The following is an 88,338-nucleotide window of genomic DNA, read 5'->3' as shown; positions in this document are numbered from 1 at the left end:
CGCCCGGCCCGCCCGTCCATCACGCGCGCCGAGGCCTCGCCGATGCGGGCCAGACCGGCCGCGAACATCGGATTGCCGCAGAGCGCGCCGCCGGAGGGGTTGATCGCGACCGAGTCATCGAGCCCGATCGCCCGGCGCAGCAGGATTTCCTGGTGGGTGAACGGCGCGTGCAGTTCCGCGACCTCGACGCCGTCGGCCCCGGCGGCTCGCGCCGCGGCGGTGGTCGAAGTCGATCGGCGCAGATCGCGGGAGCCGAGGCTGCCCGACTCGACGCGGTGCTCCAAACCGGTTATCCAGGCGGGCCTTTCGCGGATCTCCCGGGCCCGGTCCCCGCTCGCCAGGACGACGACGGCTGCGCCGTCGGAGATCGGCGCGCAGTCGTGCGCGCGGAGCGGATCGGCGATGTAGGGCGCGCCGAGCAGATTCTCGGCGTCGACCGATCCGGACACCTGTGCTCTGGGATTTTCCGTTGCCGCGGCGCGACTTCGAGCGGCCACGGCCGCCATGTCGCGCTCGGTCCAGTCGCCGGCGTCCAGGCCGAGCCGGGCCTGCAGCCCGGCGATGCTCACCGAGTCCGGCCACAGCGGCGCGACCGAGTAGGGATCGAGCTGCAGCGCGAGGGTCCGGCGCAGGTCGCCAGCCGAGGACTTGCCGAAGCCGTAGACCAGCGCCGTGTCGACCTCGCCGGTGCGGATCTTCACCCACGCCTCGTAGAGAGCCCACGCCGCGTCCATCTCCACGTGCGACTCGTTGATCGGCGGGAACGCGCCGATGGCGTCGACCGCCGCGATGAACGAGAACGCCCGGCCCGCGAGGTAGTCCGACGACCCCGAGCACCAGAACCCGATGTCCTCCTTGGCGAGCCCGGTTTCGGCCAGCACTTCGCGGAAGATCGGCACCAGCATCTCGACGCCGTTGGTGGTGCCCCGGGTGGCGCGCACGTTCGGTGCCTGCGCGAACCCGACGACGGCTACGTCTGTCACGGCGGACTCCCGGAGGGTTCAGAGGTGTTGGGCGTAGGACTCGAACGGCGCATCGGGCTCGCCGGTCGGTTCGAAGTGGTCGATGTTCTGCAGCGTGTGGTCCCACTCCTCGCGGGGTTTCCACACCGCGCGCACCCGCATCCCCATCCGGACCTCGTCGGCCGCGCAGCCGAGCACGAGGTGCAGGAACGCGATGTCGGCGCCGTCGAGCAGCACGTACGCGGACACGTACGGCGGCTTGATGCGCTGGCCCAGGAAGGGAACGTTGACGATGCAGAACGTGGTCACGATCCCGGTGTCGGGGAGCTCGGCCTCTTCCTCGGTGGGAACCCCGTCGGTCGGGCACGCGCCGCGCGGCGGGATGTAGACCTTCGCGCACGCCGGGCAGCGCTGGCCGAGCAGCCGCCCTTCGGCGAGGCCGCGCAGGTACCGGCTCTCCTCGGGGGACGCCGAGTGCCGGTAGTGCAGGTGCACCGGGGAGGTCAGCGTGGTGACGGGTTCGGGTCGTGAGTGGTTTGGCTCGTCATGGCGCTCCGAACCACTCACGACGTCTTGCGCCGGCTCGAAGCAGGCGATGTCGCGGATGCCGTTGCCGAGTTCCTCGGCCCAGCGGACCTGCACGCGCATCCCGGTGCTGATCTGCTCCGGTGTTGGCACGTCGACGGCGTGCAGCATCGGCGTGTCCGCCCCGTCCAGCAGCACGAACGCCCAGGCGAACGGGCGCTGGAGCGGCTGGCCCTCCATCGGCTCCGGCATCCACGTCCAGCTGACTACGGTGCCCTGCGTGCCGACCGGCACGAATTCGTCGAGGACGGCGGCGGTTTCCGGGTCGTGCTCGACCGGCGGCACGTGCACCCGGCCGTCGCTGCCGCGAACTCCGACGATCCGGCGATCGCGCAGGGCGGTGGCGAACCGGCCGTGCACCGGCCCCAGGGATCGGGTGTAGTCGAAGCCGATTTCGAGAGGGGCGCTGAGTGGTTCCGGGAGCCCAGTCACGCACTGAAGTGAAACATGTTCTCGATTTTGGGGCAATATCCGGGCAGGATGACCCGGGAGGATTCGCCAGCAGTGCCGCCGGACGAGGAGGTTCGCGGATGAAGATAGGGCTGCAGCTCGGCTACTGGGGTGCACAACCGCCGTCGAATGCGGAAGAACTCGTTCTCGAAGCCGAGCGCGCGGGATTCGACGGGATCTTCGCGGCGGAGTCCTGGGGATCGGACGCGTTCACCCCGCTCGCCTGGTGGGGCTCCCGGACGAGCCGGGTCCGGCTGGGCACCTCGGTCGCGCAGCTCTCCGCGCGCTCGCCGACCTCGTGCGCGATGCACGCGCTGACCCTGGACCACCTCTCCGGCGGGCGCTGCGTGCTGGGGCTCGGCGTGTCCGGCCCGCAGGTCGTCGAAGGCTGGTACGGCACGCCGTTCGCGAAACCCCTTGCCAGGACGCGGGAATACGTCTCGATCGTGCGGCAGGTGCTGGCCCGCGAGGCGCCGGTGCGCAACGCCGGCCCGCACCACCCGCTGCCCTACGACGGGCCCGGCTCGCTCGGCCTCGGCAAGCCGCTGCGCCCGATCACCCACCCGCTGCGCGCCGACCTGCCGATCTGGCTGGGTGCCGAGGGGCCGCGAAACGTCGCGCAGACCGCCGAGATCGCCGACGGGTGGCTGGCGGTGTACTACTCGCCGCGCATCGCCGCGACGTACGAGGACTGGCTGGCCGAGGGATTCGCCAGGCCGGGCGCGCGCCGCAGCCGCGAGGAGTTCGAGATCGCGGCCAGCTGCCAGGTGGTCGTCACCGACGACCCGGCGGCGGAGCGGGCGCGGCTGAAGCCCTCGCTGGCCCTCTACATCGGCGGGATGGGCGCGCCGGGCATGAACTTCCACGCCGAGCTGTTCCGGCGGATGGACTACGGATCCGCCGTCGACGACGTGGAGCGGCTGTTCGCGGCCGGGCGGCGCGAGGAGGCGGTCGCGGCGGTGCCGGACGAGATGGTCGACGACATCGCGATCATCGGCGACGCCGAATCGGTGCGCAGCCGGGTGCGGGAGTGGGAGCGGGCCGGGGTGGACACGTTGCTGGTCGGCTGCCGCGAGACCGGGCATCTGCGCGGCGTCGCGGACGCGCTGGGGCTTGCCGAAAATCTGTAACGGGTTCTAGTTTGTAGGTCGCGCGGGTCGGCGTGCGGTGTCGTGAGCGCCGAGTCCGGTAAGAACCGGCTTCAGCGCTCACGACTCCTCGCCCACCGTCGCGCCCTGCTCAGTACTCCGATTCCCGCGTCATCGTCGACAGGAGTCCGCCGTGTCCGACATCGGGCTGTGGAAGATCGCCGAGCAACAACCGAACCGGACGGCCGTGATCGCACCGGACGGAAGGGCGGTCGGCTACGCCGAACTCGCCGCCGCCGCGGACCGCTACGGACGCGGCCTGCAGAGCATGGGTCTCGAGGCCGGTGACAGCATCGTGCTGATGCTGCCCAACGGCGAAGACCTGCTCGCCGCGTACTTCGCGGCGCTGCAATGCGGGCTGTACGCGGTGACGGTGAACTGGCACCTCGTCGGCGCCGAAGTCGCCTACCTGATCGAGGACAGCGGGGCGAAGGCCTTCGTGGCGCACGAGCGGTTCGCCGAGACGGCTGCGGATGCCGCCGCGCGCAGCGGGCTTCCCGCGTCGGCCCGCTTCGCGGTCGGCGAGATCCCCGGATTCCAGGCCCTTTCCGAGCTCGGCGCGCAGGAGCCACCGAAGCGCCCGGAGGCGCGGACGATGGGCTCGCCCATGCTGTACACGTCGGGCACCACCGGTCGCCCCAAGGGCGTTCGGCGCCCGCTGACCGGGGCCGACCCGGACGAGGTTCCGGCCGCGGCGAAGTGGTTCTTCGGCATCTTCGGCCTGCAGCCGTTCGACGACCACGTGCACCTGTGCGGCTCGCCGCTGTACCACACCGCGGTGCTCAACTTCGTCAGCCACTCCGTCCAATTCGGACATACGGCGGTGCTGATGGACCGCTGGGATCCGGCGGAGATGTTGCGGCTGATCGAACTGCACCGCGTCACCCACACGCACATGGTGCCGACCCAGTTCCACCGGCTGCTGGCGCTGCCACCGGAAGTCCGCGCGCGCCACGACGTCTCGTCGCTGCGCGCGGCGATCCACGGGGCCGCACCGTGCCCGCCCGAGGTCAAAAGGGCGATGCTGGAGTGGTGGGGCCCGGTGGTGGTGGAGTACTACGCGGCGACCGAGGGCGGCGGCACCTCGATCACCGCGACGGAGTGGCTGGACAAGCCGGGTTCGGTCGGCAAGGCGTGGCCGGGCTCGACGGTCAAGGTGCTCGGCGACGACGGCGCGGAACTGCCGGCCGGCGAGATCGGCACCGTCTACATGCGGATGGGCGGCTCCAGCTTCGAGTACCACCGGGACGAGCAGAAGACGAAGCAGGCGCGGGTGGGCGACCTGTTCACCATGGGCGACGTCGGCTACCTCGACGAGGACGGCTACCTGTACCTGTGCGACCGCAAGAGCGACATGATCATCTCGGGTGGGGTGAACATCTACCCGGCGGAGATCGAGAACGCCCTGTCGGTGCACCCGGAGGTCGCGGACGTGGCGGTGTTCGGCGTGCCGCACGCGGACTGGGGCGAAGAGGTCAAGGCCGTCGTGCAGCCGGCCGACGGCGTCGAGCCGGGGGAGGAGCTGGCGGCGGACCTCATCGCCTTCGCCCGGGACCGGCTGGCTAAGTTCAAGATCCCGCGCAGCATCGACTTCGTCGCGGAACTTCCCCGGGACCCCAACGGAAAGCTCTACAAGCGAAAGCTCCGGGATCCCTACTGGACCGACCGCGACCGGGCGATCTGACGCCCCAGTTTCATTTGAAGCCGTTCGACCGGCGGTCTCCAGGCGGGAGGTTTCAATTGAAACTGGGCATGGTGGTGTCCCGGGACAGAGGTTTCAATTGAAACTGGGGTTCCTTCGAAGGGGTCCAGTTTCAATTGAGCCTTTTTCATCCTGGCCGGCCCGCAGCCGCGGCCCGCAGCCGCGGCCCGCAAAGCTGCACGTCGATGGGGTGCCGCATGCGCCGCAGGCGCATAGCCCACCTACGGCACCTGCACCGCCGCGGGTTCTCAGCGTTCGCCTGGCGAGGACGGCCCTGACGCCGTGTATTGGCATACATAAGTCAGGGCACCCACAGCCAGGCGGGCGCTGAGGTTCCGCTACCCGCACCGCCACGCAGAACGACGTTGGAAAAACCTCATTGAAACTTGACGCGGGTTCGGTGCTACCGGCCGCGGAAGTTCGGCTTGCGCTTCTCCGCGAAGGCCCTCGGGCCTTCCTTGGCGTCCTCGCTGCCGAAGACCGCCATGCCCAGGCGGGCGTCCACCTGGAACGCCTCGTTCTCCGGCATGCCTTCGGTTTCCCGCATCGTGCGGAGGATGGCCTGCACCGCGAGCGGGCCGTTGGCGGTGATGAGGTCGGCCAGTTCCAGGGCCTTGTCGAGGGCCTGGCCGTCCGGGACGACGTGGCCGATCAGGCCCAGTTCCTTGGCTTCGGGCGCGAAGACGTGCCTGCCGGTCAGGAGTATGTCCGCCGCGACCGTGTACGGGATCTGGCGCGGCAGGCGGACCGCCGAGCCACCCAGCGGGAACAGGCCCCAGCGCGCCTCCGACACCCCGAACCGCGCGCTCTCGCCCGCCACCCGGATGTCGGTGGCCTGCAGGATTTCCGTGCCGCCCGCCACCGCGGGCCCTTCCACCGCCGCGATCAGCGGCTTGGTCAGCCGCCGGCCCTTGAGCAGCGGTTCGATCACGGACATGTCCATGCCGCGGGCGGTGTCGCCGGGATGCGACTGCGTCATCGCCTTCAGGTCGGCGCCGGCGCAGAACGCGCCGCCCGCGCCGGTCAGCACGCACGCCCGGATGTCGTCGTCGCCGTCCACCTCGTCCCAGGCCTGCCGCATGATCTCCAGCATCGGCCCGGACAGGGCGTTGCGGACCTCGGGCCGGTTCATCGTCACCACGAGCACCGCGCCGCGCCGCTCGACCAGGCAGTGGGGTTGCTCGACGACCTCGGTTGTCGACGTCATGGGAACCTTTCCGGTCGGTGTTGGGAATCGGCTCGCCGGATCACCCGTTCGGCCGCAGGAGGAACCTGCCGGACGGCAAGCCGGATCACGCTCCGCGAACGGGTGTCCCGGCTGCAGAACGTGACATCGATTCGGCTTTTCGGGTTCTTGTCCAGAACGATAACACGTTCTACTTTCTCTGGGGTGGCATACAACATCGCAGATCTTTTCGAGCACGCCGTCGATCTGGTGCCAGATCGCGTCGCCGTGGTCTGCGGCGAGCGGCGGCTGACCTTCGCGCAGCTGGACCGGCGGGCCAACCGGCTCGCGCACTACTTCACGGCCCGCGGCCTCGGGCCGGGCTCCCACATCGGGGTCTACTCCCGGAATTCCATCGAGGCACTGGAAACCATGCTCGCGGCCTACAAGATCCGCGCGGTGCCCATCAACATCAACTTCCGCTACGTGCCGAACGAACTGCGCTACATCTTCGGCAACGCCGACCTCGCTGCCCTGGTGCATGAGCGCCGCTACAGCGACAACGTGGCCAAGGTCCGGCCGGATTTCCCGGAGCTGCACGAGGTTCTCGTCATCGAGGACGGCAGCGACGCCGACTACGCGGTGTACGGCGGCATCGAGTACGAGTCGGTGCTGGCCGGCCGGTCCGACGAGCGGGACTTCCCGGCACGCAGCGCCGACGACCTCTACCTGCTCTACACCGGCGGCACCACGGGCATGCCGAAGGGCGTGATGTGGCGCCACGAGGACGTCTGGCGGGTGCTCGGCGGCGGCATCGACTTCATGACCGGCGAGGCGATGCGCGACGAGTGGCAGCAGGCCCGCGCCGGCGCCGAGAGCGGCGGCCTGATCCGGCTGCCCGCCGCGCCGTTCATCCACGGCGCCGCCCAGTGGGCCAGCTTCGGTAACCTCTTCGCCTGCAGCGCGGTGGTTTTCGTGCCGCAGTTCGACGCGCACGAGGTGTGGCGGGCGGTCGAGCGGGAGCGCGTCAACGTGCTGGCGATCGTGGGCGATGCGATGGCCCGGCCGCTCATCGAGGCGTTCCACGAGGGCAGCTACGACGCCTCGTCGCTGGTGGCGATCTCCAGCAGCGCCGCGCTGTTCTCGCCATCGGTGCAGCGCCAGTACCTCGACGCGCTGCCCAACGTGGTGATCACCGACTCGATCGGCTCCTCGGAGACCGGGTTCAGCGGCATCGGCGTCATCGGGCGCGACAGCGCGCAGACCGGCGGCCCGCGGGTCAACGCCGATGCCGACACAACGGTGATCAGGGACGACGGGACCTTCGCGGATCCCGGCGAGATCGGGTGGCTGGCGCGCAGCGGGCACGTGCCGCTGGGCTACTACAAGGACGAGGAGAAGTCGCGGTCGGTGTTCGTCGAGATCGACGGCACCCGCTACGTCGTCCCGGGCGACTACGCGCGGATCGAGGACGACGGCACCGTGACGATGCTGGGACGCGGCTCGGTGTCGATCAACACCGGCGGCGAGAAGGTCTTCCCGGAGGAGGTCGAGGCCGCGCTCAAGTCGCATCCCGACGTGTTCGACGCGCTGGTCGTCGGGGTGCCCGACGAGCGGCTCGGTCAGCGGGTCGCGGCCGTGGTCCAGCCGAGGGCGGGCGCGACGCCGGGGCTCGCGGATCTCGACGCGCACGTCCGGGAGTGGATCGCGGGTTACAAGGTGCCGCGCAGCCTGTGGCTGGTGGACCAGGTCACCCGCTCGCCCAGCGGAAAGCCCGACTACACCTGGGCGAAGCGGCACACCGAGACGCACGAGCCGACCGACGTGCGCAAGCCGTCGCGCCGCGAGACAGCCACCGAACCGAGCTGAGGATTAATGCGTACGAGAATTTGCGACACCCTGGGCATTGAGCATCCGATCGTCGGCTTCACGCCTTCCGAGCACGTCGCCGCCGCGATCAGCCGGGCTGGTGGGTTGGGCGTGCTCGGCTGCGTCCGGTTCAACGACGCCGACGAGCTGGACGCCGTGCTGGACTGGATGGACGACAACACCGACGGCAGGCCCTACGGGGTGGACGTCGTGATGCCCGCGAAGATCCCCACCGAGGGCGCGGCCGTCGACCTGCAGGCCCTGATCCCGCCGGAGCACCTGGAGTTCGTGCAGCGGACGCTGGCGGACCTCGGCGTGCCGGAGCTCGCCGATGGCGAGCAGCAGGCGGACGGCGTGCTCGGCTGGCTGCATTCGGTCGCGCGGTCCCATGTGGACGTTGCGCTGCGGCATCCCATCCGGCTGATCGCCAACGCCCTCGGCTCGCCGCCGGTGGACGTCATCCGGCAGGCCCACGAGCACGACGTGCTGGTCGCCGCGCTGGCCGGGAAGGCCGAGCACGCCCGTCGCCACGTCGACAACGGCGTGGACATCGTCGTGGCACAAGGGCACGAGGCGGGCGGGCACACCGGCGAGATCGCCACGATGGTGCTGGTGCCGGAGATCGTCGACGCGGTCGGCGACCGGGCGCCGGTGCTGGCGGCCGGGGGCATCGGGTCCGGCCGGCAGATCGCGGCGGCGCTCGCGCTCGGCGCCGGCGGCGCGTGGCTGGGCTCGTACTGGCTGACGACCAGCGAATACCAGCAGATGCCGGGCAACACGGCGACGCAGCAGGCGCTGCTGGCGGCGGGCTCCAGCGACACCGTGCGCTCCCGGATCTACACCGGGAAACCGGCCCGGCTGCTCAAGACCCGCTGGACGGACTCGTGGGCGGCCGACGACGCCCCCGAGCCGTTGCCGATGCCGCTGCAGAACATCCTGGTCAGCGAGGCCCACCAGCGCATCATGCGCTCCGGCGATCCGGGCGTGGTCTCGATGCCGGTGGGCCAGATCGTCGGCCGGATGAACAAGATCCGCCCGGTCGCCGACGTGGTGGCGGACCTCCTCGCCGAGCTAGACGAAACGATCGCCACCCTCAACAAGCTCCGCTGACAGCCTGTTTCCGGGCTCGTTTTTCGTGGCGGTGCGGGTGGCGGAACCTCAGACGCCGTCTGGACTGTGGGATCCCCGACTTACGTATGTCCAATACGCGGCATCGGGGCTGTCCTCGCCAGACGACGTCTGAGAACCCGCGGCGGTGCCGGTTGCGAGGGTGGGCTAAGCGGCTGGCGCCGCTTCAAAGGCAAAAGCCCGTGCTACAAGGAATCGCGGCGTAGCGCCCAGAATCCTTCGTACTCCGACAGGACGTGGAAGCTGGCCCCGCCGTATTCCTTGGCGTAGTCGCGCATCTCCTCGGCCGTCTTGTCCGGCTCGTAGACGGCGACGTAGTCCGGGACGAAACCCTCGGTGTTGCCGGGGAAGAAGACCCGGCAGCGGTCGGTGAGGTGCGCGATCGTGGGGCTGTTGGCCAGGACCGTGGCGCCGTCCGGGATCTGGCCCAGCACGCTCTCCGCGGCGACCGGGTCCTGCTCGAAGCGCTCGTCGTTGCTCTTGGTCAGCTGCCCGACCGGCAGCATGACGCTGAGCGCGACCGCCGCCGCCAGGACCAGCCCCGGCAGGTGCGAGGCGTAGCCCCGCAACCAGGACGGATGCTTCTCGCGCAGCCGGGCGATCGCGTCGACCATCGCGAGCGTGACGATCGGCATCAGCACGGCGTTGTAGTGCCAGTCCGTGCTCCAGTAGTGCTCCTCGACGGACGCGAACCGCCAGCCGAGCGTCGGGAGGATGACCAGCAGCACCGGCGAGCGGAGCGCGATCAGGCCCGTCGTCGGGATCAGGAGCCACAGCGTGGTGCTGAACTTCTCGTCCACGCCCTCCAGCAGCGAGGCGGGGAAGGGGGTGTCGCCGGAGATCTTGTCCCAGTACCGGTACGCGCCCGTCGGGCTGAACGACGGGATGACCAGCAGCGTGACGCAGGCCCAGATCACGCCGAACAGCACGGCGCTCGCCACGGCGACCCGGGCGAACCGCTTGTCGTGCCTGGCGCACCAGGCCAGCACCAGCGCCATCGCCGCCGCGGTGAGGGCCAGATCGTCCTTGACCAGTACGAGCGGCGCGGTGAGCGCGAGGGCGCGCCACCACCGCTGCGCCAGCATCGCCTCCAGGGCGAAGGCGATGAGCGGGACGGCGAAGCAGATCTCGTGGAAGTCGAAGTCGACGGCCCGCTGCACGCCCCAGGACAGGCCGTAGGCGACGCCCACGGTCCACCCCCGGGTGCCACCGAGCAGGCGGGTGGCTGCCCGGGTGACCGGCACGACCGAGAGCGCGAACAGGGCCGCCTGCGCGACGAGTAACGTCTGGGCGGAGGGGAACAGGTAGTACAGCGGCGCGAGCAGGACCAGCACGGGGCTGAAGTGGTCGCCGAAGATCACGAACCCGGGGCCCAGCAGGTCCGCGACCGGCACCCGGCCCTCCGCGTAGGAGCGCACGACCTGTTCGAAGATGCCGAGGTCGAACGACATCGAGCCGTAGCTGTTGTAGCGGGACAACGACAGCCAGGCGTAGCAGCCGAAGAACGCCGCCCACAGCAGGAACAGGACCGCCTGGTTCGACACCGCGCGGTGGCTGCGGGCCGCGGCGGTGGGGGGAACGGCGGTGGTGGTGCTCATCGGGACTCCATCGTGGTCGGGATGCTGGACGTGATGGGCGGGTTCGAGACGGACGAGGACGGGACGACCACCGTCGCGGCGGACGTGGTGAGCGTCGGCGCCGGGCCGGCGGGAACCACGGGCTGCTGCTCGTGGCCGTCGGTCGTCACCGTGACGGCGACGGCTATCGCCACCATGGCGGCCGCGCCGGTGACCCCGGCGGCGATCTGCTGGCGCAGCAGCCGTCGCCCGCCGCGCTTGGTGATCTCGCCGGCCGCCAGCGGAGAGGCGTGCCGCTCGGCTTCGGCGGCGGCGCGGCGGAATGCCGCGCGCACCTGGTCTTCCGTCGCTTCGGCGGGTTCGAAGTGGTGGTCAGGCACCGTGGTCCTCCGCGCGCAACATCTCGCCCATCCGCGCCGCCACCGCGGCCCTGCCCCGTGCCAGGTGGGTCTTCACGGTTCCGGTGGACATCCCGGCCTCCTCGGCGATCTGCGCGACGGACAGGTCGCAGACGTAGTGCAGCGCCATCACGAGCCGCTGCCTCGGCGGTAGCTGCCGCAGGATCGCGGACAGCGTGAGGAGCCCTCCCGGGTCCGGCTCGTCCGCGACGGCCGGGCGCTGGCCGGCGAGCCGGGCCCACGCCTGCGTCGCGCGCTTGGCGCGGTGCCACCGGCTGATGGCCACCCGGGTGGCGGTGACGCGCACCCAGGCCTCCGGCGCGCCGTCGTGGAGCAGCGCGCTCCGGTGCGCCCACGCCCGCGCGAATGCCTCGTGCACCACGTCCTGGGCTTCGTGGACATCACCGGTGACCAGGCACAGCTGACCGATCAGCCGTCTGGCCGACAGCGCGTAGAACTCCTCGAACTCTTCGACGTCAAGACTCGCGTAACCGTTCATGACACGTGTGAAAGCGTGTCGTGAGCCGGCGCCTTGCGGTGCCGGCGTTGGCCCGCGCTGTTGGGCGCGGGTCTTCCCGTGGCGATACCCGCTGCCCGCGTGCTGCGGGGCTTGTGTGGGTTTCCATCGGGCTCGTTTACCGTCGCCCCGCAACTCGGGGAGGACGTCGTGGTCTCAGCAAGCTTGGCGAGGTTGTGGGCCGCGTTGAGGTCACGATCCAAGCTCATCCCGCAGGAGGAGCAGGTGAAAACACGGTCGGACAGGCGCAGCTTGGCTTTCACCACGCCACAGTCCGAACACGTTTTAGAGCTGGGATACCACCGGTCCGCGACGTGCACGCACACCCCGGCCCAGGAGGCTTTGTACTCGACTTGACGTCGGAGTTCGGCCATGCCGACACCCGCGACCTGCCGCGCCAACCGGCGATTCTTGACCATGCCCGCGACGTTGAGGTCTTCCAACACGATCGCGCCGAAAGTTCGCACCAGTCGGGTGGTGAGCTTGTGCAGCCCATCGTGACGCGCGTTGGCCACCGTGGTGTGAAGCTTGGCGATGCGGGCTTGAGTCTTGCGCCACCGGTTCGACGGCTTCTGTCCGGGACGCCGGTCCGGGCCTTGACGTCGAGAAGCCTGACGTTGCAACCGTCGCAACTCGCGTTGTGCGACTTCGAGATGCTTCGGATTGGCGATCACCTCGCCGGTGGACAGCACGGCGAGGGACTTGATCCCGAGATCCACCCCCACCGTTACATCGGGCTGGGCAGGGGCGGGATCGTCGCGGGTGATCTCCACCGAGAACGACACACACCAGCGCCCCGCTCGATACGACACCGTCGCCGACCGGATCCGCGCCCTGCCTCGCTCCACATGACGAGCGAGCTTGCGAGTGGACTCGTGCGTGCGCACCACCCCGATGCGAGGCAGCTTCACATGCCGACGATCACCGTCGACCAGACCGAAGCTGCCGGTGGTGAACCGGCATGACAACCCAGCCCGCCTGCCTTTGAACTTCGGGAACGCGAGCTTGCGGCCTTTGCGCTTGCCCGTGTTCGAGTCGCCCCAGTTCTTCAGCGCGGCCGCCAGATTGGCCAAGCCAGACGAGTACGCCTCCTTCGAATTTTCCTGCCACCACGGCGCAACCATGTCCTTGGCCTGGTTCCAGTCCTTGCGCAAGCTGTAGGCCGACCGGCTCACAGACGGCGTCAACTCATCCCAGTCCAGGCCGTACGATGCTTCGGCTTTCCGCTGATCACGGTTGGCTTTGATGCGCGCCAGCCCCCAGTTGAACGCGAACCGCTGCGCACCACAATGCGACCGCAACGCCGACTCCTGGTCAGGATTCGGGTCCAGCGCGAACCGGTAAGCCTGCAACACCGTGCTCATCATCGGGAACAGTACCCGCGGGCACCGACAATCCCCGCGATCTGCCAAACCATCATACTTCCCCGCACCTTGACACCCTCCATCGAACAGGCCACAACTCCGGCTAGGACGTTCCGGGTTGACATTGCATGTTAATTTCCCGCCCGATGTGATCACTCTCACTTCGCCGACGCCCTACCTGGCGCGCGGAATTCCACTTCGGACACCGATTCGCCGGGCTTAGCGCGGCGTGGCCAGTGCCTGCAGTAGATCGCGTAGCGTTTCCTGCTGGGCTTCGGTTAGCGGGATCAGTGGAGACCGGTGCTCAGGTGCCTGAGCGCGGTGGTGCGGCTGCGTTGGCTGGCGGGGTGAGCACGATCTGCTTGGCGCGGGTATCCTGCCGGACGTCGCCGCCGACCTGTCGGTGTCGCTCCTCGCGGCGGGCCTGCTGGTGACGGCCTACGCGCTGGGCATGATCGTCGGGGGACCGGTGGTCACCGTCGTGACCGCGCGGCTGGCCCGCAAACCGCTCATCGTCGGCCTCATCGCCGTGTCCCTCGCCGGGAACCTCGGTTCGGCGGTGGCGCCGAACTACCCGGTGCTCCTGGTGGCGCGGTTCGTCGCCGGCCTGGTCGTGGCCACGTTCTTCGCTGTCGCGATCGCCACCGCCGTCTCGACGGCGGCTACCCGGCCTGATCGGGCACCGGGGAGTAGCGGGTGGTCGAGCGGTGCCAGATCGGGTCCGCGGTTTCGCGGCCCTCCGCGGCCAGTTGGCGCTTGACGACCTTGAAGGTCGCGGTGCGGGGGAGTTGCGCCGCGAGCCGGACGTAGCGGGGCCACTGCTTGGGGCCGAGATCGGATTGGGCGGCGAGGAAGTCGTGGAGGGTCGCGGGGTCGAACCCCGGCGTCGCGACCAGCGCGGCCATCACCTGGTCGCCCACCTGCGGGTCCGGGATGCCGTACACGGCGGCCTCGGTGATCTCGGGGTGGCGCAACAGGATTCGCTCGATCGGCGCGGTGCCGAGGTTCTCGCCGTCCACCCGCAGCCAGTCGGCCGAACGGCCCGCGAAGTGGCAGAAGCCGTCCGCGTCCAGGTAGGCGAGGTCGCCGCTCCAGTACATGCCGTCGCGCATCCGCTCCGCGTCGGCCTCCGGGGCGTTGTAGTAGCCCGCGAACCAGCCCGAACCGGCGGTGTTGACCAGCTCGCCGATCGCCGCACCGGGATTGAGCAGGCGGCCGTCGGCGGAGAACTCCGCCCGGGCACAGGGTTTCCCGGTGTCCGGGTGGAGCACCGCGACGCCGTCGGGGAGCCTGCCCAGCGCGCCGGGCGGCGTGTCGGGCGTGCGGGCCACCGCGACGCCGCCCTCCGTGGAGCCGAAACCGTCGACGACGCGGCAGCCGAACCGCTCGCCGAACCGCGCCAGGTCCCGTTCGTTGCCCTCGTTGCCGTACACCAGGCGCAGCGGATTCTCGGCGTCGTCCGGCCGTTCCGGGGTGGCCAGGATGTGCGAGAGCGGTTTGCCGACGTAGTTGGCGTAGGTCGCGCCGAAACGCCGGACGTCGGGCAGGAAGCCGGAGGCTGAGAAGCGGCTGCGCAGCGCGATGCCCGCCCCGGCGGCCAGGCCGACCGCCCAGCCCGCCATCAGGGCGTTGGAGTGGAACAGCGGCATCGACACGTAGGTCACGTCGTCGCCGGTCAGGCCGAACCGGTCGGCCAGCATCCGGCCGGGCGCGGCGATCTTGCCGTGCGTGCAGCGGACCGCCTTCGGCTCGCCGCCGGTGCCGGAGGTGAACACCAGCACGAGCAGGTCATCGGGCGTCGCAGGCACGGGATCGACCGCGCTGCCGGCGTGCTCGACGAGCAGCGCCTGCCACCGCGGCTCGTCGATGACCAGCAGCTCCGCCGTCCCGAGGTCGAGGCCGGCCAGCAGTTCCGCGTGCGCCCTGTCGGTGACGACCAGCTGGCAGTCCGCCAGCCGGACATCGCGCGCCAGTGCCGCCCCGCGCCGCGTCGGGTTCAGGCCCACGACCACCGCGCCGGACAGGGCCGCGCCGCCGAGCAGGAACGAGAACTCCGGGACGTTGCCGAGCAGGACACCGACGTGGAAGGGGCCGGGGCGGCGCAGGGATTCCAGCAGCGAGGCGTACTGGGCGCACGTGCGCACCTTCGCCGACCACGTCCAGGCGCGGTCCTCGAACCGCAGCCCGCAGCTGTCGTCGTCGGCGCGGGCGAGCAGGAGATCGGTCACCGTCGGCGTCATGTCAGACCGCCAAGGCGTCGCCGAGCCGGCCCAGCTGGTCGGCCGCGCCGCCGAAGGAGAACTCGTTGCGCTTGGCAGCGACGAAGTAGCGGTGCAGCGGGTGGTCGACGTCGATTCCGACGCCGCCGTGCACGTGGACCGCGGTGTGGGCCACCCGGTGCCCGGCGTCGGCCGCCCAGAACTTCGCGGTGGCCACCTCGGTCGCGCACGGCAACCCCTCGTCGACCCGCCACGCCGCCTGCCACAGCGTCAGCCGCGCGGCCTCCACGTCGATGAACGCGTCGGCCAGCCGCTGCGCGACGGCCTGGAAGCTGCCGATCGGCCGCCCGAACTGCACACGCCCGCGGGCGTACTCGGCGGTCAGCTCCAGCGCGCGCTCGAGGACGCCGACCTGGTGCGCGCAGGTGCCGATGGTGGCCCGGGTGATCAGCCAGTCCAGCGCCGCCGGATCGTCGCCCAGCACCCGGTCGTCGCCGACCCGCACGCCGTCGAGCTCCAGCCACGCTTCGCTGTCGGCGTCCACGATGCGCTGCCGTTCCACCGACAGTTGCGCCGGTTCGACGAGGAAGATCCTCGGTCCGTCCGAGGTGGACGCCGGGACCAGGAGGAGATCGGCGACCGCGCCGGCCGGGACCGTGGTCTTGGTGCCGGTGAGCACCCAGTCGTCGCCGGAGCGCTCGGCGTGGCAGGCGGGACGGCGCGGGTCGGGGTTGTGCTCCTCGGTGAGCGCGGCGGTCAGCACCAGCTCGCCCTTCGCCGCCGGAACGCCCCAGCGCTGCTGCTGATCGGGGTCGCCGAAGCGGGCCAACGCCGCCGTGACCGTGGTGATCGAGGCGAGGTAGGGCACCGGGGCGACCGCGCGGCCCAGCTCTATCAGCACGGAGCACTGCTCCAGCAGTCCGAAACCGCCGCCGCCGACGGAACCCGGCAAGGCCGCCGACAGCACCTCCGCCCGCGCCAGTTCCGTCCACAGTGCACGGTCGAACCGGTCCGGCTCGCGCTCGACCTCGCGCAGCCGCTCGTTCGTCACGCGATCGTCGAGGATCTCCCTGGCCAGCCCGCCCAGATCGAGCTGCGCCTCGGTGCACGAGAAGTCCATGAACCCTCCCTAGGGGCCTTCACTGCGGCGAACGGTGTCGTGGGTGAAGATTCCGGTTCTTACCGGAGTGGTTGTGGTGAGTGGGTCGTGAGTGTCGGTGCCGGTTCTTACCGGAGCGATCGCTCACGACTAGCGCTTCGCCGGGGGCAGGCCGAGGCCCACCGCGGCGACGATGTCCCGCTGCACCTCGTTGGTCCCGCCGCCGAAGGTCAGGATCAGCGACGAGCGGTGCATTCGTTCGATCCGGCCGCGCAGCGCCGCGCCCCGGGAGCCCTGCCGCACGTACGCGGCGCTGCCCAGCACCTCCATCAACAGGCGGTAGGCCTCGGTGGCGAACTCCGTGCCGTACACCTTGGTCGCCGATGCCGTGGCCGGCGCGGGCTGCTGCTCCGCGGTCGTCGCGATCTTCCAGTTGACCAGCTTGAGGAACTCCGCCCCGGCGTGCACGCGCGCCAGGTGCAGCCGCACCCACTCCTGGTCCAGCACCCGGCGCCCGTCGGTGAGCCGCGTTTCCCGCGCCCACTCCAGCACCTCGTCCAGCGCCAGCCGCAGCGGGGCGGCGGAGGTGAGCGCGACGCGCTCGTGGTTGAGCTGGTTGGTGATCAGCGGCCAGCCCTCGTTCTCGGCGCCCACCAGCGCGGAGGTGGGCACGCGGAGGTCCTGGTAGTAGGTGGCGCTGGTGGACGGCCCGGCGACGGTGTGCACCGGCGTCCAGGAGAAGCCGGGCGCGGCCGTGGGCACGATCAGGATGCTCAGGCCGCGGTGCTTCTTCGCGTCGCGGTCGGTCCGGCAGGCCAGCCACACGTAGTCCGCGTACTGGATCAGGCTGGTCCACATCTTCTGGCCGTTGATCACGTACTCGGCACCATCGCGGTCGGCCGTGGTGCGCAGCGAGGCGAGGTCGGTGCCCGCCTCCGGCTCGGAGTAGCCGATCGCGAAGTGGATCTCGCCGCCCGCGATCTTCGGCAGGTAGTGCGCCTTCTGCTCCGGGGTGCCGAAGCGCATGATGGTCGGCGCGATGCTGTTGAGCGTCAGGAACGGGACCGGGGCGCCGGCGATCGCTGCCTCGTCGGTGAAGATCAGCTGGTCCAGCATGCTCCGGTTCTGCCCGCCGTACTCCTCCGGCCAGCCCAGCGCGAGCCAGCCGTCCGCGCCCATCTGCCGGACCAGCTGCTTGTAGGCCGCGCCGTCGCCGTAGTCGCCGTGTGCGGTCAGTTCGTCGCGGAGCTCCGGTGTCATGAGCTTGCCGAAGTAGCGGCGCAGCTCCTTGCGCAGCTGCTCCTGCTCGGGCGTGTAGGCGATGCGCATGCATCCCTCCTGCGTCGACGGGAGAGCGTGTGGAACATGTTTCACCAACCATAGTCCGGATGTGGCGAGGTGGTCGATACATCGCGCTGCCACGAGTGATTTTTCGCGGTCGCCGCGCCGCATGTGGTCGTGAAAACCGGTTCTATGGAGGCGCGGCGCTCGGATCGATCCCCGAATGGAGCAGTCACCGGGGGTCGGGTGGCTCGTTGTGCGGGCTGGATGGCTGATCGATGTGGCCCGGATGGCCGGTCCTCGCGACTCGGTAGAACTGGTTGCAACGTCATATATCAGCGCATTCGGCGAATATTTCCCGATCTGCTCCCCGACTCTTGATTGCAAGTGAGAACACGTTCTACTGTGGCTTGGGTAACAATGCGGCGATCACGGTGAGGTGGCCAACCGGTGAAGGCAGCGGTGCTCAAGGGGCGACGAAATGGTCCGCCGGATCGTGACCTCCGACTGAACCGGGAGGCGCGGTGAGTTTGGACGGGAAAGTCGCGATCGTCACCGGAGCAGGTGCGGGGCTCGGTCGCGCGGAGGCGCTGGCCCTGGCCCGGGCCGGTGCGAACATCGTGGTCAACGACGTTTCCGACGGCGCGGCGGCGGTGGTGGCCGAGATCGAGGAGCTCGGTGTCAAGGCCGTGGCGGTCGCCGGGGACATCTCCGACAGCGCCGTCGCGCGCGAGCTGGTCGACACCGCTGTGCAGCGCTTCGGCGGCTTGCACGTGGTGGTGAACAACGCCGGCGTGTTGCGGGACCGGATGTTGTTCAAGATGACCGAGCAGGAGTGGGACGACGTGATCCGCGTCCACCTGCGCGGCCACTTCCTGTTGTCCCGCAACGCCGCCGCGCACTGGCGGGACGAGTACAAGCAGACCGGATCGACCTACGGCAGCGTGATCAACACCGCCTCCGAGGCCTTCCTGCTCGGCTCTGCGGGGCAGCCGAACTACGCGGCGGCCAAGGCGGGCATCGCGGCGCTGACCGTGTCCACGGCGCGGGCGTTGGGGCGGATGGGCGTGCGGGCGAACGCCATCTGCCCGCGGGCGCGCACGGCGATGACGGAGGAAGTCTTCGGCCCGGCACCGGAAACCGGCGTCGACCCGCTGTCCACCGATCACGTCGCGCCGCTGGTCGCCTATCTGGCCGGTCCGGCCGCGCAGGCGATCAACGGCCAGGTCTTCGTGGTGCACAGCGGGATGATCGCGCTGATGGCGGCGCCCGTCGTCGAGCAGCGCTTCGACACCGGCGGTCCGCTGTGGACGGAGCACGAGCTGGCCGGCACCCTCGGCGCCTACTTCGCGCAGCGCGACCCGGAACGCAACTTCGCCAGCGCAGAGCTGCTTTCCCTGCCCTAGCCATCGGGAGTGCGGCGATTTCACGCGAAACCGCCGCACCCCCCCGCAGGAGGACCGCCGATTTCGCGCGAAATCAGCGGCGCCGCTACCCACAGCCAAGAGAGTCCCAGGCGAGGAGGAGCCAGATGGCCCTGACCGTGCGGCAGCATCTCGACGCCGCGGCGCTCAAAGACGGATTGCTGCTGGTCGACGGCCAGTGGCGGCAGGCCCGCGCGGGCCGGACCTGGACGCACCACCACCCGGCGACCGGCGAGGCGATCGGCGACTTCGCCGTCGCCGATGCCGACGACGTCGACGACGCGGTCCGCGCCGCGCGCCGGGCGTTCGACGAAGGCCCGTGGCCGACCATCCGCGCCGGCGAGCGGGTGCGGCTGCTGCGCCGCTGCGCCGGCCTGCTGCGCGAGAACGCCGACGACCTGCGGGCCCGCCAGGCGCTGGACAACAGCGTGCCGCTGTCGTTCGGCACCGTCTACGCCGGATCGGTCGACGTGGCGGCCGACGTCTTCGACCACCACGCCGGGTGGATCGACAAGGCCGGCGGCGACACGCTGCCGCCGTACCAGGGCGGCGACCACCTGGCGATGACCTTCCGCGAGCCGGTCGGCGTGGTGGCCGCGGTGCTGCCGTGGAACGCGCCGTTCCTGCTGTTCGCGCAGAAGCTCGCGCCCGCGCTGGCCGCCGGGTGCACCGTGGTGCTCAAGCCTTCGGAGTACGCGACGTTCAGCGTGCTGCGGATGGTGGAACTGCTGCTGGAGGCCGGCATCCCGGACGGCGTGGTCAACGTCGTCACCGGCCCCGGCGACCCGACCGGCGAAGCGCTGATCACGCATCCGCAGGTGGACAAGGTGAGCTTCACCGGCAGCCGCGAGGTCGGCCGCCGCATCGTCGAGGCCTCCGCGGGCACCATGAAGCGCGTGTCGCTGGAACTCGGCGGCAAGAGCCCGGCCATTGTGTTCCCGGACGCCGACGTGGGTCTGGCGGGCATGACCGCGATGGGCATGGTCACCCTCGGGCTCTCCGGGCAGGCCTGCGTCGCGCACACCCGCGCGCTCGTGCACCGGGACGCCTACGACGAGTTCGTCGGCGCCGCCGAGCTGATCGCCGGCTCGGTCACCTACGGCGACCCGTTCGACCCGGGCGTGCTGTCCAGCCCGCTGATCAACCAGCGGCAGCTGGACCGGGTGCTGGGCTTCATCGACAAGGGCCGGGAGGAGGGCGCGCGGCTGGTCACCGGCGGTGGACGGCCGGACGGCGACCTCAGCGCCGGGCACTTCGTGCAGCCGACGGTCTTCGCCGACGTCGACAACGCGATGACCGTCGCGCAGCAGGAGATCTTCGGCCCGGTGCTGACGGTCGTGCCGTTCACCGACGAGGACGAGGCGGTGCGGATGGCCAACGACTCCGAGTACGGCCTCGGCGCCGGGGTGTACACATCGGACGTCCGGCGGGCGTTCCGGGTGGCCAAGCGGATCCGCACCGGCACGGTCGGGATCAACGGGTTCCAGGTGGAGCCGCACCTGCCCTTCGGCGGCTACAAGCAGTCCGGGCTCGGCCGGGAGGGCGGCCGCTCCGCGTTCGAGGCGTACACCGAGCTCAAGACCGTGCTGCTGCCGCTGACCGACGAGTTGATGTGACATGCGACTAGCGGACAAGGTCGCGATCGTCACGGGTGCCGCGCGCGGGCAAGGCGCGGCGACGGCGCGCCGCTTCGTCGCCGAGGGCGCGAAGGTGCTGCTGGCGGACGTGGCCGACGAGGCGGGCAAGGAGCTCGCCGACGAGCTCGGCCCGGCTGCGGTGTACCAGCACCTCGACGTCGGCTCGGAGGACGACTGGGTCGACGCGGTGCGGGCGGCGCGCGAGCTGGGGCCGGTCGGCGTGCTGGTCAACAACGCCGGGGTGCTGCACTTCTCGGAGCTCGCGGACACCAGCCTGGCCGACTACGAGCGGGTCGTCCGCGTCAACCAGATCGGCACGTTCCTGGGCATGCGGGAGGTGATCCCGGCGATGCGCGAGACGGGCGGCTCGATCATCAACGTGTCCTCTGTGGAGGGTCTGGGCGGCATGCCGCTGCTGGTGGCGTACTCGGCCAGCAAGTTCGCCATCCGCGGGATGACGAAGGTGGCCGCGATGGAGCTCGGCAAGCTGGGCATCCGGGTCAACTCGGTGCATCCCGGGGCGATCGACACCCAGATGATCCACGAGGCGGCGGGCGGCCAGGTCCCGATGGACCACGTCGGCAAGCGCGTCGCGCTGGGCCGGGTCGGGCAGCCGGAGGAGATCGCGTCCCTAGCGGTCTTCCTGGCCAGCGACGAGAGCTCGTACTGCACCGGCGCGGAGTTCACGGCCGACGGCGGCGCAACGGCAACGCACGCACTCGCCTGACCAGGTGAGAGGCAAGGGCATCCCTGACGGTTCCACACCCGATGGGGTGGGTTTTTCCGCAATTTCAATGGAAATCGGACCTTCGATTTCCATTGAAATTGCGTGACCCCGGATCAGCGTGGATCGGGAGGTGAGCTGGTGGCAGTGCGGAGTGCTGGGGCGTTCGTGCAGGTCGGGCGGATGGCCACGCTCGGGTGGGAGGTGTTGCGGGCCGTGCCGCGGCGACCCTTCCAGGTCCGGGAGTGCATCCAGCAGGCCTGGTTCTTCGCCAGCGTCACGATCCTGCCGACCGCGCTGGTGGCGATCCCGTTCGGCGCCGTCATCGCGATGCAGCTCGGGTCGCTGACGCAGCAGATCGGGGCCCAGTCGTTCACCGGCGCCGCCAGCGCCCTGGCCATCCTCCAGCAGGCCAGCCCGCTGATCACCGCGCTGCTGGTGGCCGGGGCCGGCGGGTCGGCGATGTGCGCCGACATCGGTGCGCGCACCATCCGCGAGGAGATCGACGCGCTGGAGGTGCTCGGGATCTCGCCGATCCAGCGGCTGATCGTGCCCCGCGTCATCGGCGCCGTGCTGGTCGCCCTGCTGCTCAACGGCATGGTCAGCGTCGTCGGCGTGCTCGGCGGCTACTTCTTCAACGTGATCCTGCAGGGCGGCACGCCCGGCGCGTACCTGGCCAGCTTCAACGCCCTCGCGCAGCTGCCCGACCTGTGGATCAGCGAGTTCAAGGCGCTGCTCTACGGGTTCGTCGCCGGCGTCGTCGCCGCCTACCGCGGCCTCAACCCGGCCGGCGGGCCGAAGGGCGTGGGCGACGCGGTCAACCAGGCCGTGGTGATCACGTTCCTGCTGCTGTTCCTGATCAACCTGGTGCTCACCGGGATCTACCTGCAACTCGTGCCCCCGAAGGGATTGTGAGCCGATGGCCGTCGTCGACCCGGTCGCCGCCCCGTTGCGGCGGCGGATCACCCGCGGGCCCGGCGACGCGCTCGCCGAACTGGGCTGGCAGCTGTCGTTCTACCTGCGCGCCCTCGCCCTGGCGCCCGTCGCGCTGCGCCGCTACTACCGCGAAACCGCCCGGCTGCTCACCGAGGTCGTGTTCGGCAGCGGCGCGCTGGCCGTCATCGGCGGGACGCTCGGCGTGATGATCGGCATGACCGTCGCGACCGGCGCGATCGTCGGCCTGCAGGGCTATTCCTCGCTGAACCAGCTCGGCACCTCGGCGCTGACCGGGTTCGTCGCCGCCTACTTCGACACCCGCGAGGTCGCGCCGCTGTCGGCGGGCCTGGCGCTGTCGGCGACCGTCGGCTGCGGGTTCACCGCGCAGCTGGGCGCGATGCGGATCTCCGACGAGATCGACGCCCTGGAGGTGATGGGCGTGCGGACGCTGCCGTACCTGGTGACCAGCCGGGTGCTGGCCGGGGTCGCGGCCGTCATCCCGCTGTACGTGGTGGGGCTGCTCGGCTCGTACTTCGCGTCCCGGCAGATCACCGTGTGGTTCTACGGCCAGTCCGCGGGCACCTACGACCACTACTTCCACCTGTTCCTGCCGCCGGAGGACGTCCTGTGGTCCTTCGGCAAGGTGATCGTGTTCAGCGTCGCGGTGATCCTGACGCACTGCTACTACGGCTACACCGCGCGCGGCGGCCCGGCGGGTGTCGGCGTCGCGGTGGGACGCGCGGTGCGCACCTCGATCGTGCTGGTCGCGGTGCTGGACTTCTTCCTCAGCCTGGCCATCTGGGGCTCCACCACGACGGTTCGGATCTCGGGATGAGGGGCCGGCGGAGCAGGCGCCGCTACCAGGCGCTCGGAGTGGTGTTCCTGGTCGCGGCCGGGATGTTCGTCGCGGGCACGATCGCCATGTACCGTAAGGCGTTCACGCCGGTCGTGGCGGTCAGCCTCGAAACCGACCGGATCGGCAACCAGATGCGGGTGGGCGCGGACGTCAAGGCGCGCGGCGTGGTGGTCGGCGAGGTGCGCGGCGTTCGCGCCGAGGGCGACCACGCGGTGCTCGACCTGGCGCTGCGGCCGGACCAGGCGGAGCTGATCCCGGCGAGCGCGTCGGCGCGGCTGCTGCCCAAGACGCTGTTCGGGGAGCGCTACGTCTCCCTGCACATCCCGGAGAACGCGGGCTCGCGGGCGCTGGCCTCCGGCGACGTCATCCCGCAGGACCGCAGCGGATCGGCGATCGAGATCGAGAAGGTGCTCGGCGACCTGCTGCCGGTTCTGCAAGCGGTGCAGCCGGAAAAGCTCTCGACGACGCTGACCGCTGTGTCGCAGGCGCTGGACGGCCGCGGCGAGCAGCTCGGCGACACGCTCGTGCAACTGGACGGCTACCTGGAGCGGCTGAACCCGTCGCTGCCGAAGCTGGAGTCGGTCATCGCGCGCATCGACGACGTGGCCGACACCTACGCCGAGGCCGCGCCCGACCTCACGCAGGCGCTGGCCGACCTGACCACCACCAGCAAGACCATCGCCGAGCAGCGGCAGGCGCTGAACACCATGCTGGGCACCGTCACCGGCAGCGCGAACGACCTGAACCGGTTCCTGGCGCTGAACAAGGACAACCTGATCAACCTCACCGGCACATCGAGGTCCACATTGGAACTCCTCGCCGAATACGCCCCGGAGTACCCCTGCATGCTCAAGCAGTTCGCGGACTCGATCCCGAACGCCGAGCGGTCCTTCGGCAAGGGCACCGAGAACCCCGAGATCGCCAAGTTCACCATCGAGATCACCGGCAGCCGCGGCAAGTACCTGCCGGGCGTGGACACGCCGAAGTACCTGGACCAGCGCGGGCCGCGCTGCTACCCGTGGGTCGAGGCGCCGGACACCTTCCCGCAGTACCCGCCGGGCGGGCCGGTGCAGGACGGTTCCGTATTCCCGGAGCCCCCGCGCGACCGCGACGAAGTGTTCCCGTGGAAGCAGAAACCGGCGTCCACCACGTCGCAGTCGGTGGCGAACACGCCCGCCGAGCGGGACCTGCTGTCGACGCTGCTGGCGCCGCAGATGGGCGTGCCGCGCTCGGATGTGCCGGACTGGAGCGGGCTGCTGGTCGGCCCGGTGTACCGCGGCGCGGAGGTGACGGTGCGATGAGGTCGATAGCCGCGCCGCTGGTCAAGCTGCTGATCTTCGCGGCGGTCACGATCACGCTCACCGGGGTGCTCGCGATGACCATCGCGGCCTCCACCTCCGGCTCCGCCGACTCCTACCACGCGCGGTTCGCCGACGCCTCCGGCCTGGACGTCGGCGACGACGTGCGGATGGCGGGCGTGAAGGTGGGCCGGGTGACCGGGCTGGAGGTCGTCGACGGCAAGCACGCCCTGATCCGCTTCGACCTCGACGCCGGCCGGCGCCTCCCGCGCGACGCCGCCGCGACCGTGAAGTTCCGCAACCTCGCCGGCCAGCGCTACCTGGCGCTGGACGCGGCGCTGCGCGATCCGGCGGACGTGCTGCCGCCGGGCGGCGAGATCCCGCTGGAGCGGACCCACCCGGCGCTGAACCTCACCGCGCTGTTCAACGGATTCAAGCCGCTGTTCCAGGCGCTTTCGCCGCAGGACGTCAACCAGCTCTCGGGCGAGATCGTCCAGGTGCTGCAGGGCGAGGCGGGCACGGTGGACAGCCTGCTCGCCCACACCGCGTCGCTGACGTCCACCATCGCCCGCAAGGACGAGGTGATCGGCCAGGTCATCGACAACCTCAACGCCGTGCTGACCACCGTCAACGCGCGCGGCCCGCAGCTGGGCGAGCTGATCACCTCGATGCAGCAGCTGACCAGCGGATTCGCCGAGCAGCGGAAGCCGGTGGGGGAGGCCGTCGCCGCGCTCGGCGAGCTCTCCAACACCACCGCCGGAATGCTGGAGGAGGCGCGGCCGCCGCTGCAGAGCAGCATCGGCGAGCTGAACCGGGTCGCCGGCATCCTCAACGCCGAGCAGCCGAAGCTGGAGGCCGACCTGCAGAACATCCCGGAGCGGCTCAACGCGCTGACCAGGACCGTCAGCTACGGCAGCTGGTTCAACTTCTACCTGTGCCGGATCTCGGGCACGGTCGGGATCTCCAAGCTCAACATCTCGATCCCGATCCTGCCGCTGCCGGCCTCGGAGATGCCGGAGAGGTGCAAGCCGTCATGAAGCCGTTGCGGGAGCGGAACCAGGCCGTCGTCGGCCTGGTCGCCGTCGTGCTCATCACCTGCGCCACGCTGGGCGCGTTCTTCGCCAAGGACCTGCCGGTGATCGGCGGCGGCACCACCTACGAGGCCTACTTCTCCGAGTCGGCCGGGCTCGCGGCGGGCAACGACGTGCAGATCGCCGGGGTCAAGTCCGGCGAGGTCACCGACGTCTCGCTGGCGGGCAACCGGGTCCTGGTGGCGTTCCGCGTCGACGGCGCGCAGATCGGCGACCGCAGCCGGGCCAGCATCGAGATCAAGACGCTGCTCGGCGAGAAGTACCTGGCGCTGCAACCGGAAGGCGCCGAGGAGCTCGCGGAGCCGATCCCGGTCGAGCGGACCGCCGCGCCGTTCGACATCCCGGACGCGCTCGACCAGCTCACCCGCACCGCCGACCAGGTCGACACCCAGCAGCTCGCGCAGAGCTTCCGCGTCCTGGCGGACACCTTCCGCGGCGCGCCGCAGCACATGGGCCAGGCCATCGACGGACTCTCACAGCTGTCGCAGACCATCGCCTCGCGCGACCAGCAGCTCACCGATCTGCTGCGCAACACCAGCGGCGTGAGCAAGATCGTCGCGGACCGCGACGATCAGGTGCAGCGGCTCATCTCGGACGGGAACGTGCTGCTGACCGAGTTGCAGCACCGCCGGGAAGCGATTTCGGCGCTGCTGATCGGAACCCAGCGGCTCTCCGACGAACTGCGCGGCCTGGTCGCCGACAACCAGCAGCAGCTGCGGCCGACGCTGGAGGAGCTCAACCAGCTGACCGAGATGCTGCAGCGCAACCAGGACGACCTGGGCCGCGTCGTGGCGGCGATGGCGCCCTACGTGCGCGGCTTCAACAACACGGTGGGCAACGGCCGGTGGTTCGACGGCTACCTGTGCGGTCTGTTCCCGCCCGCGATCAACGCCGGGCCGCTGCAGACGAACACGACGTCCTGCGAGATCCCGGTGCCGACCCGGCCCGTCGGAGGTGGCTGATGTCCAAAGTGGTCGGAATCGGATGCGCGCTGGCGCTGCTCGTCAGCGCGGGATTGTGGTGGCTGTTCACCGATCCCGGCAAGCAGATCACCGCGTACTTCGACCGCACCGTCGGGGTCTACGCCGGATCCACCGTGCGGGTGCTGGGCGTCGAGGTGGGCAGGATCGACGGCGTCGTGCCGCAGGGCGACGTGGTGCGGGTGGACATGCACGTCGACGACGACGTGCAGATCCCGGCCGACGTGAAGGCCGTGGTGGTCGCGCCGAGCCTGGTCAGCGACCGGTACGTGCAGCTCACCCCGGCCTATTCCGGCGGCGCGGAACTGGTTTCGGGCGCGGTGCTGGCCAAGGACCGCACCGCGACGCCCGCCGAGCTCGACGACCTCTACCGCAGCGCCAACGCGCTCGCGCAGGCCCTCGGCCCGGACGGCGCGAACAGCACCGGAGCGCTGTCCGAGGTGCTGTCCACCTCGGCCGCCGCGCTGGAGGGCAACGGCAAGGACCTCAACGCCACGGTGAAGCAGCTCGGCGACCTCGCCGGCACCCTGCAGGAGAACCAGGGCGACCTGTTCGCCACGGTCGACAACCTGAACACCTTCACCGCGACGCTCGCCGCCAGCGACCGGCAGATCCAGGAGTTCTACGGGCGGGTCGACGACGTCACCGGATTCCTGGCCGGCGAGCAGCAGCAGATGGGCGCCGCGCTGAGCTCGCTGGCCGTCGCGCTCGACGACGTCTCCCGGTTCATCCGCGACAACCGGGAACTCATGGCGTCCAACGTGGACAACCTGACCGGCGTGACGCAGCAGCTGGTGGACCAGCGCCAGGCGCTGTCGGAGGTGCTCGACGTCGCACCGCTGGGCGCGACGAACTTCATCAACTCCTACGACGCGGCCTCCGGCAGCGTCACGGTCCGCGGCCACCTCAACGAGCTCACCCACCCGCCGGTGCTGATGGTATGCAAGCTGCTCCAGCACAGCATGCCCGAGCCGGTGCCGCAGGGCCTCAAGGACGCCTGCGACAAGCTCGCGCCGTACCTGGACGGCAAGCTGCAGCTGCCGTCGATCGGCGAAACCATGCACCACCTGCAGCAGGGCGAACTCCCGCCGCTGCCGCTGGTGGACGCCGCCCAGCAAGGAGGCCCCCGATGAAGCGGTTCGCGCCGGTGCTGCTGGCGGCTCTGCTGGTTTCCGGCTGCGGCACAGCGGGATTCACCGGGCTCTACAACGCCCCGCTGCCCGGCGGCGCGGAGCTGGGCTCGAACCCGTACCGGGTGACCGCGCACTTCGCCGACGTCCTCGACCTGGTGCCGCAGTCCAGCGTGAAGGTCAACGACGTCGCGGTCGGGCGGGTGGAGCGGATCGAGCTGAGCTCCGACAACACAACCGCGCTGGTGCACATGTCGGTCAACGGCGACGTCCGGCTGCCGGCCAACGCCGACGCCCAGCTGCGGCAATCGAGCCTGCTGGGGGAGAAGTTCGTCGAGCTCGCGGCACCCGCCGGCGCGGCCGAGGGTGCGCTGGCCGACGGCGCGGTGATCCCGCTGGAACGCACCAACCGCAACCCGCAGGTCGAAGAGGTGCTGGGCGCGCTGTCGATGCTGCTCAACGGCGGCGGCGTGGCGCAGCTGCAGGACATCGTGCGCGAGCTCAACGGCGCGTTCACCGGCAACGAGGCGGAAATCCGTTCGCTGCTGGGAAATCTCAACGAAACGGTCACCCGGCTGGACGGGCAGAAGGAGAACATCACCCGCGCCATCGACGGCCTCAACCGGCTCTCGTCGACTCTGCGCGGGCAGACCGACCAGATCGCGGGCTCGATCGACGGCTTGGGCCCCGGCCTGCGGACCCTGGAGGAGCAGCGCGGCCAGCTCGTCACCATGCTGCAGTCGCTGGACCAGCTCTCCGGCGTGGCGGTGCAGACCGTCAACCGCAGCAAGGACGACATGGTCGCCGACCTGCACGCGTTGGCGCCCACGCTGCAGAAGCTCGCCGAGACCGGCGACGCGCTGCCGGACGCCATCGCCTACCTGGCGACCTACCCGTTCCCGGAGTACGTGATGAAGCCGCTCAAGGGCGACTTCGTCAACGCGGACGTGCGGTTCGACTTGGACCTGAGCACGATCATGGAGAACCTCACCCGCTCCTCCGGCCCGCTGATCCCGATCCCCGGCCTCAGCGACGCGGGCCAGCCGGGACTGCGGCCGCCACCGCCGGCACCGGCCCTGCCGCCGCTGCCGATCCCGGCGCCGCAGTCGGGCCCGGCCCCGATCCAGTTGGGAGGACGCTGATGTTCGCGCGGAAGACCAAGATCCGGCTGGGGCTGTTCCTGGTGCTGGCGGTCGTGGGCATCGGCTACGCGGGCGGGCAGTACGCCGGGCTGGACCGCTACTTCGGCGGCAGCGGCTACACCGTGACGGTGCGGATGGCGGACTCGGGCGGGCTGTTTACCAACTCCGAGGTGACCTACCGCGGCGTCGCGGTCGGCCGGGTCACCGAGATGCGGCTCACCGACGCGGGCATCGACGTCGACATGCACATCGACGACGCCGCGCCGCCGATTCCGGCGGGCGCCCGGGTGGCGGTGGCCAACCGGTCGGCGGTGGGGGAGCAGTACCTCGACCTGCGCCCGGAGCGCGACGGCGGCCCGTACCTGGCGTCGGGATCGGTGATCGAGCAGGAGCGCACCGAGTTGCCGCCGGCGCCGGAGTCGCTGCTGGTCGACCTGGACCGGCTGGTCGGCAGCGTCCCGGTCGACGACCTGCGCACGGTCGTCGACGAGGTCGGCACGGCGTTCGACGGCACCGGCGGTCACCTGCAGCGCATGCTGGACGCGACGAGTTCGGTGACGGCCGCCGCCGACCAGCACCTCCCGCAGACCACCGGGCTGCTGGCCAACAGCGACGTGGTGCTGCGCACCCAGCAGCAGCAGTCGGAGCAGATCGTGTCGTTCAGCAGCGGGCTGCGGGAGATCTCCGGGCGGCTGAAGGAGTCCGACCCGGACCTGCGGCGGATCATCAACGGCGCGCCGGCGGCGAGCCAGGAGGTCGACGCGCTGCTGCGCAGCGCGGCCACGGATTTCGGCGTGGTGGTGGCGAACATGCTGACCACGATGCGGATCACCGACGTGCGCGGCCCGGCGATGGAGCAGATGCTGGTGGCGCTGCCGGTGATCTCGGCGTTCTCCCACACGCTGTCGCCGGACGGCACGGGACACCTCGGCCTGGTGCTGAACTTCTTCAACCCGATCGCCTGCACCAGGGGCTACGAGGGCACGCCCCGACGCCCGGGAAGCGAAACGGCGCCGGGCCCGACGAACGAAGACCTGCACTGCGCGGAACCCCCGGGCAGCGTGATCAGCGTCCGAGGCTCCCAGAACGCCCCCCGAGCCCCGGTCCCGGACCCGGTAGCACCACCACCCCCGTTCGACCAATGACGACCACCCGTGAGCACTTTGTGTCGCCACAGCAACAGAAAGTACTCACGGTCCGAGTATGGTCTCCCGGTATGCGGATCCTCGTGGTTTCGGCCCCGTTGCTAGGGCATCTGTTGCCGCTGCTCCCGTTGGCGCAGGCCCTGCGCGACGCCGGGCACGACGTGCTGGCCGCGACCGCCGAAGACGGCCTCAACGCCAGGAACGGCGGGATCGAGATCGAGGATGTCGCGCCGGGCTTCGAGTTCGGCCGGATCGCCCGGCGGATCATGCTGCGGCACCCGCTGCTGGCCCGCGCCGAACTCGCCGGGGACGGCGGGCTCCGCACCGTGTCCCGGCTTTTCGGCGCGGTGAACGACCGGATCGCGGACGGGGTGGTGGCGCTCGCCGACCGGTGGAAGCCGGATCTCGTCATCCACGAACCCCTCGCCGCCGCCGGGGCGTTGGCCGCGGCGCGCCGGGGAATTCCGGCGGTGCTGCACGAGAATGCGCTGTTCGACGGCCCGGAAGTGTTCGGCGCCACCAGGATGGCCGCGCCATTGGCCCGCCATGGTGTGGCGGCGCTACCGCCTGCCGCGGCGACGTTGACCATCGCGCCGCCGAGCGTCGTCGGCGCCCGCGACGGCCTGCCGATGCGGTGCGAGCCGTTCAGCGGCGAGGGCGAGGTGCCGGACTGGCTGGCCGAAACCCCCGAGCGGCCCCGAATCCTGGTCAGTCGCAGCACGGTGAACGGACCGGGAGCTAGCCCGATGCCAGCAGTCGTCGCCGCAGCCTCCGAAGTTGACGCGGAGATCGTGCTGGTCCGCCCAGACGCCAAAACCGCGAGCAGCGCCATGCCGGAGAACGTCCGCACGGTCGACTGGGTTCCGATCAACGCGATCCTGCCGACGTGTACGGCGGTGGTGCACCACGGCGGCGCGGGCAGCATCTTCGGGGCCTTCGCAACGGGCCTTCCACAACTGGTCACGCCCGGCCCCGGCGACCGGAAGTTCAACGCGGAACGGGTGGCGGAGCGAGGAGCGGGTCTCGCGCTACCGGCAAAGCGGATCACGGCGGCGGACCTGACCCGCTTGATCACCGACGGAGCGATGAAGGAAGCGGCAACCGAGGTCCGCGAGGAGATCCAGGCCATGCCCGCCCCAGCAGACCTGGTGCCCCGCCTGGAAAACCTGCCGTAGTGGCTCGTGAGTAGTTTGGACCGCTATAGCGATCCAAACTACTCACGAGCCCAGGCACCTTCGGCACCTCCTCGTAGGGCCTTGCCACCCCTCTCTGCGAAGCACGGTCATGACCTCGTGTGCCACCGAACACGGGGTGCGGTCGACGTCCTGCCAGCCGTACACCAGCCGAGGCGTTCCGCTGAGCTCGGCGGCGTTGTCTCGCCTGCGGTCCCGGAACGCCGTTTCGGCATCGCCGTGGTACGCGCGCCCGTCCAACCGGACGATCAGCGGCACCCCGATGTCCTCGTAGCTGCAGTCCTCCAGGAGTTTCCGGCCGAATGCGTTGACCGGTACCTGGCGGCGCGCGCGAGGAATCCCGTGTGCGCGCTCGACGTCGAGAAAGTAACGGGTTTCCAGCATCGAGGTGAGACCTTCGGCAAGCAGGCGAACTGCTCGATCAAGCGCAGCGCGGTAGCGGAATGGCGGTCTGGCGATCAACTGGGCACGGATCTCGTCGGCGCCGACCCGGTTCGCGGAGGCGGTGGTCAGCAGGGTTCGCTCGGCCGCCGCCTCATCGGATTCGGCAGCGGCCAGGTCGATCACGGTGTCCGCCCGAGAAGTTCGAGGCGGCGCGTGGGACACGACGATGTGCCGAAAGGCTCGACTGCGGTGCACCACAACACCTTCCTGCGGCACAGCCGAAGTCCCATACGGAACCGTGACGTGGACGGGCTCCTCATCTGCCGGTAGCCAGCCCCATTCCTGCGCGGCGGTTCGGTGGCTGAGCGCAGCCGGGAGGTCGGCGTAGAGCAGCGCGGCGCTGATTCGAGCGTCTCGTGAGAGCGGGCCGGTGAACAGTGCGATCACCCCGCGGTGGACGCGCTGCCACCGCCGAGCATCGAGGTTCGCTTGGATCGTCGAGTAGCTGACGCCGAATTTCCGTAGCTGCTTGCGCGTGAACACGGCGTGCTGCTGACGCCTCAGCAACTCCCAATCCGCCTGATCGGATTCTCGGATTCGAACGGACACACCGTTACAGAGGCGCGGACCTACCGAACAGATACATCCGTGAGCACATCAGGCGTTCATGACAACCCAAAGTGCGCACGATCAGGTGCAACCGGCCAGATCGCATCGGCTGGCCTGTACAGCCGCCGGCTGCTGGGCCGTAACAGGCTCGTGCGCACTTTGGATCGCTATAGCAGTCCAAAGTGCGCACGAGTCACGGGCCGGTCGGAGCCATCGTGGTCAGGCGTTGGTCTGTATGCCTGCGTTGGTGAGGACCTCGCGGGCCGAGAGGGCCGTGCTCTCGGCCGCCGTAAGGCCGGAGGCCGTCAGGTGCGCGTCGACGATGCGCAGGCCCGCCGCGTAGCCCGCGAAGTCCGGTAGCCCCACCGGTTGCAGTCCCATGCGCTGGGCCGTCGCGTCGCCGAAGACGTACGGGGGCAGGTTCTGCATCCCCGCCACGTCGATCCCGGACGCGATCTTCCGGTACGCCGAGTCCAGTTCCGCTCCGGTCAGTCCTTGGGACCACGGGCCCATGGCCTGCTCGCCGGACAGCTCGCGTACGAACGCCTCGGCCAGGCCCTCCGCGACGACCTGTTCCCCGACCGTGACGGCAGCGGGGTTCCAGACGACGTTCGCGTAGCGCACGTTGTGGTGCAGCTCGTGCGCGGCGGCGTGGTCGATCTTCGCCAGGCTCGTCTCGGTGGGCCACATGAACAGCTGGATCGCACCCGGGAACCCGCCCAGGCCGAAGTACCCGGCACTGCGCGCCATCAGCTGCTCGTCATCGGGATTGCCGAGCACCACGACGACGTGCACGGTGTCGGCGTGCCCGATGCCGGGCACCGCGCCGCTGATCCGCTCCCACGCGGCGATGAGAGATTCCTCGATCCGGCGCCACACCTCGGCTTCCTGCATACGGCGCAGCGCGGGCACGTATCGCGGGTCCTCGCAGTCGAGCCGGAAGCCGCTGCCGCCCATTTCGTACATCTGGACCAGGTCCACATCCCCCATCACGGACATCGCCGGCTCCAGCGGCCTGAGTATCTCCCGCAGGGCGTCGCGCCGCTCCGCCTGCGGTCGCCGGAGGAGGTCGAGCATGGCGGACGCCGTGTCATGAACAACGATCTTCATGGTCCGGGACCGTAGGGTCTCCAGTCGCTGGAGGATCAAATCTCCCGGTTTCAGCCGGGCTGGAGACCGGCGTCGTGGGCCAGGATGGCGGCCTGTACCCGGTTCGCGCAGTCGAGCTTGGTGAGGATCCGGCTGATGTGCGCCTTCGCCGTGCCCGTGCCCATGTGCAGGCGTTGGGCGATCTCCGCGTTCGACAGTCCCGCCGAGACCAGCCGGAGCACGTCCCGTTCGGTGTCGGTGAGCTGGTCGATGCGGCGCTTGGCCGCCTCCGCGCCGTCGTCGCCGGACAGCAGGTGGCGTTCGATGAGCCGACGGGTGATCTGCGGCGCCAGGATCGACTCGCCGGTCGCGGCCACCCGCACGGCCCGGATGAGCTCGGTCGGCCCGGTGTCCTTGAGCAGGAATCCGACGGCTCCCGCCCGGAGGGCCTGGGCGACGCTGTGGTCGTCGCCGAACGCGGTGAGCATGGCCACGTTGGTGCGCGGCGATTCGCGGGCGATGTCGGCGACCGCGGTGATCCCGTCGCCGTCGGGCATTTGCACGTCCAGCATGGCGACGTCGACCTCGTGCTCGCGGCACGCGCGGACGGCGGCGCGCCCGTCCGCCACCTCGGCCACCACCTCGACGTCTTCGGCGTTCGCCAGGATGAGGCGGATACCCGCTCGCATGAGCGTTTCGTCGTCGGCGATGAGGGTCCGGATCACCTGGTCATTCTATGGCGAGCAGGATGATCAGCATGATCAAGCCGGTGGCGACGGGCACGACCGCCAGCAACCCCAGGCACCCGGCGCCCACCGCGCGGGGCAGCGTGAGCACCTCGGCGTCGAGCGGTTCCCGCACCTCCGGGAGCGGGCGGTTGGCGGCCGGAGCGGGCACGGCCGGGTGTGCGGCGAGTTCGGCCGAGATCTGGAAGCCGCCCTCGGGCGTGGGGCCGGCGGAGAACGCGCCGCGGAGCAGCTCGATCCGCTCTTCCAGGCCGACCAGCCCGCGCCGGGTGCCCGAGGGGCGGTGTGCGCCGTGCGCTGCGCCGTTGATCACGCGCACCCGGATGCGGTCGGCCTCGTGGGCGACCTCGACCCTGGCGGGCGCGGTGGGGGCGTGCTCGTGCACGTTGGTCAGCCCCTCCCGCACCACGCGGTGCACGCCGTGGCGGGCTCGAACATCGGCGTCGTCGACGTCCGCCCCCGACCACACCAGCTCCACGGCGATGCCGGCGCGGCGGGATTCGGCCACGAGATCGGTGATGTCGGCGCGGGTTCCACTGTGCTCGCCGACGGTTTCGGGCGGCGAGCCCTGGGTGTCGTTGAGGACTCCCAGGATCTCGCGCAGTTCGGCCATGGCCGTCGCGGCCGTGGTGCGCAGGAGCTCGGCCTGACCGCTGAAGCGTGGCGCGTCCTTGGCCGCGGTGATCTCCAGCGCCCCGGCGTGCATCGAGATCAGGCTGAGCCGGTGCCCGAGCATGTCGTGCATCTCGGTGGCGATGTGCGCGCGTTCCTTCAGGCGAGCCTTCTCGGCGGTGAGCTCCTGTGCCCGCTCCAGGTACTGGTTGCGTTCCCGGAGAAGCCGGACGAGCGGCTGGCGCCGGCCGAGGACGCCGCCGGACAGCGCCGGGAGCAGCAGCAGGAACGCGACCGTCAGCGCGAAACCGGCGAGGGTCTCGCCGAGGCCGCCCGGGGCGTTCCACTCGCGGACGACCGAGAGCAGGAGGTCCACGACGGCGGTCGCCAGCACCGCCAGTCACAGGCGCCGGGCGGGCGTGATGCGCCGCGCCACCGAGAACGTGACGAAGGGCAGCGTCGCCGCCGCCCAGATGTTGTCGCTGGCGAACACCGGAGCCGTGGCCAGCAGCGTCACTACCGGCCATCTCCTGCGGGCCGGAACCAGCAGCGCCGACCAGCACGCCGTCGCGGCGGTGACGGCGAAGTGGCTCGACGGCAGCAGCGAAGCCGGGCTCGGCACGAACCCGATGCCCAGCACCACGAGGAAGGCCGCCAGCTCGCCGGCCACCACCTGACGTGGCGCCGCGCGCACGGCTCGCGCTTCTTGGGCGGCGGCTGCCCGCGCCTTTTCAACCAGCGGAGACACCCGCGAATACCTCACCTCGGACGATCGGCCGTCGACCGATCCATTGTCGGTCAACACCCGGCCCGCCGGGCAGTGCCGACCGGCCCGCAGATCATGGCCGATCGGCCACGAGGTCTGGGCGGGTGGCACGCGCTACGGCGGCGGGCGGCTCCCTAGGCTCCAACGCGACGAATCACCTGGAAGGGACGAACATGAGTCTTCAGCGGGAATCGGCCGTCGATGCCCACGGCACGCCGTACCACCTGCTCGCGCGCACGCCGGCGCACCGCTGGTGGCGGCCGTTGGTCGGGATCCTGCTGCTGATCGCGCTCGCGGTGGTGTTCCTGCTGGTGATCAGCGCCGTCGGCATGGGACTGGCGGTGCTGGTGGGCATCGGGCTGGACGCCGAGTTGGGCTTCTCCGCCCCGCTGTGGGAATTCGCGTTCGCCTTCGCCAGCATCGCCGTCCTCCTGCCCGCCGTCCTGCTGACGGCGCGGTGGGCGCAGCGCCGCCCGGTCGGCACGGTGTCCAGTGTGGAGGGACGACTGCGCTGGCGGTGGCTGCTCGACTGCGGGGGATGGGCGGTGCTGGGCTTCGTCCTCATCGCCGTCGTCGACCTCGCCCGGGGGCAGGGCGTGGACGTGGCGGCGTGGCCGGGCTGGCCGACGTTCCTGGCGGTGCTCGCGATCGCCGTGACCCTCGTGCCGTTGCAGGCCGCCGCCGAGGAGTACCTATGCCGCGGCTGGCTGGTGCAGACGTTCGCCTCCTGGACCCGCACCCCGTGGCCGGGGGCGGTGGTCACCTCGGTGCTGTTCGTGGCGTTGCACGACTACACCGAGCCGCTGGTGGTCGCCGACCTCTTCGTCTTCGCAATGGCCATGTGCTGGCTGACCATCCGCACCGGCGGCCTGGAGGCGGCGATCGCGCTGCACGTGGTGAACAACGCCGCCTTCGCCGTGTTCGCCGGCACCCAGGGCGTGCCCAGCCTCGACCAGAGCGGCAGCTACTCGGTGTGGGACGTCCTGCCGACCATGGCCCTGACCGTGGTCTACACGTGGTGGATCGACCGCCGAGCCCGCCGCCGCGGGATCGTCACCCGCAGCCGACCGGCCGCGGCCGGCGGTACGATCGGGGCATGTTGAAGATCGGATTCACCTCGGCGCGGTGAGCGCCGCCGAAGCGCGGCACCGGCTGACCGTGCCCGTCCTGCTGGACGGCTGGCAGATCGAGTGCTGCGGAACGCCTCCCGCGGTCGGCGATGAAGTGTCCTGGCGGCTGGAGTGGAGTCAGTGGTCCGCATCGGCGATCCCGACCGACATGGCGCTCCGGGCAGGGCTGGAACGCCGCCCGGTGCCGGAAGGCCCAAGAGCGAGAACGACCGGGAGCACCGTGCCCTCCGTGGCGAGAGCCGGTGGCGTCAGCGTGTTCGTATCGGTGCCGGAGCCGCTGCCTGCGGAGATCACGCTCACCGGAGTGCTGCACGAAGACCACCATTCCGCCCGGCCACCCGACGACCTGCTCACCGGCGGACGGGTCATGGCGGTGTGGCTGGTGTCGTGGGAGTACGAGCTGCGGGAGCGCTGCTGGCGACCCGTCGACGGCAGCGCTGAACTCGAGAGCGTTCAGCGCGCGCCGAAGTTCATGCCCCGCTCAACGCCGCCGGAACACGGCGGGTTCTGGCGGGATACCAACGCGGTGCTGGTCGACCTGGAGACATCCGGCTGAGCGACGGGGCCGCGCGCCAGTCCGGCGGTGGTGATCAGGGCGACAACGTTGTCCTCGCCCCACCGGTCACCACGAGCCGGCGTGCGCGGCACGGCCGCGCACGCCGGGCGGCCCCGCTCGTCGGTGGCCGGCACGCTGGTGCTGGTCACCGAGCGCAGTCACCCGGGCCTGTGCGGCTCGGGCGGTCTTTGCCCAGGTGGACGCGGTCGTGGGGGGTTCCCATACTGAGGGTGTCGGCCTCGCAGGACCCGCCTGCCGGCGGGTGGGAGGGGAGGGCGTGATGGGGCGCGCGGTTGGAATCGACCTGGGGACGACGAACTCGGTGGTGGCCGTGCTGGAGGGCGGCGAACCGACGGTCGTCGCCAACTCCGAGGGCTCGCGGACCACGCCGTCGGTGGTGGCCTTCGCGAAGAACGGCGAACTGCTGGTGGGGCAGCCCGCGAAGAACCAGGCGGTCACCAACGTGGACCGCACCATCCGGTCGGTCAAGCGGCACATGGGCACCGACTGGTCGGTGCGGATCGACGACAAGGCCTACACGCCGCAGGAGATCAGCGCCCGCGTGCTGATGAAGCTCAAGCGGGACGCGGAGTCCTACCTCGGCGAGGACGTCCTCGACGCGGTGGTGACGGTGCCCGCGTACTTCGACGACTCGCAGCGGCAGACGACCAAGGAAGCGGGCCAGATCGCGGGGCTGAACGTGCTGCGGATCATCAACGAGCCGACCGCGGCGGCGCTGGCCTACGGCCTGGAGAAGGGCGAGAAGGAGCAGACCATCCTGGTGTTCGACCTCGGTGGCGGCACCTTCGACGTCTCGCTGCTGGAAGTGGGCGAGGGGCTGGTCGAGGTCAAGGCCACCTCCGGCGACACCCACCTCGGCGGTGACGACTGGGACGAGCGGGTCGTCGAGTGGCTGGTGGACCGGTTCCGGGCCTCCTCGGGCATCGACCTGAACAAGGACCGGATGGCCATGCAGCGGATCAAGGAAGCCGCCGAGAAGGCCAAGATCGAGCTCTCCAGCTCGTCGCAGACCAGCATCAACCTGCCGTACATCACGGTCGACGCGGACAAGAACCCGCTGTTCCTGGACGAGACGCTCTCCCGCGCCGAGTTCGAGCGCATCACCTCCGACCTGCTGGAGCGCTGCCGAAAGCCGTTCAACAACGCGATCCGCGACGCCGGGATCAAGGTCGGCGACATCAACCACGTGGTGCTGGTGGGCGGGGCGACGCGGATGCCCGCCGTGACCGACCTGGTCCGCGAGCTCACCGACGGCAAGGAGCCGAACAAGGGCGTCAACCCGGACGAGGTCGTCGCCGTCGGCGCCGCCCTGCAGGCCGGCGTGCTGCGCGGTGAGGTCAAGGACGTCCTGCTGCTCGACGTGACGCCGTTGTCCCTGGGCATCGAGACCAAGGGCGGCATCATGACCAAGCTGATCGAGCGCAACACCACGATCCCGACCAAGCGCTCGGAGACCTTCACCACCGCCGAGGACAACCAGCCGTCGGTGATGATCCAGGTCTTCCAGGGCGAGCGGGAGATGGCCGCGCACAACAAGAAGCTCGGCATGTTCGAGCTGACCGGCCTGCCACCGGCGCCGCGCGGCATGCCGCAGATCGAGGTCACCTTCGACATCGACGCCAACGGCATCGTGCACGTCAACGCCAAGGACCTCGGCACCGGCCGGCAGCAGTCCATCAAGATCAGCGGCGGCTCGGCGCTGCCGAAGGACGACATCGACCGGATGGTCAAGGATGCCGAGGCGCACGCCGAGGAGGACCGCAAGCGCCGCGACGAGGCCGAGACCCGCAACCAGGCGGAAACGCTGGTCTACCAGACGGAGAAGGTCCTCACCGACAACGCCGACAAGATCCCGGCCGACACCCGGACGCAGGTGCAGGACGCGATCAAGGAAGTCAACGAGGCCCTCAAGGGCGACGACGTCGACAAGATCCGCACGGCGGTCGACCACCTCGCGGCGACGTCGCAGGCCATCGGCCAGGCCATCTACGGACACCAGCAGGCGGCGGCCGGAGACGGCGAGGCGAAGCAGGCGGAAGAGGACGTGGTCGACGCCGAGATCATCGACGAGGACGACAAGAAGAAGGAGTGATCCGGAGCTCCGAAGTGGATCGCACCGGCAGTCCCCCGTGCGTACTTTTGCTGCTATGGCGACACAAAGTGCACACGGGCCCGGCTCGCACAGTCGCAGGACGATGTTCGCTTCAGAAGAATACAATTCCAGAATGAAGAACAAACCGTCCTACGCGCTGACGTCCGTCGACAACGCGCTGCTGCTCCTGCAGATGCTGCGCGACCAGGGCGGCCTGCGGGTCAGCGAGGCGGCCGAGGAGCTCGGCATCGCCCGCTCCACCGCGCACCGCCTGCTGTCGATGCTGGTGTACCGGGACTTCGCGATCCAGGACGACCGGCGCACCTACGTGCCGGGCCCGGCGCTGGCCGCGAACCAGGTGGCCGGCCACCCGAACCAGCAGCTGCGCAAGGCGCTCCACCCGCACATGGACGCGCTGTGCGAGCGGGTGCAGGAGACGGTGAACCTGATGGTCCGGGTGGGAACTCAGACCCGGTTCCTTGCCAGTGTCGAGTCGACTCAGGTTCTGCACGTCGGCGACCGGCGCGGCACCATCCTGCCCGCGCACCTGTCCTCGGGCGGGAAAGCGCTGCTGGCGGAGCTGGAGCGGGCCCAGCTGGAGCAGCTCTACCGGCCGGGCGAGCCGGACCGGCAACTCCCGGAGCGGGAGTGGAAGACGTTGCTGCGCGAGCTCAAGGCGGCCCGCGAGACCGGCTACGCCCTCAACCGCGAGCGGACCGAAGACGGCGTGGCGGCGGTCGGCATGTGCGTCCACGACGGCTCCGGCGAACCCGTCGGGGCACTGTCGATCGCTGCCCCCGCGGCGCGCTTCGCCCCCAAGCGGATCCCGGTGCTGGTGCGGGAGATGCGCGCCGCTGTCGCCCGCGCCGAGATCGACCTCGAATCCCTCCCCGACCTGTGACCCGCCGGGATCGCGGTTTCAATTGAAACCGTCGTTCTGGCGAGGCGCGGGGAGTCGGCCGTGGATTCCTCTGGCTCTGCCCCCCGCCCAGCACCCCGTTAGGCCGAGGCCTTGCAGCTTTCTGCTAAGAGGAATTCGGTTCCGCACCGCCGGACTTCCTCGACGCCCTGGTGACCGACATAACCGCCCTGTGGCAGCGCAAGGCCCAGGGCCCGGCTCTGCTGCTCCGCCCGGACGACCGGGACGCCGAGTACCGGGTGGACATCGACGGCGAGACCCCGCACGTGGTGCGCGGATCCACTGTGGACCTCGCCCGCTGGCTGTCCGGCCGAGGCTCGGGCGATCTCAAGGCCGAAGGCGGAGAACTTCCGAAACTCGGCGGCTGGCTCTAAAACGCTCGTGAGTACTTTGGACCGCTGTAGCAGGCCGAAGTGCTCGCGATGCCGGGTCTGCGGAAATGTGCGGCCGCGGTCCAAACCACCATCGGTTACGCTTCCGCCGTGCACGACGACTACCAGGTCCCCACCGCGCTCTTCTTCGTGCCGGCGGGTGTCTTCTTCGCAATATTCTTGGTGAGCTTCGCCTTCGACCGCCGGAAGGTGCGCAACGGCCTCTACCTGTTCTTCGCGCTCGTGTTCCTGGTGGGCGCGTCGCTGATGGCGCTCGCTTCGAAGTCGCTGGCCGTCGCCGAGTTCGTGCTCATCTCGCTGTTGTTCCTCTTCCTGCTGATGATCCTGGTGCTCGCGGTCTTCCTGGTCGCCAACGGCGTGACGATGATCCGCCGGGAGGGCCGGCGCCTGGCCAACCTGCTGTCGCTGGCCGCCGGCCTCGGGATCTTCGCCTACATCGGGTTGCGGGCGCTGGCCAACAGCGTCCAGTGGACGCCGCTGCAGGCGACCATGGACGCGATCGGTGCCGTGATCTCGTACGTTTCCCTGCTGTTCATGTGCTTCCTGCTCTACTCCTTCGTCTACGGCCGGATCTGGCACCGCCGCGCCGTCGACTTCGTCGTGGTGCTCGGTTCCGGCCTGATCGGCTCGCGCGTGCCGCCGCTGCTGGCCAGCCGTCTCGACCGCGGTCGCGCCGTGTTCGACGCCCAGCGGGCGAAGGGGCGCGACCCTGTGCTGGTGACCTCCGGCGGTCAGGGGCCGGGCGAGGACCTGCCCGAGGCGCGCGCGATGGCCGACTACCTCATCGACAAGGGCGTGCCGGAGGACCGGATCCTGGTCGAGGACCAGTCGCGCAGCACCGAGGAGAACCTGCGGTTCAGCAAGGCGATCATGCAGCAGCACCGGCCGAAGTACCGGTGCGTGGTGGTGACGAACAACTACCACGTCATGCGCGCCGCCACCATCGCGCGCAAGGGGAAGGTCAACGGCCAGGTGCTCGGTTCGCCGACGGCGCGCTACTTCTGGCCGAGCGCGACGATCCGCGAGTTCGTGGCGGTGTTCCTGTCGCACAAGATCGTGAACTTCTGCATCTGCGCGTTCCTGATCATCACGAACGTGCTGCCTGCTCTCCAGGACGGCTGAGGGGAAGTCGATCGGTTTGAGCGCGAGGTTGACGACGACCTGATGGCCGACGGCGTGGGGGCGCTCACCCGTTCCAGGCGGGTCCTGGCGGCCGTGTGCGACTTGTTGATCTTCAAGCTCTCCGGCGTGCTGGTCGCCACGGCCGGAACCGTGCTGGTGGTGGCGGTCAACGGCGGCCGCGGATGGTCGACGCCCGAACACCGAGCGCGGAGCCCATCGAACAGGCGCGGTGAGCGCCTGTTTGGATCGGGGCGTGGATCTGTTGCGTCACCTCCGATTCTTCGTCGCCGTGGCCGAGGAAGGCCATTTCGGACACGCTGCGGACCGGCTCGGGATGACGCAGCCGCCGCTGTCCCAGGGCGTCCAACGGCTCGAGACCAGGCTCGGCGTCACCCTGCTGACCAGGGGCTCTCGCGGCGTGGGGCTGACCACCGCCGGGGCCGAGCTGCTGCCCAGGGCGCGGGCCCTGCTCGACGGCGCGGAGCAGTTCGAGGAGGAAGCGCGCCGCCAGCGGGAGAACCGCGGCGCGGTGCGGGTCGGCGTCGTCGCGGCGCTCAGCGACCGGCAGGTCGCGGCCCTGACGGCCGCCGTGCGGGCCGCCGCGCCCGATCCGGCGGCCCGCACCGTGATCATCACGACGGCCTCGACGGTGGACCTCGTCGACGCGGTCACCGCCGGCCGGCTCGACTGCGCGGTGGTGCACCACCCGGCGCTGATCGGTGCCCTACAGGCCGGTCCGGTCCGGAAGATCCCGCGTTCGCTGCTGGTGCCCGCCGATCACCCGGCGGCGCGCCGCAAGCAGTCGCTGCGCTCGCTGGCGGGCCTGGCCTGCGCGACCGCGCCGCGCAGCCACGGGACGGCCGCGTTCGACCTGCTCGTCGACACGTTGCGGATCAAGGGGCTCGACCCGGACTTTCTGCCCGCGGCGGGCGATCGCGACGCGCTGACCGCGGTCGCCGCCGGTCGTGCCTTCGCCCTCACCACCGACCCGTCGCTGGAGGCCTCCGGCGTGACCCGGCTTCCGGCGCCGGGGGAGGACCTCGCACTGCGGGTGCGGCTGGTCTGGCAGGAGCCCGCGCCGCCGGACGACGTGCTCGCGGCGGTCGAGGCCGCGCTGCGTCCGGAGGCGCCGCGATGAGCCCGGTCGAGCGCCGCATCCGCGAGGTGCTGGCCGACGCCGGCGCCGAGGGCTGGGTGCACGCGAAGCCGCTGAACCCCGCGTCGGAGCGGGAGATCGACGTGGGCGGCGACGAGCTCGTCGTCACGGCGTCGGTCTACAAGCTGCCGCTGCTCGTGGCGTTGTGCCGCGCATTCGACGCCGGCGCCCTCGATCCGCGGGCCAGGGTGCGGATCGATCCCGCGTCCTGCACGCCAGGGCCCACCGGGATGTCGGCCTTCCAGGACCCGGTCACGGTGTCCTGGCGCGACCTGGCCGCGTCGATGATCGGCGTCTCCGACAACGCGGCGGCGGACCTGATCCTCGGAGAGGTGGGGCTCGACGCGCTCGCCGACACCCTCGCCGACCTGGGACTGTCGCGCACCCGCGTGGTCGGCGGCACTGCCGATTCGCACGCCGCGCTGATCCGCGACACCGGCACGACCACCGCGGCCGAGGCGTTCGCGCTGCTCAGCGACAACGACGCCGCCCGCACGGTGAGCGCCTACGACCCGTCTTACGCCAGCGCCACCACGCCGCGCGAGATGACCCGGCTGCTCGAACTCGTCTGGGCCGACGCGGTCGCGTCGCCGGAGCAGTGCGAGTTCATCCGGCGGCTGCTGGCGAACCAGGCGTGGCAGCACCGGATCCGGGCCGGGTTCCCGTACCGCGGGGTCCGGGTCGCGGGCAAGACCGGCACGATCGGCGCGGTGCGCAACGAGGTGTCGGTGGTGGAGTTCGACGGCGAAACGCCGGTCGCGGTGGCGGTGTTCACGCTCGCGGCCCGCGCCGACGCCGCGCTGCCCGGAGTGGATGCGGCCATCGCGGAATGCGCCCGGATCGCGGTCACGGACCTGCGTTCCGGCCGGTTGTGAGCGAACTTTTTTCGCGGGCCGGGAGCGGCTGGGCGCCGCCCGGCAGCTGCGGCCATATCGAATCGCTATCGGACGCGGGCCGGGCGTGGATTGGCGCTATCGGTCGAGGGCTGCTTGATTGGCGGCAGACCCGATCGATTGGAGAATTCCCTTGCAGCACCACGAAACCCGCGTTGGACGTCGAGCGATCCTGGGTGCGCTGCTGGCCGCCCCGGCGGTGGCCGCGTGCGGTTCGGGCGGCGTAGCGGCGGCGCCGAGCAACGCGGAGCCGGATCTCACCGGAAAGCACGCCCCGGTCTTCGCCGACCTGGAACGCCGCTACGACGCCCGGCTCGGGCTGTTCGCGGTCAACGTCCACACCGGACGTTCCATGGGGTACCGCGCCGACGAGCGCTTCGCGATGTGCTCGACGTTCAAGACCTACGCGGCCGGCGCTCTGCTGCACCGGCACGGCCTGGCCGGCGGCTACTTCGACAAGCTGATCCACTACACCGAGGCCGACCTGGTGGCGGGCTCGCCGGTCACCGCGCCCAACGCGGGCATCGGCTTGATGGTCAACGAGCTGTGCGCCGCGGCGATCACCCGCAGCGACAACACGGCGGGCAACCTGCTGCTCGCCGAACTCGGCGGCCCGTCCGCGATCACCGCGTTCGCGCGCTCGATCGGCGACGGCAGCACCCGCCTGGACCGCTGGGAAACGGAGCTCAACACGGCGATCCCCGGCGACGAGCGCGACACCACCACGCCGGCCGGGATCGCCGCGGGCTACCGGGCGCTGGTGGTGGGCGACGCCCTCGGCGCGCCCGAGCGCGACCGGCTGGCCGGGTGGCTGTTCGCCAACACCACCGGCGCCGCGCGGATCCGCGCGGGGCTGCCGCCGGCCTGGCGCACCGGCGACAAGACCGGCACCGGGGACTACGCCTCGGGCAACGACGTGGCCGTCACCTGGACCGACCGCGGCCAGGCCATCGTCATCGCCGTACTGACCACTCGCCCGCGCAAGGACGACGAGGTCGACAACGGGCTGCACGCCGACACCGCGCGCGTCGTCGCCGCGGCGCTGGGCTGATGCTGGCCACTGTGGACGATCGTCAGCTGGCGGGAAGCGTTGCGGTCACGCGGAAACCGCCGTCGGGCAGCGGCCCAGAGTCGATGTCGCCGCCCGCCAGCTGCACGCGTTCGGCGAGCCCGATCAGGCCCTGCCCGCCGCTGGGCAGGCTGCGCTGGAAGCCCTCGGCGGGACGGCTGTTGCGCACCGAGATTTCCAGGTTCTCGGGCCGGTAGGAGAGCGCGACCGAGGCGTGCGAACCGCCCGCGTGCTTGTGCACGTTGGTCAGCGCCTCCTGGATGACCCGGTACGCGGCACGCTCGACGTGGTCGGGCAGCCGCCGGCGGTCGCCGTCGATGCGCAGCTCGGCGGCCAGACCGGCGTCGCTGGAGGCGGAAACGAGCGCCTCGACGTCCTGCAGGGTCGGCTGGGGAGGCTCGGGCCGCTGGTCGGACGGGTCCGAGCGCAGCACGCCGATCATCTGCCGGAGCTCGTTCAGCGCGCCGCGGCCAACGTCCTGGATGGTCGCGGCCGCCTGGGCCGCCTTCGCGGGATCGCGCTCGGCCAGCAGCTCCAGCGCGCCCGCGTGCACCACGACCAGGCTCACCTGGTGCGCGATGGAATCGTGCATCTCGCGGGCGATGCGGGCGCGCTCCTCGGCGCGGGTCCGCTCAGCGATGAGGGCCTGCTCCCGCTCGGCCCGCTCGGCGCGCTCGACCCAGTGGGCCAGCCGCGCCCGACGACCGGCCATGTAGAGCCCGACGACCAGCGGGAACAGGTTGAGCAGCGACATCATGACCACCAGCGTGGCGAAGTTGCCGATGTTGCTGAACGTGGCGACCTCGCGCAGGAAGGACCGCGACGCGACGATGCTCACCGCCGCGGTGCCCCAGATCTGCCAGCGCTTCCGGCCGTAGGCGCCCAGCGCGTACTGCGCGACGAAACCGCCCATGTAGAACGGCGTCGCCAGGTGCGTGACCGTCGCGGCCAGGGCGACGGTGACCGGGAACCGCCGCATCCCCAGCAGGGCGAGCGAGCCCACGAGCCCGGCCCCCAGCTGCCACCACATCTCGAGGTCGTGGGCCGGGTTGTTCAGGACGGTGCTCCACACCGAGAGGAGGAAGACGAACCCGCTGATGACGGCGAGGATCACCCACCGGGGCACCCGTGCCAGCCAGGCCGGCCGCGTGCCGACGAAGTTCGGCTGCTCATCAGGGGCGAGCTTGCCCGGGAAGTTGGCGATCAGACTCCGCATTGCCACGGCACAAGCGTATGGGAACGACGCGCCGACCGAATTGGCCTGCGGTCGTACTACTCAGGTATGACTCCCGCGTTGCGACGCATGGGTTTCTGCGATCCGGGAATGATCGCGGAATGGGACTCGCGGTCGATGTCCGCGCAGGGTGGCCCGCCATAGCTTTGGTCCATGGTCCACACGAACGAAAGCCCAACAGCGCCCGGCGCCGTCGAGATACCCGACTCGCGAGCGGTGCGCCCACGCGCACGCCTGAGCGGTGTCGACATGGCCCGCGCGCTGGCGGTGCTGGGCATGTTCGTCGCGCACATCGGGCCGGCGATGCTGGATCCGCAGGCGGGTGCGGCGGCGGAGGTGCTGGCGAAGCTCGGCAACGGGCACGCCTCGATCCTGTTCGCCACGCTGGCCGGAGTGTCGCTCGCGCTGCTCACCGGTGGCAGCGATCCGCACGACGGCGCGCTGCTGCGGCGGGACCGCGTCCGGATCGCCGTCCGGGCGGCGATCCTGTTCGTGCTCGGCATGGCGCTGACGCAGATCGGCGCCCCGATCATGGTGATCCTGTCGTTCTACGCGATCTACTTCGTGCTCGCCCTGCCGGTGCTGCGGATGCCTCCCGTGGCGCTCGCGGCGCTCGCCGGGGTGTGGGCGCTCATCGCCCCCCAGGTCTCGTTCCTCATCCGTGGCTCGGTCGACAGCGCGGAAACGGCAGGCGGCGCGTTGTCCTTCAGCGACCTGGCTTCGTCGCAGCAAGCCGGGGCCGGGCTGCTGCGGCTGCTGCTCGACGGCGCGTACCCGGTGCTGACCTGGATGCCGTTCGTGTTCGTCGGCATCGCGGTCGGGCGGCTCGATCTGCGCTCGACGGCCGTTCGGCTGAGGCTGCTGGTGGCGGGCGCCGTTGTGGCGGTCGTCGGGTACGGCGGTTCGTGGCTCGCGCTGAACGTCTTCGGTGGCGTGAAAGCGCTTTCGCCGCTGATGGACGCACTGAGCCCGATGGCGGCCGAGCTCGGGAAGAGCCCGATGGAGCTCCTGCAGATGTCGAACTTCGGGACGGTGCCCGCAGGCACTCCGGCGATGCTGCTGCTGGCGGCGCCGCATTCCGGCACGACGTTCGAGATCGTGGGCTCCACCGGCGTCGCGCTGGCCGTCCTCGCGCTCTGCCTGTTCGCCGGCGACCGGCTGGGCCGGGTGCTCGCGCCGCTGACGGCGGTCGGCGCCCTGGCGCTGACCGTCTACACGGCGCAGGCGGTGGCGCTGAAGGTCCTGGTGGACACCGCGGCACCGGCGATGGCGGCGCACCCGTGGCTCCCGCTGATCGGCTTCGCGCTGGTCTCGATGCTGTTCTGCGGATTGTGGCGACCATTCCTCGGCCGCGGCCCGCTGGAGCGAGTCCTGCACTGGACGTCGGTCCGAGTCGCCGCCGCGGTCGTCCGCTGACCGGCCCGGCACGACGCCTGCCCGCCGGGAACGCACCCGGCGGGCAGGCGAGGTTCAGCGCGCCGCTTCGACGACGGGCTCCGGCTTCGGCGCCGGGCGCAGGGCGACGAAGGCGATGACCAGGCCGGCGAACACGAAACCGGCGGAGAGGAGGAAGCTCATGCTGTAGCCGTCGCGCAGCGCCGACAGCGCGTCCGCGCCGGCCTGGAGCCGGGTGTCGGTGTGACCGGCGGCGAGCGTTGCGAGGGTCGCGAGCCCGACGGCCGCTCCGGCCTGCTGGGCGGTGTTGTTGAGCCCGGAGGCCAGCCCGGCGTCGCGCGGGTCGGCGCCCGACATGGCCATCGTGATGACGGCGGGTATCGCCAGCCCCATCCCGGCGCCCATCAGGAAGAGCGTCGGCAGCACGTCCGCGAAGTAGTCGCCGTCCACCGGGGCGCGGCTGAGCAGCGCGAGCCCGGAGCCCAGCGCGAACAGGCCGGTGAGCAGCACCTTCTGGGCGCCGAACCGGTCGGTCAGCCGGGCGGCGAAGAACAGCGAGACGGTGCCGAGCGTCACCGGTGCCGGGACGAAGGCCAGGCCGGTCTGCAGCGAGTCGAAGCCCAGCACCCGCTGCGCCGCCGACGCCCTGCGCGAACCGCCCGGCGACCAGCATCGCCGGATCGACCGCCACCCCGCACAGCACCGACGCGGCGGTGAAGGTGATCAACCCGGCCAGGAACACCTTCTTGCCCCCGATCAGGTCGCCCAGCCGCCCGGACAGCAGAAGTAGCCCGGCGAAGGCGATCAGGTAGGAGTTCACCACCCAGGCCAGCCCGGACGGCGAGAATCCCAGCTCGTCCTGGATGGACGGCAGCGCGACGGTGACGACGGTGCCGTCCAGGACGACCATCAACTGCATGGTCAGCAGCACGCCCAGCGACAGGCCGCGCCTGCGGGGTTGCTGCGAAACGCTCTGAGTCATCGACGAGTCTTCCCGGTGAGATCTGCGGACCGCGGGTCCGATCGGCCCGCGCCGAAGCAAAGCTAGCCCGCGATCATGAGACGAACGATGGCTGAGAATCTCGATTTGATGTCCGGTCGTATCACGTGAGGGCACGATAGGATTCCGGCGTGGATGTGCTGAGTGACACTGTCGCCGCGCTGCGCACCGGGCGGCCCGCCTCGGGGACGTTCGTCCGGCACGCGCCGTGGGGGCGCCGGTACTCGAAGGCGTCGGGCGCGGGATTCCACGTGGTGCTGCAGGGTTCCTGCTGGCTGATCCCGCGCACCTCCGAACCGGTCCCGCTGGGCGTCGGCGACGTCGCCTTCCTGTACCTGGACGAGGGCCACGGGCTCGCCGACAGCCCGGACACGCCGCTCGACGAGATCCCCGGCCCGGGCGAGCCGCGCGTGGTCGACGGGGCGGGCGCGCGTTCGACGCTGCTCTGCGGCGTGTACGAGTTCGCTTCCGGCTGGTCGCATCCGCTGCTCGACGAGCTGCCCGAGGTCGTGCACGTTCCGGCGCGCCTCGGCCGCCATCCCGAACTGCGCGCGGCGGTCGATCTGCTGACCGCCGAGCTCGCCGGCGACCGGCCCGGCCGGGACGCGATGCTGCCCGCCCTGCTGGACGTGCTGCTCATCTGCACGCTGCGAGCCTGGTTCGACGAGCGGGCCGAGGGCGATCGCATCACAGGCTGGGCTTCGGTGTTCCATGACCGGGCGATCACCGCCGCCCTCGCCGCGATGCACGACGATCCCGCGCACCAGTGGACGGTCGAGGGGCTCGGCGCGCGGGTCGGGATGTCGCGCGCCACCTTCTCGCGCCGCTTCACCGCGCTGGTCGGCGAACCGCCGCTGACCTACCTGACCAGGTGGCGGATGATCATCGCGGCCCGCCGCCTGCGCGAAACCGACGCGGCGCTGTCGGTGATCGCCGAAGAGGTCGGCTACGCCTCGGAATACGCGTTCGCCAAGGCGTTCAAGCGGGCGCACGGCGCCGCCCCGGGCCAGTACCGCCGCGAGCAGCTCGCGCATCGATCGAACGGTTGATTTCGCCGTGCGCCCTTCGGATCCGCGCGGCCATCCCGCGGTGCGATGTGCCGGGCGGCCGGCCCGACCACAGTGGATGCCGGTGGAACGCCTCGGTTGGAAGGAAGCGCATCGGCGATGAAGAAGCTGTACTGGTCGGCACTGGTCTACATGATCCTCGGGCTGGCCGCGGGGCTGTACTACCGCGAGTTCACCAAGGCGCTGGACTTCACCGGCGACACCCAGCTCTCCGTGCTGCACACCCATCTGCTCGCGCTGGGCATGCTGTTCTTCCTGCTGGTGCTGGCGCTGGACAAGGCCTTCGCGCTGTCCGGGAACAAGCTGTTCACGCTGTTCTTCTGGTTCTACAACTCCGGTCTCGCCCTCACCGCGGCGATGATGGTCGTGCACGGCACGCTGACCGTGCTGGGCAATGAGAGCTCGGCCGCGATCTCCGGGATCGCCGGGCTCGGCCACATCCTGATCACGCTCGGCCTGATCCACCTTTTCCTGGCGCTGCGAAAGGCGTTGCCCGGTAAGGAGAACGCCGAGCAGCGCGCCGAAGCGATCCGGTGACCGAGCCGGGCAGCGCGGGCCCGCCGCGCAAGTGGGCGGCGCTGGCGGTGCTCGCCACCGGGCTGTCCATGATCGTCGTCGACGGCACGATCGTCGGGGTCGCGCTCCCGGTCATCATCGGCGACCTGTCGCTGGACATCAGCGACGCGCAGTGGATCAACAGCCTGTACTCGGTGGTGTTCGCGGCCCTGCTGCTGACCGCGGGCAGCCTCGGCGACCGCCTCGGGCGGCGGCGCCTGTTCGTCGTCGGCGTCGTGGTGTTCGCGGCGGGCAGCCTGCTCGCCGGGCTCGGGGGCGGCGCCGGTGGGCTGATCGCCGCCCGGGTGGTGCAGGGCGTCGGCGGGGCCGCGGTGCTGCCGGCGACCCTCTCCACGGTCAACGCGGTGTTCCGCGGGCGGGACCGGGTGATCGCCTTCGCCATCTGGGGTTCGGTCATCTCCGGGATGGCGGCCGTCGGCCCGCTGCTGGGCGGCTGGCTGACGAGTTCGGCGAGCTGGCAGTGGATCTTCCTGGTCAACCTGCCGATCGCGGCGGTCGTGCTGACCGGTGCCTGGCTCGTCGTGCCCGAGACCCGCGCTGAGGCGGCCGAGCCGGGCCGCGACGTCGTGGGGCTGCTGCTGAGCGTGCTGGGCTTCGGCGCGGTCGTGTTCGCGGTGATCGAAGGCGCCGCGCTGGGCTGGTGGCGACCGGCGGCGGACTTCGCCGTTCTCGGCTTCACCTGGCCGAGAACGGCGCCGGTGTCGATCGTCGTCCCCAGTGCCGCGATCGGCCTGCTCGCGCTGGTGCTGTTCGTCGTGTGGGAGCGCCACCGCGCCCGCACCGGCCGCTCGGTGATCCTGGACCTGGGCCTGTTCGGCATCCCGGCCTTCCGGTGGGGGAACCTGACGGCGCTGGCGGTCGCGGTCGGCGAGTTCGGGCTGCTGTTCGTGCTTCCGCTGTTCCTGGTGAACGTCCTGGCCATGAGCACGATGTCGGCCGGGCTGGTGCTGGCGGCGATGGCGGCCGGCGCGTTCGCGTCCGGGGCCACCGCACGGCACCTCGCCGCCCGGCTCGGACCGCCGAAGGTCGTCGTGACCGGCCTGCTGCTGGAGGTCGTCGCCGTCCTCGCGATCGCGCTCGTCGTCGGCCCCGAGATCTCGCCGTGGCTGCTCGCGCTGCTGCTAGCCGGCTACGGCGCGGGCCTGGGCCTGGCCGCCGCGCAGCTGACCGGCACGACGCTGGCCGACATCCCGGCCGCGAAGTCCGGGCAGGGGTCGGCGACGCAGAGCACGGTGCGCCAGCTCGGGGCGGCGCTGGGCACGGCCATCGCCGGAGCGGTGCTCGCCTTCGGCCTGTCGGACGCCACCGAAGCCGAGCTGCTCGCCGCGCACGTCCCGCCGCATGCCGCGCACGAGCTGGCCGAAGGCACCCGCGAATCGGCCGGGGCGCTGATCGGCGAGCTCCGCGCGACCGATCCCGCGGTCGTCCCGGCGCTGTCCCGGGGATTCAGCGACGCGACCCGCGATGCGGTGCTGTTCAACACGGCTTTCCTGGTGCTGGGTCTTGTCGGCGCCACCCGGGTCTCCGCTGTGGCCACTCGGTAGGAGATCATTGCGACGAGCCGGGAATGAGCCGGGTCAGGACTTCTTGGCGCGGCTCGGCGCGACGCGGGGCGGCTCGTTGGGCTGCTTCGGGTAGACCGGCGGCCACGGCGCGTCCAGCAACCCGGCGGCCATGTCCCGCCGGGACCGTTCGAGCAGCGGCTCGATCGACTGCGGCCGCCGGCCGGCCCACGGATCACCGAGCTCCGCGACCCGGCCCGGCACGGTCGCGATGGTGAGCTCGTCGGGGTCGACCGATTCGAGCTCGTCCCAGCCGACCGGGGTCGAGACCTGCGCCCCCACCCGGGGCCGCACGCACCACGCGCCGAAAACCGTCTTGTGCGGGGCGTTCTGGTTGAAGTCGACGAAAACCCGCGCGCCCCGCTCCTCCTTCCACCACTTCGCGGTGATGAGCTCAGGGTGGCGGCGCTCCAGCTCGCGGGCCAGCGCGACCGCGGCGGCCCGCACCTCGTAGCTGTCCCAGCGCGGTTCCAGCGAAGCGTAGATGTGCAGGCCCCGGGATCCCGACGTCTTCACCTGCGCGTCGATGCCGTCCTCGGCGAGCAGCTCCCTGGTCGCCACGGCGGCCTCCAGCACCTGCGGATACCGCACGCCGGGGGAGGGGTCGAGGTCGATGCGCAGCTCGTCGGCGATCTCCGGCGTGTCGGCGTGGTACGGCCAGACGTGGAACCCGAGGCACCCCAGGTTCACGGCCCAGACGATGTGCGCCAGGTCGGCGGCGACGAGCGCGTCGCTGGTGGTGCCGTTGGGCGTGGCGACGACGGTGGTCTGCAGCCAGGGCGGCGCGGACTTCGGCACCCGCTTCTGGAAGAAGGACTTGCCACCGGCGCCGTCCGGGTACCGCTCCAGCAGCAGCGGCCGCCCCTGCAACGTGCCCAGCAGCGGGCCGGCGACGGCCTGGTAGTACCGGACGAGGTCGAGCTTCGTCTCGCCGCGCCGGCTGAAGAAGACCTTGTCGGGATGCGAAACCGAAACCTCGGTACCCCCGACGTCCACCGTGACGCCCTCACCCATCGCAACCCCTCCGCTCGGTCACCCGCAGCAAGCCTAGGTCGTCGCAGGCCCGGCCACCGGGATGTTCGACGCGCGGTTCCGGTGCAGGCGCGGCCCGACTTGTCGGTGCCGGGCCCCGGTCCTACCCCGACCGGGACGCGGTCGGTCTCGCCCTCCGGAAGATCCGGCGCGGCGAGGTGGAAACGAGGTGGTCGGACGCGTCACCGGCGGGCGCCCCGTGGGAGCCGCTGCCGTCGGACCCGCCGTGGTCCGGGGCCAGCGCGTACCGGGACGTGCGCGAGCACCGGACCACCGCGTCGGCGCCGGACGTCTGGCGGGTCGTGGAGGGGATCGGCGGCGGCAACGGTTGGTACTCGTTCCCGCTCGCGTGGGCCGTGCGGGGCTGGGCCCACCGCTTGATCGGCGGCGTCGGCCTGCGGCGAGGCCGCCGGGACCCGCGCCGCCTGCGCACCGGTGACGCGCTCGACTGGTGGCGCGTGGAGGAACTCGTGGACGGCCGCTACCTCCGCCTGCGGGCCGAGATGAAGGTGCCGGGGCGGGCCTGGCTGGAGATGTCGGTGGAGTCCGGCGGGGCGGCCGGGGCCTGCTACCACCAGCGCGCGGTGTTCATCCCGAGGGGCCTGCTCGGCCACGCCTACTGGTGGGCGGTGGCGCCGTTCCACGGCCTGGTCTTCGGCGGAATGGCCCGCAACATCACGAGCGCCGCCGAGCGCGCCGCCACGGGATTGTCCTAAGTGGATACCGACTGTCGTCGTGGGCGGCGCGGTCATCGCTGAAACGTTCGGACGCTCCGCTCGCGATGCGGGCACCCCGGCGAGCGGTTGTACTGGATCCGCTGTTGCAGCGCGCGATTCGGCACCGGCACGAAGGCTCCAGGATCGAGGCGCGCGAGGTGTTCGCGGACGTTCAGGAGTGTCTCGTGAGTGAGCTGCCCTTTTCCGATCGCGCAGATTTCGACGATGCCGACCGCGGGTTCATCGCCGCGCTGAAACCCGGCGCGGTGCAGGACGACGAGGGGCGCGTCGTGTGGGACGCCGACGCCTACGGCTTCCTGGACGGCGACTGCCCGGCGACGGTCGATCCCAGCCTGTGGCGGCAGTCCCAGCTGTGCGCCAGGCAGGGGCTCTACGAGGTCGTCCCGGGCATCTACCAGGTCCGCGGCCTCGACCTGTCGAACATGACGCTGGTCGAGGGCGAGCGCGGCGTGATCGTGATCGACCCGCTGGTGTCCGTCGAGACCGCCGCGGCGGCGCTGGCCCTCTACCGGCGGCACCGCGGCGACCGCCCGGTCACGGCGGTGATCTACACGCACTCCCACGTCGACCACTTCGGCGGCGTCGAAGGCGTCACGTCCGGCGACGTGCCGGTCCTGGCCCCGGCCGGGTTCATGGCGCACGCCGTGTCGGAGAACGTCTACGCCGGGACCGCGATGGCCCGGCGCGGCGCCTACCAGTACGGCATGGTGCTGCCGAACGGCCCGGACGGACAGGTCGGCACCGGGCTGGGGCAGGCCGTGTCGAAGGGCCGCGTGTCGCTGATCCCGCCCACGACGGACATCACCCGCACCGGTCAGGAGGAAACGCTCGACGGGGTGCGCATCGAGTTCCAGCTCACGCCGGGCACCGAGGCACCCGCGGAGATGAACTTCCACTTCCCGCAGCACCGCGCGCTGTGCCTGGCGGAGAACGCGACCCACAACATGCACAACGTCCTCACCTTGCGCGGTGCCGAGGTGCGCGACACCCGCATGTGGTCGCGCTACCTCACGGAGACCATCACGCGCTACGCCGGGCAGACCGACGTCGCGTTCGCCTCCCACCACTGGCCGACCTGGGGCGGCGATCGCGTCCGGAAGTTCCTGACCGAGCAACGCGACCTGTACGCCTACCTGCACGACCAGACGCTGCGGCTGATCAACCTCGGCTACACGGGCGTGGAGATCGCCGAGCTGGTCCAGCTCCCGCCGGCGCTGGAGGGCGCCTGGCACGTGCGCGGCTACTACGGCTCGGTGAGCCACAACGTCAAGGCGGTGTACCAGCGCTACATGGGCTGGTTCGACGGCAATCCGGCTTCGCTCTGGGAACATCCGCCGGTGGAGTCGGCGAAGCGGTACGTCGACTGCATCGGCGGCGTGGACCGCGTGGTGGAGAAGGCCCGCGAGTACGCGTCCGAGGGGGACCTGCGGTTCGCGGCGCAGCTGCTGAAGCACGCCGTGTTCGCCGAGCCGGGCAATGCCGCCGCCGAGGAGCTGCTCGCGGACACCTACCAGCGGCTCGGGTTCGGCTCGGAGAACGCGACGTGGCGGAACTACTACCTCACCGGAGCCCACGAACTCCGCCACGGGATCGTCCCGACACCGACGGCCATCTCCGGCGGGATGGCCGCGGCGCTGACGGTCGGGCAGATCCTGGACTCGGCGGCGATCCGCATCGACGGGCCGCGCGCCGCGGACACCGGCCTGGCCATCGACTGGCACGTCACGGACGCCGGCGAGCACGTGCGGACCACGCTGTCCAACGGCGTGCTGGTCCAGGAACCCGTCCGGGAAGCCGAGCCCGCCGACCTCGCCCTCACGCTGACGAAGGCCCAGCTGCTCGGGCTGGTCGCCGGCCGGCAGCTTGAAGGGATCGACTACCGGGGCGACCGCGGCACCCTCGAGCGCCTGACCGACCTGCTGGGCGAACCCGACCCGAACTTTCCGATCGTGACGCCCTGACGACCCCGCTCAGCCCGCAGGCTTCGTCTCGGTGTCCTCGAACGCGTGGCACAGCGCCCCGACAAAACCCAAAAGAGTGAAAAAGGCGCCGGGGTTTCCGGCAGGGTCGCAGCAAGTCCGAAGACCCGCTCCGTCGTGTTTTGCGCGCCGTGCCCGGCGGACGGACAGTGGCGGTACTGCGGGACGGCGCCCCGCCGCTCGGCTGGAGAGGCGGTGCGGAATGAGCGATGCGGAAGTTGGCGGTGTCCCGGCGGGCGAGCGGCCGGGGCTCTCGCTGTTCGACCACGCGAAGATCGCCTGCGTGTACCTGCTGGTCGGGGTCGTCGCGGTGCTGGCGTACTCGGCCCGCAACATGCTGATCCTGATCTTCCTCGGGTTCTTCCTGGCGCTCGGCGTGGAACCGATCATCGCCTGGCTGCACCGGCACGGCTGGCGTCGCGGGCTGGCCCTGCTGGTGCTGCTCCTGGGAGCCGTGCTGCTCATCGGCGCGCTCGTGCTGCTGGCGCTGGTGCCCGCCGTGGGGCAGGTCGGGCAGCTCGTTTCGGAGATCCCGGAGCTCATCAGCGGCATCGCGGCGAAGCTCAGCGCCGATCCCGAGCTGCAGGCGAAGCTGAACGATCCGAGCGTGCACGAGCAGCTGCAGCAGGCGATGGGTGCGGTCACGGGCGTCGTGACGAGCACCCTGGCGGCGGGGTTCGCCGTGATCGGGACGTTCTTCGGCGGCATCTTCGCCGCCTGCACCGCGGGAGCCCTGACGGTCTACTTCTCGCTGGCGATGCCCCGGATCAACGCCGCGGTGGAACGCGGCGCGTCGGCCCACGAGGGCCGGGCCGAGGCCCTGCGCCAGGCGATGGGCCGCGTCGGCGGCTACGTCACCGGGCAGGCCGTGGTCTGCCTGTGCGCCGGGATCGTCTCCTACCTGTTCTTCTTCTTCGCCGGAGTGCCCTACCCGGCGCTGCTGGCGCTGGTCGTCGCGCTGTTCGACGCGGTTCCGCAGGTCGGCGCGACGCTGGCGTCGGTGACGGGGATTCTCGTTGCCCTGAGCCAAAGCCTGACCCTGGCGGTGGTGACGCTGATCTTCTTCTGCCTGTACCAGATGGTGGAGAACTACCTGATCGCGCCGCGAATCTTCGCCAAGACGGTGGAGCTGAGCCCGCTCGGCGCGTTCGTCGCGATCCTGCTCGGCGCGGCCCTCGCGGGAGTCCTCGGCGCGCTGACCGCGCTCCCCATCGCGGCGGCCTTGAAGGTCCTCATCCGCCAGTTCCGCGCCGAACACACCACCGGCGTCGGCTGATCACGTTCCGGTCGAGCTCTCACCAGCCGCAGCGGGCAACGAGCCGGCCGCGCGAGTCACCGCTCGGTGAAGGCGAGTTTGGCGCCGAGGGTGACGAACGCCGCGGCGAAGGTGCGGCGCATCCAGGCCAGCACCCGGGGGCGGCTGATCACGTGGTTGCGGATCGCGGCGGCGAACGCGCCGCAGGCGGCGAAGACCACGAACGTCAGCAGCATGAACACACCGCTGAGCTCGACCATGCGGAGGAACGCGTTCGGCTCCGCGCTGCTCACGAACTGCGGCAGGAACGCGAAGAAGAAGATGGTGAGCTTCGGGTTGAGGATGTTCACCAGGACGCCGGAGACGATCACCTTCGCCGCCGAGCGCGGCGCCGTGTCCTGCTCCACTGTGAGCGCGCCCTTGTCCCGCAACGTGCTCCACGCCATGTAGAGCAGGTAAGCCACGCCCAGGTACTTGATGACCTGGAACGCGACGGCGCTGGTGTGCAGCAGCGCGGCGAGCCCGGTGATGGCCGCGAGCATGTGCGGGACGATCCCGAGGGTGCAGCCCACGGCGGCGATGATGCTGGCCCGGGCGCCGCGGGAAAGCCCAGCGGCCAGCGTGTAGAGCATGCCGGTACCCGGCGTCGCGACGATCACCAACGAAGTCAGCAGGAATTCAACGCTCACTCGAGCATTGCTACCACCGCGCGGCCGCCGGCGGCGACGCATTTTGCGGAGCCGGCGGCCCGTGGGTCTCCCGGCTCCCGGCAGACCCACGGCACCTGCTTCAGTCCGCTACCGCCGTCTCGTGGAGGTGCTGCCAGCGGAGGCCTTCGCCGGTTCGCCGCAGGACCGACGTCGTCCTGCGGCGGGTCGTCGTGCCCTCGTGGTGGTGGGTTTCGCGGAAGTGCACCACCGCGAAGTCCGCCGCGTCCGCCGCCGCGGTGATCTCGTCGACCTCGATGGTCAGGCCCGGCGCCGCGTTCCGGGCACCGGCGAGGGCGCCGAAGAGGTCCTCGACCGCCATCGGCCTGCCATCGGTGGTGATCATGGTGAAGTCGTCGGCGTGCGCGGACCGCAGCGCTTCCAGCACCGCGGGCCCGCAGTCCGTGCCCAGCCACTCCGCGAGCAGCCGGTGCACCCGCTCGACCTCGGCCGCGAGGTCGGCGCTCACCAGCCGCGCTCGCGCCACTCGGCGAGCTTGGGGCGCTCCGCCCCGAGGGTCGAGTCGTCGCCGTGGCCCGGGTAGAACCAGGTGTCGTCCGGCAGCTCGGCGAAGATCCGGTTCTCCACGTCGTCGATCAGCGACCGGAAGTTCTCCGGGGAGCTGGTCTTGCCCACGCCGCCGGGGAACAGGGAGTCGCCCGTGAACAGGTGCGGGTGCCCGTTCGGGTCGCGGTAGAGCAGGGCGATCGATCCCGGCGTGTGGCCGCGCAGGTGGATCACCGACAGCTGGGACTCGCCGACCTCGATGGTGTCGCCGTGCTCGACCAGGCGGTCCGGCGGCACCGGCAGCGCATCGGCGTCCGCCGGGTGCGCCAGCGTGAAGCACCCGGTCTGGCCGGCGACGGCGCCCAGCGCCTGCCAGTGGTCGGCGTGCTGGTGGGTGGTCACGATGGTGCGCAGCCGCGGGCGCTGGGCGTCGTGGCCGAGCAGGTCGGCCAGCCGCTCCGAGTCGTTGGCGGCGTCGACCAGCAGCGCGTCGCCGGTGCTGCGGCACACCAGCAGGTACGCGTTGTTGTCCATCGGGCCGACCGAGATCTTGGTGATGGTCAGCGCGTCCAGCTCACGGCGCGCCGGGGCACCACCTGGTTCGACGTGTCCGTCGTACTGTCCTTGAAGCTCCACGGCCCGAGCCTAACGCCCCGCGCTCGCGGCTTCGGCGGATGATCGCCGGTCAGGCGACCGCCCCCCGCGGAGGCACCATCAGGCCGTAGATCACCAGCACGGACATCGCGATGACCACCAGCGACCACAGCGGGAACGCCGCGAGGAACGCCAGGTGCGCGATCGCGCTCAGCGCGGCCAGGCCGATGCCCGTCATCCGCGCCCACATCTGCCCGTACATGCAGCCGACGCCGGCCACGACCTGCACGACGCCCAGCGCCAGCCAGAACCAGCCCCAGGCGGCGAAGTCGAAGACCAGCAGCTGAGCGGTTCCGACGAGGTAGTAGGTGGGCCGGAACAGCGCGGTGATCCCGCCGATGATGTTGAAAATGCCGATCATCGCGATCAGCGACCCGGCGAACGCCAGCCACCCGGACATCGCGCCGGTGGGCTGCGCGGGCGCCATCGCCCACTGCTTCTGCTGCTCGGGCGCAGCTGCCTGCTCGGGCATCGTCCCCTCGGCCTTCGCCTGGGACTCGGGCCCGGTCTGCGGACTGGACATCGTGCACGCCCCCTCAAGTTGCTCGATGACGTGTCCACCGACAGAGTCGCGCTTTCGGGGCATTCGTGCAGCTCGACCGAGTGCTCAGGCGTCCGACTTCGCCAGGGCTGCCGACCGGCTGACGCGCAGTCCCAGCATCGGGAAGACGAGGACGCTGATCATCGCCGCGCCGACCAGGGCGGAGGCGGTGCTCGGCGGCATCGCACCGACCTCCTGCCGATCGTGGTGATCACCACGACCATCGGCAGCGCCGCGGACCCGAGCAGCGCGAGCGTCCACTTCGGACGCTTCGGCAGGTCGCGGCGGTGCAGGGCGAGGATCGGCAGCCCGCGGATCACGAAGAACAGCGCCAGGAAGACCGGCAGCAGCGCGGGTGCGTTCGGCGTCGCCAGCCGCGTCGGCTTGCCGCGCACGTCGCCGAGCTTGAGCTCGACCAGGATGGGCGTTTTGCCTGGTCAAGAGCCATGTGCACGTTGTGCTGCTATGGCGACACAAAGTGCGCACGGGTGGTGAGCTGCGGAAACGGGCGGGTTCAGAGCCAGTCCGGGAGGTTCGGGGGGTCGCCGTCCAGCAGCTCCGAGCCGGTCCGGCCCAGCAGCCAGCCGAGCATCGGGCCCGGCTCGCCGCGCACCCGGCTCGGCGCGGCGGTGGTGCCGCGCAGGTCCCAGGTCCGCCGGTGGTCGCCGAAGTCGACCTCCACCGACAGCGCGGGCACGTCCGGCCGCCCGCCGTACTGCTGGACCACGTCCTCCAGCAGCTGCTCCGCGGCCGGCCGCGGGATGTCGTCGAAGTCCACGTCGTGATCGAGGTCGACCAGGTGCACCCAGATCTCCAGCAGGCGCAGCCGCAGCATGTGGTGCGCGGGCATCGGGTCGCCCACCGCGTCGGCGATCTCCGCGGTCCACGCCGCCTCCGGCAGCGCGCGGGCGGCGTGCGCGAAGCGGTCGCAGGACGCCGCCAGGTCCTCCAGCAGCAGCCGGTGGCTGCGCACCGCGCCTTCGGCGATGGCCTGGTCCCGGTCGTCGCCGCTGGCGTACATCGCGTGCTCGATCCCGGTCCGCGCCCAGATCAGCAGGTTGACGAACCCGTCGGCGTTGCGGGCCAGGTGCGTGATCACGTGCGCCCTGCTCCACCCGGGCAGCAGGCTGGGCTGGCGCACGGCCAGCTCGTCGAGGCCGGCGACCGTGTCCAGCAGCCGGTTGCTCGCTTCGTCGATGGCGGTCAGCTGGGTCGTGACCTGGTGGGCGAGTTGTGCGGCGGCCGCCGGCTGCGCAGCGCTGCGGCCACCGGTCCCGAGGGCGATATCAGCCATGAGGTCAACCTCTGCGTGCAGGAGGGAATTTCGCGACCGGTGAACATCGAGCTTAATTGCGCAGGCCACAGGCGCGACAGTGCCCATTCCGGGGGAATTTGCGTATCGTCGGAGGAGTCGCGGTCGACCTCCCCGTGTGTCACTCGTTCGGGTGCGGGGTGGTTGTTGCGCAGGCTGCGCGCCGCACGCGATCCGGGACTGTCAGAGGCCCCGAATAGCATGGGCGGGCGACGCCGCGTACCTGCCGATGCACTGCCTGCAGCCGGCGCGCGTCCACGTCAACACCAGAACTTTTCGAAGGGATCACCGTGGCTGACCGCCTTGTCGTTCGCGGCGCCCGTGAGCACAACCTGCGCGGGATCGACCTGGACCTGCCCCGAGACAGCCTGATCGTGTTCACCGGGCTGTCCGGCTCCGGGAAGTCGAGCCTGGCCTTCGACACCATCTTCGCGGAGGGGCAGCGCCGCTACGTCGAGTCGCTGTCCGCCTACGCCCGCCAGTTCCTCGGTCAGATGGACAAGCCCGATGTGGACTTCATCGAGGGACTGTCCCCGGCGGTGTCGATCGACCAGAAGTCCACCAGCCGCAACCCGCGGTCGACGGTGGGCACCATCACCGAGGTCTACGACTACCTGCGGCTGCTGTACGCCCGAGCAGGCAAGCCGCACTGCCCGACCTGCGGCGAAGCGATCAGCAAGCAGACCCCGCAGCAGATCGTGGACCAGGTGCTGGAGATGCCCGACCGGGCCAAGTTCCAGGTGCTGGCCCCGGTGGTGCGCGGCCGCAAGGGCGAGTACGTCGACCTGTTCGAGCAGCTGCAGTCGCAGGGCTACGCGCGCGCCCGCATCGACGGCGTGGTGCACCAGCTGGACGCCCCGCCGAAGCTGAAGAAGCAGGAGAAGCACGACATCGCGGTGGTCATCGACCGGCTCACCGTGAAGACCGGCGCGAAGCAGCGGCTGACCGACTCGGTGGAGACCGCGCTGCGGCTGGCCGACGGGCTGGTGCTGATCGAGTTCATCGACCTCGACGAGGACGACCCGAACCGGGAGCGGAAGTTCTCCGAGAACCTGGCCTGCCCCAACGGCCACCCGCTGGGCGTGGACGAGCTCGAACCGCGGTCGTTCTCCTTCAACTCGCCCTACGGGGCGTGTCCGGAGTGCGCGGGCCTGGGCATCCGCAAGGAGGTCGACCCGGAGCTCGTCGTGCCGGACGAGGAGTTGTCGCTGGCCGACGGCGCCATCGCGCCGTGGGCGGGCGGGCACACCGCGGAGTACTTCACCCGGCTGCTGACCTCGCTGTCGGAGGCCATCGGCTTCCGGATGGACGCGCCGTGGCGGCAGCTGTCAACCAAGGTCAAGAAGGCGGTGCTGCACGGCACCAACGACCAGGTGCACGTCCGGTACAAGAACCGCTACGGCCGGACCCGCTCCTACTACGCCAACTACGAGGGCGTCATCCCGTTCCTGGAGCGGCGCCTGGAGCAGACCGAGTCCGACTACGCCCGCGAGAAGTACGAGGGCTACATGCGGGACGTGCCGTGCCCGGCCTGCGACGGCACCCGGCTCAAGCCGGAGATCCTGGCCGTCACGATGGAGAACGACGAGCGCGGCGAGCTGTCCATCGCCGAGGTCAGCGCACTGAGCGTGCGCGAGTGCGCGACGTTCCTGGATGGGCTGGTGCTGGGCACGCGCGAGCAGATGATCGCCGGGCGGGTGCTCAAGGAGGTGCAGGCGCGGCTGGGCTTCCTGCTCGACGTCGGCCTGGACTACCTGTCGCTGGACCGCGCTGCCGGGACGCTCTCCGGTGGCGAGGCGCAGCGCATCCGGCTGGCGACCCAGATCGGCTCCGGCCTGGTCGGCGTGCTCTACGTGCTGGACGAGCCGTCGATCGGGCTGCACCAGCGGGACAACCACCGGCTGCTGGAGACCCTCAGCCGGCTGCGGGACCTGGGCAACACGCTGATCGTCGTCGAGCACGACGAGGACACCGTGCGCAGCGCGGACTGGGTGGTCGACATCGGGCCCGGCGCGGGCGAGCACGGCGGCCAGGTCGTCCACAGCGGACCGTACAAGAAGCTGCTGGAGAACAAGCAGTCGCTCACCGGCGCGTACCTGGCGGGGCGCAAGCAGATCCCGGTGCCCGAGGTGCGGCGCCCGCGCGACCGCAAGCGGCAGCTGACCGTGGTCGGGGCGCGCGAGCACAACCTGCGCAAGATCGACGTGTCGTTCCCGCTGGGCTGCCTGGTGTCGGTCACCGGCGTCTCCGGGTCGGGCAAGTCGACGCTGGTCAACGACATCCTCGCGTCGGTGCTGGCGAACAAGCTCAACGGTGCCCGGCAGGTGCCCGGCAGGCACACGCGGATCAAGGGCCTGGAGCACGTCGACAAGCTGGTGCAGGTCGACCAGTCGCCGATCGGCCGCACCCCGCGGTCGAACCCGGCCACCTACACCGGCGTGTTCGACCACATCCGCAAGCTGTTCGCGGCGACGACTGAGGCGAAGGTGCGCGGCTACCAGCCGGGCCGGTTCTCGTTCAACGTCAAGGGCGGCCGGTGCGAGTCGTGCGCCGGTGACGGCACGCTGAAGATCGAGATGAACTTCCTGCCGGACGTGTACGTGCCGTGCGAGGTGTGCAAGGGCGCCCGGTACAACCGGGAGACCCTGGAGGTGCACTACAAGGGCAAGACGATCGCCGAGGTCCTCGACATGCCGATCGAGGAGGCCGCGTCGTTCTTCGAGCCGATCAACGCCATCCACCGGCACCTGAAGACGCTGGTGGACGTGGGCCTGGGCTACGTGCGGCTGGGGCAGCCGGCGCCGACGCTCTCCGGTGGTGAGGCGCAGCGCGTCAAGCTGGCCAGCGAGCTGCAGAAGCGGTCCACCGGCAAGACGGTCTACATCCTCGACGAGCCGACGACAGGCCTGCACTTCGAGGACATCCGCAAGCTGCTCGGCGTGATCAACGGCCTGGTGGACAAGGGCAACACGGTGATCGTGATCGAGCACAACCTGGACGTCATCAAGACGGCGGACTGGGTGCTGGACATGGGCCCGGAGGGCGGCTCCGGCGGCGGCATCCTGGTGGCCGAGGGCACCCCGGAGGAGCTCGCGGAGATCGACGAGAGCCACACCGGCCGCTTCCTGGCCCCGGTGCTCTCCGAGCGCTGACCAACCGGTGAGGAAGGCGCCTGCTGGCCGATGAATCGGACAGCAGGTGTTCTGCCAGGCCAGGCCCGGTGAGCGCAAGATCATCACCGGGCCTGGTTCGGGACCGGACTCGCCCGTCCGGAATCGTCCGGTCAGGCTCGGGTGTAGTGCACGCCGATCGCGCCATCGGGCAGGACAGTGGTTTGGGCCAGGGACCAGTTCGAAGCAGGAATTCCCGCCTCGAACAGGCGTAGGCCGCCTCCCAGTAGCGCGGGGACCACCACGAAGCGCAGTTCGTCGATCAGGTCGGCGCGCAGCAGCGCCTGGATGATGCTCGCGCTGTTGACCGCGAGGATGTCCTTGCCCGGCGTGTCCCGGAGCGCTTTGACCTCTGCCTCCAGGTCGCGGGCGACGCGGGAGTTCTCCCAGTCGGCCGTCTCCAGCGTCCTGGAGAAGACGACCTTCTCCACGGTGTTCAGGAACTCGCCCAGGTCCCGGTTGCGCGGATCGGTTGCGGGGTCGCGGGTTATGCCCGGCCAGACGGAGTAGAACCCTTCGTAGTTCGTGCGCCCCAGCAGTACCGTGCTTGCGCCGCGCCAGATGCCCTCGAAGTGGGCGGCGGACGCTTCGTGCTTCACGTGCTCGTAGAGCCAGTTGTCGTGCGCGGGTCCTTCGAGACCGCTGGTGTAGCCGTCCATGGACATGGTCACCCACGCAACGACACGTCGACTTGTCTCTGACATCCGTCATTCCTCTCGATTTCGGCTTCATGGACCTAGACCTGTCGACAGGTTGGAACTCATCGCCGCGGAGAAAAGTTCTGCCGGCGCCCAGCGTGATCGCGGTCGGCGTGCACACGGCCTGACCTGGCGGAAGACTTGCTAGCCCGATTCATCGGCCAGAAGGCGCCTTTCGCGTTGGGTTCGCGTGTCGGGTTCGTTATCCCGGCTGACTAGGTTCGGCGGCATGGCGCAGAACGAGTTCTCGGTTTCCAGCAGCGTTGTCGTGCAGGCCCCGCCGGAGGCGGTTTTCGCCGTGCTTGCAGATCCGCGCAAGCATTCGGTCATCGACGGCTCCGGCACGGTGCAGGGGGAGATGAGCGGCCCGGAGCGGCTGGTGCTCGGCTCCAAGTTCGGGATGCGGATGCGCAGGGGCGTCGGCTACCGGATCACCAACACCGTGGTGGAGTACGAGGAGAACCGGCTGATCGCGTGGCGGCACATGCTGCCCGGCCGGTGGCGGTACGAACTGGAGCCGGTCGGCGACGCGGCGACGAAGGTGACCGAGACCTACGACTTCACCGCGATGCTGCCGAAGCTGGTCGCGCGCACCGGCCTGCCGAAGCAGAACCAGCGGTCGATCGAAGCCACCCTGCAGCGCCTCAAGGACCACCTGGAGAACGGCGAGCAGGCCTGAAGCGGGCGACGGACCGGGCGCCTCCGCACTGTTCGGTGCGGCGGCGCCCGCTTTTTTCGGAGCCGCCGTCCCGTCCGTCCATGGCAAGTAGGTGTCCAATCGGCATTTACTTGACAGGTTGGAAAGTAGTTGCGAGTCTAGCCGACATGAACGAGGTGCAGATGGATGCCGCCGCGCAGCTGGCGCGGGCGGAACGGTTGGGGGCCGAGGCTCGTCGCGGCGGCCGCTGGTACGTGCGGTACATGCTGGTGTTCGGGGTCGCTTCCTTCGCCATGGCAGCGGTTTTCGCGTTCGTGGACGGCAAGACCGCGGTATTCGTGACGATGCCGCTGTGGATCGCCTTCGTCGTCGCCATCTCCGTGTGGTCGGCCACCCGCAAGGTGGGGATGCGCGGGTTCGGGACGCTCCACGGCATGGTCATGCTGGGGTGGACGCTGGCCTGGGTCGCCACGGTCGTCGTCGGCAGCAACTGGATGCCCGGCGTCTGGCAGTGGTGGATCGGCGGCGGGGTCGCGATGGCCGCGATCGCGTTCGCGGGTGCCGGTGTCGCGCACCGCCGGAGCCGAGGATGAGCGGCGGCGCGCACCCCCGGCACCAGCTGGACGATCTCATCCACTCGCCGGTGCGGTTCTCCATCACCGCGACGCTCGCGGCGGTCGACCAGGCCGAGTTCAAGTACGTGCGCGACATCATCGAGGTCAGCGACTCGGTGCTCTCCAAGCAGGTGTCGACGTTGGAGGACGCGGGCTACGTCAAGGTGAAGAAGGGCTACGTCGGCAAGCGCCCCCGCACCTGGCTCAGCCTCACGGCGAAGGGCCGCCGGGCGTACGAAGCGCACCTGGCGGCGCTGAAGGCGATCACCACCCAGCTGCCCGCACGTCGAGGCCCCTGAAGTGCCGCAATCCGCTCACTGAGCACCTGCTGCGATGGGACTACCCGGCTGAGGGACGGTGGGTCCGGCATCCACCGCTACATCTCGGTGAGGTTGCCCGGGGCGATCCGGGCCTCGGCCACCCGCACCGATCGTCGCGAACTGGAACGCTGGCCAACGCGCACGCCCCCTGCATTCGTCTCGGATGCAGGGCGTGTTCGTGCACGTGTATCAGCCGTCATGGAAGATGCACGCCGCGTTCCGGTAGCGTTCCGCTCCGTGGCGAACGAGACGAACGCGCCCGAGCTGGCGACCTGGACCATCCACGGCGAACGACTCATCGACGACACCCGACGGCTCAAGCTGAGTATCGCGTCCGTCGAGCTGCCGGATGGTGTCACGTTCGAGCAGTACGTCTTGCGCATGCCCAAAGCCGCGATGACCGTGGTCGTCAACGACGACCGGGTGCTGATGATCTGGCGGCACCGGTTCATCCTCGATCAATGGGTGTGGGAGCTCCCCGGCGGCTACGTCGACCCGAATGAAGACCCGGCGCTGACGGCGGCCCGGGAAGTCGAGGAAGAGACCGGGTGGCGCCCGCTGTCGATCCGGCCGTTCGGCACGTTCCAACCGATCACCGGTACCGCCGACTTCGAGAACCTGCTGTTCCTCGCCGAGGGTGCGGAGGACACCGGCAAACCGGCCGACATCAACGAGACGGCCCGTGTCGAGTGGGTGCCGCTCGCCGAGATCTCCGACCGCATCGAGCAAGGGCTGATCCCGGGCGCTGCGGCGCAGGTCGCCTTGTTCAAGCTGTTGGCGCAGCGTCGAAGCTGATCCCCATCGCGGCCAGTTCCCCGCCGAGCTCGGCCACGGCCGGTACGGCCTGGTGGCGGTGGAGGCGCTTGGCGAAGTCCTGCAGGTAGAGCCGGGTCCGCGCTGACTGCAACTTGCGGCCAAAGCGTAGGGCATCGCGGCCGACGGCACATGCCTCTTCGATCTCCCGCAGGTCGGCGAGGATTGAGGCGAGTAGGGCCGTGTTGAACAGCTTGCCGCGGTCGTATCCGGCGCTCATTTCGAGAGACTGGCGGGCGAAGCGTTCCGCGGCGCGGAGATCGCCGAGTTCGCGCATGCAGTGGGCCATCTTGGCGGAGAGGTAGGCGGCGTCGTAGTAGCTGAGCCACGGCGGGTGCTCTACCTGATCCGCCCTGCTGAACGCATCCTCGGCGTCCCGGAGCGCCGCCATGCTGCCGCGTTTGTCGCGCACCAAGGCCAGGCCGTGTGCTTCCATCACGGCGGTCTCGGATTCCAGGGCGGCCAACCCGGTGCCGGCCGCTGTGTCGCGGGCCGCGCGCGCCAGGCCCAACGACCCCGCTCCGTCCCGGGCGTGCGCGGCTTGATGGCTCATGCCCGCGAGCATTTCGGCTGACAGAGGGTGGTCGCCGACCCGTTGGCACAGCTGCAATGCCTGTTGCAGGTGGCGGCGGCCCGAGAGCATGTCGCCGACGTCGTAGGCCATCCACCCGGCCAGCTGGTTCAGTTCCGCGACGGCCGAGATGAACACTGCCTGGTCGCTGCTGGGGCGGTGGTCGTGCATGGCCGGAGCGACCTCATCGGCGAGGTAGGCGCCGAGCATGCTCCGGGCGTGGCCGCCGCCGAACCGGTTGTCGAGCCCGCGGAACATCACCGTGGTATCTCTGACCGAGTCCACCAAGAGCGGCGCGCGCACGCCGGTGTTCAGGGTTGGTGCTCGTCTGCGCTCACCGAACCACCCGAAGTCGACGCGGGAAGGCGTGGCCGGCGCAGAGGTTTCCAGTGCCGGGAGTTTGAACCACAACGCCAACTCGGGGATGTGGAGCGCCGACGCCCACGAAGCGAGCTTTTCGAGGTCGCTCGGTGGCTTCGTGCTGCGCTCCAATCGGCTGATCTGGGCCTGCGTCATGTTGAGCCACCGACCCAATTTGGCCTGGGTGATCACCGGACGGTGTTCGTACCGGTAGGCGTACATGACCTGGCCGAAGTTGCGCGACTTGAGCGCCGCGGCCATCGCCGGGTGCTGCCAGAACTCCTCGGTCTTCGGCCCCGGCTGTGATTCGCCAGCCGCAGCGTTACGTAGGCACGGACTGCATTGCACGCCGTCGTTGTCCACGCGAAGGCGAGCGCCACACGTGCTGCACGAACGGTTGTTCCTGGCGCTCATGGTCACCCCATCAGTGCAATCTCACGATCAGTATACGAATGACGACCATCCGTCACGTGCGGATATGCGCGGGAGGTATATCGCACACCGCTCCTTCGTTTCCTCGCAGGCCCGTCAGGGCGAAAGTCGTTGTGTCAACCGGAAGTTCGCAGCAACCGGGAGACGCGACCGATGGGAGCACTTGGGTTCGTCCCCGCGGTGTTGGCCGTGCTCAACGCGCTAGTCATCTTCACCTCCTGGTGGAGAACGCGCCAGGGGCTATGCGACGGCAAGCGGGGAACGGCGAGGACGACTGGCAGGAGGCGGCCCACCGTGCACTCTTCAGAAATTGACCACCTGTTGGCCGAGCTGCGCCGCCAAGGGTGGGCGGTATGGGTTTTCGGCCCGAGGACGGGTCCCGACATCGTCGCTGCGGTCCGCAGGTGGCAGACCTGCGCGGACGTAGTGATCCTCCGCGGTGAGGATGGCGAACACGATGCGACCGCCTACCGGACGCCGATCATGCCCGGTACCGATCCGTTCGCGCCCGAGCTGGTGTCCTGGCAGTACCACTCGTCGGCGGTGTGGACCCTTCGCGCCGCGCTCGCGCTTCCCGCCCCGGGGCTCGCACAAGCGCCGATCGCGGTGCTGCGGCCCGACGCGCTGTGCTTCCTGCCCGCAGATTTCGGTCGACCGGTGACGATCCGGCCGCCACAAGAAAGCCGCCTCGGTGCCGAGCCATCGAACGGCACCGGGGCATGCGGACCATCTGGTGCGTCGCCCCTCTGCGCGCCAGGAGGCCCGGTCTCGACATCCAAGAGGAGGTGAACCAGTGGAAGGCGAACCGGAGCCCGAAGAGGCCAACGAACAGCAGGACGGCGAAGCAGCGACCAAATGCCCCGACCACCTGTGGTGGCAGTGGTGATCCCGCCGTAGCCCTGTCTGTCCACCTCGACACGACCAATCACGGAGTTCTCAATGGAAGGAAGGCACATGACCGACGTCATTACCGACTGCGTGCACGCACGATCGTTGATCTCTGAAGACCTGTTCGCCCGGCTCAGCCGCCGGATCACCATCGACGAGAACGTCGAGCCCGAGTCCGCCGACCGGATCATGGACCAGGCGCTCGCGTTCCTCGGCGCCTGCGCCCGTTTCCCCGGCCACAACCTCGCCCCGTCCAAGCCGGTCGACATCGGATGGCACACGTTCATCCTCTACACCCGCGAGTACGCGGAGTTCTGCGAGCGGGTCGCGAATCGGTTCATCCACCACGTGCCGCAGGACGCGCCCGGCGCGCCTGAGCACTCGAAGGCTCCGGCCAGCGTTCGGGTTGGCACCGTAGGGTCGATCCGGTGCGCTGGGTACCTCGTCGATGAGGAATTGTGGATCGCCTCCTGCGGAGCAAGGTCACCCCATAGGCCCGTGGGACGCCACAACTTTGAAGAGGTCCGCGTAAGTCGGCACCTTCTCCGTGCCCAATGCTGTGGCGATGGCGTTGAACAGCTTTATCGCTTCCCCAGAGAGTCTTGGCTTTTGCCTCCTGCAGGCCACGGTGAAGGCATGCTCGCCGCGATGCGTGAAGCTCTTCTTCTGCCATGGCATGGGAATTCGACTTCAGTCGGTGAGCCCGGGGAGGTAACGATGCGGGATTGGGCGCAACCCGGTTGAGGTCTACCGCGTCCTAGGCGTCGATTTCCAATGCCTGGAACGGAGCCCAGCAACGTGACTTCCCTCTACCGGATCTCCATCGACGACAAGACCGACGCCACTGTGCGCGGTCGCTTCCACATGATCAACCCCGATGCGGGGATCCTCCCGGAAGAAGACGACGACCTCCTCCCGCTGGAGATCATGGTCGACGCGTGGCGCCGGATGAAGCACGGGAGCTTCTTCGTCGGCGACGGGCTCGGGGACGACCGGCTGCCCATGTCCTTCGAGCAGGCGGCCACGATCGCCGACGAGCACGAGCTGAGGGACGCCTTCGAGAAGGAGCTCGACGACGAGGCGGAACCGGACGAAGACTTGTTCGATCGGTTCGACGAGATCATCGAGTCCTTCGAAGTGAGCGAAACGAGGAACACGCCTGCCTTCTGGGAAGCCGACGGCTTCTGGGACGCCGCCACCGACGACGATTTCCCGGAAGACATCGACGCCTACCCGTACATCGAGTTCACCTTCACCGCTCGCGACGCCGGATACGTCGCGCACCTGGCGGGCGGCACGCACTGGGCGACGGCGCAATACTGCGACTAACGCTGTCCCCGAACAGCAACAGCCGCCGATGAGGGTGGCGCCGCGCTGGGAGAACCGCAGATCAGCACCGCGTATTCGAAGCAGATCGAATACGCGGTGCTGCTGCCGTCCGCCCCACGGTGTGGCGACCCGGTCGTCAGCCGCTGCGGCTGGTTGCTCGTGACGGCCCGAGGTTGCCTGGATCGGTGGAGAACCTTCAAGGCGTGCTTGCTGGGAGCCGCGTGCCACCCCGTGGCGAGCTGGGTGAGGTGATTTCGCGTGACGCACTTTCGTGCTGTTGAGCGGGCGGTCTGGCCAATCTTCCGAAATGGTGATCCACGGCCCGCAAACCCCGATCGAATGGAGGCATCGATGCGTCGAAAGCTCACTTGGCTCGCAACCCTCGCCGCGGTGGCGACCCTGGTCCTGCTCGGAGAAGCCGGGATCGCCAGTGCGGCCGGCGACCCCATCACCGGCCTCCTCGGCGGGATCAAGCTCCCGCTGCTGGGTGGCTAGTCTTTCCGCTGCCGCGAGTGCCGGGCATCCCGCCGGGGTGCCCGGCACTCGCATCATCTGGGGCAGGTGGGGGACGGCTCCGGCGTTCTGCCGCAGTGCATCACGACCTCGGGCGCCCGCCCGCTCTTGCCCTCCACTCGCATCACCGAGATCGCCTTCCGCACCGGGACCTGCCCGGTCGGCGAGCCGAAGTCGATGGGGCCGCTGATCGCGCGGATGCCTTCGGGGTTCTCGCTGAGCCGCGCGATCCCGTACCAGACGGCCAGGCCGTTCAACGGCGTCGTCCCGACAACGGTCTGTCCTTCGGTGACCTTCTGCACCGCCTGCCGGACCAGGTGGACGGCGTCGAAGGCCAGCATCGACCGGCCCACCAACCCGTCGTCGCCCGGTAGCACGCGCTTCCCGGTGAAGTCGATGTAGTCGAGCTGGATCCCCTCCCGCAGCTCCCGGTCGAGGAGGAACTTCGTCGCGTCGTCACCGGCCATCAGCTTCGGCATGTTGGCGTCGCCGACGCACCGGTCCTGCACGGCGCTCAGGTAGTTGCTGAAGTCGTCCGCCCGCGCCGTGTACAGGGCCAGCGATTCGGGTCCGCACTGCACGGCGTCCGACGGGATGCCGTTCTGGGTGTTCTGGAGTTCGGCCGAACCTCCCAGTTGCGCGTCGACGTCGAGCGCGAGGTTCCTGCTGTAGGTGTCGGCTTCGTCGTAGAAGACGGTGACGTTCTTGCTGCCCAGGTCCCGCACGTGCTGCGCGATGACCTCGGATTCCCAGTGGTTCGTCGGCCCACCTGGTGGTAGAGCCTGCTGAGGCCGGGGAAGCTGTCGGCGGAGGTCACCGTGCCCACCATGGCGAGCCCGCTGCTGCCCAGCACGGTGATCGCGTCGCCGGTCTCCCGCCAGCTGCCGCCCAGCCCGACGACCGCCACCACCGGTGCTTCCTGCCGGGGCTCGGTGAAGTCGACGATGTGCTCGGCGACGGCCTCGGCGTGCTTCATCTTCGCGCCGCCGTTGGCGAGCACGATCCGGATCGCCACGCGGTCGTTGATCCGCGCGCTCCGCTGGGCCTCGGCCAGCCCTTCCAACTCCGCCGCGACCCCGTCCAGCGTCGACGAGTCGGGATCCCGGCCGGTGAGGGTGCTGAAGTAGACGATCGAGAAGTACGCGACCTGCTTGCCGTCCGCCACCGACCGCTGGTGCAGGTCCGCGGACTCGGCGTTCTGCTGGTTGATCCGGTCCTGCGCGGCGATGAGCCGATCGCGCAGCAGCGGCTCCGAGATGTCGGCGGAGAAGCGGTGCTCCGAGTCGGCGATCCCGACGCATTCGCCGCCGGTCGACCACAGCGCGGTGTTGGTCCACGGCCACCAGCTCCGGCCGCAGTGGCCGTAGTACTGCTGCAGGTAGACGCCGCCGCCCCCGAGCACCAGCAGGACCACCAGCAGGATCGGGATGCGGCGCAGCAGCTTGGAGCGCTTCAGCGGCAGGGTCGTCTGGCCCAGCGAAACGCCCGGCTCGTCCTCCGTCGACGGCGGTTCGTCGGCCACCCGCAGCGTCACGTACCAGGCGGTGTTCGAGCGCTTGCGCCGCGCTTCCTGCAGCGTCTCCGGCCAGCTTTCGAGGGTGACCGGCGCGCTCGGCGTCTCGCTGTCCTGCAACGGTTCCGGGCCGCTGCCGATCACCAGCAGCGGATCCGGCAGGCCGGTCTCGTTGCGCACGTCGTTGATGAGCCGGACCAGCACCTTGCCGACGGTGTCCTCGCCGAGGTTGCGCAGCAGCAGGACCGGGTAGCAGTCCTTGGGCACCCACTGCCAGCGCCACAGCCGCCGCGCGTAGGAATCGGTGAGGTCCGCCAGGAACGCGTGCACCAGGAGTTTCCGCACCTGTTCGGCGTTCTCCCAGCGCGACGGCGTGGTGATCAGGCGCTGCGCGAAGCTCGGGAAGTCCGCGGATTCGCCCGGCGACAGGTAGCGCTGCCGCATGAACCAGCGGGCGGCGCGGCTCCGGCGCACCCACCACGCGTAGTAGAGCGGGAAGAACGTCAGCGACAGCACGAAGAGGTACCACGGCAGGCTCTGCGCGGCCGACTCCCACAGCGCGGCCTCCTGCTGCTGGGCCTGGCCGCGCCGGGGCCGGCGGCTGCGGAGGTATTCGCGCAGCAGCTGGCGGGTGTGCGAATGCGGGGCCTGGGCCAGGTTCGTCGGCGGCAGGTTCTTCTTCAGCAGCCAGCTCAGCAGCGCGTACCGGCGGAAGCGCAGCCGGCCGATCCGCGGCCAGGAGTCGGCGTCGCGCAGCCCCTGGGCCGCGTTGTCCAGCAGCTTCCGGATCTGCACCGACTTCTGCCGCGGCGTCTCGGCGGGCGTCCCGCCGACGTCGAGCACCACGTGCGGCACGATGGTGCCGAGGTGGTCGGAGAGCTGGTCGATGAGCCGGCCGGAGGAGTTCTCGCGCAGCAGGTGGATGATCGGCTGGTCCGGGAGCTTCTCCACGCGGCGTCGCCGGACCCATCGCCGCCCGAGGCGGGACGGCAGCCGGGAGACCGGGACTCCCTGGCTCACGGGCGCTTCCGTCATCCTCACCTCCGGTGACCGGTAGATCATTCAACGTGACGTTACCGGTGGCCGAGGAGAATCCGACGGATTTCAGGGTTTTCTCCGCCGGCTCACCGCGGCCGGCCGGGCACGCCGGGGCGGGTCTGCCAGGGGAGCGGGCCGCCGAGCGGGCGGTATTCGACGCCGTAGGCGTCCAGGCGGGGCAGGTGGTGGTCGACGAGGCGGCGCCGGAAGTCGGCGAAGTCCCGGTCGCTGCTCCAGGCGACCTCGGCGAACGCGGTCAGCCGCGGGAAGGTGGCGTAGTCGACGCGGCGCGGGGTGTCCAGGTGCTCGGTCCAGACCTGCGCCTGCACGCCGAGCGCGCGTTCGGTCAGCGGTTCGTATGCGTAGACGTCCTCGAGGGTGGTGTTGAAGCCGACCGGGATGGGCTCGTCGGGGTGGTCGGACTGCCGGTGGTCGAAGTAGAGGTGGTGTTCCGGGCACAGCACCACGTCGTGGCCGCGCTCGGCGGCGAGCAGCGCGGTCCGTTCGTCGCGCCAGGTCGCGATGATGGTCTGCGGCGGCAGCGGGTCGACCGACTCCAGGATCTCGTCCCAGGCCGATGCCCGACGGCCCTGGGCGTGGATGTGCTCGACGAGCGAGCGCAGGAAGGGGCCGTGCGCCGGCGTCGCGCCCGGGACCTCGTCGCCGCCGATGCAGATCACCGGCGACGGGAAGACCTCCATCAGGTGGTCCAGGACGGCGCGGTAGAAGTCCAGCGTGGCCGGGTCGGTGTTGAGGATTTCGTCGCTGACGCCCCAGGATTCCCAGACGCGGGGCCGCTGCGCGGTGCCCAGTTCCGGGTAGGCGGCGATCGCGGCCTGGCTGTGGCCGGGCACGTCGACCTCCGGGACGACGGTGATGTGGTGCCGGGCGGCGTGGGCGACGATCTCCCGCAGGTCGTCGCTGGTGTAGAAGCCGCCGTGCGGGCGTTCGTCGAACTCGGGCTGCTCGCCGCGGCCGACCATCGAGCGCCGCCGCCAGGCGCCGACGCGGGTCAGGTTCGGGAACCGCGGCACCTCGACGCGCCAGCCCTGGTCGTCGGTCAGGTGCAGGTGCAGGACGTTGAGCTTGTGCATGGCCAGCAGCTCGACGAACCGGAGGACTTCGCGCTTGGGCAGGAAGTGCCGGGCCACGTCCAGGTGGCAGCCTCGCCAGGCGAACCGCGGCCGGTCCTCGACCCGGCCGCACGGCAACAAGCACCGTCCATAGTGGATAAGCGCGCTCCGGTACGCGGCCGGGCCGAGCAGCTGCCGCAGGGTCTGTGCGGCGTGGTGCGCGCCGGCCGCGTCGTGCGCGACGACTTCCACGCCGTCCGGCCGGATTTCCGCGCGGTAGCCGCCGGGCGCGGATTCGGCCAGGTCGACGCGGAACTCGATCGTCGGCCGCGCCGCGTCCGGCAGCGGCAGCCCGGTGGCGGCGCCGACGTGCCGCCGGAACCAGTCGGCCGTGGTGGGTTCGCCGCCCACCGTGGTGTCCCGGTCCAGCTCGAACATCCCCGCGGCCGGTGCCACCAGCGCGGGCTTCGGTACCAGCGAGTCCCAGCTCATCCCTTCACCGCCCCGGCCAGCCCGGACACCAGGCGCCGCTGCACCACCACGAAGAAGATGAGCACCGGAATCGTCATCAGCGTTGAACCGGCCATGATCGCGCCCCAATCGTTTCCCTCAGGGGTGAAGAACACCAGGATCGCCATCGGCAGCGTCTGGTTCTCCGACGCCGAGATGATGAACGTCTTGGCGAACAGGAAGTCGTTCCATGCGTGGATGAACGAGAGCACGCTGGTGGCCACCAAACCCGGTGCCACCAGCGGGAAGAGCACCTGCCAGACGAACCGGGTGCGGCTCGCGCCGTCCAGCGTCGCGGCCTCCTCCAGCTCGTCCGGGACGGCCGCGACGAACCCGCGCAGCATCCAGATCGCCAGCGGCAGGCTGAACGCCAGGTGCACCAGCACCAGCGAACCGAGGTGGTTGAGCCCGAACGCCGGGGCGACCGAACCGACCTCGCGCATCAGGAAGAACAGCGGGATCGTCAGCGCCTCCACCGGAACCATCTGCGCCACCAGCAGCATCAGCAGCAGCACGGTGCGGCCGCGGAAGCGGAACCTGGTGAGCGCGACGGCGGCGAGGAACGACATCAGCAGCGAGACCAGCACGACCGCGCCGGCCACCAGCAGGCTGTTCACGAAGTACCCGCCGAGTCCGTCCACTGTGAACACGCGGCGGAAGCTGTCCAGGGTGGGGGTGAAGGTCCACGGCCGGGGATCGGTCGAGAGCAGCTCGCCCTCCGGCTTGAAGGCCGAGAGCACCATCCAGTACAGGGGGAACGCCACCACGACAGCGATCAGCACCGCGACCGAGTTGGCGGCGAGCAGCCGGGGTTTGCGCAATGCACTCATGCGTTGGCCTCGTCCTTCCGCTGGGCCCGCAGGTAGGCCAGCGTGATCAAGATGAGCAGCACGGTCATCACCACGCCGATGGCCGAGCCGAGCCCGTAGTTCGAGCCCGCGAAGGCCGACTGGTACGCGTAGACGTTGAGGACCATGTTCTGCCCGGCCACGCCGCCGCCGTTGGTCATCACGTAGATCTGGGTGAAGATCTTGAAGTCCCAGATGATCGACTGGATGGTGGCGATGACCAGCACCGGGCGCAGCATCGGCAGCAGCACGCTGCGCGCGGTGCGCCAGGCCGACGCCCCGTCCAGCGCCGCGGCCTCCACCATCTCGCTCGGGATCCCGGTGAGCCCGGCGTAGGTGGTGACGAGCACGAACGGGAACGAGCACCAGATCACCTCGGCGGCGACCAGGCCGAAGGCCACGAACTTGTCGTAGGTCCAGGAGAAGCCCGCCGCGCCGTCGATGCCGACGCCGGTGAGCACCTCGTTGACCAGGCCGAAGTCCTGGTCGAACAAGAACAGCCAGACCGTCGACCCGGCCATCGCAGGGGTGGCCCAGGCGCCGATGGCGGCGAGGAACAGCAGCAGCCGCGGCAGCGGGCTGATCCTGGTGGCCAGCACCGCTAGCGCGATGCCCACCGCCAGGCTGCCCACCACGCAGACCGCGGCGAAGACGCAGGTCTGCACCAGGATCGTCCAGAACTGGCCGTCCCCGAGCAGCGTCAGGTAGTTGTCCGCGCCGAGGAACACCACCGGCACGCCACCGGACGCCTGCGCCTGTCCGTACTCGTACAGGGAGATCTGCACCAGCTGGTAGAGCGGGTAGCCCATCATGCCGATGAGTAGCAGCGCCGCCGGTGCGAGGTAGAACAGCGCGGCCATCACACCTGACCTCGAACTCGTGTTGCGCAGCGGCGCGGGTAGCGGAGCCGCTCCGGGATGGCCGCAATTTCCATTGAAATTGGACCTTCGATTTCAATGGAAATTGCGGATCCACCGGTCCGCCGCGTCGAAACCCCCATCTCAGCGACCTTCGAAGACGGTGTCCATCTGCTTGGCCGCGTTGCCGGTCGCCTCGTCGACGCTGGTGCCGGTGATGATCTGCTGCACCATCGTCGGCAGGACGCCCTGCGCGTCGACCTTCGACCAGGTCGCCGAGGTGGGCACGAACCGGGTGCCCGCCTGCAGCGTCTGCACGAACGGCGCGACCTTCGGGTCACCGGCCGCGAGTTCCTGCTGCACGTCGGTGAAGGTCGGCAGGTTGCCCATCGCCGCGTACATCTTGCGCTGGTACTCCTTGCCCGCGAGCAGCTGCACGAACTCGCGCGCCAGCGTCGCGCGCTTGGACGACTTCATGACGCCGAGCATGTTGCCGCCGGCGAAGGCCGGGGCGACCGAACCGGCGGTGTTGCCGGGCAGCGGCACGACGGCGTACTTCCCGCCGGCGGCACCGGCGTCGACCGCGGCGCGGTTGAAGTCGCCGCCGATCGTCATCGCCGCCTTGCCGGAGGCGAACGCCTGCACGGCCTGGCTGCCGGTCAGGTCCGCGCACTGCTCGCGCGGGCACGCCCCGCCGGTGATCAGCGACGCGTAGGCGTCGACGCCCTGGCGGGCGGCGGGCTGATCCACAGTGGACACCCACTTCTCGCCGTCCCGGCGGGCCAGGTCGCCGCCGTTGGCCCAGATGAACGGCATCAGCGCGTAGTGGTACTTGCCGCCGATGGAGATGCCGTACATGTCGGGGCGGGCGGTGCGGATCCGCTGCGCGGTGTCGGCCAGTTCCGCCAGCGTGCGCGGCGGCTGCAGGCCCAGCTCGGCGAAGACGTCGGTGCGGTAGTACAACGCGCGGATGCCGGTGTACCAGGGCACGCCGTAGACCTTGCCGTCGACCTTCGCGGTCTCCAGCACGGACGGGTTCAGGTCGCGGGATTCGGGCCACTGGCCGAGGTTCCCGGTGAGGTCGGCCAGGCCGCCGGCGGCGACGTACCCGGCCACGTCGGTGTTGCCGTACTCGGCGACGTCCGGCGCGCTGGCCGGGTCGTTGAAGGCGCCGGTGAAGCGCTGTGACCGGGTGTCCACGGGGATGTACTGGACATCCACCTGCACGCCTTGGTGTTCGGCTTCGAAGCGGGCGACCGCCTCGTCCACAGTGGCCTGCTTCGGACCGCGGTTGGTTTCGTCGAACAGCCAGACCCGCAGGGTTCCGGTGCGTTCGTCCTCGGTGGGCGCGGACTGCTGGACCTGCGGCGGGCCGCAGGCCGCGAGCAGCGCGCCGACGGCGGCGACGGTGATGACTTTCCAGGCGCGCATGGGGATTCTCCGTTGCATCATGTGCAATTCCCGTTTTGCATTGAGCAATCGGATCGTAAGGACCGGTTTCCCCGAAGGCAAGGTCTGAACCAATCATGGCTCGTTCGGGACCGTGTCGTTGCGCCGCCGCGACTGTCTCGCGATCTAGTTTTTCCCGGTGAGAACGGGAAAAGCGTTGATTTCACAGATCATTTCGACCGCTGGTACCTGCGAAGATTGAGTTCCCGCTGCCGAATCCGCGAATCGTTCGACCTGATTGGGAAGCCGACTTGGGAGACGTACGCATGATCGCCGGGGTGCTCGCCGCCGTCCTCGCGCTGCCGCTGCTGGCGCCTGTCCAACCGCCCGCCGAGGCGAAAACCGGGAAAATCGCGGAATCCGGCGAAGCCTGGGCCGGACCGCTGCATACCGAAGGGCGCTACATCGTCGACGCGGGCGGGAACCGCTTCAAGCTGAAGGCCGGGAACTGGCACGGCGCCAGCGGGACCTGGAACGGCAGCGGCGACATCACCGACCCCGCCAACCACCACGCGGGGGAGAACAGCAGCGGCATCCCGCTCGGCCTGGACCGGGCCTCGATGCGCGAAATCGTCGACAGCTTCCGGGAACTCGGGCTCAACAGCATCCGGCTGCCGTTCTCCACCGACATGATCGACGACCCGGCGACCGTGCCGGACGCGGCGGTGGCCGCGAACCCCGAACTGCGCGGCAAGACCCGGCTCCAGGTGTACGACGCGGCCGTTGCCGCGCTCACCGACAGTGGTTTCGCGGTGATCCTGAACAACCACACCAACACGACCCGCTGGTGCTGCGGCGTAGATGGCAACGAGCGCTGGAACAGCAGCCAGAGCGACCAGAAGTGGGAAGAGGGCTGGCTCTTCATGGCCAGTCGCTACCGTGACAACCCGCGCGTGGTCGGCGCGGATCTCTACAACGAGGTGCGCCGCGACGTCTTCGACGATCCGAACTGGGGACTCGGTGACAACCACGACTGGTTCGCGGCCTCCCAACGCGCCGCGGACCGGATCCTCGACGAGGCCAACCCGAACCTGCTGATCATCATCGAAGGCATCAACTGGACCGGCATCCCACTGGACGGCCTCCCGCACGGCAGGCCGACGCTGGAACCGGTCCGCACCCTGTCGCACACGCTGGTGACCTCGGGAAAGCTGGTGTACTCGGCGCACTTCTACGGCTACACCGGCCCGAACCACACCGGCGCCACCGGCCTGGGGGAGACGCACGATCCGCGGTACCGGGACATGGACCGCGACCAGCTCTACGACGTGCTGCGCCGGCAGGCGTTCTTCGTCACCGAGGAGGGGCAGCACTTCACCGCGCCGCTGTGGATCAGCGAGTTCGGCGTGGGTGGTTGTGACGAGCAGGACCCGAAGGAGCGGGCCTGGTTCGGCAACTTCGTCGACTTCCTCATCGCCAACGACACCGACTTCGCATACTGGCCGCTGGTCGGCTGGCACGAGAACCGGCAGGGCAACGGCTGGGGCCTGGTGCACTGGGATGCCGCGGGCAACAGGATGTTCGTCGACGACGGCGACGACTGGCGCGCGGAAGCCTGGCACCGGCTGGTGAACGCCGAGGCGAGCCCGCCGAAACCGGCCGACACCTGGCGAATGCTGGACGTGGACCACGGCGACCTCGTGCAGTCGGCCCGCCTGCGGGCCGAACCGGATTGGGACCCGGGTGCGGGCAAGGCGGCCTGCCCGGACGGTCAGCGCCTGATCGGCCTGAGCCACACGGGTTCCCGAGGCCTGTGCACCGACAGCGGAGGCGGCGGCTGGGATGCGGGCTACGAGGTGGTCCGCGACGAGCGGCACGTGACCGACGACTGGGCGCCGGGCTTCACGAAGTTCCAGTGCCCGCCGGATTCCTTCGTCGCCGGCTACGCGACCAGGGGAGCGGACCTGTCGTCGACGGTGTGCGGAAAGGTCGCGAACCGGCTCGGCACGACCGGGAGCGCGGTCTGGTTCGACAGGTCGGACGCCCGCCCGCCGGAGGCCCGCGGCGGAGACTTCGCCACGGGCCACTACAAGGGACAGTGCGCGAACGGCGAGTACATCGCAGGAGTCGCCTTCAGCGCCCGAGCAGGCTCCCCGGCAAAGGAACCGGATGCGCTGCTGTGTCGCACCTGGAGTTCCGAGCGAGAGTGATCGTGGCGGTCACCACGCTGCACCTGCACGCCCGACCGGCGCGGTGATCAGCGATTTCCCTGCCGAGCCCGCAGGTAGTCCGTCACGAGCCCTTCGAGCTCCGGCCGCTGCCCCTCCCAGCCCGCCGCGAGCGAGCCGGGGGTGCGCACGAGCGAGCGCTGCTGCCGGCCCGTTCGCCTCGTGTGGATCACCGTGCCGGTGACCGAGCCTCCGTCGTCGGCCGGGCCGATGACGTCGAGGTGGTCGTCGAGGATCTTCTCGACATCACCGTTGAGCAGCACCTGTCCGGCGTGCAGCAGCATGAGGTGATCGCACACGTCGCGCAGTTCACCCAGCGAGTGCGAGGACAGCACCACCGTCATCCCGCGCTCGGCGACATCGGTCATCACCAGCCGGAGGAAGTCCTCCCGGGCGAGCGGATCGAGATCCGACATCGGCTCGTCGAGCAGCAGCAGCTTCGGCAGCCGGCCGAGGCTGAGCGCGAGCGCGAGCTGGGTGCGCATGCCCTGCGACAAAGAACTGACGCGGCTGCTCCGAGCCATCTCCGGGTGCGCGGCCAGGGCCTCCTCCACCCGCTCCGGCGACCACCGCTGGTTCACGGCGCCCACCGTCCGGATCATCTCCGCGATGGTGAAGTCCTTGTACAGCGGGCGGTGCTGCGGCAGGTACGACGCGTCCGGGTGCAGGCGGCCGCGCACCTCGTCACCGAACACCCGCACCTGCCCGGCCGACGGCCGGATCAGTCCGGCCGCCAGCCCGAGGAAGGTGCTCTTGCCCCCGCCGTTCGCGCCGACCAGCCCGATCACCTTTCCCTCGGGCAGTTCGACGGTGCAGTCCTGGAGCGCCGGTTTCCGGCCGTAGCTCTTGGACAACCCGGTGGTGCTCAACGCGCTCATGTTGCGTTCGGCCCCTCAGCGTGGAAGTGCTCGTCTCGGACGGCAGCATAGAGCGCGTCGACGGCCTCCACGGCGAGACCACCGCTCTTCGCGCGGCTCATCCAGTCCTCCAGATCGCGTCGCAACGGCGCTTCGACGGCGGTCAGCTCGCTCGCCAGCGAACGCGTCACGAAGGTTCCCACCCCTCGCCGGGCCTCGACCAGCGATTCGCGCTCGAGTTCGCGGTACGCCTTGAGCACCGTGTTCGGATTGACCGCCGTCGCCTCCACCACCTCACGCGCAGTGGGCAGCCGATCACCGGGCCCCAGCAGGCCCAGCCGCATGGCCTGTTTGACCTGCTGGATGATCTGGACGTACGTGGAGACCCCGGAACGACGGTCGATCCGGAACTCGATCATACGGCCCAGCATAATCCGCCCCGCTCATCCGAGCGCGGAACCCGGCGCCGCCGGATCAGTGCTGCCGTTGCAGCGTCCACGCGGTTCCCACCAGCAGCAAGATCGCGGCGAGGCCGAAAACGGCGAACTCGGCCAGCTGCAGACCCGGCGCCGCGGACGGGTAGATCACGTCGGCGAAGGTTCCGGTCAGACCCTTCTCCGCGTAGCAGGCACCAAAGTCCACACCAATCGGGCAGGAGGTCACGTCCGACGACTCAGGGCGCAGGAGCTGCCCGCCTTTACCGAGGAAGCCGGAGTCCAGCACCATGGCCCCGGGCTCACTGGGCGTCGCACTGATCGTCGGGTCGGACGTGGTGAGGCGCTGCACCGGCAAGAAGTTCGGGGCGACGTTGGTCACCACGACGCGCAGGACGACCAGCGTGCCGAGCGTGGTGGACAGGGCCATCAGCGAACGCCGCATGACCGCGCCCAGCAGTGCACCCAGGGCGAAGCTGAACAGCAGGTGCACGACCGGCATCGGCCCGGTGGTGTCGAAGCTCAGCCACTGGAACGGGCCGCTCCGCAACGGGCCCAGCATCCCGGCGGCCGCCACCCACCGGGCGACGAGCAACTGGAGCACCAACGCCACGACGGCGGACGGCAGCAGCAGCACCGCCACCTTGGTGAGCATCCAGCGGAGCCGGCTGACGGACTGGGTGAAGGCGAGCACGTGGGTGCCGTGCTCGATCTCCCGGGCGAACAACGGCGCGGCGAAGAACGCACCCAGCAGCACCGGGAGCGCGAAGACCATTCCCTGTCCGATCTTGATCAGATCGAACCATTCCTTCTGGAACTCCACCCGCATCTGCGCGCAGTCGGGGGTCTTCTCGCGGATCGACAGGCACGTCTGCAGGCCGTACTCCTCGATGTCACCGGTCATGCTGGCATGCAGCACCAGCACGGTCGCGCTACCGAGCAGCAGCAGGGCGGCCAGGGTGATCAGCTGTGCGCGATGTTGCCGCCAGGCGACCCAGATCATGCCGCCACCTCCGCGTTGTCGTCGTTGTTGCGCATGTAGGCCAGCGCGATGTCGTTCAACCGGGGCGCGTGCTCGCGCCACCCGGATGCTGTCACCGGCCCGCGCCGCTTGGTGATCAGGACCTGCTCCTGCCCGGAGTGCACGCTGTCGACGACGTCGCCCGGCGCAACGGGCAGCTGCCCGGCTCCCCGCAGAACGCGGTGCCGGGCAACGAGATCGGCGACCGGCCCGTCCAACCGCACCCGGCCGCGGCTCAGCAGCACCAGGTGATCGCAGACCGCTTCGAGTTCTTCCAGCACGTGCGAGGACAGCAGGATCCCGATGCCGTGCTGCTGGGATTCCTCCTGCAGCGTGCGCAGAGTCGCCTGCCGGGCCAGCGGGTCCAGCTCGGCCAGGGGCTCATCGAGCATCAGCAGCCTGGGGCGCTTCCCCAGCGCCAGCGCGAGCGCCACCCTGGTGCGCTGCCCGCCGGAGAGCTTGCCGACCTTGGCGTCGAACGGCACCTCCGCCGATCGGACGAGCTGCTCCGCGTACGCCTGGTCCCAGCGGGTGTTCATCCGCGCGGCGAAGCGCAGCGTCTCCGACACGGTCAGGCCGGCGTAGAGCGGCTTCTGCTGGGTCACGTAGGCCACTTCCTCAGGCGCACCGGTTCCGCTGGGCCGCCGCTCGAACACCTCGATGTCGCCCTCGGTCGGCTTGAGCAGACCGGCGGTCAGACCCATCAGAGTGCTCTTGCCCGCCCCGTTGTGGCCGACCAGCGCGACCACCCGGTTCGGGGGCAACGACAGCGAACAACCGCGCAGCGCCCACCCGCGGCGATATCTCTTGGCCAGCTGGTGCGTCCGCACCGCGGGCACCTCTCCTGCATTCATGATCGCCCTTCCCGGTCAAATAAAACCATTTCACCAGTTATCTAGTGAAACAGTACACCGGGTGGGAGCGCGTTGTTCGCCAAGCCGCCGAACCCCCGACCGGCCCCCGCGGAGCGGAAGCGGCAATCCCCTTCGCCACCAGCGGGATCGACGTTCGTGGAGGAAAACCCTCCGCCGCGCGCACCGGCGGACACGGCTGCCGGACGGCCCAGAATCGTCGCCGGGATCGAGGCCCGGCTCGGCGCCTAGCGCCCAGCCGGGCCGCCGCGGCAGAAACCGGTCAGCCGTGGAAGGTGATGGCCGCGACCGAGGGGCAGGCGAAGCTGTCCTGGGTGGGGGTGAGGACCCCGGTGCCGGGGTCGCGGGCCAGGCGGGTGATCGTGCCCGCTCGCTGGTTGGCCACGAACAGGGACGTCTGCTCCGGGTCCAGGGCGAAGTGCCGGGGCCAGCTGCCGCCCGTCGGCGTCGTGCCCTGGAAGGTGAGGCCCGCTTCGTCGATGGCGAACGTGGCGATGTTGTCGTCGCCCCGGTTGGAGGCGTAGGCGAACTTCGCGTCGCGGGAGATCGCGATCTCCGCCGGGAAGTTCTCGCCGGACGCGTCGGGCTCGCGGGTGCCGACGACCTGGCCCGGGGTGAACCGGCCGGCCTCCGGATCCCAGTCCAGCACCGTGATCTCGGACTTCAGCTCGGCCAGCAGGTACGCGCGGGTGTAGTTGAACGCCAGGTGCCTGGGTCCGCTGCCCGCCGGGAGCTCCAGGTGCTGGTGCTGGGTGAGCTTGCCGGTGGCGGTGTCGAAGGCGTAGACGAACACCGCGTCCGCGCCGAGGTCGACGGCGACGACCCACCTCTTGGTGGGGTCCACGAGCACCTGGTGGGCGTGCGGCTGGGAGCCGGGGTGCTTGACCAGGTCGGTGGACTCGCCGATGCTGCCGTCGGCGTTGCGGCGGTGCACGGCGACCGTGCCGTCGGTGTAGTTGGCGGTGAACAGGAATTCGCCGCTGGGATGCATCGCGATGTGCGTCGGCCCCGCGCCGCCGCTGGGCCGGCTGTTGAGCACCACCGGGTGGTGCGCGGAGAGGTCCACGGCGGTGATCGTGCCCTGCGGGATCTCGTTGGTGACGTACAGGAACTTGTGGTCCGGCGACCAGGCGAAGAACGACGCGTCGGGCACCCCGTCGACCACTCCGGACGGTTCGAGCACGCCGGCCTCGTTGCGGATCGCGACCTCCAGGCCGCGGCCCGGCGGGTTCGCCGAGGTGTAGCTGCCGATGAGCGTCATCAGGCCCGCCTGGTGGTGCGTCGCCGGCGTGGCGGGGTGCGGCGCGGCGGCCGGGGGTGCCGCGCAGGCGGTGCTGGTCGTGGCGATCCCGGCCGCACCGGCGAAGCCGACTGCGCCGACCGCGGTGAGGAACCGGCGACGCGGCATTGCGTTGTCCCGCACGATGTTCTCCCTGTTCGGTGGATGATCGCGCGTCAGTCTGCCGCATCGGGCCCGATTGGACTAGACCAAAACGGCCTAAGGTCGCCCGGGTCAGGAGAAGATCGCGTGCACCTGGTCGACGGCCTCGGGGCCGTAGCCGACGGTGCCGACCGGGACCGCGCCGTCGATCGCCTCGATGATCCGCCCGGCCCAAACCGGCCCGAACCCACCGCACAGTTCGATCAGCTGCGCACCCTCCTCCACCAGACGACGTGCGACCTCGATGCCCTCTTCGGGCTTGTCCACCCCGACGAGAACGGTGCGGCACTCGCCGGTGTCGACGACGTTGAAATCGCCGCCCGAAGTGCTGCCCGCTGCCGTGTAGATGAATCCCCAGTGCGTGAGCGCCATGCGAACCTCCCGCGGTCGTTATCGCCAACACGACCAGCCAAGCAGAAACCGGGCGCGATCGGAGGTGATCCGCACTGCACCGCGCTAGTGGTCAGGGGAGCGCAGCCGCGCGCTTCGCGGGTTTCGCGGCGGGAGCGACGTCGGCGCCCGGGTTGCCGCCGCAGGGGCCCGCGGTGCTCCAGTCCGGATCGACGTCCCGGCACGCGCCGGCCGCCTTCTGCGCCTGCACCATCTCGGCGACGTCGGCGAGCAGGCGCTTCGCGTCGTAGACGATGCCGTTGCGGATCGTCCACTGCACGCCGCCGATGCGCTTGATGTCGCCGGTTTCGGGGTCGAGCCGGGGAGTTCCGGTGCCGTACAGCGTTTTCAGGTCCTGCAGCGGGTTCTCGCCGACGATCGCCAGGTCCGCCAGCAGGCCCTCCCGGACGAGCCCGAACTCCGGCGCGGCACCGGTCGGCTCGGCGAGCGTCTGCGCGGTGCCGTACGTCATCGCCTCGATGGCCTCGATCGGCGACAGTCCGGCCTCCCGCAGCATTTCCAGCTCGGCGATGTTGGCGAAGCCGTACAGGTTGTAGATGAAGCCCGGGTCGGTGCCGCCCGCGATCCGGCCGCCGATCGCCTTGTAGTCGTGGACTAGCTGCATGTACTGCAGGTAGAAGCGCTTCCAGCGCACCTCGTCCTCTGTGCGCCAGTCGTAGTAGAACGAGCCGTGCGCCTCGGGACTCGGCTCCCAGAAGTTCCACAGCGACGGCAGCGCGAACCGCGGATGCCACTCCAGGCCGCGCGCCCGCAACAGGTCCCGCCCGGCCAGGTAGACGCCGAACGTCGGCCCGAACGTCACGCCGTTGTCCAGCTGCCGCGCCAGGTACGACCGCCACTGCGGCGAACCCGGCGGGAAGGTGTAGTCGATGACTTCGGCCACCGCGCGCCAGCGCGACGCCTCGTTCTCGTAGTCGTAGTCCGGCGGCTTCGGGTGTTCGCGGCCCTCTTTGAGCAGTGCCTCGAAGTGGCCGTAGAAGTGGGTCACCGTGCCCAAGCCGAGCCGACCGGTTTCCAGCGCGTTGAGCTGCGGGTAGATCGGCGGTGAGTGGTGCATGGTGGTGCCCAGCCCGTGCCGCTTCGCCCGGGCGATCGCGGCCTCGATCTCCGGCCGCCCGTACGGGCCCTCGCCGAAGAACTTGATGCCGTCCACGCCGTGCCGCGCGGCCCAGTCCACCCAGCGGCGCGCCTTCTCCGGCGAATCGACCGGGCCGTCCTCCCAGCCGCTGCCCGGAGTCTGGTAGTTGACGATGCGCGGCGCCACGATCTCGTTGCGCTCGCTGCGTTCCTGGTCCGCGACGGCATCGGCGTTCTTGGTCAGCGAAACGCCGCGAACCGTGGTGACGCCGTGGCCCAGCCACAGCTTGTACGCGTAGGTCCGCGGCGAACCGCCCGTACCGCTGTGGGCGTGCTCGTCCACGAACCCGGGCAGCAGCCACATGCCTGTCGCGTCGATCTCGTGCTCGGCGTCGTGCGGCGCCCGGTTCGGCGCGAGCTGTTGCGACGGCGCGCCGGCCGGGATGATCTGCTGGATCCGGTTGCCCGCGATGACGACGTCCACCGGGCCGCGCACCTCGCCGCGGGTCCCGACGATCACGTTGACGCCGCGGACCACGAGCTTGCGGAATGGACCGAGCCCTTCGCCCGGGCCGCGCGGCGGGGTCGGCGCATCCGCCGGGATCAGCGCGGCGGCGTCCGCCAGCGCCGGCGTCAACCCCACCAAACCCGCTGCGGCACCAGCGGATCGAAGCAACGACCGTCTGCTCAGGCCCATGCGGACACTCCTCGCGTCGGCGTCGGTGAACCCGTTCCTCAGTTGACAATCCGTTGAAGGTTACGGGCATTTCCGGCGCCGCAGCAAGGAAATCGGCGTCCTTCCGGCCGTTCGGCCCAGCGGTGGCTACGGAACCAGCGCGCTGAGCAGGGCCGCCATCGCGAAGCCCACCACCGACAGGATCGTCTCCAGCACCGTCCAGCTCTTCAGCATGTCCTTGACCGGGATGCCGAAGTAGCGGCTGATGATCCAGAAGCCGCCGTCGTTGACGTGCGAGGCGATGATCGAACCGGCGGCGATGGCCACCGCGATCAGCGCCAGCTGCGCCTGCGAGTAGTCGCCGGCGTGCAGCAGCGGGGCGATGATGCCGCCGGTGGTCACGATCGCCACCGTCGCGGAACCCTGCGCGATGCGCAGGCCGCTGCTGATCACGTACGCCGACACCAGCACCGGCAGCCCGGTGGACTGCAGCGACCCGGCCAGCGCCTCGCCGACGCCGGTTTCGGCCAGCACCTTGCCGAAGAACCCGCCCGCGCCGATCACCAGCAGGATCATCCCCAGCGGGCGCAGCGCGGCGCCGGTCAGCTCGGAGATCTCCTTGCCGGTCATCCCGCGCCGCGTGCCCAGCAGCCAGAACGACAGCAGCACCGCGATGGTCAGCGCCACGGTGGGGTTGCCGAAGAAGGTCAGCACGTTCAGCGCCGTGCTGCCCTTGGGCAGCGTGACGCTGCCGAAGGTGGCGCCGAGGATCAGCACCATCGGCAGGCCGATGATGAACCCGACGGTGCCCAGGCTCGGGTCGCGGCGGCCCTCGGCGGCGTTCTTCTCGGCGACCGCGTCGGCCGCGGCCAGCATGTCCTCCGGCACCGGCAGGTGGATGCGGTTGCCGATCCAGACCGGGTAGAGCAGACCACTGGCGATGAAGGCCGGGATGCCGCAGGCGAAGCCCATCAGGATCACCCAGCCCAGGTCCACCCCGAGCAGCCCGGCGGCCACCACCGGGCCGGGGTGCGGCGGCAGGAACGCGTGCGTCATGGACAGCCCGGCCACCAGCGGCAGGCAGTACAGCAGGATGGACCGCTTGCCCTGCCGGGCCACCACGTACACCAGCGGCGCCAGCACGAAGATGCCGATGTCGAAGAACACCGGGATGCCGAACACCAAGCCGGACAGGCCCATCGCCAGCGGCGCGCGGCGCTCGCCGAAGGCGGCGAGCAGCCTGCGGGTCAGCAGCTGCGCGCCGCCGGAGGCCTCCAGCATCGAGCCGAGGATCGTGCCGAGGCCGACGATCGCGGTGATGTGCCCGAGGATTCCGGCGAAACCGCCTTCCAGCAGCGATTCGCTGCTCTTCTGCGCGGTGCCGACGATTTCCTGGACCGACAGGCCGGCGGCCAGCGCGATCAGCAGCCCGGAGACGATCAGGGCGATGAACGGTTCGATGCGGAACTTGATGATCATCAGCAGCAGCACCGCGATGCCGACCGCGCACAACGTGAGCAGTCCGGAGGTCTCGTGCTGCAGCCAGTGGAGGAAGGTGTCCACTGCGGGGCTCCTAGGGAGGGGGAAGGGGAG

Annotated in this window: 81 protein-coding genes and 3 pseudogenes; 43 read left to right on the top strand and 41 right to left on the bottom strand. The window is 70.1% G+C overall.

Annotated features, from left to right (window positions below; translation table 11 throughout):
* Together E1288_RS26680 and E1288_RS26675 are read right to left on the bottom strand one after the other, a co-directional pair.
* A partial coding sequence (locus E1288_RS26680) for a thiolase domain-containing protein (protein WP_132489688.1) occupies nucleotides 1-983 on the bottom strand: 983 nt, incomplete at its 3' end.
* Between the two features lie 18 nt (nucleotides 984-1,001).
* Complete coding sequence (locus E1288_RS26675) at nucleotides 1,002-1,979, bottom strand: Zn-ribbon domain-containing OB-fold protein (RefSeq protein ID WP_132489686.1); 978 nt, start codon at nucleotides 1,977-1,979, stop codon at nucleotides 1,002-1,004.
* A 98-nt stretch (nucleotides 1,980-2,077) separates the two neighbouring features.
* Here E1288_RS26675 and E1288_RS26670 point away from each other — a divergent pair, with 98 nt between their 5' ends.
* On the top strand, nucleotides 2,078-3,127 hold the full coding sequence (locus E1288_RS26670) for an LLM class F420-dependent oxidoreductase (protein WP_132489684.1): 1,050 nt from the start codon (nucleotides 2,078-2,080) through the stop codon (nucleotides 3,125-3,127).
* A gap of 151 nt (nucleotides 3,128-3,278) precedes the next feature.
* Nucleotides 3,279-4,829 (top strand): acyl-CoA synthetase, encoded by a 1,551-nt coding sequence (locus E1288_RS26665; RefSeq protein WP_132489682.1) that lies wholly within the window; start codon nucleotides 3,279-3,281, stop codon nucleotides 4,827-4,829.
* Between the two features lie 421 nt (nucleotides 4,830-5,250).
* On the opposite strand, the gene E1288_RS26660 is transcribed toward E1288_RS26665, so the two are convergent.
* The gene (locus tag E1288_RS26660; RefSeq protein WP_132489680.1) at nucleotides 5,251-6,054 is read right to left on the bottom strand and encodes a crotonase/enoyl-CoA hydratase family protein; all 804 of its coding nucleotides are present in this window, start codon (nucleotides 6,052-6,054) and stop codon (nucleotides 5,251-5,253) included.
* Nucleotides 6,055-6,237: 183 nt separating this feature from the next.
* Between E1288_RS26660 and E1288_RS26655 the strand changes: the two genes are divergently transcribed.
* Both E1288_RS26655 and E1288_RS26650 read left to right on the top strand, forming a co-directional pair.
* On the top strand, nucleotides 6,238-7,881 hold the full coding sequence (locus E1288_RS26655; RefSeq protein ID WP_132489678.1) for an acyl-CoA synthetase: 1,644 nt from the start codon (nucleotides 6,238-6,240) through the stop codon (nucleotides 7,879-7,881).
* Nucleotides 7,882-7,887: 6 nt separating this feature from the next.
* Nucleotides 7,888-8,991 carry an NAD(P)H-dependent flavin oxidoreductase gene (locus E1288_RS26650; protein WP_132489676.1) on the top strand — a complete coding sequence of 368 codons (1,104 nt, stop codon included), beginning with the start codon at nucleotides 7,888-7,890 and terminating at the stop codon, nucleotides 8,989-8,991.
* A 203-nt stretch (nucleotides 8,992-9,194) separates the two neighbouring features.
* Here E1288_RS26650 and E1288_RS26645 read toward each other — a convergent pair whose 3' ends face one another.
* Genes E1288_RS26645 through tnpB form a run of 4 tightly spaced genes read right to left on the bottom strand, consistent with a single transcriptional unit; the run spans nucleotide 9,195 to nucleotide 12,865 of the window.
* Nucleotides 9,195-10,607, bottom strand: coding sequence for a DUF2079 domain-containing protein (locus E1288_RS26645; protein WP_132489674.1), 1,413 nt, complete (start codon nucleotides 10,605-10,607; stop codon nucleotides 9,195-9,197).
* A complete protein-coding gene (locus E1288_RS26640; RefSeq protein ID WP_132489672.1) occupies nucleotides 10,604-10,966 on the bottom strand; it encodes a hypothetical protein in 363 nt (120 codons plus the stop codon). Before E1288_RS26640 ends, E1288_RS26645 begins: the two co-directional genes overlap by 4 nt.
* Nucleotides 10,959-11,483, bottom strand: coding sequence for a SigE family RNA polymerase sigma factor (locus E1288_RS26635; RefSeq protein ID WP_132489670.1), 525 nt, complete (start codon nucleotides 11,481-11,483; stop codon nucleotides 10,959-10,961). The genes E1288_RS26640 and E1288_RS26635 overlap by 8 nt, the downstream gene beginning before the upstream one ends.
* The gene (gene tnpB / locus E1288_RS26630) at nucleotides 11,480-12,865 is read right to left on the bottom strand and encodes an IS607 family element RNA-guided endonuclease TnpB (protein WP_132489668.1); all 1,386 of its coding nucleotides are present in this window, start codon (nucleotides 12,863-12,865) and stop codon (nucleotides 11,480-11,482) included. Before tnpB ends, E1288_RS26635 begins: the two co-directional genes overlap by 4 nt.
* Nucleotides 12,866-13,268: 403 nt before the next feature.
* Between tnpB and E1288_RS26625 the strand changes: the two genes are divergently transcribed.
* Entirely contained in the window at nucleotides 13,269-13,625 is a 357-nt protein-coding gene (locus E1288_RS26625; RefSeq protein WP_268951869.1) for an MFS transporter, read from the top strand.
* Here the strand turns inward: E1288_RS26625 and E1288_RS26620 are convergent.
* The 3 genes from E1288_RS26620 to E1288_RS26610 all read right to left on the bottom strand — a co-directional run bounded on the left by E1288_RS26620 (nucleotide 13,528) and on the right by E1288_RS26610 (nucleotide 17,512).
* Nucleotides 13,528-15,105, bottom strand: coding sequence for a long-chain-fatty-acid--CoA ligase (locus E1288_RS26620; protein ID WP_132489666.1), 1,578 nt, complete (start codon nucleotides 15,103-15,105; stop codon nucleotides 13,528-13,530). The genes E1288_RS26625 and E1288_RS26620 overlap by 98 nt on opposite strands.
* Before the next feature lies 1 nt (nucleotide 15,106).
* Nucleotides 15,107-16,204, bottom strand: coding sequence for an acyl-CoA dehydrogenase family protein (locus E1288_RS26615; RefSeq protein ID WP_132489664.1), 1,098 nt, complete (start codon nucleotides 16,202-16,204; stop codon nucleotides 15,107-15,109).
* A 129-nt stretch (nucleotides 16,205-16,333) separates the two neighbouring features.
* On the bottom strand, nucleotides 16,334-17,512 hold the full coding sequence (locus E1288_RS26610; RefSeq protein ID WP_132489662.1) for an acyl-CoA dehydrogenase family protein: 1,179 nt from the start codon (nucleotides 17,510-17,512) through the stop codon (nucleotides 16,334-16,336).
* A gap of 476 nt (nucleotides 17,513-17,988) precedes the next feature.
* Between E1288_RS26610 and E1288_RS26605 the strand changes: the two genes are divergently transcribed.
* The 12 genes from E1288_RS26605 (at nucleotide 17,989) to E1288_RS26550 (ending at nucleotide 31,002) form a co-directional block, all read left to right on the top strand.
* The gene (locus E1288_RS26605; RefSeq protein ID WP_132489660.1) at nucleotides 17,989-18,870 is read left to right on the top strand and encodes a 3-oxoacyl-ACP reductase; all 882 of its coding nucleotides are present in this window, start codon (nucleotides 17,989-17,991) and stop codon (nucleotides 18,868-18,870) included.
* A gap of 125 nt (nucleotides 18,871-18,995) precedes the next feature.
* The gene (locus E1288_RS26600; RefSeq protein ID WP_132489659.1) at nucleotides 18,996-20,504 is read left to right on the top strand and encodes an aldehyde dehydrogenase family protein; all 1,509 of its coding nucleotides are present in this window, start codon (nucleotides 18,996-18,998) and stop codon (nucleotides 20,502-20,504) included.
* A 1-nt stretch (nucleotide 20,505) separates the two neighbouring features.
* Nucleotides 20,506-21,252 (top strand): glucose 1-dehydrogenase, encoded by a 747-nt coding sequence (locus E1288_RS26595; protein WP_132489657.1) that lies wholly within the window; start codon nucleotides 20,506-20,508, stop codon nucleotides 21,250-21,252.
* A 180-nt stretch (nucleotides 21,253-21,432) separates the two neighbouring features.
* Nucleotides 21,433-22,164, top strand: coding sequence for an MlaE family ABC transporter permease (locus tag E1288_RS26590; protein ID WP_132489696.1), 732 nt, complete (start codon nucleotides 21,433-21,435; stop codon nucleotides 22,162-22,164).
* Nucleotides 22,165-22,168: 4 nt separating this feature from the next.
* The gene (locus E1288_RS26585) at nucleotides 22,169-23,020 is read left to right on the top strand and encodes an MlaE family ABC transporter permease (protein ID WP_132489655.1); all 852 of its coding nucleotides are present in this window, start codon (nucleotides 22,169-22,171) and stop codon (nucleotides 23,018-23,020) included.
* Nucleotides 23,017-24,342 carry an MCE family protein gene (locus E1288_RS26580; RefSeq protein ID WP_132489653.1) on the top strand — a complete coding sequence of 442 codons (1,326 nt, stop codon included), beginning with the start codon at nucleotides 23,017-23,019 and terminating at the stop codon, nucleotides 24,340-24,342. The genes E1288_RS26585 and E1288_RS26580 overlap by 4 nt, the downstream gene beginning before the upstream one ends.
* Nucleotides 24,339-25,376: an MCE family protein gene (locus E1288_RS26575; protein WP_132489651.1), complete on the top strand. Its 1,038-nt coding sequence runs from the start codon at nucleotides 24,339-24,341 to the stop codon at nucleotides 25,374-25,376. The genes E1288_RS26580 and E1288_RS26575 overlap by 4 nt, the downstream gene beginning before the upstream one ends.
* On the top strand, nucleotides 25,373-26,392 hold the full coding sequence (locus E1288_RS26570; protein ID WP_132489649.1) for an MCE family protein: 1,020 nt from the start codon (nucleotides 25,373-25,375) through the stop codon (nucleotides 26,390-26,392). Before E1288_RS26575 ends, E1288_RS26570 begins: the two co-directional genes overlap by 4 nt.
* The gene (locus E1288_RS26565; protein WP_132489647.1) at nucleotides 26,392-27,543 is read left to right on the top strand and encodes an MCE family protein; all 1,152 of its coding nucleotides are present in this window, start codon (nucleotides 26,392-26,394) and stop codon (nucleotides 27,541-27,543) included. The genes E1288_RS26570 and E1288_RS26565 overlap by 1 nt, the downstream gene beginning before the upstream one ends.
* Nucleotides 27,540-28,682 (top strand): MCE family protein, encoded by a 1,143-nt coding sequence (locus E1288_RS26560; RefSeq protein WP_132489646.1) that lies wholly within the window; start codon nucleotides 27,540-27,542, stop codon nucleotides 28,680-28,682. Before E1288_RS26565 ends, E1288_RS26560 begins: the two co-directional genes overlap by 4 nt.
* The gene (locus E1288_RS26555) at nucleotides 28,682-29,827 is read left to right on the top strand and encodes an MCE family protein (protein WP_132489644.1); all 1,146 of its coding nucleotides are present in this window, start codon (nucleotides 28,682-28,684) and stop codon (nucleotides 29,825-29,827) included. The genes E1288_RS26560 and E1288_RS26555 overlap by 1 nt, the downstream gene beginning before the upstream one ends.
* 71 nt (nucleotides 29,828-29,898) lie before the next feature.
* A complete protein-coding gene (locus tag E1288_RS26550) occupies nucleotides 29,899-31,002 on the top strand; it encodes a nucleotide disphospho-sugar-binding domain-containing protein (RefSeq protein WP_132489642.1) in 1,104 nt (367 codons plus the stop codon).
* Nucleotides 31,003-31,044: 42 nt separating this feature from the next.
* Here E1288_RS26550 and E1288_RS26545 read toward each other — a convergent pair whose 3' ends face one another.
* From E1288_RS26545 to E1288_RS26525, 5 genes are all read right to left on the bottom strand, one after another.
* A complete protein-coding gene (locus E1288_RS26545; protein ID WP_235883823.1) occupies nucleotides 31,045-31,947 on the bottom strand; it encodes a hypothetical protein in 903 nt (300 codons plus the stop codon).
* A gap of 285 nt (nucleotides 31,948-32,232) precedes the next feature.
* Entirely contained in the window at nucleotides 32,233-33,123 is an 891-nt protein-coding gene (locus tag E1288_RS26540) for a DUF2268 domain-containing protein (RefSeq protein ID WP_132489640.1), read from the bottom strand.
* A gap of 50 nt (nucleotides 33,124-33,173) precedes the next feature.
* Nucleotides 33,174-33,827 (bottom strand): response regulator, encoded by a 654-nt coding sequence (locus tag E1288_RS26535; RefSeq protein WP_132489638.1) that lies wholly within the window; start codon nucleotides 33,825-33,827, stop codon nucleotides 33,174-33,176.
* Between the two features lie 4 nt (nucleotides 33,828-33,831).
* Nucleotides 33,832-34,854, bottom strand: coding sequence for a sensor histidine kinase (locus tag E1288_RS26530; RefSeq protein ID WP_132489636.1), 1,023 nt, complete (start codon nucleotides 34,852-34,854; stop codon nucleotides 33,832-33,834).
* Between the two features lie 6 nt (nucleotides 34,855-34,860).
* Nucleotides 34,861-35,208 carry a hypothetical protein gene (locus tag E1288_RS26525; protein WP_132489634.1) on the bottom strand — a complete coding sequence of 116 codons (348 nt, stop codon included), beginning with the start codon at nucleotides 35,206-35,208 and terminating at the stop codon, nucleotides 34,861-34,863.
* A 191-nt stretch (nucleotides 35,209-35,399) separates the two neighbouring features.
* Between E1288_RS26525 and E1288_RS26520 the strand changes: the two genes are divergently transcribed.
* The 9 genes and pseudogenes from E1288_RS26520 to bla all read left to right on the top strand — a co-directional run bounded on the left by E1288_RS26520 (nucleotide 35,400) and on the right by bla (nucleotide 44,558).
* On the top strand, nucleotides 35,400-36,329 hold the full coding sequence (locus tag E1288_RS26520) for a CPBP family intramembrane glutamic endopeptidase (protein ID WP_132489632.1): 930 nt from the start codon (nucleotides 35,400-35,402) through the stop codon (nucleotides 36,327-36,329).
* Between the two features lie 22 nt (nucleotides 36,330-36,351).
* Nucleotides 36,352-36,912, top strand: a complete 561-nt coding sequence (locus E1288_RS26515) for a DUF6578 domain-containing protein (RefSeq protein WP_132489630.1) — start codon at nucleotides 36,352-36,354, stop codon at nucleotides 36,910-36,912.
* Nucleotides 36,913-37,192: 280 nt separating this feature from the next.
* Nucleotides 37,193-39,025, top strand: a complete 1,833-nt coding sequence (gene dnaK / locus E1288_RS26510) for a molecular chaperone DnaK (RefSeq protein WP_132489628.1) — start codon at nucleotides 37,193-37,195, stop codon at nucleotides 39,023-39,025.
* A 133-nt stretch (nucleotides 39,026-39,158) separates the two neighbouring features.
* Nucleotides 39,159-39,926: an IclR family transcriptional regulator gene (locus tag E1288_RS26505; RefSeq protein ID WP_165968269.1), complete on the top strand. Its 768-nt coding sequence runs from the start codon at nucleotides 39,159-39,161 to the stop codon at nucleotides 39,924-39,926.
* Between the two features lie 158 nt (nucleotides 39,927-40,084).
* Nucleotides 40,085-40,318 (top strand): annotated as a pseudogene (locus E1288_RS26500) (maleylpyruvate isomerase family mycothiol-dependent enzyme); the annotation flags it as partial.
* 108 nt (nucleotides 40,319-40,426) lie between these two features.
* Nucleotides 40,427-41,458 (top strand): YdcF family protein, encoded by a 1,032-nt coding sequence (locus E1288_RS26495; RefSeq protein ID WP_235883822.1) that lies wholly within the window; start codon nucleotides 40,427-40,429, stop codon nucleotides 41,456-41,458.
* A 253-nt stretch (nucleotides 41,459-41,711) separates the two neighbouring features.
* Complete coding sequence (locus E1288_RS26490; protein ID WP_132489621.1) at nucleotides 41,712-42,596, top strand: LysR family transcriptional regulator; 885 nt, start codon at nucleotides 41,712-41,714, stop codon at nucleotides 42,594-42,596.
* Nucleotides 42,593-43,489, top strand: a complete 897-nt coding sequence (locus E1288_RS26485; RefSeq protein WP_132489619.1) for a serine hydrolase — start codon at nucleotides 42,593-42,595, stop codon at nucleotides 43,487-43,489. The genes E1288_RS26490 and E1288_RS26485 overlap by 4 nt, the downstream gene beginning before the upstream one ends.
* Before the next feature lie 151 nt (nucleotides 43,490-43,640).
* Nucleotides 43,641-44,558 (top strand): class A beta-lactamase, encoded by a 918-nt coding sequence (bla, locus tag E1288_RS26480; protein WP_132489617.1) that lies wholly within the window; start codon nucleotides 43,641-43,643, stop codon nucleotides 44,556-44,558.
* 22 nt (nucleotides 44,559-44,580) lie between these two features.
* On the opposite strand, the gene E1288_RS26475 is transcribed toward bla, so the two are convergent.
* Nucleotides 44,581-45,792, bottom strand: coding sequence for a sensor histidine kinase (locus tag E1288_RS26475; RefSeq protein ID WP_235883824.1), 1,212 nt, complete (start codon nucleotides 45,790-45,792; stop codon nucleotides 44,581-44,583).
* Nucleotides 45,793-45,963: 171 nt separating this feature from the next.
* Here E1288_RS26475 and E1288_RS26470 point away from each other — a divergent pair, with 171 nt between their 5' ends.
* Complete coding sequence (locus E1288_RS26470; protein ID WP_132489613.1) at nucleotides 45,964-47,226, top strand: DUF418 domain-containing protein; 1,263 nt, start codon at nucleotides 45,964-45,966, stop codon at nucleotides 47,224-47,226.
* A gap of 54 nt (nucleotides 47,227-47,280) precedes the next feature.
* Here E1288_RS26470 and E1288_RS48985 read toward each other — a convergent pair whose 3' ends face one another.
* Both E1288_RS48985 and E1288_RS48980 read right to left on the bottom strand, forming a co-directional pair.
* A complete protein-coding gene (locus E1288_RS48985) occupies nucleotides 47,281-47,832 on the bottom strand; it encodes an MFS transporter (protein WP_235883821.1) in 552 nt (183 codons plus the stop codon).
* 52 nt (nucleotides 47,833-47,884) lie between these two features.
* Nucleotides 47,885-48,115, bottom strand: a pseudogene (locus E1288_RS48980) (MFS transporter); the annotation flags it as partial.
* A gap of 221 nt (nucleotides 48,116-48,336) precedes the next feature.
* On the opposite strand from E1288_RS48980, the gene E1288_RS26460 reads away from it, so the two are divergent.
* The 3 genes from E1288_RS26460 to E1288_RS26450 all read left to right on the top strand — a co-directional run bounded on the left by E1288_RS26460 (nucleotide 48,337) and on the right by E1288_RS26450 (nucleotide 51,392).
* Nucleotides 48,337-49,254, top strand: coding sequence for an AraC family transcriptional regulator (locus E1288_RS26460; protein WP_132489611.1), 918 nt, complete (start codon nucleotides 48,337-48,339; stop codon nucleotides 49,252-49,254).
* Nucleotides 49,255-49,371: 117 nt separating this feature from the next.
* Complete coding sequence (locus E1288_RS26455) at nucleotides 49,372-49,809, top strand: DUF2871 domain-containing protein (RefSeq protein ID WP_132489609.1); 438 nt, start codon at nucleotides 49,372-49,374, stop codon at nucleotides 49,807-49,809.
* Nucleotides 49,806-51,392 carry a DHA2 family efflux MFS transporter permease subunit gene (locus E1288_RS26450; RefSeq protein WP_207954561.1) on the top strand — a complete coding sequence of 529 codons (1,587 nt, stop codon included), beginning with the start codon at nucleotides 49,806-49,808 and terminating at the stop codon, nucleotides 51,390-51,392. The genes E1288_RS26455 and E1288_RS26450 overlap by 4 nt, the downstream gene beginning before the upstream one ends.
* A gap of 33 nt (nucleotides 51,393-51,425) precedes the next feature.
* On the opposite strand, the gene ligD is transcribed toward E1288_RS26450, so the two are convergent.
* Nucleotides 51,426-52,424 (bottom strand): non-homologous end-joining DNA ligase, encoded by a 999-nt coding sequence (ligD, locus tag E1288_RS26445; RefSeq protein WP_132489608.1) that lies wholly within the window; start codon nucleotides 52,422-52,424, stop codon nucleotides 51,426-51,428.
* Between the two features lie 137 nt (nucleotides 52,425-52,561).
* On the opposite strand from ligD, the pseudogene E1288_RS26440 reads away from it, so the two are divergent.
* The 3 genes and pseudogenes from E1288_RS26440 to E1288_RS26430 all read left to right on the top strand — a co-directional run.
* Nucleotides 52,562-53,158 (top strand): annotated as a pseudogene (locus E1288_RS26440) (DUF2867 domain-containing protein); the annotation flags it as partial.
* A gap of 185 nt (nucleotides 53,159-53,343) precedes the next feature.
* Nucleotides 53,344-55,140, top strand: a complete 1,797-nt coding sequence (locus tag E1288_RS26435; RefSeq protein WP_132489604.1) for an alkyl/aryl-sulfatase — start codon at nucleotides 53,344-53,346, stop codon at nucleotides 55,138-55,140.
* A 220-nt stretch (nucleotides 55,141-55,360) separates the two neighbouring features.
* Nucleotides 55,361-56,434, top strand: coding sequence for an AI-2E family transporter (locus E1288_RS26430; protein WP_132489602.1), 1,074 nt, complete (start codon nucleotides 55,361-55,363; stop codon nucleotides 56,432-56,434).
* A 56-nt stretch (nucleotides 56,435-56,490) separates the two neighbouring features.
* On the opposite strand, the gene E1288_RS26425 is transcribed toward E1288_RS26430, so the two are convergent.
* From E1288_RS26425 to E1288_RS26400, 6 genes are all read right to left on the bottom strand, one after another.
* Nucleotides 56,491-57,102, bottom strand: a complete 612-nt coding sequence (locus E1288_RS26425; RefSeq protein ID WP_132489600.1) for a LysE family translocator — start codon at nucleotides 57,100-57,102, stop codon at nucleotides 56,491-56,493.
* Nucleotides 57,103-57,202: 100 nt separating this feature from the next.
* Complete coding sequence (locus tag E1288_RS26420) at nucleotides 57,203-57,607, bottom strand: DUF4440 domain-containing protein (protein WP_132489598.1); 405 nt, start codon at nucleotides 57,605-57,607, stop codon at nucleotides 57,203-57,205.
* Nucleotides 57,586-58,263 (bottom strand): MBL fold metallo-hydrolase, encoded by a 678-nt coding sequence (locus tag E1288_RS26415; protein WP_132489596.1) that lies wholly within the window; start codon nucleotides 58,261-58,263, stop codon nucleotides 57,586-57,588. Before E1288_RS26415 ends, E1288_RS26420 begins: the two co-directional genes overlap by 22 nt.
* A gap of 49 nt (nucleotides 58,264-58,312) precedes the next feature.
* A complete protein-coding gene (locus E1288_RS26410; RefSeq protein ID WP_132489594.1) occupies nucleotides 58,313-58,804 on the bottom strand; it encodes a DUF7144 family membrane protein in 492 nt (163 codons plus the stop codon).
* Nucleotides 58,805-58,962: 158 nt separating this feature from the next.
* On the bottom strand, nucleotides 58,963-59,217 hold the full coding sequence (locus tag E1288_RS26405; protein ID WP_132489592.1) for a hypothetical protein: 255 nt from the start codon (nucleotides 59,215-59,217) through the stop codon (nucleotides 58,963-58,965).
* Nucleotides 59,218-59,336: 119 nt separating this feature from the next.
* Nucleotides 59,337-60,116: a maleylpyruvate isomerase N-terminal domain-containing protein gene (locus tag E1288_RS26400; protein ID WP_132489590.1), complete on the bottom strand. Its 780-nt coding sequence runs from the start codon at nucleotides 60,114-60,116 to the stop codon at nucleotides 59,337-59,339.
* 308 nt (nucleotides 60,117-60,424) lie between these two features.
* Between E1288_RS26400 and uvrA the strand changes: the two genes are divergently transcribed.
* Nucleotides 60,425-63,286: an excinuclease ABC subunit UvrA gene (uvrA, locus tag E1288_RS26395; protein WP_132489588.1), complete on the top strand. Its 2,862-nt coding sequence runs from the start codon at nucleotides 60,425-60,427 to the stop codon at nucleotides 63,284-63,286.
* A 131-nt stretch (nucleotides 63,287-63,417) separates the two neighbouring features.
* Here uvrA and E1288_RS26390 read toward each other — a convergent pair whose 3' ends face one another.
* Nucleotides 63,418-64,008: a dihydrofolate reductase family protein gene (locus E1288_RS26390; protein WP_132489586.1), complete on the bottom strand. Its 591-nt coding sequence runs from the start codon at nucleotides 64,006-64,008 to the stop codon at nucleotides 63,418-63,420.
* Between the two features lie 223 nt (nucleotides 64,009-64,231).
* On the opposite strand from E1288_RS26390, the gene E1288_RS26385 reads away from it, so the two are divergent.
* From E1288_RS26385 to E1288_RS26370, 4 genes are all read left to right on the top strand, one after another.
* Nucleotides 64,232-64,681, top strand: a complete 450-nt coding sequence (locus tag E1288_RS26385) for an SRPBCC family protein (RefSeq protein WP_132489584.1) — start codon at nucleotides 64,232-64,234, stop codon at nucleotides 64,679-64,681.
* A gap of 146 nt (nucleotides 64,682-64,827) precedes the next feature.
* Entirely contained in the window at nucleotides 64,828-65,253 is a 426-nt protein-coding gene (locus E1288_RS26380) for a hypothetical protein (RefSeq protein WP_132489582.1), read from the top strand.
* A complete protein-coding gene (locus E1288_RS26375) occupies nucleotides 65,250-65,573 on the top strand; it encodes a winged helix-turn-helix domain-containing protein (RefSeq protein ID WP_132489580.1) in 324 nt (107 codons plus the stop codon). Before E1288_RS26380 ends, E1288_RS26375 begins: the two co-directional genes overlap by 4 nt.
* 258 nt (nucleotides 65,574-65,831) lie before the next feature.
* Nucleotides 65,832-66,389, top strand: coding sequence for an NUDIX hydrolase (locus E1288_RS26370; protein WP_235883820.1), 558 nt, complete (start codon nucleotides 65,832-65,834; stop codon nucleotides 66,387-66,389).
* Here the strand turns inward: E1288_RS26370 and E1288_RS26365 are convergent.
* Nucleotides 66,361-67,599: a helix-turn-helix domain-containing protein gene (locus E1288_RS26365; RefSeq protein WP_132489576.1), complete on the bottom strand. Its 1,239-nt coding sequence runs from the start codon at nucleotides 67,597-67,599 to the stop codon at nucleotides 66,361-66,363. The genes E1288_RS26370 and E1288_RS26365 overlap by 29 nt on opposite strands.
* A gap of 465 nt (nucleotides 67,600-68,064) precedes the next feature.
* On the opposite strand from E1288_RS26365, the gene E1288_RS26360 reads away from it, so the two are divergent.
* From E1288_RS26360 to E1288_RS47175, 4 genes are all read left to right on the top strand, one after another.
* Complete coding sequence (locus tag E1288_RS26360) at nucleotides 68,065-68,559, top strand: hypothetical protein (RefSeq protein ID WP_235883819.1); 495 nt, start codon at nucleotides 68,065-68,067, stop codon at nucleotides 68,557-68,559.
* A gap of 165 nt (nucleotides 68,560-68,724) precedes the next feature.
* Nucleotides 68,725-69,402: a glycine-rich domain-containing protein gene (locus E1288_RS48145; protein WP_207954560.1), complete on the top strand. Its 678-nt coding sequence runs from the start codon at nucleotides 68,725-68,727 to the stop codon at nucleotides 69,400-69,402.
* A 54-nt stretch (nucleotides 69,403-69,456) separates the two neighbouring features.
* Nucleotides 69,457-69,987, top strand: a complete 531-nt coding sequence (locus E1288_RS26350; RefSeq protein WP_132489574.1) for a hypothetical protein — start codon at nucleotides 69,457-69,459, stop codon at nucleotides 69,985-69,987.
* A gap of 351 nt (nucleotides 69,988-70,338) precedes the next feature.
* Entirely contained in the window at nucleotides 70,339-70,482 is a 144-nt protein-coding gene (locus tag E1288_RS47175; protein WP_165968268.1) for a hypothetical protein, read from the top strand.
* A 53-nt stretch (nucleotides 70,483-70,535) separates the two neighbouring features.
* On the opposite strand, the gene E1288_RS48975 is transcribed toward E1288_RS47175, so the two are convergent.
* From E1288_RS48975 to E1288_RS26325, 6 genes are all read right to left on the bottom strand, one after another.
* Nucleotides 70,536-71,081: a hypothetical protein gene (locus tag E1288_RS48975; RefSeq protein WP_235883818.1), complete on the bottom strand. Its 546-nt coding sequence runs from the start codon at nucleotides 71,079-71,081 to the stop codon at nucleotides 70,536-70,538.
* Entirely contained in the window at nucleotides 71,015-73,048 is a 2,034-nt protein-coding gene (locus E1288_RS26345) for a hypothetical protein (protein WP_235883817.1), read from the bottom strand. The genes E1288_RS48975 and E1288_RS26345 overlap by 67 nt, the downstream gene beginning before the upstream one ends.
* An 89-nt stretch (nucleotides 73,049-73,137) precedes the next feature.
* On the bottom strand, nucleotides 73,138-74,616 hold the full coding sequence (locus E1288_RS26340) for a beta-N-acetylhexosaminidase (protein WP_132489572.1): 1,479 nt from the start codon (nucleotides 74,614-74,616) through the stop codon (nucleotides 73,138-73,140).
* The gene (locus E1288_RS26335; protein WP_132489570.1) at nucleotides 74,613-75,464 is read right to left on the bottom strand and encodes a carbohydrate ABC transporter permease; all 852 of its coding nucleotides are present in this window, start codon (nucleotides 75,462-75,464) and stop codon (nucleotides 74,613-74,615) included. The genes E1288_RS26340 and E1288_RS26335 overlap by 4 nt, the downstream gene beginning before the upstream one ends.
* Entirely contained in the window at nucleotides 75,461-76,342 is an 882-nt protein-coding gene (locus E1288_RS26330) for a carbohydrate ABC transporter permease (RefSeq protein WP_132489568.1), read from the bottom strand. The genes E1288_RS26335 and E1288_RS26330 overlap by 4 nt, the downstream gene beginning before the upstream one ends.
* A 141-nt stretch (nucleotides 76,343-76,483) precedes the next feature.
* The gene (locus E1288_RS26325) at nucleotides 76,484-77,770 is read right to left on the bottom strand and encodes an extracellular solute-binding protein (protein ID WP_132489566.1); all 1,287 of its coding nucleotides are present in this window, start codon (nucleotides 77,768-77,770) and stop codon (nucleotides 76,484-76,486) included.
* Between the two features lie 269 nt (nucleotides 77,771-78,039).
* On the opposite strand from E1288_RS26325, the gene E1288_RS26320 reads away from it, so the two are divergent.
* Nucleotides 78,040-79,938 (top strand): glycoside hydrolase family 5 protein, encoded by a 1,899-nt coding sequence (locus E1288_RS26320; RefSeq protein WP_328592489.1) that lies wholly within the window; start codon nucleotides 78,040-78,042, stop codon nucleotides 79,936-79,938.
* A gap of 47 nt (nucleotides 79,939-79,985) precedes the next feature.
* Here E1288_RS26320 and E1288_RS26315 read toward each other — a convergent pair whose 3' ends face one another.
* The 8 genes from E1288_RS26315 to E1288_RS26280 all read right to left on the bottom strand — a co-directional run bounded on the left by E1288_RS26315 (nucleotide 79,986) and on the right by E1288_RS26280 (nucleotide 88,308).
* Nucleotides 79,986-80,834 carry an ABC transporter ATP-binding protein gene (locus E1288_RS26315; RefSeq protein ID WP_132489564.1) on the bottom strand — a complete coding sequence of 283 codons (849 nt, stop codon included), beginning with the start codon at nucleotides 80,832-80,834 and terminating at the stop codon, nucleotides 79,986-79,988.
* A complete protein-coding gene (locus E1288_RS26310; RefSeq protein ID WP_132489562.1) occupies nucleotides 80,831-81,232 on the bottom strand; it encodes a GntR family transcriptional regulator in 402 nt (133 codons plus the stop codon). The genes E1288_RS26315 and E1288_RS26310 overlap by 4 nt, the downstream gene beginning before the upstream one ends.
* 55 nt (nucleotides 81,233-81,287) lie before the next feature.
* Entirely contained in the window at nucleotides 81,288-82,250 is a 963-nt protein-coding gene (locus E1288_RS26305; RefSeq protein ID WP_132489560.1) for an ABC transporter permease subunit, read from the bottom strand.
* Nucleotides 82,247-83,122: an ABC transporter ATP-binding protein gene (locus tag E1288_RS26300; RefSeq protein ID WP_132489558.1), complete on the bottom strand. Its 876-nt coding sequence runs from the start codon at nucleotides 83,120-83,122 to the stop codon at nucleotides 82,247-82,249. The genes E1288_RS26305 and E1288_RS26300 overlap by 4 nt, the downstream gene beginning before the upstream one ends.
* Before the next feature lie 280 nt (nucleotides 83,123-83,402).
* Complete coding sequence (locus E1288_RS26295) at nucleotides 83,403-84,563, bottom strand: lactonase family protein (RefSeq protein WP_235883816.1); 1,161 nt, start codon at nucleotides 84,561-84,563, stop codon at nucleotides 83,403-83,405.
* Between the two features lie 90 nt (nucleotides 84,564-84,653).
* On the bottom strand, nucleotides 84,654-84,953 hold the full coding sequence (locus E1288_RS26290) for a DUF6506 family protein (RefSeq protein WP_093266828.1): 300 nt from the start codon (nucleotides 84,951-84,953) through the stop codon (nucleotides 84,654-84,656).
* Between the two features lie 91 nt (nucleotides 84,954-85,044).
* Nucleotides 85,045-86,766, bottom strand: coding sequence for an amidohydrolase family protein (locus tag E1288_RS26285; RefSeq protein ID WP_207954559.1), 1,722 nt, complete (start codon nucleotides 86,764-86,766; stop codon nucleotides 85,045-85,047).
* A gap of 126 nt (nucleotides 86,767-86,892) precedes the next feature.
* Nucleotides 86,893-88,308, bottom strand: a complete 1,416-nt coding sequence (locus E1288_RS26280) for a GntP family permease (RefSeq protein WP_132489556.1) — start codon at nucleotides 88,306-88,308, stop codon at nucleotides 86,893-86,895.
* Nucleotides 88,309-88,338: the final 30 nt, after the last annotated feature.

It is taken from the genome of Saccharopolyspora elongata, assembly GCF_004348985.1.
GTDB classification, from domain to species: Bacteria; Actinomycetota; Actinomycetes; order Mycobacteriales; family Pseudonocardiaceae; genus Saccharopolyspora; species Saccharopolyspora elongata.
Note: the sequence above shows the minus strand (reverse complement) of the source record. Positions and strands in the feature narration are given on the sequence as shown.

Excerpts from the sequence above, each read along its gene's own strand:
- E1288_RS26670 (WP_132489684.1), top strand. The coding sequence starts at position 2,078 with ATGAAGATAGGGCTGCAGCTCGGCTACTGGGGTGCACAACCGCCGTCG.
- E1288_RS26660 (WP_132489680.1), bottom strand. The coding sequence starts at position 6,054 with ATGACGTCGACAACCGAGGTCGTCGAGCAACCCCACTGCCTGGTCGAG.
- E1288_RS26650 (WP_132489676.1), top strand. The coding sequence starts at position 7,888 with ATGCGTACGAGAATTTGCGACACCCTGGGCATTGAGCATCCGATCGTC.
- E1288_RS26645 (WP_132489674.1), bottom strand. The coding sequence starts at position 10,607 with ATGAGCACCACCACCGCCGTTCCCCCCACCGCCGCGGCCCGCAGCCAC.
- E1288_RS26635 (WP_132489670.1), bottom strand. The coding sequence starts at position 11,483 with ATGAACGGTTACGCGAGTCTTGACGTCGAAGAGTTCGAGGAGTTCTAC.
- tnpB (WP_132489668.1), bottom strand. The coding sequence starts at position 12,865 with ATGAGCACGGTGTTGCAGGCTTACCGGTTCGCGCTGGACCCGAATCCT.
- E1288_RS26620 (WP_132489666.1), bottom strand. The coding sequence starts at position 15,105 with ATGACGCCGACGGTGACCGATCTCCTGCTCGCCCGCGCCGACGACGAC.
- E1288_RS26615 (WP_132489664.1), bottom strand. The coding sequence starts at position 16,204 with ATGGACTTCTCGTGCACCGAGGCGCAGCTCGATCTGGGCGGGCTGGCC.
- E1288_RS26610 (WP_132489662.1), bottom strand. The coding sequence starts at position 17,512 with ATGCGCATCGCCTACACGCCCGAGCAGGAGCAGCTGCGCAAGGAGCTG.
- E1288_RS26600 (WP_132489659.1), top strand. The coding sequence starts at position 18,996 with ATGGCCCTGACCGTGCGGCAGCATCTCGACGCCGCGGCGCTCAAAGAC.
- E1288_RS26595 (WP_132489657.1), top strand. The coding sequence starts at position 20,506 with ATGCGACTAGCGGACAAGGTCGCGATCGTCACGGGTGCCGCGCGCGGG.
- E1288_RS26590 (WP_132489696.1), top strand. The coding sequence starts at position 21,433 with ATGGCCACGCTCGGGTGGGAGGTGTTGCGGGCCGTGCCGCGGCGACCC.
- E1288_RS26585 (WP_132489655.1), top strand. The coding sequence starts at position 22,169 with ATGGCCGTCGTCGACCCGGTCGCCGCCCCGTTGCGGCGGCGGATCACC.
- E1288_RS26580 (WP_132489653.1), top strand. The coding sequence starts at position 23,017 with ATGAGGGGCCGGCGGAGCAGGCGCCGCTACCAGGCGCTCGGAGTGGTG.
- E1288_RS26575 (WP_132489651.1), top strand. The coding sequence starts at position 24,339 with ATGAGGTCGATAGCCGCGCCGCTGGTCAAGCTGCTGATCTTCGCGGCG.
- E1288_RS26570 (WP_132489649.1), top strand. The coding sequence starts at position 25,373 with ATGAAGCCGTTGCGGGAGCGGAACCAGGCCGTCGTCGGCCTGGTCGCC.
- E1288_RS26565 (WP_132489647.1), top strand. The coding sequence starts at position 26,392 with ATGTCCAAAGTGGTCGGAATCGGATGCGCGCTGGCGCTGCTCGTCAGC.
- E1288_RS26560 (WP_132489646.1), top strand. The coding sequence starts at position 27,540 with ATGAAGCGGTTCGCGCCGGTGCTGCTGGCGGCTCTGCTGGTTTCCGGC.
- E1288_RS26555 (WP_132489644.1), top strand. The coding sequence starts at position 28,682 with ATGTTCGCGCGGAAGACCAAGATCCGGCTGGGGCTGTTCCTGGTGCTG.
- E1288_RS26550 (WP_132489642.1), top strand. The coding sequence starts at position 29,899 with ATGCGGATCCTCGTGGTTTCGGCCCCGTTGCTAGGGCATCTGTTGCCG.
- E1288_RS26540 (WP_132489640.1), bottom strand. The coding sequence starts at position 33,123 with ATGAAGATCGTTGTTCATGACACGGCGTCCGCCATGCTCGACCTCCTC.
- E1288_RS26520 (WP_132489632.1), top strand. The coding sequence starts at position 35,400 with ATGAGTCTTCAGCGGGAATCGGCCGTCGATGCCCACGGCACGCCGTAC.
- dnaK (WP_132489628.1), top strand. The coding sequence starts at position 37,193 with ATGGGGCGCGCGGTTGGAATCGACCTGGGGACGACGAACTCGGTGGTG.
- E1288_RS26505 (WP_165968269.1), top strand. The coding sequence starts at position 39,159 with ATGAAGAACAAACCGTCCTACGCGCTGACGTCCGTCGACAACGCGCTG.
- E1288_RS26485 (WP_132489619.1), top strand. The coding sequence starts at position 42,593 with ATGAGCCCGGTCGAGCGCCGCATCCGCGAGGTGCTGGCCGACGCCGGC.
- E1288_RS26475 (WP_235883824.1), bottom strand. The coding sequence starts at position 45,792 with ATGCGGAGTCTGATCGCCAACTTCCCGGGCAAGCTCGCCCCTGATGAG.
- E1288_RS26470 (WP_132489613.1), top strand. The coding sequence starts at position 45,964 with ATGGTCCACACGAACGAAAGCCCAACAGCGCCCGGCGCCGTCGAGATA.
- E1288_RS26455 (WP_132489609.1), top strand. The coding sequence starts at position 49,372 with ATGAAGAAGCTGTACTGGTCGGCACTGGTCTACATGATCCTCGGGCTG.
- ligD (WP_132489608.1), bottom strand. The coding sequence starts at position 52,424 with ATGGGTGAGGGCGTCACGGTGGACGTCGGGGGTACCGAGGTTTCGGTT.
- E1288_RS26430 (WP_132489602.1), top strand. The coding sequence starts at position 55,361 with ATGAGCGATGCGGAAGTTGGCGGTGTCCCGGCGGGCGAGCGGCCGGGG.
- E1288_RS26410 (WP_132489594.1), bottom strand. The coding sequence starts at position 58,804 with ATGTCCAGTCCGCAGACCGGGCCCGAGTCCCAGGCGAAGGCCGAGGGG.
- E1288_RS26400 (WP_132489590.1), bottom strand. The coding sequence starts at position 60,116 with ATGGCTGATATCGCCCTCGGGACCGGTGGCCGCAGCGCTGCGCAGCCG.
- E1288_RS26390 (WP_132489586.1), bottom strand. The coding sequence starts at position 64,008 with ATGTCAGAGACAAGTCGACGTGTCGTTGCGTGGGTGACCATGTCCATG.
- E1288_RS26385 (WP_132489584.1), top strand. The coding sequence starts at position 64,232 with ATGGCGCAGAACGAGTTCTCGGTTTCCAGCAGCGTTGTCGTGCAGGCC.
- E1288_RS26380 (WP_132489582.1), top strand. The coding sequence starts at position 64,828 with ATGAACGAGGTGCAGATGGATGCCGCCGCGCAGCTGGCGCGGGCGGAA.
- E1288_RS26375 (WP_132489580.1), top strand. The coding sequence starts at position 65,250 with ATGAGCGGCGGCGCGCACCCCCGGCACCAGCTGGACGATCTCATCCAC.
- E1288_RS26365 (WP_132489576.1), bottom strand. The coding sequence starts at position 67,599 with ATGGCCGCGGCGCTCAAGTCGCGCAACTTCGGCCAGGTCATGTACGCC.
- E1288_RS48145 (WP_207954560.1), top strand. The coding sequence starts at position 68,725 with ATGACCGACGTCATTACCGACTGCGTGCACGCACGATCGTTGATCTCT.
- E1288_RS47175 (WP_165968268.1), top strand. The coding sequence starts at position 70,339 with ATGCGTCGAAAGCTCACTTGGCTCGCAACCCTCGCCGCGGTGGCGACC.
- E1288_RS26345 (WP_235883817.1), bottom strand. The coding sequence starts at position 73,048 with ATGACGGAAGCGCCCGTGAGCCAGGGAGTCCCGGTCTCCCGGCTGCCG.
- E1288_RS26340 (WP_132489572.1), bottom strand. The coding sequence starts at position 74,616 with ATGAGCTGGGACTCGCTGGTACCGAAGCCCGCGCTGGTGGCACCGGCC.
- E1288_RS26335 (WP_132489570.1), bottom strand. The coding sequence starts at position 75,464 with ATGAGTGCATTGCGCAAACCCCGGCTGCTCGCCGCCAACTCGGTCGCG.
- E1288_RS26330 (WP_132489568.1), bottom strand. The coding sequence starts at position 76,342 with ATGGCCGCGCTGTTCTACCTCGCACCGGCGGCGCTGCTACTCATCGGC.
- E1288_RS26325 (WP_132489566.1), bottom strand. The coding sequence starts at position 77,770 with ATGCGCGCCTGGAAAGTCATCACCGTCGCCGCCGTCGGCGCGCTGCTC.
- E1288_RS26315 (WP_132489564.1), bottom strand. The coding sequence starts at position 80,834 with ATGAGCGCGTTGAGCACCACCGGGTTGTCCAAGAGCTACGGCCGGAAA.
- E1288_RS26310 (WP_132489562.1), bottom strand. The coding sequence starts at position 81,232 with ATGATCGAGTTCCGGATCGACCGTCGTTCCGGGGTCTCCACGTACGTC.
- E1288_RS26305 (WP_132489560.1), bottom strand. The coding sequence starts at position 82,250 with ATGATCTGGGTCGCCTGGCGGCAACATCGCGCACAGCTGATCACCCTG.
- E1288_RS26300 (WP_132489558.1), bottom strand. The coding sequence starts at position 83,122 with ATGAATGCAGGAGAGGTGCCCGCGGTGCGGACGCACCAGCTGGCCAAG.
- E1288_RS26290 (WP_093266828.1), bottom strand. The coding sequence starts at position 84,953 with ATGGCGCTCACGCACTGGGGATTCATCTACACGGCAGCGGGCAGCACT.
- E1288_RS26285 (WP_207954559.1), bottom strand. The coding sequence starts at position 86,766 with ATGGGCCTGAGCAGACGGTCGTTGCTTCGATCCGCTGGTGCCGCAGCG.